The sequence below is a fragment of the Bdellovibrio sp. SBM16 genome, assembly GCF_056175625.1.
The window spans coordinates 1-114,547 of record NZ_JBJKJG010000007.1; the positions used below are offsets into that span (position 1 = coordinate 1).

General features: G+C 42.1%; 116 protein-coding genes and 2 tRNA genes (1 of these 118 cut by a window edge). 73 read left to right on the plus strand and 45 right to left on the minus strand.

What is annotated here, in order from left to right:
- Positions 1-123: 123 nt before the first annotated feature.
- Positions 124-200, minus strand: a tRNA-Met gene (locus AC04MM_RS08195).
- 105 nt (positions 201-305) lie between these two features.
- The gene (locus AC04MM_RS08200) at positions 306-740 is read right to left on the minus strand and encodes an Mpo1 family 2-hydroxy fatty acid dioxygenase (protein ID WP_475379860.1); all 435 of its coding nucleotides are present in this window, start codon (positions 738-740) and stop codon (positions 306-308) included.
- A gap of 164 nt (positions 741-904) precedes the next feature.
- Between AC04MM_RS08200 and AC04MM_RS08205 the strand changes: the two genes are divergently transcribed.
- The 4 genes from AC04MM_RS08205 (at position 905) to AC04MM_RS08220 (ending at position 3,037) form a co-directional block, all read left to right on the plus strand.
- Positions 905-1,084 carry a hypothetical protein gene (locus AC04MM_RS08205; protein ID WP_475379861.1) on the plus strand — a complete coding sequence of 60 codons (180 nt, stop codon included), beginning with the start codon at positions 905-907 and terminating at the stop codon, positions 1,082-1,084.
- 124 nt (positions 1,085-1,208) lie between these two features.
- Positions 1,209-1,610 (plus strand): phosphoribosylpyrophosphate synthetase, encoded by a 402-nt coding sequence (locus AC04MM_RS08210; RefSeq protein WP_475379862.1) that lies wholly within the window; start codon positions 1,209-1,211, stop codon positions 1,608-1,610.
- A gap of 34 nt (positions 1,611-1,644) precedes the next feature.
- Positions 1,645-2,385, plus strand: a complete 741-nt coding sequence (locus tag AC04MM_RS08215; protein ID WP_475379863.1) for a hemerythrin domain-containing protein — start codon at positions 1,645-1,647, stop codon at positions 2,383-2,385.
- A 70-nt stretch (positions 2,386-2,455) separates the two neighbouring features.
- Positions 2,456-3,037, plus strand: coding sequence for an energy transducer TonB (locus AC04MM_RS08220; protein WP_475379864.1), 582 nt, complete (start codon positions 2,456-2,458; stop codon positions 3,035-3,037).
- 17 nt (positions 3,038-3,054) lie between these two features.
- Here AC04MM_RS08220 and trhO read toward each other — a convergent pair whose 3' ends face one another.
- Positions 3,055-3,999: an oxygen-dependent tRNA uridine(34) hydroxylase TrhO gene (gene trhO, locus AC04MM_RS08225; protein WP_475379865.1), complete on the minus strand. Its 945-nt coding sequence runs from the start codon at positions 3,997-3,999 to the stop codon at positions 3,055-3,057.
- Positions 4,000-4,148: 149 nt separating this feature from the next.
- Here trhO and AC04MM_RS08230 point away from each other — a divergent pair, with 149 nt between their 5' ends.
- The 3 genes from AC04MM_RS08230 to AC04MM_RS08240 are packed head-to-tail and all read left to right on the plus strand — an operon-like array spanning position 4,149 to position 7,425.
- A complete protein-coding gene (locus tag AC04MM_RS08230) occupies positions 4,149-5,750 on the plus strand; it encodes a peptide chain release factor 3 (RefSeq protein WP_475379866.1) in 1,602 nt (533 codons plus the stop codon).
- A complete protein-coding gene (locus AC04MM_RS08235; RefSeq protein WP_475379867.1) occupies positions 5,750-6,622 on the plus strand; it encodes an ABC transporter ATP-binding protein in 873 nt (290 codons plus the stop codon). The genes AC04MM_RS08230 and AC04MM_RS08235 overlap by 1 nt, the downstream gene beginning before the upstream one ends.
- Positions 6,622-7,425: an ABC transporter permease gene (locus AC04MM_RS08240; protein ID WP_475379868.1), complete on the plus strand. Its 804-nt coding sequence runs from the start codon at positions 6,622-6,624 to the stop codon at positions 7,423-7,425. Before AC04MM_RS08235 ends, AC04MM_RS08240 begins: the two co-directional genes overlap by 1 nt.
- A gap of 7 nt (positions 7,426-7,432) precedes the next feature.
- On the opposite strand, the gene AC04MM_RS08245 is transcribed toward AC04MM_RS08240, so the two are convergent.
- Complete coding sequence (locus AC04MM_RS08245) at positions 7,433-7,807, minus strand: hypothetical protein (RefSeq protein WP_475379869.1); 375 nt, start codon at positions 7,805-7,807, stop codon at positions 7,433-7,435.
- Between the two features lie 129 nt (positions 7,808-7,936).
- Between AC04MM_RS08245 and ffh the strand changes: the two genes are divergently transcribed.
- The 9 genes from ffh (at position 7,937) to AC04MM_RS08290 (ending at position 13,610) form a co-directional block, all read left to right on the plus strand.
- Positions 7,937-9,307, plus strand: coding sequence for a signal recognition particle protein (gene ffh, locus AC04MM_RS08250; RefSeq protein WP_475379870.1), 1,371 nt, complete (start codon positions 7,937-7,939; stop codon positions 9,305-9,307).
- A gap of 133 nt (positions 9,308-9,440) precedes the next feature.
- Positions 9,441-9,746: a 30S ribosomal protein S16 gene (gene rpsP, locus AC04MM_RS08255; RefSeq protein WP_475379871.1), complete on the plus strand. Its 306-nt coding sequence runs from the start codon at positions 9,441-9,443 to the stop codon at positions 9,744-9,746.
- Positions 9,747-9,863: 117 nt separating this feature from the next.
- The gene (locus AC04MM_RS08260) at positions 9,864-10,103 is read left to right on the plus strand and encodes a KH domain-containing protein (protein ID WP_409477249.1); all 240 of its coding nucleotides are present in this window, start codon (positions 9,864-9,866) and stop codon (positions 10,101-10,103) included.
- Positions 10,104-10,212: 109 nt separating this feature from the next.
- Complete coding sequence (rimM, locus tag AC04MM_RS08265; RefSeq protein WP_475379872.1) at positions 10,213-10,728, plus strand: ribosome maturation factor RimM; 516 nt, start codon at positions 10,213-10,215, stop codon at positions 10,726-10,728.
- A gap of 10 nt (positions 10,729-10,738) precedes the next feature.
- The gene (trmD, locus tag AC04MM_RS08270) at positions 10,739-11,563 is read left to right on the plus strand and encodes a tRNA (guanosine(37)-N1)-methyltransferase TrmD (RefSeq protein ID WP_475379873.1); all 825 of its coding nucleotides are present in this window, start codon (positions 10,739-10,741) and stop codon (positions 11,561-11,563) included.
- Complete coding sequence (locus tag AC04MM_RS08275) at positions 11,560-12,132, plus strand: RNA methyltransferase (protein WP_475379874.1); 573 nt, start codon at positions 11,560-11,562, stop codon at positions 12,130-12,132. The genes trmD and AC04MM_RS08275 overlap by 4 nt, the downstream gene beginning before the upstream one ends.
- Before the next feature lie 81 nt (positions 12,133-12,213).
- The gene (gene rplS, locus AC04MM_RS08280) at positions 12,214-12,660 is read left to right on the plus strand and encodes a 50S ribosomal protein L19 (protein ID WP_475379875.1); all 447 of its coding nucleotides are present in this window, start codon (positions 12,214-12,216) and stop codon (positions 12,658-12,660) included.
- A complete protein-coding gene (locus AC04MM_RS08285; protein WP_475379876.1) occupies positions 12,644-13,279 on the plus strand; it encodes a ribonuclease HII in 636 nt (211 codons plus the stop codon). The genes rplS and AC04MM_RS08285 overlap by 17 nt, the downstream gene beginning before the upstream one ends.
- Positions 13,164-13,610, plus strand: coding sequence for a YraN family protein (locus AC04MM_RS08290; RefSeq protein ID WP_475379877.1), 447 nt, complete (start codon positions 13,164-13,166; stop codon positions 13,608-13,610). The genes AC04MM_RS08285 and AC04MM_RS08290 overlap by 116 nt, the downstream gene beginning before the upstream one ends.
- Before the next feature lie 30 nt (positions 13,611-13,640).
- Here AC04MM_RS08290 and AC04MM_RS08295 read toward each other — a convergent pair whose 3' ends face one another.
- Positions 13,641-16,031, minus strand: a complete 2,391-nt coding sequence (locus AC04MM_RS08295; RefSeq protein ID WP_475379878.1) for an LPS-assembly protein LptD — start codon at positions 16,029-16,031, stop codon at positions 13,641-13,643.
- A 100-nt stretch (positions 16,032-16,131) separates the two neighbouring features.
- Between AC04MM_RS08295 and AC04MM_RS08300 the strand changes: the two genes are divergently transcribed.
- Entirely contained in the window at positions 16,132-16,464 is a 333-nt protein-coding gene (locus tag AC04MM_RS08300) for a hypothetical protein (RefSeq protein ID WP_475379879.1), read from the plus strand.
- On the opposite strand, the gene AC04MM_RS08305 is transcribed toward AC04MM_RS08300, so the two are convergent.
- On the minus strand, positions 16,427-17,485 hold the full coding sequence (locus AC04MM_RS08305; protein ID WP_475379880.1) for a hypothetical protein: 1,059 nt from the start codon (positions 17,483-17,485) through the stop codon (positions 16,427-16,429). The genes AC04MM_RS08300 and AC04MM_RS08305 overlap by 38 nt on opposite strands.
- 141 nt (positions 17,486-17,626) lie before the next feature.
- On the opposite strand from AC04MM_RS08305, the gene AC04MM_RS08310 reads away from it, so the two are divergent.
- Positions 17,627-18,178 (plus strand): hypothetical protein, encoded by a 552-nt coding sequence (locus tag AC04MM_RS08310; RefSeq protein WP_475379881.1) that lies wholly within the window; start codon positions 17,627-17,629, stop codon positions 18,176-18,178.
- Here AC04MM_RS08310 and AC04MM_RS08315 read toward each other — a convergent pair whose 3' ends face one another.
- On the minus strand, positions 18,179-19,339 hold the full coding sequence (locus tag AC04MM_RS08315) for a vitamin K epoxide reductase/DsbA family protein (RefSeq protein WP_475379882.1): 1,161 nt from the start codon (positions 19,337-19,339) through the stop codon (positions 18,179-18,181). It lies immediately after the preceding gene.
- A 59-nt stretch (positions 19,340-19,398) separates the two neighbouring features.
- On the opposite strand from AC04MM_RS08315, the gene AC04MM_RS08320 reads away from it, so the two are divergent.
- Positions 19,399-20,985, plus strand: a complete 1,587-nt coding sequence (locus AC04MM_RS08320; protein WP_475379883.1) for a ChaN family lipoprotein — start codon at positions 19,399-19,401, stop codon at positions 20,983-20,985.
- Positions 20,986-21,021: 36 nt separating this feature from the next.
- Here AC04MM_RS08320 and AC04MM_RS08325 read toward each other — a convergent pair whose 3' ends face one another.
- Positions 21,022-21,306: an HU family DNA-binding protein gene (locus AC04MM_RS08325; protein WP_475379884.1), complete on the minus strand. Its 285-nt coding sequence runs from the start codon at positions 21,304-21,306 to the stop codon at positions 21,022-21,024.
- Positions 21,307-21,431: 125 nt separating this feature from the next.
- Here AC04MM_RS08325 and AC04MM_RS08330 point away from each other — a divergent pair, with 125 nt between their 5' ends.
- The 3 genes from AC04MM_RS08330 to pyk are packed head-to-tail and all read left to right on the plus strand — an operon-like array spanning position 21,432 to position 24,230.
- Positions 21,432-22,040: a tetratricopeptide repeat protein gene (locus AC04MM_RS08330; protein ID WP_475379885.1), complete on the plus strand. Its 609-nt coding sequence runs from the start codon at positions 21,432-21,434 to the stop codon at positions 22,038-22,040.
- A 1-nt stretch (position 22,041) separates the two neighbouring features.
- A complete protein-coding gene (locus AC04MM_RS08335; RefSeq protein ID WP_475379886.1) occupies positions 22,042-22,728 on the plus strand; it encodes a hypothetical protein in 687 nt (228 codons plus the stop codon).
- Positions 22,729-22,745: 17 nt separating this feature from the next.
- Complete coding sequence (gene pyk / locus AC04MM_RS08340; protein WP_475379887.1) at positions 22,746-24,230, plus strand: pyruvate kinase; 1,485 nt, start codon at positions 22,746-22,748, stop codon at positions 24,228-24,230.
- 2 nt (positions 24,231-24,232) lie between these two features.
- On the opposite strand, the gene AC04MM_RS08345 is transcribed toward pyk, so the two are convergent.
- From AC04MM_RS08345 to AC04MM_RS08360, 4 genes are all read right to left on the minus strand, one after another.
- The gene (locus tag AC04MM_RS08345; protein WP_475379888.1) at positions 24,233-24,892 is read right to left on the minus strand and encodes a DUF4360 domain-containing protein; all 660 of its coding nucleotides are present in this window, start codon (positions 24,890-24,892) and stop codon (positions 24,233-24,235) included.
- A gap of 269 nt (positions 24,893-25,161) precedes the next feature.
- The gene (locus AC04MM_RS08350; protein WP_475379889.1) at positions 25,162-25,818 is read right to left on the minus strand and encodes a CoA transferase subunit B; all 657 of its coding nucleotides are present in this window, start codon (positions 25,816-25,818) and stop codon (positions 25,162-25,164) included.
- A 4-nt stretch (positions 25,819-25,822) separates the two neighbouring features.
- Positions 25,823-26,521, minus strand: coding sequence for a CoA transferase subunit A (locus AC04MM_RS08355; RefSeq protein WP_475379890.1), 699 nt, complete (start codon positions 26,519-26,521; stop codon positions 25,823-25,825).
- 23 nt (positions 26,522-26,544) lie between these two features.
- A complete protein-coding gene (locus tag AC04MM_RS08360; RefSeq protein WP_475379891.1) occupies positions 26,545-27,723 on the minus strand; it encodes an acetyl-CoA C-acetyltransferase in 1,179 nt (392 codons plus the stop codon).
- Between the two features lie 195 nt (positions 27,724-27,918).
- Between AC04MM_RS08360 and AC04MM_RS08365 the strand changes: the two genes are divergently transcribed.
- A complete protein-coding gene (locus tag AC04MM_RS08365; protein ID WP_475379892.1) occupies positions 27,919-28,761 on the plus strand; it encodes a hypothetical protein in 843 nt (280 codons plus the stop codon).
- A gap of 57 nt (positions 28,762-28,818) precedes the next feature.
- Here the strand turns inward: AC04MM_RS08365 and AC04MM_RS08370 are convergent, their stop codons facing one another.
- Positions 28,819-29,169 carry a Crp/Fnr family transcriptional regulator gene (locus tag AC04MM_RS08370; protein WP_475379893.1) on the minus strand — a complete coding sequence of 117 codons (351 nt, stop codon included), beginning with the start codon at positions 29,167-29,169 and terminating at the stop codon, positions 28,819-28,821.
- A 25-nt stretch (positions 29,170-29,194) separates the two neighbouring features.
- Entirely contained in the window at positions 29,195-29,785 is a 591-nt protein-coding gene (locus AC04MM_RS08375; protein ID WP_475379894.1) for a hypothetical protein, read from the minus strand.
- A 125-nt stretch (positions 29,786-29,910) separates the two neighbouring features.
- On the opposite strand from AC04MM_RS08375, the gene miaB reads away from it, so the two are divergent.
- The 6 genes from miaB to AC04MM_RS08405 all read left to right on the plus strand — a co-directional run bounded on the left by miaB (position 29,911) and on the right by AC04MM_RS08405 (position 37,116).
- Positions 29,911-31,320, plus strand: a complete 1,410-nt coding sequence (gene miaB, locus AC04MM_RS08380) for a tRNA (N6-isopentenyl adenosine(37)-C2)-methylthiotransferase MiaB (protein ID WP_475379895.1) — start codon at positions 29,911-29,913, stop codon at positions 31,318-31,320.
- On the plus strand, positions 31,320-31,871 hold the full coding sequence (locus tag AC04MM_RS08385; RefSeq protein ID WP_475379896.1) for a bifunctional nuclease family protein: 552 nt from the start codon (positions 31,320-31,322) through the stop codon (positions 31,869-31,871). The genes miaB and AC04MM_RS08385 overlap by 1 nt, the downstream gene beginning before the upstream one ends.
- Positions 31,871-32,371 carry a gamma carbonic anhydrase family protein gene (locus tag AC04MM_RS08390; RefSeq protein WP_475379897.1) on the plus strand — a complete coding sequence of 167 codons (501 nt, stop codon included), beginning with the start codon at positions 31,871-31,873 and terminating at the stop codon, positions 32,369-32,371. The genes AC04MM_RS08385 and AC04MM_RS08390 overlap by 1 nt, the downstream gene beginning before the upstream one ends.
- Before the next feature lie 69 nt (positions 32,372-32,440).
- Positions 32,441-33,904 (plus strand): IMP dehydrogenase, encoded by a 1,464-nt coding sequence (gene guaB / locus AC04MM_RS08395; protein ID WP_475379898.1) that lies wholly within the window; start codon positions 32,441-32,443, stop codon positions 33,902-33,904.
- Between the two features lie 9 nt (positions 33,905-33,913).
- Positions 33,914-35,452 (plus strand): glutamine-hydrolyzing GMP synthase, encoded by a 1,539-nt coding sequence (guaA, locus tag AC04MM_RS08400; RefSeq protein ID WP_475379899.1) that lies wholly within the window; start codon positions 33,914-33,916, stop codon positions 35,450-35,452.
- Positions 35,453-35,514: 62 nt separating this feature from the next.
- Entirely contained in the window at positions 35,515-37,116 is a 1,602-nt protein-coding gene (locus tag AC04MM_RS08405) for a mechanosensitive ion channel family protein (RefSeq protein ID WP_475379900.1), read from the plus strand.
- 7 nt (positions 37,117-37,123) lie between these two features.
- Here the strand turns inward: AC04MM_RS08405 and cysK are convergent, their stop codons facing one another.
- Positions 37,124-38,128, minus strand: a complete 1,005-nt coding sequence (gene cysK / locus AC04MM_RS08410; RefSeq protein WP_475379901.1) for a cysteine synthase A — start codon at positions 38,126-38,128, stop codon at positions 37,124-37,126.
- Positions 38,129-38,281: 153 nt separating this feature from the next.
- On the opposite strand from cysK, the gene dnaE reads away from it, so the two are divergent.
- The 4 genes from dnaE to AC04MM_RS08430 all read left to right on the plus strand — a co-directional run bounded on the left by dnaE (position 38,282) and on the right by AC04MM_RS08430 (position 43,992).
- Positions 38,282-41,830 (plus strand): DNA polymerase III subunit alpha, encoded by a 3,549-nt coding sequence (gene dnaE / locus AC04MM_RS08415; RefSeq protein WP_475379902.1) that lies wholly within the window; start codon positions 38,282-38,284, stop codon positions 41,828-41,830.
- 22 nt (positions 41,831-41,852) lie between these two features.
- Positions 41,853-42,827, plus strand: coding sequence for a hypothetical protein (locus AC04MM_RS08420; protein ID WP_475379903.1), 975 nt, complete (start codon positions 41,853-41,855; stop codon positions 42,825-42,827).
- On the plus strand, positions 42,808-43,470 hold the full coding sequence (gene lipB, locus AC04MM_RS08425; RefSeq protein ID WP_475379904.1) for a lipoyl(octanoyl) transferase LipB: 663 nt from the start codon (positions 42,808-42,810) through the stop codon (positions 43,468-43,470). Before AC04MM_RS08420 ends, lipB begins: the two co-directional genes overlap by 20 nt.
- Before the next feature lie 102 nt (positions 43,471-43,572).
- Positions 43,573-43,992, plus strand: a complete 420-nt coding sequence (locus tag AC04MM_RS08430) for a hypothetical protein (RefSeq protein ID WP_475379905.1) — start codon at positions 43,573-43,575, stop codon at positions 43,990-43,992.
- Positions 43,993-44,021: 29 nt separating this feature from the next.
- Here AC04MM_RS08430 and AC04MM_RS08435 read toward each other — a convergent pair whose 3' ends face one another.
- Genes AC04MM_RS08435 through AC04MM_RS08455 form a run of 5 tightly spaced genes read right to left on the minus strand, consistent with a single transcriptional unit; the run spans position 44,022 to position 49,297 of the window.
- Positions 44,022-44,768 carry an ABC transporter ATP-binding protein gene (locus AC04MM_RS08435; RefSeq protein ID WP_475379906.1) on the minus strand — a complete coding sequence of 249 codons (747 nt, stop codon included), beginning with the start codon at positions 44,766-44,768 and terminating at the stop codon, positions 44,022-44,024.
- Between the two features lie 24 nt (positions 44,769-44,792).
- Positions 44,793-46,421 carry an ABC transporter permease gene (locus tag AC04MM_RS08440; protein ID WP_475379907.1) on the minus strand — a complete coding sequence of 543 codons (1,629 nt, stop codon included), beginning with the start codon at positions 46,419-46,421 and terminating at the stop codon, positions 44,793-44,795.
- A gap of 2 nt (positions 46,422-46,423) precedes the next feature.
- Complete coding sequence (locus AC04MM_RS08445) at positions 46,424-47,416, minus strand: extracellular solute-binding protein (RefSeq protein WP_475379908.1); 993 nt, start codon at positions 47,414-47,416, stop codon at positions 46,424-46,426.
- A 2-nt stretch (positions 47,417-47,418) separates the two neighbouring features.
- Entirely contained in the window at positions 47,419-48,489 is a 1,071-nt protein-coding gene (locus tag AC04MM_RS08450; protein WP_475379909.1) for a glycerophosphodiester phosphodiesterase, read from the minus strand.
- Between the two features lie 31 nt (positions 48,490-48,520).
- The gene (locus tag AC04MM_RS08455) at positions 48,521-49,297 is read right to left on the minus strand and encodes a patatin-like phospholipase family protein (RefSeq protein WP_475379910.1); all 777 of its coding nucleotides are present in this window, start codon (positions 49,295-49,297) and stop codon (positions 48,521-48,523) included.
- Positions 49,298-49,371: 74 nt separating this feature from the next.
- On the opposite strand from AC04MM_RS08455, the gene AC04MM_RS08460 reads away from it, so the two are divergent.
- The 3 genes from AC04MM_RS08460 (at position 49,372) to AC04MM_RS08470 (ending at position 51,600) form a co-directional block, all read left to right on the plus strand.
- Positions 49,372-50,310, plus strand: a complete 939-nt coding sequence (locus tag AC04MM_RS08460; RefSeq protein WP_475379911.1) for an alpha/beta hydrolase — start codon at positions 49,372-49,374, stop codon at positions 50,308-50,310.
- 304 nt (positions 50,311-50,614) lie between these two features.
- Positions 50,615-51,001: a hypothetical protein gene (locus AC04MM_RS08465; RefSeq protein ID WP_475379912.1), complete on the plus strand. Its 387-nt coding sequence runs from the start codon at positions 50,615-50,617 to the stop codon at positions 50,999-51,001.
- Positions 51,002-51,258: 257 nt separating this feature from the next.
- Entirely contained in the window at positions 51,259-51,600 is a 342-nt protein-coding gene (locus tag AC04MM_RS08470) for a hypothetical protein (RefSeq protein ID WP_475379913.1), read from the plus strand.
- A gap of 125 nt (positions 51,601-51,725) precedes the next feature.
- Here AC04MM_RS08470 and AC04MM_RS08475 read toward each other — a convergent pair whose 3' ends face one another.
- A complete protein-coding gene (locus AC04MM_RS08475) occupies positions 51,726-51,929 on the minus strand; it encodes a helix-turn-helix domain-containing protein (RefSeq protein WP_475379914.1) in 204 nt (67 codons plus the stop codon).
- 218 nt (positions 51,930-52,147) lie between these two features.
- Here AC04MM_RS08475 and AC04MM_RS08480 point away from each other — a divergent pair, with 218 nt between their 5' ends.
- The 4 genes from AC04MM_RS08480 (at position 52,148) to AC04MM_RS08495 (ending at position 57,347) form a co-directional block, all read left to right on the plus strand.
- Positions 52,148-55,981 carry an RHS repeat domain-containing protein gene (locus AC04MM_RS08480; RefSeq protein WP_475379915.1) on the plus strand — a complete coding sequence of 1,278 codons (3,834 nt, stop codon included), beginning with the start codon at positions 52,148-52,150 and terminating at the stop codon, positions 55,979-55,981.
- A 2-nt stretch (positions 55,982-55,983) separates the two neighbouring features.
- Positions 55,984-56,391, plus strand: a complete 408-nt coding sequence (locus AC04MM_RS08485; RefSeq protein WP_475379916.1) for a hypothetical protein — start codon at positions 55,984-55,986, stop codon at positions 56,389-56,391.
- A 60-nt stretch (positions 56,392-56,451) separates the two neighbouring features.
- Entirely contained in the window at positions 56,452-56,862 is a 411-nt protein-coding gene (locus tag AC04MM_RS08490) for a DUF4279 domain-containing protein (protein ID WP_475379917.1), read from the plus strand.
- 311 nt (positions 56,863-57,173) lie between these two features.
- A complete protein-coding gene (locus AC04MM_RS08495) occupies positions 57,174-57,347 on the plus strand; it encodes a hypothetical protein (RefSeq protein WP_475380098.1) in 174 nt (57 codons plus the stop codon).
- 136 nt (positions 57,348-57,483) lie between these two features.
- On the opposite strand, the gene AC04MM_RS08500 is transcribed toward AC04MM_RS08495, so the two are convergent.
- Positions 57,484-57,559, minus strand: a tRNA-Val gene (locus AC04MM_RS08500).
- A 97-nt stretch (positions 57,560-57,656) separates the two neighbouring features.
- Here AC04MM_RS08500 and AC04MM_RS08505 point away from each other — a divergent pair.
- On the plus strand, positions 57,657-58,331 hold the full coding sequence (locus AC04MM_RS08505) for an urease accessory protein UreH domain-containing protein (RefSeq protein ID WP_475379918.1): 675 nt from the start codon (positions 57,657-57,659) through the stop codon (positions 58,329-58,331).
- 3 nt (positions 58,332-58,334) lie between these two features.
- Positions 58,335-58,739, plus strand: a complete 405-nt coding sequence (arfB, locus tag AC04MM_RS08510) for an alternative ribosome rescue aminoacyl-tRNA hydrolase ArfB (RefSeq protein ID WP_475379919.1) — start codon at positions 58,335-58,337, stop codon at positions 58,737-58,739.
- On the opposite strand, the gene AC04MM_RS08515 is transcribed toward arfB, so the two are convergent.
- From AC04MM_RS08515 to AC04MM_RS08525, 3 genes are read right to left on the minus strand one after another with little or no spacing between them, the layout of a single operon-like run.
- Positions 58,736-60,052 (minus strand): aldehyde dehydrogenase family protein, encoded by a 1,317-nt coding sequence (locus AC04MM_RS08515; RefSeq protein ID WP_475379920.1) that lies wholly within the window; start codon positions 60,050-60,052, stop codon positions 58,736-58,738. The genes arfB and AC04MM_RS08515 overlap by 4 nt on opposite strands.
- On the minus strand, positions 60,049-60,822 hold the full coding sequence (gene ttcA, locus AC04MM_RS08520; protein ID WP_475379921.1) for a tRNA 2-thiocytidine(32) synthetase TtcA: 774 nt from the start codon (positions 60,820-60,822) through the stop codon (positions 60,049-60,051). The genes AC04MM_RS08515 and ttcA overlap by 4 nt, the downstream gene beginning before the upstream one ends.
- Positions 60,809-61,867, minus strand: coding sequence for a mechanosensitive ion channel family protein (locus AC04MM_RS08525; protein WP_475379922.1), 1,059 nt, complete (start codon positions 61,865-61,867; stop codon positions 60,809-60,811). The genes ttcA and AC04MM_RS08525 overlap by 14 nt, the downstream gene beginning before the upstream one ends.
- 88 nt (positions 61,868-61,955) lie before the next feature.
- Between AC04MM_RS08525 and AC04MM_RS08530 the strand changes: the two genes are divergently transcribed.
- From AC04MM_RS08530 to AC04MM_RS08545, 4 genes are all read left to right on the plus strand, one after another.
- The gene (locus tag AC04MM_RS08530) at positions 61,956-62,459 is read left to right on the plus strand and encodes a hypothetical protein (protein WP_475379923.1); all 504 of its coding nucleotides are present in this window, start codon (positions 61,956-61,958) and stop codon (positions 62,457-62,459) included.
- A gap of 155 nt (positions 62,460-62,614) precedes the next feature.
- Positions 62,615-64,711: a hypothetical protein gene (locus tag AC04MM_RS08535; RefSeq protein WP_475379924.1), complete on the plus strand. Its 2,097-nt coding sequence runs from the start codon at positions 62,615-62,617 to the stop codon at positions 64,709-64,711.
- 19 nt (positions 64,712-64,730) lie between these two features.
- Complete coding sequence (locus AC04MM_RS08540) at positions 64,731-66,830, plus strand: hypothetical protein (RefSeq protein WP_475379925.1); 2,100 nt, start codon at positions 64,731-64,733, stop codon at positions 66,828-66,830.
- A complete protein-coding gene (locus tag AC04MM_RS08545; RefSeq protein ID WP_475379926.1) occupies positions 66,830-67,420 on the plus strand; it encodes an RDD family protein in 591 nt (196 codons plus the stop codon). The genes AC04MM_RS08540 and AC04MM_RS08545 overlap by 1 nt, the downstream gene beginning before the upstream one ends.
- Here AC04MM_RS08545 and AC04MM_RS08550 read toward each other — a convergent pair.
- Together AC04MM_RS08550 and AC04MM_RS08555 are read right to left on the minus strand one after the other, a co-directional pair.
- A complete protein-coding gene (locus AC04MM_RS08550; RefSeq protein ID WP_475379927.1) occupies positions 67,397-68,509 on the minus strand; it encodes a methyltransferase in 1,113 nt (370 codons plus the stop codon). The genes AC04MM_RS08545 and AC04MM_RS08550 overlap by 24 nt on opposite strands.
- Positions 68,510-69,055, minus strand: coding sequence for a hypothetical protein (locus AC04MM_RS08555; protein WP_475379928.1), 546 nt, complete (start codon positions 69,053-69,055; stop codon positions 68,510-68,512). It abuts the gene before it with no gap.
- A gap of 49 nt (positions 69,056-69,104) precedes the next feature.
- Between AC04MM_RS08555 and AC04MM_RS08560 the strand changes: the two genes are divergently transcribed.
- Positions 69,105-72,008 (plus strand): M28 family peptidase, encoded by a 2,904-nt coding sequence (locus AC04MM_RS08560; RefSeq protein WP_475379929.1) that lies wholly within the window; start codon positions 69,105-69,107, stop codon positions 72,006-72,008.
- Positions 72,009-72,098: 90 nt separating this feature from the next.
- A complete protein-coding gene (locus AC04MM_RS08565) occupies positions 72,099-73,475 on the plus strand; it encodes a hypothetical protein (RefSeq protein ID WP_475379930.1) in 1,377 nt (458 codons plus the stop codon).
- 61 nt (positions 73,476-73,536) lie between these two features.
- Here AC04MM_RS08565 and msrA read toward each other — a convergent pair whose 3' ends face one another.
- Both msrA and AC04MM_RS08575 read right to left on the minus strand, forming a co-directional pair.
- Positions 73,537-74,094: a peptide-methionine (S)-S-oxide reductase MsrA gene (gene msrA / locus AC04MM_RS08570; protein WP_475379931.1), complete on the minus strand. Its 558-nt coding sequence runs from the start codon at positions 74,092-74,094 to the stop codon at positions 73,537-73,539.
- A complete protein-coding gene (locus AC04MM_RS08575; RefSeq protein WP_475379932.1) occupies positions 74,091-74,570 on the minus strand; it encodes a helix-turn-helix domain-containing protein in 480 nt (159 codons plus the stop codon). The genes msrA and AC04MM_RS08575 overlap by 4 nt, the downstream gene beginning before the upstream one ends.
- A gap of 130 nt (positions 74,571-74,700) precedes the next feature.
- On the opposite strand from AC04MM_RS08575, the gene AC04MM_RS08580 reads away from it, so the two are divergent.
- From AC04MM_RS08580 to AC04MM_RS08590, 3 genes are all read left to right on the plus strand, one after another.
- Entirely contained in the window at positions 74,701-75,012 is a 312-nt protein-coding gene (locus AC04MM_RS08580; protein WP_475379933.1) for an HVO_A0114 family putative DNA-binding protein, read from the plus strand.
- Positions 75,009-75,944, plus strand: coding sequence for a tyrosine-type recombinase/integrase (locus AC04MM_RS08585; RefSeq protein WP_475379934.1), 936 nt, complete (start codon positions 75,009-75,011; stop codon positions 75,942-75,944). The genes AC04MM_RS08580 and AC04MM_RS08585 overlap by 4 nt, the downstream gene beginning before the upstream one ends.
- Before the next feature lie 232 nt (positions 75,945-76,176).
- Complete coding sequence (locus AC04MM_RS08590; RefSeq protein ID WP_475379935.1) at positions 76,177-76,965, plus strand: TIGR02147 family protein; 789 nt, start codon at positions 76,177-76,179, stop codon at positions 76,963-76,965.
- A gap of 3 nt (positions 76,966-76,968) precedes the next feature.
- On the opposite strand, the gene AC04MM_RS08595 is transcribed toward AC04MM_RS08590, so the two are convergent.
- On the minus strand, positions 76,969-77,973 hold the full coding sequence (locus tag AC04MM_RS08595) for a hypothetical protein (RefSeq protein WP_475379936.1): 1,005 nt from the start codon (positions 77,971-77,973) through the stop codon (positions 76,969-76,971).
- A gap of 5 nt (positions 77,974-77,978) precedes the next feature.
- Positions 77,979-78,467, minus strand: a complete 489-nt coding sequence (locus tag AC04MM_RS08600; protein WP_475379937.1) for a hypothetical protein — start codon at positions 78,465-78,467, stop codon at positions 77,979-77,981.
- 166 nt (positions 78,468-78,633) lie between these two features.
- Here AC04MM_RS08600 and AC04MM_RS08605 point away from each other — a divergent pair, with 166 nt between their 5' ends.
- The 7 genes from AC04MM_RS08605 to AC04MM_RS08635 all read left to right on the plus strand — a co-directional run bounded on the left by AC04MM_RS08605 (position 78,634) and on the right by AC04MM_RS08635 (position 89,732).
- Positions 78,634-79,503 (plus strand): radical SAM/SPASM domain-containing protein, encoded by an 870-nt coding sequence (locus AC04MM_RS08605; protein ID WP_475379938.1) that lies wholly within the window; start codon positions 78,634-78,636, stop codon positions 79,501-79,503.
- Between the two features lie 194 nt (positions 79,504-79,697).
- On the plus strand, positions 79,698-80,990 hold the full coding sequence (locus tag AC04MM_RS08610) for a hypothetical protein (RefSeq protein WP_475379939.1): 1,293 nt from the start codon (positions 79,698-79,700) through the stop codon (positions 80,988-80,990).
- 28 nt (positions 80,991-81,018) lie between these two features.
- Positions 81,019-83,796: a hypothetical protein gene (locus AC04MM_RS08615; RefSeq protein ID WP_475379940.1), complete on the plus strand. Its 2,778-nt coding sequence runs from the start codon at positions 81,019-81,021 to the stop codon at positions 83,794-83,796.
- Between the two features lie 235 nt (positions 83,797-84,031).
- Positions 84,032-85,723 carry an aminotransferase class I/II-fold pyridoxal phosphate-dependent enzyme gene (locus AC04MM_RS08620; protein WP_475379941.1) on the plus strand — a complete coding sequence of 564 codons (1,692 nt, stop codon included), beginning with the start codon at positions 84,032-84,034 and terminating at the stop codon, positions 85,721-85,723.
- Positions 85,724-85,727: 4 nt separating this feature from the next.
- Complete coding sequence (locus tag AC04MM_RS08625; RefSeq protein ID WP_475379942.1) at positions 85,728-87,584, plus strand: ATP-binding protein; 1,857 nt, start codon at positions 85,728-85,730, stop codon at positions 87,582-87,584.
- Entirely contained in the window at positions 87,581-88,783 is a 1,203-nt protein-coding gene (locus tag AC04MM_RS08630) for a response regulator (protein WP_475379943.1), read from the plus strand. Before AC04MM_RS08625 ends, AC04MM_RS08630 begins: the two co-directional genes overlap by 4 nt.
- Positions 88,784-88,790: 7 nt before the next feature.
- Positions 88,791-89,732: a hypothetical protein gene (locus AC04MM_RS08635; RefSeq protein ID WP_475379944.1), complete on the plus strand. Its 942-nt coding sequence runs from the start codon at positions 88,791-88,793 to the stop codon at positions 89,730-89,732.
- Here the strand turns inward: AC04MM_RS08635 and AC04MM_RS08640 are convergent, their stop codons facing one another.
- From AC04MM_RS08640 to AC04MM_RS08680, 9 genes are all read right to left on the minus strand, one after another.
- Entirely contained in the window at positions 89,733-90,902 is a 1,170-nt protein-coding gene (locus tag AC04MM_RS08640) for a putative porin (protein WP_475379945.1), read from the minus strand.
- A 124-nt stretch (positions 90,903-91,026) separates the two neighbouring features.
- Positions 91,027-92,166: a Fic family protein gene (locus tag AC04MM_RS08645; RefSeq protein ID WP_475379946.1), complete on the minus strand. Its 1,140-nt coding sequence runs from the start codon at positions 92,164-92,166 to the stop codon at positions 91,027-91,029.
- Positions 92,167-92,185: 19 nt separating this feature from the next.
- Positions 92,186-93,265 (minus strand): hypothetical protein, encoded by a 1,080-nt coding sequence (locus AC04MM_RS08650; protein ID WP_475379947.1) that lies wholly within the window; start codon positions 93,263-93,265, stop codon positions 92,186-92,188.
- A gap of 150 nt (positions 93,266-93,415) precedes the next feature.
- Positions 93,416-93,832: a hypothetical protein gene (locus AC04MM_RS08655; protein WP_475379948.1), complete on the minus strand. Its 417-nt coding sequence runs from the start codon at positions 93,830-93,832 to the stop codon at positions 93,416-93,418.
- A 27-nt stretch (positions 93,833-93,859) separates the two neighbouring features.
- Positions 93,860-95,002 carry an outer membrane protein assembly factor BamB family protein gene (locus AC04MM_RS08660; RefSeq protein WP_475379949.1) on the minus strand — a complete coding sequence of 381 codons (1,143 nt, stop codon included), beginning with the start codon at positions 95,000-95,002 and terminating at the stop codon, positions 93,860-93,862.
- A 7-nt stretch (positions 95,003-95,009) separates the two neighbouring features.
- Positions 95,010-95,696: a YfgM family protein gene (locus tag AC04MM_RS08665; protein ID WP_475379950.1), complete on the minus strand. Its 687-nt coding sequence runs from the start codon at positions 95,694-95,696 to the stop codon at positions 95,010-95,012.
- Between the two features lie 29 nt (positions 95,697-95,725).
- Positions 95,726-96,880, minus strand: a complete 1,155-nt coding sequence (locus AC04MM_RS08670; RefSeq protein WP_475379951.1) for a Glu/Leu/Phe/Val family dehydrogenase — start codon at positions 96,878-96,880, stop codon at positions 95,726-95,728.
- Between the two features lie 100 nt (positions 96,881-96,980).
- Positions 96,981-97,349 (minus strand): hypothetical protein, encoded by a 369-nt coding sequence (locus tag AC04MM_RS08675; RefSeq protein ID WP_475379952.1) that lies wholly within the window; start codon positions 97,347-97,349, stop codon positions 96,981-96,983.
- Between the two features lie 82 nt (positions 97,350-97,431).
- Complete coding sequence (locus AC04MM_RS08680; RefSeq protein WP_475379953.1) at positions 97,432-97,764, minus strand: hypothetical protein; 333 nt, start codon at positions 97,762-97,764, stop codon at positions 97,432-97,434.
- A 184-nt stretch (positions 97,765-97,948) separates the two neighbouring features.
- Between AC04MM_RS08680 and AC04MM_RS08685 the strand changes: the two genes are divergently transcribed.
- The 11 genes from AC04MM_RS08685 to AC04MM_RS08735 all read left to right on the plus strand — a co-directional run bounded on the left by AC04MM_RS08685 (position 97,949) and on the right by AC04MM_RS08735 (position 106,206).
- The gene (locus tag AC04MM_RS08685; protein ID WP_475379954.1) at positions 97,949-98,569 is read left to right on the plus strand and encodes a TIGR02466 family protein; all 621 of its coding nucleotides are present in this window, start codon (positions 97,949-97,951) and stop codon (positions 98,567-98,569) included.
- Between the two features lie 23 nt (positions 98,570-98,592).
- Positions 98,593-99,144, plus strand: coding sequence for a YceD family protein (locus AC04MM_RS08690; RefSeq protein WP_475379955.1), 552 nt, complete (start codon positions 98,593-98,595; stop codon positions 99,142-99,144).
- A 108-nt stretch (positions 99,145-99,252) separates the two neighbouring features.
- A complete protein-coding gene (gene rpmF, locus AC04MM_RS08695; RefSeq protein WP_409477170.1) occupies positions 99,253-99,447 on the plus strand; it encodes a 50S ribosomal protein L32 in 195 nt (64 codons plus the stop codon).
- A gap of 17 nt (positions 99,448-99,464) precedes the next feature.
- On the plus strand, positions 99,465-100,466 hold the full coding sequence (locus AC04MM_RS08700; RefSeq protein WP_475379956.1) for a beta-ketoacyl-ACP synthase III: 1,002 nt from the start codon (positions 99,465-99,467) through the stop codon (positions 100,464-100,466).
- Between the two features lie 48 nt (positions 100,467-100,514).
- Positions 100,515-101,486, plus strand: coding sequence for an ACP S-malonyltransferase (gene fabD, locus AC04MM_RS08705; RefSeq protein WP_475379957.1), 972 nt, complete (start codon positions 100,515-100,517; stop codon positions 101,484-101,486).
- Between the two features lie 59 nt (positions 101,487-101,545).
- On the plus strand, positions 101,546-102,286 hold the full coding sequence (gene fabG, locus AC04MM_RS08710; protein ID WP_475379958.1) for a 3-oxoacyl-ACP reductase FabG: 741 nt from the start codon (positions 101,546-101,548) through the stop codon (positions 102,284-102,286).
- Positions 102,287-102,353: 67 nt separating this feature from the next.
- Positions 102,354-102,590: an acyl carrier protein gene (acpP, locus tag AC04MM_RS08715; RefSeq protein WP_409477167.1), complete on the plus strand. Its 237-nt coding sequence runs from the start codon at positions 102,354-102,356 to the stop codon at positions 102,588-102,590.
- Between the two features lie 7 nt (positions 102,591-102,597).
- On the plus strand, positions 102,598-103,866 hold the full coding sequence (gene fabF / locus AC04MM_RS08720) for a beta-ketoacyl-ACP synthase II (RefSeq protein ID WP_475379959.1): 1,269 nt from the start codon (positions 102,598-102,600) through the stop codon (positions 103,864-103,866).
- Between the two features lie 14 nt (positions 103,867-103,880).
- Positions 103,881-104,327: a ribose 5-phosphate isomerase B gene (gene rpiB / locus AC04MM_RS08725; protein WP_475379960.1), complete on the plus strand. Its 447-nt coding sequence runs from the start codon at positions 103,881-103,883 to the stop codon at positions 104,325-104,327.
- Positions 104,328-104,362: 35 nt separating this feature from the next.
- Complete coding sequence (gene glyA, locus AC04MM_RS08730; RefSeq protein WP_475379961.1) at positions 104,363-105,622, plus strand: serine hydroxymethyltransferase; 1,260 nt, start codon at positions 104,363-104,365, stop codon at positions 105,620-105,622.
- Positions 105,598-106,206 (plus strand): M23 family metallopeptidase, encoded by a 609-nt coding sequence (locus AC04MM_RS08735; RefSeq protein ID WP_475379962.1) that lies wholly within the window; start codon positions 105,598-105,600, stop codon positions 106,204-106,206. Before glyA ends, AC04MM_RS08735 begins: the two co-directional genes overlap by 25 nt.
- Here AC04MM_RS08735 and AC04MM_RS08740 read toward each other — a convergent pair.
- From AC04MM_RS08740 to AC04MM_RS08755, 4 genes are all read right to left on the minus strand, one after another.
- Entirely contained in the window at positions 106,203-106,514 is a 312-nt protein-coding gene (locus AC04MM_RS08740; protein WP_475379963.1) for a terminase small subunit, read from the minus strand. The two genes, AC04MM_RS08735 and AC04MM_RS08740, sit on opposite strands and share 4 nt — an antisense overlap.
- Positions 106,515-106,588: 74 nt before the next feature.
- The gene (locus tag AC04MM_RS08745) at positions 106,589-107,641 is read right to left on the minus strand and encodes a hypothetical protein (protein WP_475379964.1); all 1,053 of its coding nucleotides are present in this window, start codon (positions 107,639-107,641) and stop codon (positions 106,589-106,591) included.
- Between the two features lie 135 nt (positions 107,642-107,776).
- Positions 107,777-108,424, minus strand: coding sequence for a VTT domain-containing protein (locus tag AC04MM_RS08750; protein WP_475379965.1), 648 nt, complete (start codon positions 108,422-108,424; stop codon positions 107,777-107,779).
- A 35-nt stretch (positions 108,425-108,459) separates the two neighbouring features.
- The gene (locus AC04MM_RS08755) at positions 108,460-109,023 is read right to left on the minus strand and encodes a hypothetical protein (RefSeq protein ID WP_475379966.1); all 564 of its coding nucleotides are present in this window, start codon (positions 109,021-109,023) and stop codon (positions 108,460-108,462) included.
- Between the two features lie 213 nt (positions 109,024-109,236).
- Here AC04MM_RS08755 and AC04MM_RS08760 point away from each other — a divergent pair, with 213 nt between their 5' ends.
- Positions 109,237-110,397 (plus strand): patatin-like phospholipase family protein, encoded by a 1,161-nt coding sequence (locus tag AC04MM_RS08760; protein WP_475379967.1) that lies wholly within the window; start codon positions 109,237-109,239, stop codon positions 110,395-110,397.
- Complete coding sequence (locus tag AC04MM_RS08765) at positions 110,390-111,205, plus strand: PilZ domain-containing protein (RefSeq protein ID WP_475379968.1); 816 nt, start codon at positions 110,390-110,392, stop codon at positions 111,203-111,205. The genes AC04MM_RS08760 and AC04MM_RS08765 overlap by 8 nt, the downstream gene beginning before the upstream one ends.
- Here the strand turns inward: AC04MM_RS08765 and AC04MM_RS08770 are convergent.
- Positions 111,171-111,917: an MnmC family methyltransferase gene (locus tag AC04MM_RS08770; RefSeq protein ID WP_475379969.1), complete on the minus strand. Its 747-nt coding sequence runs from the start codon at positions 111,915-111,917 to the stop codon at positions 111,171-111,173. The two genes, AC04MM_RS08765 and AC04MM_RS08770, sit on opposite strands and share 35 nt — an antisense overlap.
- Before the next feature lie 12 nt (positions 111,918-111,929).
- Between AC04MM_RS08770 and mnmL the strand changes: the two genes are divergently transcribed.
- Complete coding sequence (gene mnmL / locus AC04MM_RS08775; RefSeq protein ID WP_475379970.1) at positions 111,930-112,922, plus strand: tRNA modification radical SAM protein MnmL/YtqA; 993 nt, start codon at positions 111,930-111,932, stop codon at positions 112,920-112,922.
- A 491-nt stretch (positions 112,923-113,413) separates the two neighbouring features.
- On the plus strand, positions 113,414-114,547 hold the 5' end (the start) of the coding sequence (locus AC04MM_RS08780) for a ribonucleoside-diphosphate reductase subunit alpha (RefSeq protein ID WP_475380099.1). Its footprint extends 1,314 nt past the window's final position; the window shows 1,134 of its 2,448 coding nt (coding positions 1-1,134); the start codon lies at positions 113,414-113,416; its stop codon lies off the right edge, out of view.

Here is a 114,547-nt window from a genome sequence, read left to right on the forward strand (position 1 = left end):
ACTACTTGTTTTTAGTGACTTGCGCTGTGTGATAAACTGTTAAGTGAGAAGAGCCTTAGTGACTTGCGCTGTGTGATAAACTGTTAAGTGAGAAGAGCCGCCTTAAGTTATAAAGAAAAAAATTGGTTGCGGGGGCAGGATTCGAACCTACGACCTTCGGGTTATGAGCCCGACGAGCTACCGGGCTGCTCCACCCCGCGACTGACTGATGTGGTGTTAAGATAAGTTGCTACGCTCGTAAAGTCACGCATTAGTTTTAATTAATTGTGCCTAAATTAGTACCTGTGTAACGTAAATATTGGGTTCTAATGGTAATAAACCCACAAAGGGCCGATTAACAAGAATTGTAGATCCTGAAAAAACGAAGGTTTTTTGCCCTCAACATGGTGGCCATAAAATTGTCCGATCCACGCCAGCACAAAAATCGTGATACTTAAAGTCAGTATCGGTGCCCCGAAATTTTCTAAAGTGACCAGCAACGAGGCGGCCACTGCGAAGGTCAACAACATATACGTAAATGGTTTAAAGCCTAAACGCGCGTAAAACATCAAGGCCGGAATCATCGCAAGATGCGCCCAGTTAATCATGGGCACAAGGTTCAGCGGTCCTTTTGGGATGCACCAAAGCAGGCCGATCACGCTAAATAAAATTGCCGGAACGCAGATTAAATGAATCGTGCGGTTTAGTTTATTTTGATGAGTTTCGCCGTAAGCTGATAACCAATCATTCAATGTTCTCATGTTTAAAATTATACACCATGTAAGATAAAAATCGAACCCTTTCTGGGGCTAAAGCCGCGACCTGGGCGCAGCATTTTAATCTCAGTTCTAAAATAACGGTGTTTGGTTGTGGAACAGAACTTGTATTTGGATCTAAACAGTTTGTTACAACAAGGAGTGCGAAAATGAAAGAAAATCAAAATCGAGGTCAGAGCCAAAAACAGAACCCGTCCCAAACAGGTTCACAAGGCAACAAACCCAGCCAATCTAATGTAGGTTCTGGCACTGGCTCAGGCTCGCCATCCCGTGATCCAAATTTTAACAAGGGACAATCAGGCGGCCAACAACAACGTTCTAGTAAATAGGTTTTACTTGCAAAAGTAAAAGACAGACACACACATACATCCGAATCAAATCGTTGCCCTGAAAAAGTAACGATTTGGAAGAGTCTTATCGCAAGATAAGGCTCTTTTTTTTATGGAGGGTTATATGGAACACGAACAGACAGAGCTACCCAATGATATGAGTGGTGCAGGCACAGGCGAGATGCAGGCCTTATCCGACGCCATGAAAGAGCTGGAAGCCAAAGGCTATAGGCATAACTTTATTCTGGCCTACGACCATTTTAAAACTGAAGACGGTAAGATTAAACTTTACCCGAAAGATGTTTTTTTCGACGAAGTGATGCGCTTTGAGAATACCTCTGATCCTGATGACCAATCCATACTCTACGCTATCTCATCGTTAGTCGACGATATCAAAGGCATCTATGTCGAATCGTACGGGCTTTATCACGATGATATTTCGCCGCTGATGATTAAGCGTATGCAGTATTGTCATCAGCTAAGGCAAAGCTCCCCACACCCCAGTGGCACCGGCCTTGCTCTGTAAATGCCGTTGATTGTTTTAATACGGAGGAATTTTTATGAAGAAAACCAAGCGTCTTGTCAGCGCCGCACGTGCCAAACCGCAGAGAAAAACTAAAAGTGGTTCACGTGAATCGGGGTTACAGCGAATTGCAACCCGCCATCGCTCGCATGAACATGATGCTGATGATATGTTCTTTGATGAAGACTATGAAGACTTTCGCCCATCGAGAAGTTTATCCCGCTCGGGCCGTCCGCGCCGTCACGCCCAAACTTCCAAAGATGATATTGTAAAACTGATTTTACTCGATCACATGCCGCTTAAGCGCTTAATTTCTATCTTAAAAGATTCAACTTTAACCATCCGTACTCGCCGCAGAGCCTTTGATCAGTTTGCACCATTATTTCTGGTGCATGCGCATGCCGAGCAAGAAAGTCTGTATACGTTTTTAAAAGACGAAAATAAATCTTTGCGTGTTCACGGTTTAGAAGGTGAAGTTGAGCATGCTTTAGCTGAATACATGCTTGAAGAAGTCAGAATGGCTGAGGATGCCGGTATTTGGAGTGCACGAGCCAAAGTGCTTGCTGAGCTGGTTGAACATCACCTCGAAGAAGAAGAACATGAAATCATCCCGGAATTTAAAAGAGAGGTCGATATTGAAGACCGGGTCATGATTGGCAAACAGTACCTGGATTTAAAAGATCACTTCCGCCGCGAAGAAAGCTTAACGGCAGATGAGATTGATGCTATCGAAGAAGAGCGAAGCCGCGATTACCGGCCGGCAAACCTGATGCAGTAATGGTTTTCATTACGCCAAGGATTTAAGCTTTTAGCTAGAAATTAGGTGCGATCTTCGTTATAAGTAAATTATGACGGGATCGCGCAAAGCTATTTTTATTCTTTTATCTGCTGCCTTGCATATGCTCGCGGTTTCGGTGGTTATGTTTTTAGCGCAGCCGTCAGAGACAGTTTATGAAAATATCGAAGTAACTTCTTATGTTACACCAGCACTTAAGTCTGATGCTTTTAAAGCGGTAAAAGCACAGCCGGCTAAATCGCCAGCAGCACCAGAGCTAAGCTCATCTGCTAGCGCAAATGACGAATTAAATAAACAGCAAATTACAGCAGATAACGAAGTAAACAGTGAGTCTTATTCTGAAGAATTGGCTTCTGACGGCACTATTACGACGCCAGCAGCGCTGCTGACAAAGATCACAGCTAACCGTACTGAAGCTGCGCGCAAGGCGGATTTTTCGGGTGTGTCACAGATTGAAATAGTTGTAGGTTCGGATGGCCGGGTTAAAAACGCCAAGCTTAAAAATTCTCTGCCTTTTGGCCTAGATGAAGTCGCTTTAAAACTGGTGCGTGAATCTAAATTTCGCCCGGCGATGGTCAATAACAAACCCGTCGCCAGCGCTATTTTGTTTAAAGTCAGATTTGAATCAGAGTAATTTAGCAGGTTGCTATTTTATTCTTCGGTCTCGTAGGGTTGTACCTGGCGTGGCGCCTTGCGGTCAGGGTGTAATTGATAGTGATAGGCACAGTTTTTTGAACAGGTGTCTTTTTTCCATTCTAATTTAGCGCAGTCTTCGCAGATGTGATCGTGCGTATCACAGCGTTTGCAGTCAATCGGCGTATTGCCGGGCTGGCCGCAGTGCGGGCAGAGCGTGTATTTGGTAGTTGGTTTTAATTGCTGATCAACGGCTACCCGGTGATCAAAGACAAAACATTCACCATCAAACTGATCGTTTGGGTATTCTTTCAGGTAGTTTAAAATACCGCCATCAAGCTGGTAAACGTTTGAATAACCTTTTTCGGTTAATTCTAGAATCCCTTTTTCGCAGCGGATGCCGCCGGTGCAGAATATTAAAACTTTTTGGTCTTTCGAAATATTCTGCGAATCCATATAGGCCGGAAACTCAGTGAATTTTTCAGTGTTCGGATTAAGCGCACCTTTAAAAGTTCCGATTTTGTATTCGTACCAGTTACGGGTATCGATGATGATCGGTTTTTCATTTTTCATCACCTGATTCCACTCACTCGGAGTTAAATGGCGGTTAACACCGGCAGGCGGCACTAAATCTGGCGTACCCAAAGTTACGATTTCTGGTCTGACTTTGACCACAAAACGGCGAAACGGAGACTTGTGTGATTCAGAATCTTTAAAATTTAATTCTGTTAAATTAAAATGAGTTAATAAATCTTGTTTGAAGTTTTCTAAGTTCTCTTTTGATTTTGCAGAAACAGTCGAGTTAAAGCCTTCACCCGCTAAAATAATTAAACCCTTGATCTGGTGTTTTTCTGCTAATTGATTGAACCAGGTTTTGGTTGCTTCAACGTCGGCAACAGGTAAAAATTTGTAGAAGGTAGTGATAAAATATTGGCCAGTAGATTCTGCCGCATTAATAGACATATAGACCCCTTTCAGTTGTCAGACGGTGGCTCCAAACCACCATGAGTTGATTTTGAGGAATTAAAATCAGGCTTTAGCTTTATGGCATTTGCCTTAAAGGGTCAAATGATTTGAATCAACCTAAAAAAATGTCTATAACTACACGGGTTATGTCATTACCAATTCAAGATCAAAAAGAGATTCTACGTCGTCGCACGTTCGCCATTATTTCCCATCCGGATGCGGGTAAAACCACGCTGACAGAAAAGCTATTATATCACGGTGGCGTTATCCACGAAGCCGGTGAAGTAAAAGGTAAATCCGGCACCAAAGCGGCAACTTCAGATTGGATGGAGTTAGAAAAACAAAAAGGTATTTCTATCACCAGTTCGGTAATGACGTTTGATTACAACCAATTGCGGATCAACCTTTTGGATACTCCCGGGCATAAGGATTTCTCCGAAGATACTTACCGCGTTCTTATGGCCGTTGAATCAGCCTGCATGTTAATCGACGTGGCCAAAGGGGTCGAAGACCGTACCAAAAAACTTTATGATGTCTGCCGTCTGCGCGATATTCCGATTTTTACTTTCGTCAACAAGTTAGACCGCGAAGGAAAAGATCCGCTTACGCTCATCGATGAGATCGAGCGCACGCTCAATATGCAGTGCTACCCGGTGACCTGGCCTTTGGGGATCGGTCAGCGTTTTAAAGGCATTTACAATCGTTTAAATAAAAAAGTGTATTTCTATGACCAGCACCGCGAAGGCGATGAATTTACCGAGCATGATTTTTCTGGTCCGCAAGATCCGATTTTAGATAAATACTTAGACCGGGAAACCGCAGCGCAGGTGCGTGATGAGCTAGAATTGATCGAATCAGCGCTTCCGCCCTTTGATGTAAACGAATTTTTATCTGGCAAAATTTCGCCGGTGACCTTCGGTTCAGCCAAACAAAACTTCGGCGTTGATACATTCTTAAATTTCTTTACGCAGTTTGCGCCGGGTCCAAAAGCACGCCCGTCAAAAACCGCAGGTGAAGTAGACCCGCTATCAGAGAATTTTTCAGGTTTTGTTTTTAAAATTCAAGCCAACATGGATAAACGTCACCGCGACCGTATTGCCTTTGTGCGCATCTGCTCAGGAAAATTTGAACGTGGTATGAAAGTCGGGCACTCACGCCTAACCAAAGAACTGCGCCTGTCATATTCTTCGCAGTTCGTGGCAGCCGATAAAGAAACTGTTGAAGTCGCCTACGCCGGAGACATCGTCGGTGTCGGCGATACCGGAAACTTCGCCATCGGTGACAGTATCTCATCAAACGGTAAAATTAAATTCGAAGATATTCCGAAATTTGCGCCAGAGCTATTTGCCAAACTGCAGGTTAAAGATGCGCTAAAACGCACCAAACTTCAGGAAGCCTTAGTGCACTTATCTGAAGAAGGGGCCATTCAGTTATTCGTTGATCCTTTTATCGGGGCACAAGAATACATTATCGGTGCGGTCGGTGAGTTACAGTTTGAAGTCTTGATTCACCGCTTGCAGGATGAATATAACTTAGAAGCTAAGCTTAACCGCTTACCATTTACCGTAGCCCGTTGGCCAAGATCGGCCGATGGTAAACCGGTCGGTCAGCTTAAGGGTAATTTTACCCTGTTTAAAGACATGATCGATCAGCCGGTTTTATTACTAAATCAAGAGTGGGATTTAAACTGGGCAAAAAAAGAAAACCCGGATGTAGATTTCGCAACTTCAATTTCAAGAGCCAGATAGTGATCAACGCATTAGAAGTATCGAATTTAAAAAAGACCTACGAAGATCACAAAGATCCGTCTAAAGCCGTGCAAGCATTAAAGGGGATCAGTTTTGCAATCCGTCCCGGCGAAATCTTTGGCTTACTGGGCCCGAACGGGGCTGGTAAAACCACTCTGATCTCAACGATTACCACCTTAGAAAAGCCGACATCAGGTTATGTAAATGTGTTTGGTGTAGGCGTTGAAGACAACCCGCAGCTGGTTAAACAGTATGTAGGGACCGTTCACCAAGAGGTGATTAACACCGGTTATTTTGACATCGTTGAAATCTTAAAATTTCAGTCTGGTTATTACGGTTTAAATAAAAACATCGACCGCATAAATTTTCTTATCGACCGTCTGGGATTAAAGCCGCACGCACACAAAAAAGTAAAACAATTATCGGGCGGTATGAAGCGCAGATTGATGATCGCCAAAGCCTTGGTGCATTCACCGAAACTTTTGCTCTTAGATGAGCCCACCGCCGGTGTGGATGTCGAATTGCGTGAATCACTTTGGAAATTCGTGAGTGAACTGCAAAAAGACGGTATGTCGATTTTATTGACCACGCACTATCTTGAAGAGGCCGAGCAGCTTTGCCACCGTATTGCCATCATCAATAAAGGTGAATTAAATTTCTTAGGTGACCCAAAAGAAGTGATCCAGAAGTATTCGACTAAAAAACTAAACATCAAATTTACCAACGGCGAATCAAAAGAAATTTTATCTTCGGCAGCTGATTCGTTAAATACAATCTTACTGCAACATAAGATTTCAATTTCTGATGTAGCGGATATTCAGATGACTGAAGGTAAATTAGAAGAAGCTTTCACGAAAGTAGTGAATAAATAATGCAAACACCAATTGCAAAAATCAATCCGTGGATTCCGTTTTTTACGCTGATTAACCGTGAAGTTAAGCGCTTCATGAAAGTGATTATTCAGACCATCGTAAGCCCGATTATCAGTTCAAGTTTGTATCTGTTGATTTTCGGGGTGTCGCTGGGCTCGCAGGTCAGTCTTAAATCTGGAATCCCGTATATTACTTTTTTAATCCCGGGTTTAATGATTATGGGTTTAATCAATAACTCATTTCAAAACTCGTCTTCATCGATTGTCACATCAAAGTTCTCGGGCGATTTGGAAGATATTCGTGTCGCACCCATTTCCAACAACCAGATTATCTGGGCGATGGGGATCGGCGGAATTATCCGCGGCGCCAGTGTAGCCATCATCACCGGTATCGTGGGACTGACTTTTCACTACTTTATGACCGGCGAATTGATTCCTCTGCAGCACCCGCTGTTATTTGTGCTGTTTTTAATTTTAAACGGTCTGATCTTTTCGTTTTGTGGAATTTTCGTCGCATTTATTGCCAGAACTTTTGATCAGCTCAGTGCATTTTCGACATTTATCTTAATTCCGCTGACGTATTTAGGCGGAGTGTTTATGTCGATTGAAGGCCTACATCCGTTTTGGCAGAAGGTCTGTCATTTAAATCCGGTTTTTTATTTAATTAACGGTTTTAGATATTCGATGTTAGGTCAGAGTGATGTTGAACTGATGACAACCATCGCTGTAAGTTTGTTAGCGTTAGCTATAACTTACGCGATGGCCATGTATTCGTTAGTTAAAGGGTCTTTTGCGCGCTGGTAGAAGCGAATTATTCAGAGTACCAGAAATACTTATCGGTAATTTGGCAAGTTTGCGAGTCAACAATAAGTAACTCTAAACCGGTGCCAGACATATAGTTACTTACGCCATTATATAAAAGGTTGGCTGGATTGCTTATTTTCTGCAATGCAGACGCTTTTTCTTCGGCACTCATCTCATAGCTTTCTTGAACGGCTTCGATGGCACTTTTAAGGCTGATAGGATTAACCATATCGAACTGGTTTTCAGTCTGTTCTTCGATATAGGTGAGGTAGGCTTCAGTCACGGCTTTATCACAGCGACCTGCAGTTTGCGCGTAGGCCGCGGTCGTTGAGAAGCTTACTGTTAAGGCTACAAACGCTAGTTTTACGGTTTTAAGGCTCATCGCTATCTCCTTGTTTAGAGGGGGTAATTTAACCCACTACGGCAAGCATTTAAACTGTCAGAATTCTAGACAGTACATTTTGCAACTTACGCGGTTTTATGGCAGCTTATCCCTCAAAGTGAGTGATATATGATATTTGAAGGACTTTCAGACAAAATTTTAAATTCGGTTAAAAAGTTAAAAGGTCAGAATAAAATTTCTGAATCTAATATCGAAGACACGATTAAAGAGATCCGTTTAAGTTTATTAGAAGCTGACGTTCACTTTAAAGTAGTTAAAAACTTTATCGATCGCGTAAAAGCCAAAGCCTTAGGAACTGAGGTCTTAAACAACGTAAATCCGGGGCAGATGTTCACTAAAATCGTGCATGACGAATTAGTAGCCACCCTTGGCGGCGAAAAAGTTGATATCAATGTCCGTGAAAAGCTATCTGTTATCATGATGGTCGGTCTGCAAGGGGCAGGTAAAACCACATCGACGGCAAAGCTGGGTTTATACATCCGCCAAAAACTTGGAAAAAAAGTTGGGTTTGTTCCGGTCGACGTTTACCGTCCGGCCGCTATTGATCAACTTCAGACTCTGGCTAAGCAAAATAACTTTCCTTGTTATCCATCGAAAGTCGGCGATAAGCCTGTTGATATTCTGGCGAGCGCTCTTAAATGGGCCGAAGGCGAGATGATTGATGTCTTGTTAGTTGATACCGCCGGCCGTTTACAAATCGACGAAGAGTTAATGAATGAATTAGCTGATCTTCGTAAAGTCGTAACCCCGACAGAAATCTTATTGGTTGCCGATGCGATGTTAGGTCAGCAGTCGGTAAACGTTGCTGAAACATTTCATCAAAAATTAAATCTGACCGGCCTGGTGCTGACCAAAGTAGACGGGGATGCCAGAGGTGGTGCGGCGTTATCAATCCGCGAAGTAACCGGTATTCCAATTAAGTTTTTAGGCTTAGGCGAAAAAGTTTCGGCCTTAGAAGTGTTTCATCCGGATCGTCTAGCGGGCCGCATTTTAGATATGGGTGACGTATTATCACTTGTTGAAAAAGCGCAGGATGTGATCGACGCCAAAGAAGCCGAGCGCTCAGCCAAGCGTATGATGAACAACGAATTTACGCTGGAGGATTTCTTGGCGCAGATTCACCAGTTAAAAAAACTGGGTGGTTTTGAGAGTATGTTGAAATTCTTACCCGGTATGGGTGAGCTGTCTAAGCAGATGAAAAACATGACCCCGCCGGATAACGAGATTAAAAAGATCGAAGCGATCATCAGCTCGATGACCATTCAAGAGCGCAATGACCACAGAATCCTTAATGGCTCAAGGCGTCAAAGAATTGCTTCAGGTTCGGGCACACAGGTTTCCGACGTGAATAAGCTGGTTAAACAATTCGAAGAAGCCAAAAAAATGATGAGCGGGATGATGAAGATGGGCCTTGGTGGCAAAGGAAAAGGTAGCCCATTCGGCGGTTTCGGTGGCAAAGGCCCGGGCTTTCCCTTCTAAATCGCCCTGAATGTGCGAGAAAGTGTTTGATCTTGCGCAATATAAGTTATAAAAAGTTAATCTTTGAAAAAGCGTAAGAGCTTTTATTTTTTAAAGCTGAGAGCTTTTGTTTTATTATTGAGAGGTATTTCAAATGGTAGTTATTCGTCTAGCTCGCGTTGGTGCTAAGCATGATCCTAAATACAGAATCACTGTTGCTGATTCTCGCCGTTATGTAACTGGCAAATTTATCGAAGTTTTAGGAACATACATTCCAACACCTAAAGGTAAGCAAACCAAAGTTGTGTTAAACACAACTAAAGCTCAAGAGTGGTTAGCTAAAGGTGCACAACCTTCTGAAACTGTAAGACACGTACTTAAATTAGGCGGCGTAACTTTACCAGCTCGTAAAAAATCTCCACCTAAGACAAAAAACAAGAACGCTAAAAAAGAAGCGTAATTGAAACAATAAAATAGTGCAGGTCTCCTAATGAGGCATTTACAGTCAAGAATCTGTAAAATCGCTTGAGATCTGCTGATTTTTTTGTCACACTGGATAAGGTTCGGGGGGACTTTAATGGATAATCTAAAAGAACTTGTTGAGCATATGGCTAAGTCATTAGTTGATAAGCCAGAGAATGTAGAAGTTGATGAGATTCCAGGACAACAAACGACTCTTCTAGCGCTTAAAGTAGATAAAGAAGACCTAGGAAAAGTAATCGGTAAACAAGGTAAAACAGCGGCAGCGATGAGAACAATCATTCGTGCAGCTGGCACCAAGCTAAATAAACGTTATCACTTAGACATCGTTGAATAGTAAATACCTTACATATAGAACTTCAAAAAAGGAGTCTTTACAAAAGACTCCTTTTTTATTTTGAAAAACTGTTCAATGCCTAACCACTCTGCTACAAGACACATCATTCATGGCTAATCAAGAAATGCGACTTATCGGAAAAATTAAAGACGCCCACGGATTACGTGGCGATGTTTTTGTTATTTTTTTCTCAAAAGATTATTCCTACGCGGATTTAATCGATGAATTATATATTGAGGATACACCCTATGAGGTGCTTAAAGCCGGCGAACATAAAGATGGTCTGAAGGTACAACTAAAAGGTGTAACCGATCGTAACCAGTCCGAAGCACTTATCGGCAAACAGGTTTATTTACCCGCTGATTTTTTCTTTTCACAAGATGAAGAAGAAGGTCTGTTCTTAGCCGAAATCGAAAATTTTAAAGTCGTAGATCAAAATTTAGGTGAGATCGGCACGATCACCGGTTTTTCATCAAATGTCGCGCAGGATCTACTGATTGTAACTACCGCCGCAGGCAAACAGGTTGAAATTCCGTTTGTCGATCAGTTCGTCGTTAGTATTGATCATGACAATCAGACTCTTCAGATGGATCTGCCTGAAGGCCTGCTGGATATTAACGATTAGGCCTAAAGTTATGAAGTTTACTTACTTAACGCTTTTTCCAGATCTAATTCAGAACTACCTAGGTGATGCGCTGTTAAAAAAAGCCGAAGAAAAAAAGCTATTACAATTTAACGTAGTTAATTTGCGCAAGTATTCTGATAATAAATATAATTCGGTCGATGATACGGCTTACGGCGGCGGCGATGGCATGCTGCTGCGTCCAGATATTGCCGATGCCTGTTTTAACGAATTGTATCGATCTCCTGAATATATACCTGAATCTACCTTAAGAATTTATCTTTCACCGCAAGGTGTGAAGTTAGAACAGGCAACATTGCATAAGCTGTTAAAATACGACCATTTAATACTTTTAAGCGGCAGATATGGCGGCATCGACCAGCGTGTGATCAATCACCATATCGATCTGGAATTATCTCTCGGAGATTTCGTGTTAAGCGGGGGAGAATTGGCCAGCTTAGCTCTGACAGAGAGTCTGTCGCGTTTTATTCCCGGAGTGCTTGGCCATAGCCAGTCAGTGATTGCCGACTCCTTTCATAACGGACTTTTAGAGGCGCCGCAGTTTACTAAACCTTTCAGCTGGGGAGGGGAAGTGGTGCCTGAAGTTTTATTATCAGGACATCATGAAAAAATCGCGAGCTGGAAACACCATATGGGATTTTTAATCACCTGGAAAAAACGCCGCGATCTTTTTTTGACTGCGCAAAAAGAATTGGTCGGAGCAGCTCTTAAGAATCACTTAAAATTTTTAAGCGAACTGAGCAATGAAGAGATTACGGCCTCGGGTCTGACCCGTGAAGATGTCGCCCACTATGTAAATGAGGTAAAAAGTTTATGAAACGTAAAGCGCCTTTGGCTGTAGCCTTACTTCATTATCCCATCGTCGATCGTCAGGGTGATATTTGCGCCACTAATATTACCAACTTTGATATCCATGATATTGCCAGAAGCTGCCGAGTTTACGGGGTTGAACGCTACTACCTGGTGCATCCGATGCAGGAACAGCAAATGTTCGTAGAAAGGGTCTTGGACCACTGGAGAACAGGCGAAGGGTCCAGAATGAATCCGATGCGTAAAACCGCTTTAACCGACGTACGCACCGCCAGCAATGTCGAAGCGGCGCTGGCCGACTGGGGGCACCCTAATGCCCGCATTGTATCGACCCATGCCCGTAACCTCCCGGGACAGGAAAAATTCAGCTTTGAACGCTTTAAAAACGTTCTAGAGCAAGATAATGACCCCTATTTGCTTGTTTTTGGAACAGGTTTTGGTTTAACCCAGGATTTTATGAGAAATTGTTACGCGGTTTTAGACCCAATTAAGGGTGATTCGAAGGACGATTACCGGCATCTTTGTGTTCGAGCCGCAGTAAGTATCTGTCTTGACCGACTACTTGGGTCATGGTAACACATTACTTCTTTTTGATAAGAATTGGACTTTGTCTCCAGTTTAATAATTGGACTTTGTCCAAATAAGTAAGGACTATTTATGGCAAAAGCAGCAGCAAAAAAAGCGACTTCTAAAAAAGTAAAAAAAGCAGCTCCAGCAAAAGGCGCTGACACTAACTTCGTTCGTCGCGTTACCGCAAAATCAGCTAAAAGAAATGCTAAAATCGCAACTTTCCAACCTGGCGACACTGTTAACGTATTCGTTAAAGTTATCGAAGGTGAAAAAGAGCGCGTTCAGTTATACAAAGGCGTTGTTACAAAAATCCAAGGTCACACTCACCAAACTTTTACAGTTCGTAAAATTTCTGCGGGTGTAGGCGTTGAGAGAACATTCCCATTCAATTCTCCAGCGATTGAGTCTGTTGAGTTAGTTGCTCACGGTAAAGTACGTCGCGCTAAACTTTACTACTTACGTGACTTAGATGGTAAAGCAGCTCGTATCGAGTCTGAGTTAGCGTCTACTTCATCTGATGAAGCAAAAGCTTAATACGTTCGACGTAAAGCAATTAAAAGATCTTCCGACTCCCTTTATCGGTATCGATGAAGTAGGACGAGGATGCCTCGCCGGCCCAGTGTGTGCCGGCGTTGTCATTTTAAACGACAAATTTCCCGTAAAACATTTCTTAGATTCTAAAACACTTTCAGAAGAAAAACGCGAGGCCTTAGCTTCCGAGATCCGCGAGTTCCATCACTGGTCGATCGGGTGGGCCTCTGTCGAAGAGATTGATAAAATCAATATTCGCCAGGCCACTTTCTTGGCGATGACGCGCGCTCTGCGCGGCTTAGAAAAAAAGCTCGAAGGCAAGCTGAACGTAAAAGCCGGCACACTGCTGATTGATGGCCGCGACCGTATTGCGGATCTAAAAGAGTACCAACAGCTTCCAATTATTAAAGGGGATCAGCACATGCGTTGCATCTCTGCAGCTTCAATCGTGGCAAAAGTTGCCCGGGACCAGTTAATGGCAGAGCTTGCAAAGGATTTCCCTGAATATGGATTTGAAAAACACAAAGGCTACGCAACCGAAACACACCGTCAGGCTATCGAAAGCCACAAACCAACCATTCACCACCGCAAAACCTTCGGCGGAGTTAAAGAACACCTATAAATTTCACGAGCGGGGAATTCTTGCGGAAAACACCGTACGAAATTTTTTTCTCGCGCGCGGGTGGAGTGTAGCTAGCGAGCGCACGAAGTTTGATGGCGTCGAAGTTGATCTCATCGTCGAAAAAGAAAACCGTAAAGTTATACTCGAAGTTAAATATCTCGATAACTCGTGGCGGGCTTTCGAGCGGGTCGGTACAAAACAGATTCAGCGCCTGAAGTTTGTGTTACTCGGGTTGCGTAAAAAGCTGCGTAACATAAAAGTTGATGGCTACGTGGTTTTTGTGATGAGCGATAACAAGCTGCAGTTTATCTCTCTCGATGAAACTACTTGAGTAAATAAGTCCGAACATTAGCTGCAAAAATTATTTAATCTTTAACTCATCGGGCGGAATAATCTTTGGTGGTTTTCCGTCGAAAGAGAAATCAAAGCGCACGCGCCATTCGGCCTCAAGACCGACCTGCTGTTCGCGGTAAAAATTAACACCCCAGCATTCGCCGGGCGGCTTTAACTGGGTAATCAGAGAAAACTTCTTTAATCGTGAATCACTTTCACGGTTTTCGCTGGTATCAACGATAAATCCTGATAACACGTTAATGTATTTTGTCACAAAACCTAAAGCTAATACTAAGTCATCGACCCGCGGTCCTTCGGCACGGTTAGAGTTGTAACCGATTTTAAAGTACTGTTGCTGGTCATTTAAATACGAAAGCGATGTCGTTGAGTTAGTCGCTGATAAGTACGGGTAATAACTGAACTGATTCGATAATGTGAACTCTTCAAGATATAAATTCAAAGTCCCTGATAAATCAGACAGCGGCTGATTCGTGGTGCTGTACGGATTATCTATCTGGTATAAATCATAAGACTGCGCCAGACGGAAATCTAAAATATCGCGGTATGATTTATCTGAAGTTCTTTTTCTGATCACACGATTCAAAAAAGTCAGGGTGATTAAATGACGGTTGTAAATACGGTCGTGATAATCGTATTGCACGCCGTACGGGGTGTTTAGATCGCTGTCGGCCAGGTTGTTTTTCGACGAAAATGCATATTCTCCGTTGGCGATGTTACCAAAAAACGGATGGGCTTTTTGCTCGACGAATGGAATGTAAGTGTAAGAAAGTTCTGGAATTAATTCATGTTTGTATTTTAGATCCGGGTTTTCAGCATCGTAAATGCGGTACAAACGGCTGCGCGAGTTGATATCTAACTGGGTGTACTGGCGAACATTGTAGCGATCGTTACCCTCTGAGAAAAAGTAGTGGGCTTCATTAAAGGATAATTCAGGAGAAACGTTCACAAAATCAACCGGTGTAAATGTCTGGGTTGAGAACGAAGCCTTGTAAAACAAGCGCTGGCCGGTACGTAAAAAGTCATTTCCTTCGTTAAATACGCCATCGTAAACAGGAGAGCAGCCGACCACATTCAGGTGATCGCAGGCCGGGTCGTTGGCGGTATTGGTTACGTATTTTTGACTGTTAGCTGTGCTGATGTCATCCCATTTTCTTTTACGGTAGAACGAATCAAACTGCGCGTTCATTTTAAAAAAGAACGGCGTTTGGGCAATTTGGGTTGTGGTAAAATCAAGTTTCAATTCAGGCAGCACATGCACCGCCGAAGTATTTGCCTGCAGGGGGTTACTTTCTAAAAGATGTTTGTAATAGATAGAATCAAACTGCGCCAGGGTGTGGTTACCGTGGCCGGAAATATTCAAACGGTTTTCCAGACCGCCTTCAGCATAGGTTTTAAATTCTTCATAAAAATCTTTCGGGTACTGCAGATCACTGATCTGGTTGATTTTTACCCGCGCGTGCGCCACATCATTAATTTCTTGCTGGGCATAGCCCTGCACAGCCCAGCGGCGAAAGGTTTCGCCTTCTTTGAGTTCGCCGCCGGTAATTAATTCTTTCGGAACCTGTGAATCATTAAAGTGAGCAAAATTGATCTGCCCACCGCTGAAGTCCGACACAGCATAGCGGTACTCGATCAGTTCTTTTAACCCGCCGAGCTCGTAGTTTTTTAAAGTAAATGTTAAATCCTGCGATCGCGAAATAGCCCAGAAAAAACTTTCAGAAAAGAAAAGGCCGCGGTTACGGATATAGCCAAACTCCGGAGTTAAAAAACCGGATTGGCGTTCGTTTTTTAGCGGTACCACCAGATACGGCAACCAGAAAATAGGAACATCACTTACTTTTAAAAAAGTATTTTTTAAAAACGCATAGCCACCCAGTTCGGCCCGGATCTGACTGCCTTCAAAACTCCAGGTCGACGGGCAGTTGGTGCAGGTTGTATAATCGGCATCTGCAACAAAAAACGTGTTAGGTCCGCGTTGTTCGATGAGCTTACCTTTAAAGGTGATGTTATTTGATTGTACGTAGCCATTGGTGATCAGCGCCTGGCTTGAATAATAATCGAGAGCGATTTCATCACCGCCGATATTGTATTCGACAGTCTGGATATTTACATTACCGCGAAAGTAGGCGTGTTTTTTCTTTAAATTAAGCTCGACAAAATCCGCGCTGAAATGCTGGTTCTGGTAAATGATCTGCACGTTACCCGAAATTTGCACTAAATCTTTTTCCAGGTCGCGGTATAAGTCTTCGGCAGTGATTGTAAAGCCTGAGATCCTCGAGGTAATTAGTGCGGGTGATGTGGCTTGAACCGGGGCCGACGCTGGTCCGGTTTGAGCCCAGACTGGGCATGAGCAGGTAAGCAGGGTTAATAAAAGTAGTCTAATCCAGGTGTAAATCACTAAATAAAAGTCTAAAAAGAGAAAAATAATTTGTCACTTCAAGACTGAGGTCCATTCACTATTTTTAGTTAATTTCGATAAGTCTTATAGGCGGGTGACTATGCAAGCAAAGTTCTATGAAGTAGGCCAAGTAACAGTTGTTGAAATTAAAGGCCGAATCGAGCCAGATCAAAATAAACCATTTAGAGACGTGTGCGAAAGAAAGCTTAAGGGCCGTAGGGTCGTTTTTTGCCTTGATGGTCTTTCATTCACAGCGTCAGCCAATATTACCACGTTTTTTGAGTCAATTAATGTTATTCCTGAGGCAAAAGTCGTCGGTCTTCAGCATGATTTCTACCGCCTGTTAGAGCTTAAAGGAATCAATATGAAGACCTATTCGACTTTATCTGATGCTATTAGATCTGATGATCTTTTAGATTTAAAGAAAGATTAGAATTTAACTTCTCAAGCATTTTAAGTCGTAAAGTCAAATCTTCAACTTCTGAGATTTTATGGCTTAACTGTTTTCTAGTGGCGTCAAGAAGTTCGGTTTGGCGCTCCATCTCGCCGGTCATGACCGTCATTTGATTTTTACAGTTCGATTCAGAAAGTTGACTTTCCGTTAACAGACGCTGTAATTCGTTTTCTTTAAGACGTAAAGCGTTCACTGTCTGGATGTAATCGTCTTGTACGCGTTTGTACTTAACAAGCTCGTTTTCCACAAAGTGCTTGGTTTCTACCTGTTTTTTTAGACGTAAATTCTCGTTGTTGGCATCAAGTGTGCGTTGCTGCTGTTCAACGATTTCTTTAGATAGAAAGTGAATTTGCTCTTCATAACTTTGGATTAACGCTTTTTTCTCATTCGCATAACGTTGCGAGTTTGTCTGAATCGTTTCTTCCAATGTCTGGATATTGGCTTTTAGCTGATTTTGTTGGGTTTCATGTCTGCTCAAAAGCTGCGCCTGGTAGGCTTCATGCTGGGCAATGAGTTTGGCCTGCTGCGCGTTTTCAGCCGTTAAGTCAGCAACCTGTTTTTTTAAATTTTCAACAAACGGCTTGATAATATTTTTTACTTTTTCATGAAACTTAGAAAGACGGCCTAAATCGGTTTTTTGAGTTTCGATAAGTTTTTCGGCAATCTCAATTTTTAAGCCCTGCTTGTCGATCTTGGCACTCATCTCGTGATGTTCGTGCTGTAATTCTTTGTTTTTGGCAACGAGGATAGAGTTGTGCTCTGCAAACATTTTGTTTTCAAAAAAGAAGGCGTTCTTTTCCTGAATCAATTTCTGGTTTTCAGTTTCGTAGAGCATAAGTTTTCGGTAGTTAACTTTTAACTTATTCTGAAGTTCTTCAACCTGTGCCGTTAATTCGTCTAAGACTTGAGATGATCCGATTGATCTGGGTTTCACATCCTGTGAACGAGAGGCTTGAGTATCACCTTGAACCATTTCCAAATGCTTAAGCTCAAAATCCATAACTTCCTCCTGAAGTTTACACTACAATTGTCGCATAACCAGACTAGACCTGAAATAGCGGCAGGCCTTAAAACCGTAAAACTGGACCTAGATCGGGTGATTTTACTGCAGTTTTTTTACCCAGATGCCGATAATTGGCTTATGAGTGCACTTTCATACAAAGACCGACGAGCCGTTAACGACCTGGATATCAGTGATCTGGGTGTGCCGGATACTGTCCGTTACAACGTTTTAACGTTTGTGGTAAATGAAGAATATGACCGTGCAATCAACTACTTAAAAGATTTCATGGATCGTGATACTGACTATCCAAATTTTAAAGAACGAGTTGATCGTTATATCAATCACGCCATCGATCTGATTTTTGCCATCCGTACGAAAAGAAATTTTCCGGGAATGAGCTTACTTACTAAATCAAAACAGAATGAATTACGCGAAAGATACCGTGAACACTTTCAAGAGTTGAAATCGGTCATGCGTAAAGTTGAAACCTGCCAGGAAGAATTACGTCTTTCAGATATTAAATCGACAACGATGCTTGTTAAATCGGTGTGGTTTTCGACGGTGGTTGTTGTGATTTCTGCAGTTGTTATCGAGATCTTTCAGGGACTTGGGGCAACTTTTTTCGTCGTGTTCGATGATTACCTGAACAAGTCCCTGGAATATGTTTTTAAGATGCTAAATCTTGAATAATTATTTTAGTGTGTTGATCGCTGCACGAAGTACGTCGATAAACTGACCATAATCAAGCTTTTTACCATTAACGAAGATTGCCGGTGTACCGGTGATTTTAGCCGCTTCACCTTCGCCTGCAGTTTTTCTGATAATGTCGTAAGTCTCAACCGATGTTGCGCATGTTTTAAGTTGTGCTCCGTCAATTCCAAGATCTTTACTCATTTTATCCAGGTGTGACTGTAAGTTTGAATCATGCAGCATGGCCTCTTGGTGATCAAAAATCCAGTAATGGATATCCCAACCGCGAGAGAATAGTTTTTCTCCGCACAGCGCCCAGCCGGCTAATTCGCAGCGGGTGCCATCACCTTTAGACGGAATATGCGGGTTGCATGAGCCATCAAGCGGGTACGGTTTAAAAACCATTTTGACATCTTTATTAGTTGCTAAGAAGTTTTTAATCGTACCGGCGGCTGTTTTACAGTGCGGGCATTTAAAGTCGGCAAATTCCACCAACACCGGAGCTGAAGCTTCGCTGCTGCCTTTAGTAAGGCCTGCGGTATTGTCAAAATTGACAGCCTGTGCCTGTTGCCAGTGATAAACTTTTTCAGGAACGATTTTAGCCATCTGATCTAAGCCGAAATTATCGCGGACAGAGCCAGAGATAAACCAAGCTAAAACCGGTACGGCAGCCAGGGTTCCCAGGATATTTTTTTCGCCGGTGATGGCCGCGAAGTTGAATTTGCTGTCTGAGTAGAGCGACCAGGTCAGAAATACAATAATGAAAGATAAAACGTAGCCTGCAATACAAAACGGGCAGTAAACTTTGATTTGTACAATCGAGACAAATAACAAGAATAACGAGAATAATGCCGAAACCGCAGTCAAGCCTTTAACGATCGATTTGTAGCCATCGCTTTCTTCAAACCAACCTAGTTTGGCAAAAAGAAAAATACCTAACATAATAATTGAATAGCTTAAGCCCAAGACCGCAATAGGAATCGTGAAGATTTCGGCATAGCTGCTTAAAGCCGCTACATCGCAATTTACTTTTTCGCTGATCTGGCACAGTGAACTGCCGTTCATACCAAGTTTAACCATATAGTGGTGGTAAGACAGATAGCCAAAAACACCAATTGAAGCCAAGAAACTTAACAACAAGAAATTCATTTTTTTAGTCATATTTTTATTTTTTGACGATTAAAGGTTGAAATCAAGCAATCATTTATTAACATAGTGCAATGACTTTGGTTAAGGTTAAGTATGACTACTACATGAGAATTCGCAGCAAGGTCGAAGACTTAGTGGGTAATCGTACGCGCTCTATCCAGAAGTATCAGCAGGATTACGAGCTGGAAATAAACCGATCTTCGTGGGAAGTCGGGCGCAAACAAGAGTTGTTTAAGCAGATGGATAAGTGCCAGATAGTCTATATCGGGGATTTTCATGCGCAGGCGCAGTCAACCAGAGCGGTACTGCGAATTGCCAGAAAACTAGGGGCGCAGAAGGTTTGCCTGGGGCTTGAATGTTTTTTTGCCGATCACCAGAAAATCCTCAATGCCTATCTGCAGGGGCATTTAAGCGAACGCGAATTTTTAAAAAAAATTGAATGGAAGAAGAACTGGGGCTTTCCATGGGAATTTACGCGGCCCTTAATGAAATGGGCCAGTCAGAATAAAGTGCCGATCGTGGCCCTGAATTCCGGGGGGAATAAAAAATTTGCCGATCAGGATCGTTTAACGGCAAAGCTTATCTCAGAGGCAATTAAAGAAAACCCAGAGCGTAAGATGCTGGTGCAGTACGGGGATTTTCATCTGGCGGCAAGACATTTGCCGGCTGAAGTTAAAAAATTAAACCGCAAGATTTCTGATGTCGTTCTGTTGCAAAGTCCTGAAAACTTGTATTTCAAACTTTTAAAACAAGGTAAAGACCCGTCGACCGTAGATTTTATTAAATTATCAAATAACCGTTGGGCCCTGATGTCAGTGGTGCCTTGGGTAAAATGGCAGGATTATCTGTTATATCTCGAAACCGGACACGATAAAAAAGTTAAAGTCGAAGATTACGATTTAACAGACCATGTTTCGCAAGCTGTCCAGGTATTAAATAACATCTTAAATATTTCCATTAAAGTCGACAATCTGGAAGTGTACTCGGTCAATGATGAAGTTTTGTTTAACAAAATCCAGAAACTATCATCTGCCGAGCGGGCATTTTATAAAGAGTTGTTGCTGTCAGGCCAGTCTTTTTATTGCCCCGAGCAGCAAATGGGATTTGTAGCCCGGGCTTCGTTAAACCAAATTTCTAAAGTTGCCGCACTTTATGTGCTTTATAAGCTGGGCGTTTATAAAAAATCACTCATTGATGGCAAAAAGGATTTTTTAAAAAACATCTGGGTTGAGATGCTCACCTATTTTTTAACTAAAATCATTAACCCGAAAAAGAAAACAGACACCTTCGATGATATTCGCCAGGCCTTGCGTTCAGAGCAGTTCAGCGACAAGGGTAAAGAAGCCCTGGTGCTGGCGCTAGAGCAAAAATTAAACGAAGTGCGTTTTGCGACCTTTCAGGATCTGTCGTTTTTGAACAAGAAAAACACGCCCTCAAGAAACAAAAAAAGCTATGCCACCGCTGCGCAGATCCTTGGCGGGATTATGGGCGAAAAAGTCTACACCGCGTTTCAGAAAAAAATCTTAAAATTACCGCAACAGAAGCAGTTGTTATTAAAAGATCTGCAAGGTAAACACTTTACCCAAGCCTATTACGAGGCCGTCGAAATCATCGATTCATGGCCTTCGTCATTTAAGTCAAAATTTGACAAATTCTAATAAAAGTCGACTGTTACTTTTTTAAAAGAGATGCAGTTAGCTTTTCTTTTTACCGACGAGTTGTTTGAACTCTTTGCCCGGTTTAAAGCGGGGGATAGAGCATTCCGGGATTTTGTGGGTTTCGCCGGTTTTTGGGTTGCGGCCGGTTTTGGCTTTACGCGCCTGAATTTGAAAAGAACCAAAGCCTACGATTTTGACTTCTTCGCCTTTGGATACGGTTTTTTGAATCACTTCCAGGGTAGTGTTGATCATTGTCTCAACTTGAGACTTTGATAGTTTGGTTTTATCAGATACCGCTGAAACTAATTCCGCTTTATTCATCTATTCCCCGTATGGCTTTCAAAACGAACTATGAAGCTAATAAGATCGGGCTTTTCAGTCATCTTTTTCTGCATAACATTACGGATTTTCTTAACTTTGGTCGTAGGATTGCCGAAATGTGAGACATGAGCAGAAGTTATCAATATCTATTTTTGAGCTTATTTTTACTTTTTGGCCTATCGTCATTTTATATTTGCTTTGACATTTATATCGATGGCTCAGAATTCGATAAAAAGCGTATCCAGTTCCTGTCAAAAGCCTTAGAAGAAAAAAAGCTCGAAATTCAATTAGTTAAGCTAGAAAGCTCACCAACAACGGCAAACCGCGCGATTGCCTCGGTTGATTCCGAAGTACAAAGATCACTGCAAAAGATGAAGCATAAAGATGTGGATCTTTCTGAGTTCTATTTTCTGCGTATTAACGAGCTCAAACAAAAAAAGCAGTATGAAGAAGCTTTAACGATGGTTGAGAAAATCAAAAAGACGACGGCCAATGATGAACATTTGGCCCGCGCTGACTACGAAACCATAGCCCTTAAGTGTGCGAATTTTAAGCTGACTGAAACCTGTATTGATACTTTAGATAACATGGTTGTTCAGTACCCCGGATCATACTGGACGGGTAAGGGATTACAGTGGCTATCAAAATCGTATACGGCACTTAACCGCAAAGAAGAGGCACGCAAGATAGAAGGTATTTTAAAATCGGATTTTGCGGGTTTGAAGGTTGAATAATATGAGTAAACTTGTATTTGTTATGGCAGTTTTTGCTTCTTTAACCCTCCATGCCGGTGCCACGCCGGTTGATAAGACTGCGGTGGTCAAAAACGATCAGATCGTAAGTCAGCCGTCTGAATGTTTAGCTAAAAAAACCCTGCCTTGTACCTTTAAAGCGATATCGCGCCACAAAGCCATGGTCGATAAAACAGAATTTGTTTTCTTAAAAGGGACGGTTGTTAAAGTTACTAATTTTTCTCAGTTAGATCTGGAACCCATTGTCGGCGGTTTTATTGTGACAGGGTCTGAGGCTCCGGTGAGCGTAAAGGGTGTTAGTTTAACTAAGTTTCCTTCGTATGCGGATACTACTAAGGGCCAGATCGAGGTGATTGACGGTAAAGACTTTTATGTCTTTAAGTTTACGGATGGTGAAGCGGAGAGATATTTATTGGACCGTGAACCATTCTTAAAGAAACTGTCATACTTCTATAACGACATCGAGTCATTGCGGACAGAATACAAAAACATTTCGCCTATTTACAATAAAAGCTTCAAGCAGGATGTCGCACTTCATAAGCGCATTATAACCCGTCGAATCGCTTCGATCGAAGAAGAAAAAAAGCTGGAAGCTGAACGTCAACGTCAGTTACGCGAGTTGCAACGTAGAAACAAAGAAATCTTTTTTAAGAGGACTTTCGTGCAATAAATCGCTATCCTAGTTCAATGTTAGCGCATCGTAGAGCAAAAATCGTAGCCACAATCGGACCAGCAACTCAAGACCCAGAAAATATCAGCAAAGCCATTCGTGCAGGAATGAATGTCGCAAGACTTAATTTCAGCCATGGTACGCATGAAGATCATTTAAAGGTGATTCATGCTGTCAGAGAAAAATCAAAAGAGCTCAATGCCCCTGTTACGATCTTGCAGGATCTGCAAGGTCCGAAAGTGCGTGTTGGTTTGTTTGAAAAAGGCTCGATTAATCTGGCGCCGAACCAGGTTGTCACTGTCACAATCGAAGATGTGCTGGGTAAAGAAGGTTTAATCCCGAGTGATTTTAAAGAGCTTTGCAAAGCTGCAAAGCCCGGTAATCGCATTTTAATCGACGATGGTCTGATCGAGCTCGAAGTTTTAAAAGTGGGTGAAAAAGCTCTCGAAGCCAGGGTTATTTACGGCGGCATTTTAAAAAACCGCAAGGGCATGAATTTGCCGGGCGTAATGCTGCCAGTCGATGCGATGACCGAAAAAGATTTAAAAGATTTGGATTTCGGCCTGAAAAACGGTGTCGATTATGTGGCTCTGAGTTTCGTGCGTTTCGGAAAAGATATCCGTCAGTTGCGTGATATCATTGACTCGCATAAATCACCGGCACGCATCGTTGCTAAAATTGAAATGCTGGAAGCGCTTGAAAATTTAGAAGAAATCGTCCGTCTGTCGGATGTGGTTATGGTTGCCCGGGGTGACTTAGCGGTCGAAGTCGGACAAAGTCGTCTTCCGAGCTCTCAGAAAAAAATTATTTCTTTATGTAATAAGTTAGGTAAACCGGTCATCACGGCTACGCAGATGCTCGATTCTATGGTTGAAAACCCGCGCCCGACACGGGCCGAAATCACTGATGTCGCCAATGCGGTGTTAGATGGAACTGATGCACTTATGCTTTCAGCTGAATCGGCAAGCGGAAAATATCCGTTTAAAGCCATTCGTACGATGCATGAAATTATTCTTGAAGTTGAAAAGTCGGAAGAGAATTACTACAAGCTGTCTTTAGAAAATGAATTGTTATCTACCCCGGCTGCAATTGCGGCAAGTTCGGTGCTTTCTGCATTAAAGCTCAATGCATCTGCAATTGTGTGTTTAACCACCACCGGTAAAACCGCACAGATTATTTCTACTTTCCGCCCCAAAGCGCAAATCGTGGCGATTACGACTGATGTCGAAGTTTTAAATCGTTTAGAGATTACCTGGGGTTTGCAGACATTAACGCTTCAGCCGTACAGTTCGCTAAAAGATATTATTAATCAGGTTGAGCAGCTGTTGATCGAAAACGGTTTAGGTAAAACCGGTGATAAAATTATTTTCACCCTTGGCCAGCCGATCGCTGAAAAAGGTAAAACCAATTCTTTACACGTGCACACGTTAGGTGGCGAAGAATATAAAAAGGCAGCCGATGCACAGCTGCCTCTTAGATTCTCTGCAGTAAAAGAAATTTAACCTTAACCGCAACGTCTCCATTTAAATTTTAGTCTTTGACCGAAAGCTGCGTCTGTTGAATCGATCACCAGGCGCGCTCTTGGTTTTAAGAATTTGATTAAACTTTTAACGCCAATTTGTGATTTGATTTTTACACGGATATTCTGACCGCCGGCTAAACAAGCTATCGTGCTGCCGATTTTACCGATATTGCCAAAGCTTCCTAAAACGCCGGGAGCCTGGTTTCTGACCGAAACGACGTAATCTTTATTGATAGGACCTTTAAATAATTTTTGTTCAAAACCAAACGCTTTGCCGCCTTCAATTTCTGCTTTGATAAATTGGTATGCAACAGCACCTGTGTTTGTAACTTCGACAAAACCTCGGTAATCAACTTGCTCAAAATCAAAAGCCCAGCCGTGAGGAACATTGATATCGACGATGATAGAACAATTTTTTTCGTCATTAGAATCGCCGGGATTGGCCGTGCCTTTACCTAACTCTACTGAAAAACGATCATACAACACGCTTAGATAGTTTAAGTCAGAAGTGATCACGGCATTTGCTGAACTGGCATCACAACCAGATCCGTCAATACGTACACCTGTAACCGCTGCAGATGGTGGTACCTGGGCAAATGCTTTAACTGATAAAAGTAATAATCCGATAAGAACTGTTTTCATTTTTTAATAATCTCCGTAAAGTGGTTCGTACGCAGAATGACTAAGCAAGCACAAGGCCAAGTTAAAAAAAGCCAGAGTGGCACTAGCCGCAAAATTGTTCATTTAGGGAAATTTAGTGAAATTTCTACTCGAGTTTTTGCTCGTGTTCAGGCCCAGAAGAGATAGGCTAGAGCTGAAAGGCTGATACCAATTCCCCAGTCGGCCACCGGGGAAGAGGTGAAATAACTATAAACCATCATAGCCAGGCCGATGAGCATAATTCGCACCCATTAAAACGACATCGGTTTACAATCGGGAGCGATCGTCATTTTACCTTCGGTCGCTTTTAAGACTGCTTCTGGTGTTAAATCAGGTGCGTATTCACGGAGGACAAAACCGTTTTCAGTAATGTCGATGACACCATAATCAGAAACGATCTTTTTAATACAATTCACGCCCGTTAGTGGCAGCGTACACTTGGTGCGAAGTTTTGAATTACCTTCTTTGTCCGTGTGTTGCATGGCTACGATCACGTTTTTTGCGCCCGCAACTAAATCCATTGCGCCGCCCATACCTTTAACCATTTTTCCGGGAACCATCCAGTTAGCGATCGAACCAGTCTCGTCGACTTCCATTGCACCTAATACCGTTAAGTCAATGTGACCGCCGCGAATCATCGCGAAACTGTCAGCTGAAGAAAAGAAACTGGCCCCCTTAAGTGCTGTCACTGTTTGTTTGCCGGCGTTGATTAGATCAGGATCTTCGGTGCCTTCTAAAGGGAACGGCCCCATGCCGAGTAATCCATTTTCGCTCTGAAACATAACAGTTTTAGAAGCGGGGATGTAATTCACCACTAAAGTAGGAATACCGATTCCAAGATTAACTGTGTAGCCATCTTGAACTTCCTGGGAAATACGTTGAGCAATTTGTTCTTTACTTAATGGCATGTGATTAACCTTTTCTTACCGTACGCTGTTCGATGCGTTTTTGCAGATTTGTACTTTTGAAGATTCGTTGCACATAAACACCGGGAGTATGGATTTGATCCGGGTCTAATTCGCCAACTTCAACTAATTCTTCAACTTCAGCGACCGTGATTTTACCAGCTGTTGCAATCATCGGGTTAAAGTTACGAGCTGTTTTTCTGTAGACCAGATTTCCGAACTTGTCGCCTTTCCAGGCTTTAACAAAGGCAAAATCACCAACGATACCTTTTTCTAAAACGTAGTCGCGGCCTTCAAAATTGCGCACTTCTTTGCCTTCGGCGATTTTAGTGCCGACACCGGTTGGCGTGTAAAACGCAGGAATCCCGGCTCCTCCGGCACGTAAACGCTCAGCTAATGTGCCTTGCGGGCAAAATTCCAATTCTAATTCGCCAGACATAAATTGTTTTTCAAACGTCGCGTTTTCGCCAACGTAGGAAGACATCATTTTTTTGATCTGGCGGGTTTGCAATAATAAACCTAAACCGAAATCATCAACGCCGGCGTTGTTAGATACGCAGGTGATGCCCTTAACGCCTGAATCGCGCAGGGCTTCGATACAGTTTTCCGGAATACCGCAAAGGCCAAAACCACCGACTAAGTAGGTCATGTGGTCGGCAACACCTTTTAAGGCCTCTTTTGCATTAGCATAAACTTTAGATGACATAATATCCCCAGGCTAATTTATTTTTAGTTGTATTTCTCAACAATTACAGAAACCGCTTCGCCGCCACCGATACATAAAGTAGCTAAGCCGCGTTTGGCATTACGGGTGTGTAAGCCGTGAACTAACGTTGTTAAGATACGCGCGCCAGAACCGCCGATCGGGTGACCGATAGCAATTGCACCACCGTGCACATTGATTTTTTCCATCGGAATTTCTAATGATTTCTGGGCGGCCATGGTAACGTTAGCAAACGCTTCGTTGATTTCATATAAATCAATATCATTTACGTTTAATGAAGCAAGTTGCAGCGATTTTTTAATCGCGCCAACCGGAGCTGTTGTAAAGTACTTAGGCTCCTGTGCAAAAGTTGCCTGTGATACGATCGTAGCAAGTGGTTTTAAACCGCGTTTTTTAGCTTCAGTTTCAGTCATTAAAACCACAGCGGCCGCACCGTCATTGATTTTTGAAGCGTTAGCCGCAGTGATGGTGCCGTCTTTTTCAAACGCCGGTTTTAGACCCGGCATTTTATCAAACATCGCCTTAGTTGGTTCTTCGTCTGCAGCAAAAGTTACATTGCCTTTTTTGCCTTCGATTGTGACCTCAGCGATTTCGTTTTTGAAATGGCCGGCAGCCGTAGAGGCCTGGGCTTTTTTATAGGAATCAATAGCAAATGCATCCTGGGCTTCGCGAGAGAAAGAAAATTCACGTGAGCAGATTTCAGCGGCATTACCCATGTGAAAGTTATTATATGGATCCCAAAGGCCGTCTTTGATCATTGAGTCGATCATCTGTACTGCGCCCATGCGGTAACCGTTACGAGAATTTTCTAATAAGTGCGGAGCTAGCGACATGTTTTCCTGACCACCGGCTACGGCAATCGTTGTATGTCCTAAACGTAAGGAATCGGCCGCTAACATCACGGCTTTTAACCCCGATCCGCAAACTTTGTTGATCGTCATACAAACGGCAGAGTTTGTAATGCCGGCATAGATCGCTGCCTGACGCGCAGGAGCCTGACCAACACCAGCAGTTAAAACCTGACCCATGATAACTTCATCAACTTCGGTCGGTTTTACATTAGCTTTATCTAATGCTGATTTGATGGCGATGGCGCCTAAACGGGGAGCGGCCAGTGTAGATAGTTGACCTTGAAAGCTTCCTACCGGAGTTCTTTGTGCAGATACGATGACGATTTTTTCCATTTTATACCTCTGGGGTTAACCCGACATTCCTTTGTTAAAATTTGAATTTAAGTAAATTTTGAGGGCGAAGTTAACCTTCGTTTCCTCGGCATCCGGCGATTCTAACACAGCCCTGAAAAAAAATTAAAATAAAACCCGTTGACAGGTTTTAGAATATGTCGCAACGCTATTTTGTATATTCATCAGGAGTACTCGGTGGCTAAATCGATAGTTAAAAAGATTGCGTCTAAAATTAAAGCAAAAGTAGCGGCTAAACCCGTTGCGAAGGCTAAACCTGCAGCAAAAACTGTAGTAAAAGCCAAAGTTCAGGCAAAAGTAGCCGCTAAAGCGGCAGCCAAGCCTGCAGCTAAAGCGAAAGTTGTTCTTAAAAAAGAGGCTAAAACTGTTGTTAAGAAGGCCGAAGCTCCGAAAAAAGTTGAAACCAAAGCGGTAGTGGCTGAGAGCGTTAAACCGACTAAGGCTGACGCTAAGCTTAAAACTAAATCAAAAAAAGCTGAGAAAAAAACGACTGACGATGATGATGATTTTTCGTTTGATGATAATTTCGGCGATTCAGAAATCTCTGACTATGAAGACGATTTAAAAGACGTCGAAGAAGTTGATGAAGAAGAAAACCTAGATGTCTTGGATGAAGAAGAAGAAGAGCAGAAGGATGAAGAGATTTATCTGACTGATTCTGAAGGCCGTCGCTTATGCCGCGTGCGTGATTGTGACCAGGTCGCCAATGTTGAAGGTTACTGCCGGTACCATTATTTATTACTTTGGAAGCGAATTCAGATCAGAAAAGCTATCTTACAAGATGGCAAACTAGAGAAATATGTTGAGGATTTAACATCACGTTATCCGGATAAGTTCTTAGAAATGATCAAGAAAGATCTTAAGTCTGAGAAAGAATTTTTATCAGCGATCCAAGAACTTGAGATCGACGAGTCGGCACTTAACGAAATCGACGGCAGCGACGAAGAAACACAAAGCTTTGCCGATGAAATCCGGGGTATTGGCGAAGCGCCAAGCATGGATGAAGACGGGGATTATTAGTAAAAAAAAGGAAGCTTTAAGCTTCCTTTTTTTTTATATCTAAACTTTAAATCAAAATTATTTCTTCGACAGTTGTTCGGTCGTTTTGCGTAAGTTGTCAGATAGCGTACGCATGACAATTTTTACCCACGCCGGTAATTTATCTAACTGCTCGAGAAGGTTTACGTACGGTAGCACCACCACGACAGAGTCCTGGTTGGCTTTGATGGTCGCGGATCTTGGTTTTAAATCGAATAGCGCCATTTCGCCGATCAGTTGACCATCTTTAGCTTCGCTGACTTTTACGTCTTTGCCTTCGATTTTTTTGATGATGTCAAAGCCGCCTTTTTTGACGACGTACATGTTGTCTGGGATTTCTCCCTCGTAAAAAAGCACGGTGTCTTTTGGAATCTCACGGACTTCAGCCATACAACAATGGTGACTGATAATTTAGCTAGTGTAAATCATCCTTTTTCTTTTTTTTGAACATTTGCGGTTCTTGACCTAAGCCTTCGGCAAATTCGTCGAATTCTTCTTCGGTAGCGTCTAAAATGTCGCTGGATTTTTCGTCGTCAGCATTTTTTAGAACGCCTTCGTCATCAGCCAGACCTAATAGCTTGTTGGCTTCAGCCTCAAGGTCTGGGTTTTCGGTCGAGTGCTGGATCCAAACTTTTTTGCCGTCAAAGTTGGTCTCAGTCCATGTGTACGGAAGCTCCAGATCCTGATTGTTTTCAAAGTACTCGGCAACCAGTGAGGCCAGCGCATCTACAGCGATCGAAATCGTTTCAAAAACCTTGTTTTCGTCTTTTGCCGGATTTGGCGGCAGATCTACCGAAGCTTCAAAGTTAAAATGCTTAAGTTCGCCTTTAGAGTGAAGCCCGATGCGTAGCGTTATTTCTTTCTGATAAATGCGGCCGTCGACTGATAGGCTCATGGTTTTTCCCAGCTGTTTTTCGAAATTCTGCACAAAAACTGATCTGATTTGCTCGCTAAACTCCTGAGGGAAAGCGGTCCATTTTTGGCTGATTTTATAACGTGGGTTCATGCACTAATCCTATTCTTGTAAACAAGCTCTTTACTACACGGTAGTCGATCATTGTTTGACTGTGACAGAGAGGTTTTTTATACCTCTTGTCTTACGTTTCATAACCTAAAAAGGATGAGCTCGCAATGACGGATGTCAATGTCACGACACAAGATAATTCAATCAATATCCCAAAGAACTACTTAAACAATGATGTGGGTTTAGGTCGCGGCGTTTATATTTCTACATACGGCTGTCAGATGAATGTGAATGACACAGAAAGAATGCACACTCTTTTAGAGATGGCTAATTTTTCTCCGGTGCAAACTCCGGAAGAGGCCTCTTTGATCATCATCAATGCCTGTTCAGTACGTGAAAAACCGGTTCACAAAGTTTATTCAGAAGTCGGTACTTTTAAAAAATTAAAAGAGAAAAACCCTGGCTTAAAAATCGGTGTCGGCGGTTGTGTCGGCCAGCAGGAAAAAGATAATCTCATCAAAAATCAACCGTTAATCGATTTCGTTTTCGGAACAGACAATATCGATAATCTGCCGAACTTAGTTTCACAGGTCTTTGAGACCGGCACTAAAGCGGTGAATGCAAAATTTGAACACCGTGCTCCTTATCACGTTGAAACTTTGGTTCGTAATCCGGGAGTTTCTACTTTTGTAAACATCACTAAAGGCTGCGATAATTTCTGTACGTTCTGTATCGTTCCGTACACTCGTGGCCGTGAAAAATCACGCCCGTTGTCGCATATTCTTTTAGATGTGCGCACGCTGATCCAGCGTGGTGTAAAAGAAGTTACTCTTCTTGGCCAGAATGTAAATTCATACAAATCTGAAGATGGTCATGACTTTGCTGATCTACTTAAAAAAGTTGCGCTCGAGACTGACATTGAGCGTATCCGGTACACAACATCACACCCTAAAGATTTTAATGAAAAGCTTATGCATGTGATGGCTGATCATCAGGATAAAATCTGTGAATATGTTCACCTTCCGTTTCAGTCTGGCAGCACCAAGATTTTAGATCGTATGAACCGTAATTATACGCGTGAAGAGTATATTGCTAAGATCAACCAGATGAAAAAAATCATCCCGAATTTAGTTCTCTCAACTGATATTATCGTTGGTTTTCCGGGCGAAACTGAAGAAGATTTTAATGATACAGTTCGAATGGTTGAAGAAATTGGTTATGAAACCATTTTTGCTTTTATGTATTCGCCACGCCCTTTTACAAAAGCGGCTAAATTCGAAGACCAGGTGGCTGAAGAAGTTAAAAACCGCCGTTTAAACCACTTATTCGATGTTCATGATAAATTAGCATTTGAATTGGTGGCCAAATACACCGGCCAGACTTTAAACGTGCTTGTCGAAAGTGTTAACGAGCAAGGTAAAGCCTTCGGCCGCAGCACGCAGAATAAATCAGTGTATTTCTTAGGCTCTAAAGAGTTAATCGGTAAAACTGTTCCGGTGCGTATCATGACTTCAACACCGAACGTACTTCGCGGGGAGCTTGTCGGCTCAGCCGCAGGAATGCAACAGGTTCAGTAATGGTTGTAGATTATCAGCTTAAGGCAGATTTTTTATTTAACTCTCAGCAGGACGAAAAATTTAATTTCGATGATGATGATTTAGTTGAATTAAAGCCGTACGGTTTAAGCCTGGATAACAACACGTCACGTCCGTTTTTAATTTTAAAAGACGCGCTCGGTGAGCACACATTGCCGGTTGCCGTTACGCAGATTGAAGCCGGTGTTACACTTTCGCAATCTAATCAAACTCAGATAGCGACGACGCCGCATGCTTTTTTAGAAAAGTTACTGCAAAGCCTGGATATTAAGATTGAACGCTGTGTGTTTATCGAAATTACCGGTAACCACCAGTACGTACGCATTTTCATGAACGGTCATCCCAGATACCAAAGCATAAAAGTTCGCGCTGATGAGGCGATGAGTTTATGTCTGCATTTAAAGGTTCCGTTTTTTGCGACCAGATCTTTTATTCAGAAGTCAAAAATTATGTCGACCAGCTCAATGGATGAAACGGCCCACATCGTTATGCAGCAGCGTAATGTTGCGGTTAAAAAGGAACTTCTTCACTAATGATCGTCGAAGCGCGTGGTAAAAAACCAATCTTAGGTGAGGATGTTTTTGTCGCTGATAACGCCCGTATTATCGGCGATGTGGTTTTAGGTAATCATGCCTCTGTTTGGTATAATGTTACAATCCGCGGTGATGTCATGCCGATCACGATCGGGGCCGAGACCAATATTCAAGACGGTTCGGTCTTGCATGGTACCTACGGTAAGTTTGCTTGTAAAATTGCCGAGCGGGTAACGATTGGTCATAACGTGATTCTGCATGGCTGTACTATCGGCCGTAAGTGTTTAATCGGTATGGGTTCGATTGTGATGGATGGTGCCGAAATCGGTGAACATTCGGTTGTCGGTGCTGGAAGTTTAGTCACTGAGGGTAAGAAATTTGAGCCCTATTCTTTAATTGTGGGGCGCCCTGCGGTGTTTAAACGTCGACTCACCTCAGAAGAAATCAGGTTCCTCGACCAGTCAGCGGATAATTATTTGCTCTATAAAAGCTGGTATTGATAGAATTTTGAGTACAGTAAATGCATCCGCTACCGGATGCGCAACCTTGACAGTAGGGGTACTCAAATCATGTCAACCAGACCTTTCGACCTAGCATTAACCTTCGATGATATTTTATTGGTTCCACAATTTTCTGAAGTGGTTCCCACTGAAGTTGTTCCTAAAAGTCATTTTGCTAAAGATATATTTTTAAACGCACCGGTGATCTCTGCCGCAATGGATACTGTGACCGAACATCGTATTGCCAGAATCATGGCTCAAAACGGTGGCTTAGGCATTATCCATAAAAATATGTCAATTGAAGATCAGGCTTTTCAAGTTGAGAAAGTTAAAAAATATGAATCAGGTATGATTCAAGATCCGATCACTCTTTCGCCGGATCATTATGTTTCTGAAGCCTTACAGATGATGGCCAAGTATTCGATCTCAGGGGTTCCTATCACCAGCCAAGGCAAGCTTGTCGGAATCCTGACTAATCGCGATTTACGTTTTGAAAACAATGTCAATCAGCCGATTAAAAACATCATGACAAAAGAAAATTTAGTGACTGCTCCTGAAGGAACTACCTTAGAAGACGCAAAAAAAATCTTACAAAAACACCGTATCGAAAAATTGCCGGTTGTGAATAAAGAAGGTGTGTTAAAGGGATTAATCACCATCAAAGATATCGAAAAATCAAAGGCCTTTCCGCAATCAACCAAAGATACGCAAGGCCGTCTTATTACGGGTGCGGCAGTTGGCGTAGGGCAGGGAAGCACAGACCGCGTAGATGCTTTGATCGCAAGTAAAGTCGACGTGCTTTGTGTTGATACAGCCCATGGACATTCAAAAAACGTGATTGAAATGGTTAAATATGTTCGCAGTAAATATAAAGACGTGGTTCTTGTTGCCGGCAATGTCGTAACAGAAGAAGCTACAAAAGTTTTAATTGAATGTGGTGCTGATGTTGTGAAAGTCGGTGTTGGTCCCGGCAGCATCTGTACAACACGTGTAGTGGCCGGCGTCGGTATGCCGCAAATTTCTGCGGTGATGAAATGTTCTGCGGTAGCAAAAAAATTAGGTAAAACAATCATTGCCGATGGCGGTATTAAATATTCAGGAGACGTCACTAAAGCCTTAGCCTTAGGTGCAAACTCGGTCATGATCGGAAATCTTTTAGCCGGCGCCGAAGAATCACCGGGTGAAACGGTATTGTACCAGGGCCGTACATATAAAGTTTATCGTGGTATGGGTTCATTGGGAGCCATGGCTCAGGGTTCAAAAGACCGGTATGGCCAGATGGATACAGCTGAAGAAGATAAACTGGTACCAGAAGGTATCGAAGGAAAAGTTCCTTACAAAGGAAGTGCCAGCGGTATCATTCATCAACTTGTAGGTGGTTTAAAATCAGGTATGGGTTACCTGGGTGCGAGAAACATTGAAGAATTGCAGGCAAAGGCTCAGTTTGTTCAGATCACAAGTTCTGGTCTTAAAGAATCGCATGTTCATGATGTTAGTATCACTAAAGAAGCTCCGAATTACAGAATGGAATAATGTTAAATTATGTTACAGCACTCAAAAGTATTGATTTTAGATTTTGGTTCACAAGTGACGATGTTAATCGCCCGCAGATTACGTGAACTCGGTTATTACAGCGAAATAAAAAGTTACCAAACAGACATTGCAGAAATTAAACTTTTTAAACCCGATGCAATTATCTTAAGTGGCGGCCCTTTTTCGGTTTATGAAAAAGAATCGCCGACCAAAGATGTTAAAGAAGTTTTAGAAGTCGCTCCGGTTTTGGGGATCTGTTACGGCATGCAGCTGTTGGCTCACCAGATGGGAGGCGCGGTTGAATCAGCAAAGCACCGCGAGTACGGCCATAAGCCGGTTTCGTTTAAAAAATCTTTTAATAATATCCCAAACAAAGTTAACGTGTGGATGAGTCACGGCGATGTGGTCACAAAGATCCCTTCTGGTGCCGAGCTTTTGTGTAGCACTGAAGATCACATTGCCGGATTTTACTCTGACCGATACTGGGCTTTGCAATACCATCCTGAAGTTTCGCATTCTGAATATGGTAAAGAAATTTTACAGGCTTTCTTAGAAAACTTTAAAGTTAAAGCCGACTGGAATGCAAAGTCATTAGTCAGTGAATGCACAGACATGGTTTTGAAAACTGTGGGTCCCACAGATCATGTGCTGTGTGCGCTTTCGGGCGGGGTGGATTCAAGTGTAGTGGCTACACTTTTAACCAAGGTTTTAGGTGCCGAGCGGGTGCACTGTGTTTTTATCAATAACGGCTTGCTGCGCTTAAATGAATTTGAAAACGTTTTGAGCCAGTATAAAAAAATCGGTCTTAATGTTCATGGTGTTGATAAAGAAAAAGAATTCTTATCAGCACTGGCTAATCTGACTGATCCCGAGAAAAAACGAAAAGCGATTGGTAAAACTTTTATTGATGTGTTTGATCAGGTGATTGCCGATGAATTAAAACACGCCGGTGGCAAAATTAAATTCCTGGCCCAGGGCACACTTTATCCAGATGTCATTGAATCTGTGTCGAGTGTTGGTGGCAGTGTCACGATTAAATCGCATCACAATGTGGGCGGCCTGCCTGAGAAAATGAATCTTAAGCTGGTTGAACCGGTTCGTTATTTATTTAAAGACGAGGTTCGTAAGCTGGGTTTAGAGCTTGGACTTCCGCAAGAGATGATCGGCCGCCATCCGTTTCCGGGGCCTGGATTAAGTATCCGCGTGATTGGCGAAGTCACTAAAGAAAAACTAGAGATCTTAAAGAAAGCCGATGATGTGTACATTTCGGCACTTCGCCGCGAAGGTTTTTATGATCAGATCTGGCAGGCGTTCTGCGTGATTTTGCCGGTGCAAACCGTAGGGGTCATGGGAGACGGTCGTACCTACGACTCTGTTCTGGCCTTAAGAGCCGTGACTTCCATTGACGGGATGACTGCTGACTGGTTTGATTTTCCGTCAGGCTTTTTGAAAAAAGTTTCTAACGAAATCACCAACAAAGTTAAGGGCATTAACCGTGTGGTTTACGATGTTACATCAAAGCCGCCGGCAACGATTGAATGGGAATAGTTAAATATTTTAACGCGTTATCTTAGGTTGATTTTAATCTGGTCATCGCTCAGCATCTGAGTATGACTAAAGTATTTATTCTCGTTCAAATCGTTTTTCTGTTATTTACAAGTTTGGCCAATGCACAAATCTGTATGCCAGTGAAATTTAATAGTGAAGAGTTAGCCTGTTTATCGCGTGGTTTTGGTTCGATCTCCCTTGAACAGCGTATTCAGAATATTGAACTTAAAATTGAAAATTTGGCGAAAGATTATTCAGCTGATATGGCAAATCTTGAAGTTATTGCTGAGGATGAACATAGTTTTACAGTTCAGTATAAAGACAACAAGTTAATTAATCTATCGATAAAGGATAAAAAAACCGATAGCGAAGATCTGCAGGCCACGGCGGAAGCCATTAAAGCCAAGATCAGTGAAGGGGTTATTAAGTACCGCGTTTCTCGAAGCCCCGAAAAAATCTTATTAGGGGTACTTTGGACTGTTTTAGCTAGCTTGGTTCTGTATCTGTTAATCAACATCACTTCACGTGTTTATAGATTTGCTGAAAACAAGGTGATCTCATTTTCAGAGAAACTGGGGGACAATAAGCAATCTAAGATATTTCAGGTTGTACCGGTCTTCCGTGTTAGACAGCTTTTAACAAGTTTGTTTCAAGGCCTGCGCTTTCTGGTTGTTCTGACATTGTTTTATTTTTACATACCATTAGTTTTAAGTTTTTTTCCGTGGACTGCCAAATTTGCGCCACAGATTATTGAATTTATCGTCGAACCTTTTAAGAAGATATTTTCGGTTGTAATTGGTTATGCACCGAATGTTTTTTATATAGTTGCAATCCTGATCTTTACACGCTTTTTAGTAAAATTGGTAAAAGTCTTTTTTGATGAAATTGAGTACGGTACAATCAGTTTTGATAACTTTCATAAAGACTGGGCGGCCCCGACTTTCTCACTGGTGCGCGGACTTATGTACGCAATCAGTCTTGTGATGATTTTTCCATACTTGCCCGGCTCAAGTTCGCCGGCATTTCAGGGGTTGTCGGTGTTTTTGGGGGTACTTGTCTCTTTCGGTTCGGGGTCGTCGATTGCCAATATTATTTCGGGGATTGTAATTACTTATATGCGTCCATTTAAAATCGGTGACCGCGTGCGGATTTCCGATACCCAGGGTGATGTCATTGAAAAAAACTTTTTGGTTACGCGTATCAGAACTATTAAAAATGTCGACATCACGATTCCTAATTCGATGGTTCTTGGAAGTCATATCGTCAATTTTAGTTCAACTGCAGAGCATCAAGGCCTTATCTTAAATACTACAGTCACCATCGGTTATGATGTGCCATGGAAGTTGGTGCACGAGCTGCTACTGAATGCTGCCGCGAATACCGATGATATCGATCAATCACAAAAGTCATTTGTTTTGCAGACGGCACTGAATGATTTTAATGTGGCTTACGAGTTAAATGCCTATACTCGCCATTCGCATCGTATGGCTAAGGTGTACTCGGATTTACATAAAAACATTCAGGATAGCTTTAATCAAGCCGGTGTGGAGATTATGTCGCCAAATTATTTTGCTATCAGAGATGGTAACGATGTGACTATTCCGGCTAAGCATCGCGGTTCTGATTACACCAGGCCGTCATTTAACGTAAAAATTCAGCCCTAAATTTCAGTTAGATACTTTCTTGTACCGGAACTTTTTTTAAATACTCGTCGCTAACGGTTGTAGTCACCAGTGCTTGCGCCTGTGAGCGTTCGGGATCTGCCAATAACGTTGATAGGTATCTTTCCGAATAACTCGGGACAACGACAACAATGTTTTTACCCTTGTTCTCCTCTAGGGCCGCAAGCTTTAAGCCCACCGCGATGGCAGCACCAGAGCTGATACCGACCGGGATGCCTTCAGTCTTGATCACTTTTTTCGCCATTGCCAGAGACTCCTCACTGGATACCTGTTCAATGCGGTCAATGATTTTCGTGTTTAGAACCGGCGGGATAAAACCAGCCCCGATGCCTTGAATCTTGTGCGGTTCTGGTTTTCCGCCGCTTAACACCGGGCTTTCTGTCGGCTCGACGGCGACCATTTTAATGTTGGGATTTTTTTGTTTTAAAACTTTTCCAACGCCGGTGATGGTGCCGCCGGTGCCAATGCCAGAGACGACGATGTCGACTTTTCCATCGGTGTCGCTCCAGATTTCAAGAGCCGTCGTTTTTTCGTGTATAGAGGGGTTATCGGGGTTTTCAAATTGGCGCGGCATAAAGAAGTTTTTGTCGCTATCGGCAAGTTCCATCGCTTTAGCAATGGCTCCGCGCATACCTAACGGGCCAGGTGTTAAAATTAATTGCGCACCTAAAAGTAATAACAACGTTCTTCGTTCTTGCGACATAGTTTCGGGCATCACCAGCGTGATTGGATAACCTTTGGCCGCGCAAACAAAAGCCAGTGCAATGCCGGTATTGCCGCTGGTTGGTTCGATGACTTTCATGCCTTGTTTAAGTTTTCCGGAGCTTTCGGCCCCTTCAATCATATTTAGTCCGATGCGATCTTTGACTGAACCTAAGGGGTTAAAAAATTCTAACTTTAATAATAGCTCAGCTTTTAAGCCCTGATTAAGGCGTTGAAGCTTAACAAGTGGGGTATTGCCGATGGTTTTGGTGATATCCGAATAAATTTTCATAAGTGGCGTCTCCTGATAAGCAAAATTGCTGCTTTAATAATCTAAATCACAGGCAGATTAGCTGCAATAGTGCATAAACTTTAAACTACATAATACACCGCATAAGGTGCTGGATGTTTTGAAACATAACACTCGTAAAAGTATATTCAGGGGATGTCCTACAGCCACTTACATGTCCATTCTGAGTATTCTCTTTTAGAGGCCTCGTGCCGGGTTAAAGCGATCGCAAAAAAGGCGGCTGAATACCAACAGCCATCAGTGGCTTTAACTGATTATGGTAACATGTTCGGCGCGATCGAATTTTACTTTGCCTGCAAAGATAAAGACGTAAAACCAATTCTAGGCCTTGAGGCATATATCGCCCCGGGGTCCCGTTTGGAGAAAAAACAAGATCCAAATGCAAAATATTCCGAGATCGCGTTAGGACCACAGCGTTTAGTTTTTCTGGCGCAAAATCTGGAAGGCTATCAAAATCTTTGTAAATTATCTTCGGTCGGCTACCAAGAAGGTTTCTACTGGAAGCCGCGTATTGATTACGATATTTTAAAAGACTACGCACAAAATTTAATTTGCTTAAGCGGAACCTCCCGCGGCGAAGTGATCGGGACGCTGTTAAAAGAAGGCCCTGAGGCAGCTCTAGCGAAAATTCGTAAGCTTAAAGAATTATTTGATGACCGTTTTTATTTAGAACTGTCGCGCACTCTGCCGCAGGGGAGTGAACAGCAGAAGACGATTAATAATTTTATTTTAGAGGCTTCTAAAATCTGCAGCGTGCCGATCGTGGCCTCGAATGATGTGCATTATCTCACGCAAGATGATCAGATTGCCCAGGAAGTTTTGGTTTGTATCGGTTCAAATAAAACTTTGTCTGATGAATCCCGTTATAAACTGGGAAGCTCTGAGTTTTATTTTAAAAACACAGAAAGCATGACGAAATTGTATTCTGATATTCCGGAAGCAATTTCCAACACGCAGGTGATCACCGAGCGCTGCAATGTTAAATTCAAACTTAAAGATGATTCTGGTAAGGCGATATATCATTTACCTAGTTTTCCGACCGCTGAAGGGCGTACGGTTAAAGAAGAGATCGCGTATCACGCGACCGAGGGATTAAAAGTCCGCTTTGAAGAATTAAAAAACGTGGGCTCCGAAGTGCCGGAAGAAAAAAAACCGGAGTACTTTAAACGTTTAGAGTACGAATTATCGATTATTGATCGCATGGGTTTTAACGGTTACTTCTTAATCGTCCAGGATTTCATTAACTGGGCGAAAAATCGGGATATCCCGGTCGGGCCTGGTCGTGGATCCGGTGCGGGTTCTTTAGTCGCCTACAGTTTGCGTATTACCGATTTAGATCCGATTCCAAATTTTCTGCTTTTTGAGCGTTTCTTAAATCCAGAACGTATCTCGATGCCCGATTTTGATATCGACTTCTGTCAGGACCGCCGCCAAGAAGTAATTCAGTACGTAACTGATAAGTACGGCTCAGAATCAGTTTCACAGATTATCACCTACGGTAAGTTACAAACACGTGCCGCACTGAAAGACGTGGGCCGTGTATTAGGTATGACTTTCGCTGAAGTCGATGTCGTATCAAAATTAATACCGGATAAATTAGGGATCACGCTTACCGATGCCCTGGCCGCCGAGCCGCGTATCCGTGAAGCGATGGAGATGAATCCGACCGTGCAAACTCTTGTTGAGCTGGCACTTAAGGTTGAAGGTTTAGTCCGTCACGCGGGTATCCATGCCGCGGGTGTTATTATTGCCGATGGCAGCCTGGTTAAACATGCACCGATGTATAAAGGTGCAGATGATGAGAACGTCGTTCAGTACGACATGAAGCATGCCGAGAAAATCGGTTTAATTAAGTTCGACTTCTTGGGGTTAAAAACATTAACTCATATCCACCATGCTTTAAAGCTTGTTAAACAAAATCGTGGGCTGGAAGTGTTGGAAAAAAACATTCCGATGAACGATCCTAAAATCTATGAACTTTTATCCCGTGGGGATACGGCCGGCGTTTTCCAGTTCGAGGGTGAGGGGATCACTGACGCTACCAGAAAAATCAAGCCGACAAGCTTTGCCGACATCACCGCGATCACCTCGCTGTATCGTCCGGGCCCGATGGCGAATATCCCAGAGTTTACCAAGCGTAAACACGGGGAAGCTCCGGTAGAATATCTATTGCCTGATACCAAACAGGTTTTGGAAGAAACCTATGGGATTATGGTTTACCAAGAGCAGGTTATGGGTATCGCTTCTATAATTGCCGGATACAGCTTAGGCGAAGCGGATATGCTTCGTCGTGCGATGGGTAAAAAGATTAAAGAAGAAATGGATAAACACCGCGAACGCTTCATGAAGGGGGCGTTAGAGCGAGGCCATGATAAAGATAAGTCAAATGAACTGTTTGATTTGATGTATAAGTTTGCTGATTACGGTTTTAATAAATCGCACGCGGCAGCTTACTCGGTAATTACGGCGCAAACGGCGTGGGTAAAACACCATTACCCGGCAGAATTTTTTGCCGCCTTATTATCAACCGAGGTCGGTGACACGGATAAAGTTGTTAAGTACGTCAAAGATGCGCAAAAGCGCGGTTTGGTCGTAAAAGCTCCGCACGTGAATTTCTCTGATTACCTGTTTTCGGTAAAGGGCGAAGAGATTTACTTCGGACTTGGCGGTATTAAAGGTGTCGGCCAGGCAGCGGTTGATGCAATTATCGAGGCGCGCGACCGCCAGCCGGATAAAAAGTTTGCTAATCTGGATGAATTTTTTGAAAACGTCGATTTACGCCGTGTGAATAAAAAAGTGATCGAATGTATGATCAAGGCCGGGGCTTTTGATGGCTTTGGCTTACACCGTGCCCAGCTTTTTTCCGGATATACAAAATATCTCGATTACGCTGTAGGCGCGCAAAAAGATAAAGACGTCGGTCAGGTAAGTCTTTTTGATATAGGTGGCGAAAAACAGTCGATCAAATTAGAAGACGCAAAACCGTGGTCACGTACACAGTCGCTATCTTATGAAAAAGAAGTTTTAGGCTTTTATTTAAGTGATCACCCGTTGCGCGGTTTTGAAAAATTAGCCAAAGTTTGGACGACCTGTGAAATCGTAGATCTTCCAAAACACGACCTTTCGCCGGAAGAAAAAGCCGCCCAAGCAGCAAAAGCTGAAAGTGGTAAATGGAACCGCTTTCAGAAAGATACGAAAAAGCGCGTGATCATTGCGGGGTTGATTATTGAAAACCGCGAGATGATCACTAAAAAAGGCACCCGCATGGCATTTGCCAAAGTTGAAGACTTAACAGGTACTGCCGAGCTTGTGATCTTTCCGGATACGTTTGCAAAATGCGGCCATTTTTTAAAAGATGAAAGACCATTACTCATCGGTGGCGGTTTAGAAGTCGAAGAAGGGGCTGCTAAAATTATCGTTGATAATATTGCTCCTTTTGATGAGATCATGAAAAAAACCAAACGTGTGTCGTTTAGACTGGATAAACTAGAGCCCAGCGATTTTGAAAAATTAGATACTATCCTTGATACCTTCCAGGGTGAAACCAGCGTGCGCCTGGTCTTAAGTCTTAACGAAAAAACAGTTGAGATGCAGCCAGATGCTCCTAAACGCATTCAGATCTCGGATGCATTTTTTGAAGAGGTTCATCAGGTTTTTGGTCGCACAGACTTTATTGAGATCTGATTTTGAGGTAAGATTTAAGCATATGAAAAAGTCAGCTTTATCTTATGTAAGTGCTCTGAATTTATTGGTTTTTGTATTTACCGGTTGTGCCGCCTTGGCGCCGATGACTGATGAAACAAAAGCCAATGAGCCAGTTGCGATCCGCCGTAAAATCAAAGATGTTGATTATCGTTCCGGTTCAGACGACAAAGCGTTAAAAAAACGTTTAGTGGTTTTACCTTTCTTAGATAAAGAAAGTCTTAAGCGCCCGGAGACAGCCAGAAAAAATGCCCGCGAAGCTTTTATTAACGATCTGAATTTAAGTGAAAAATTTATCGTCATGGATTCTGAGCAGTTAACGGTGAATCCTGACAACTACATTAAAAATGATGAATATGATTTAAAGCGTTTAGCCCAAGATTCACAAAAATCCGGAGTTAACTCGATTATCGAAGGACAGATCATTGATGTGCGGTTGCAGAAAAAAGCTGATCAGATTGGCTTAGTCAGAAACGTTGAAGCAACATACGAAGTTGTGGTGCGTTTAAGAATCCAGAGTATCCGTACCGGCCAGGAGATTTTTCATACGGTAAAAACCGTGACTCTTGAAGATAAAAATACCCGTGTTGCCGAACGCGCATCTGAAGATCAGATCTTCTTAAAAAATCCTGAGTTAGTTGAAATTCTTATTAAAGATGCTTTTTTGGATTTCTCGCAGCAGATTCAGCAGGCCATGGATGAAGTGACCTGGGAAGGCCGTATCGCCCATATCCGAGGCGATAAAATCTATTTAAATGTTGGGCGTATTTCGGGCGTTCAGGTCGGTGACTTATTGAAAGTTGTCGAAGACTCTTCTGAAATTTATGATCCGGAAGTGGGTTATAATTTAGGAAAAGTCGACGGACGCACCAAAGGGACATTAGAAATCATCAGCTACTTCGGTAATGACGGTGCAGTTGCGATAGTGCATTCCGGTGCTGGATTTAAAGAAAGTGACCGTGTCGAAGTTTTTCAATAGTGTAGAAGCACAGTATTTAGGATTGGTCGAATTTAGCGCTGCCTTAGAGCTGCAGCATCAGTATCACGCCAAAGCTTCAGCCGATAACAAAACATACATTCTTGGGTTAGAACACCCGTTGGTCATGACCTTAGGGGTACGTGCGCATAAGCTTGATATCAAGAGTTTAACGGCAAAACCATGGACTGCTCCGGTGGTTAAAGTTTCACGCGGGGGGTTGGCAACTATCCACAACCCGGGTCAATTGGTTATTTATCCCATTGTAGATCTAAAAAAACATGGTTTGTCGGTGAAGAATTTTGTGCAGACGTTGTTTTCAGCTACACAAAATACTTTTAAAGAACTCGGCGTAGATTCGACTTCGGATCTGTGTGACCAGCCCGGTGTTTATACGAAGGATGGAAAAATTGCATTTTGCGGTTTGCAGATTAAAAACGGGATTACGTTACACGGTTTAAGCATTAATATTCAAAACGACATTTCGGTTTTTACCGATGTTGAGTCCTGTGGAGTGGCTGCGCCTCAGATTGACTCTCTCAAAAATCACGGTGTGGCTTATTCGCCACGTGAGTTCTTTGATCTATGGTTAAAGCATTTTAATCTTGATACGGCCAAAACGCTTTCTAACGCTACCTGCGGTTAGCGCATTAAATTAATTTTAGTTCTTTTTCATTAGCTCTCAATCTGCTTCCTGTAGCATGATTACTAACAGGGTCGTGTCGATGACCCGCGGAAGGATAGAACTATGTTCAAGAGTTTAATTTACACATCACTGGTAACAACAACACTGTTTGCACAAGCTACTGCGGCCGACGATTATGTTGAAGTAAAAGGCGGGCGCTACAAGGGGGAGAAAGTTGTCTATATCGATTTAGGATCTGAGTCGAAATCCTCGCGCCGTGATTTAGAAAAACGTATTTACCGTCTGGAAAAAGCAGTTCGTCAGCTGCAAGAACGTGTTTTTGAGTTAGAGATTGAAAACGGTGAGCTTAAAGATGACAAAGTTAAAAAAACGACTTGTTATATCAAAACCAACAGTAAAGGTGTTTTTTCAGCGACGCAAAAATCAATGACTCAGGCTAAAGCTGAAGCCATGCAAAAATGCAGCGAAGTGATTAAGTTTGGTTTTGAGTGTGAGGAAGATAAAGTAAAGTGTGGCGAGTAAGCCGCGCTTTACAAAACAGCTTATCTGAACTATTCGCCTGATTTGATAAAATCGGCCACAAATGCTGAGACCGGGTTTTTCTGGATTTCAGCCGGTGTGCCGATTTGTTCGATTTTGCCGTGATTCATCACCACCACTTTATCACTCATCTGAAAAGCTTCTTTTTGGTCGTGAGTCACATACACCATGGTAAGCTTTAGATCCTGTTGGATTTTTCTGATATCTTTGCGCATTTTCTCGCGCAGTTTCGCATCTAAATTCGATAACGGCTCGTCTAATAACAAAATTCTCGGACGCATCACCAGGCCACGTGCTAAAGCCACGCGCTGTTGTTGGCCGCCAGAAAGCTCATGGGATTTGCGGTTTTCTAAACCGACCAGCTCTACGGTCTTTAAAATGTGTTCAACGTCCGATTTAATCTGTTCTTTGGCTAGCTTTTTTAATTTCAGCGGGTAGGCGACGTTATCAAAAACATTCATGTGTGGCCAGACAGCGTATGACTGAAACACCATACCGACATTGCGTTTTTCAGGTAACATAAAACTTTTGTTTTGCGGGTCTGAGACCACATCAGAATCAAAATAAATTTTTCCGTGAGAATTTTCTTCAAGGCCTGCAATCATTCGTAAAGTCGTGGTTTTGCCACAGCCTGAAGGGCCTAAGAAGCTAACGAATTCACCGTTTTCAATAGTTAAATTTATTTCTTTAACAGCCCAGTTAGAGATCGGTCCGGTGTGATATTGTTTGCCGACATTTTCAAAAACAACTTTACTCATCAGTCACTCCATATGCCTTCGGCACTATAAACCGTAACGGCCTTTAGATAAAACTTTTAAACTGAAATTTAGAATCAAAATAAATACCACTACGATCACTGACAGTACCGAAGCACCGCCTCCGCCCATATCGGAATACTCCTGCAACGAAAAAATCAGTGTGCCAATGGTTTCTAAACCCGGGCCAGTCAGAAGAATTGTCATGGTCAGTTCACTTAACACCGGCATGAAGACTAAGAACATTGAAGCAATCAAGGCAGTTTTCAGTAACGGCATATAGATGGTGCGCATGATGGTCCACCAACCGGCACCTGAGATGCGCGCGGCTTCTTCCAGTGAAGGGTGAATCTGTTGATAGCCATCACCTACGGTTTTGATACTTAAACTCAGGTATTTAACCACGTAGGCTAGTAAAATTAAAAATAACGTATTATACAGCGAAGGGCCGATGCCGAAAAAGCCCTGGCTAAACGATAGAATAAAGGCCAGCGCTAAAACCGTACCCGGGGTTGAAAACGGCAGGCTGGCGATCACCGAAGCTAAAGTTCTTCCGTGCCACTTGGTGCGGTAATTGAAATAATTGAAAATAAAAGCAAATGCGGTGCAGATAATAGCCGCACCAAAACCCAGCATTAATGACTGGCGAAGGGCCCGTGCGGTTTCTTCGGTTTGAAACAGCACGCGCGCAAAATTATTTAAGGTAAGGGCTGACAGGTTCCAAGAACCCTGTACCGAGCTTAGCGCTGAAAGCAATACGCCTGATAACGGTAAGATAAAAATAATTAAAAGCAGAATACTTAAGCCTACGGTAACCGGAATTTTCCAGTTGTTCAGAGGCACTAACGACGGGCGGGCTGTTTTTCCGCCGACGGTGTAGTTTTTGTTGCTGCCAAAAAACAATTGTGTCCCATAGAGTAAAATCAGCGTCGTAATGCCTAAAATCACTGACACCGCGATACTCATTTGTAAACCAGATGCAGTTCCCATGCGTTGGTAAGTGTAAATCTGTGTAGTCATTAAATAGATCCTGGCTGGCCCGCCAATCAAGGCAGGCACGCCAAAACTTGCAGCGGTAGCCAAGAACGATAATAAAAATCCTGAGATAATCGCCGGGCGCAGTAACGGTAAAGCAATATCAATAAAGACACGTAAGCCGCTGGCACCAGAAAGTCGAGCCGCTTCTTCTAATGAAGAGTCCATCGAATCTAAAACCGTTAAAGCAGTTAACAGTACAAAGGTAAATAAAAAGCTGGTCTCAACCCAGATCAAGCCTGCGTAAGAATAGATATTTAAATTTAGGCCGAGCCATTGGTTTAAAACACCGCTGGTAGGATTTGCTAAAATAATCCAGCCGATGGCGCCGACAAATGGCGGGATCGCGTAGGGTAGGCAAAAGCCAGAGCGAAAAAACTTCTTAAACGGCAGATTAGTGCGGGTTAAAAGCCATGCCAGTGGTAAACCTAAAATCAGACATAAGACCCCGACCGCAAATGATACGATAAGAGTGTTTTTGATGGCCTTGATGGTATTTTCATTGGCGATGACTGTTTGAAAATCCGCGAGTTTCGGAACCAGATACAGGTAAACCTGCGGGCTTAAAAAAAGCGCCGCAAGTATGATCAGACAAATTCCGTAAACTATTTTTTTAAGCACGACTAGAAGATAATTTTAGCAAATTTATCTTTGATCTCGTCACGGGTTTTCATCGTCTCAGCGATAAACTCACGTGTCCAAGGTAAAGCGGTTGCTTCTAAAGTTTTGAAATCCGGTGCGCCGGTTGGCGCTGCTTGACCTGCAACTGATGGGTACATAAACGATCTGGCCATCGCGGCCTGGCCTTCGGGGCCAAACATCCAATCCGCGATCTTTTTGGTTTTTTCTTGGTCGCCATCTTTTTTAACGATTGCCAAAACATTAGATTGAATAACGGCTCCGTCTGTTGGAATAACCCATTTAATACGGGCATCAGTGGCCGTTAAACGCAAAATATTTTCTAGCAGTACAACGCCGACCGGACGCTCTTTTGACTGTAAACGGCGAACAACTCCAGAATTACCACCTTCAGAGATTACGTTGTTTTTGCGTAATTGCGTGAAATAATCCCAACCGTATTTTTTTGCCAAGAAAGCAACCGTGGTAAAGTTTGTACCAGAGGCCAGGGGGCTTCCCGTTGATACCTTATCTTTCCATTTCGCATCGCCTAGTTCTTTAAAAGATTTTGGCGCATCTTTTTCTGAAACCGCTTCTGAATTGTAAGCAATCACCATCACCGGAAAGCTTAATGTCGTGTAAAAACCTTCTGGGTGTTTGAAGAAGTCTTCAACTTTATCTGTGTTGACCGGTTTGTATGAGATTAATTTTTGCTGCGCGGCCATGTCTTCATACCAGAAACGGTCAGAAGAAATTAGAATGTCTGCCTGGATTTTGCCTGAAAGGTTTTCAGCCTGAACTTTTGCAGCGACTTCTTCTGAGCCCGCTTGGTAAAACTGCACATCTACATCAGGAAAAGCGGCTGCAAGTTTTGGTTGGATATCAGCGATAGTGTCTTTGTAAAGTGAGGTGTAAATCCAGACTTTGGTTTTTTCTTCTTTCTTCGTGCAAGAAAACGGAAGTAAAGCCATAAATGTCAGTAACATAATTCTTTTCATAACTATCTCTTTTCTTTTGGAGTTTGATTCTTTAAATAGTCTTCGCGTGCGCTAACCGCGTGATCCGGAAAATCTGAAAATACGCCATCAACACCTAAAGCAAAAAACTCTAAGTATTCGGCTTTCGGGTCTTTGTTATAGGCTTTGAGCAGGTATTTTTCGTCACTTCTAAAGGTGTACGGATGAACCAGAAGACCTACGCTATGAGCCAGTTTTACTAATTCGGTGGGTGCAAGTTTTTCTTCGCTTTGTTCACCGTTTTTACCGGTTACGATTCTGGTCGGCAGAATGTAGCGTTTATAAGGGCCGATACCGTCTGCGGTTTTTTTGATTTCTTTTAAGCCCGCAGCCGTCATTAAATCCATGTAAGTGCGTTTATCGCCAGAAGCCTGAAAGTCGGCTGGCACGACTTGTGGATCATCGATTAAAAAAACTAATTTATTTTTAGTTAATTTCTTAAGTTTTTTTAAGTTTGTTAATTCAAACGACTGGATAAATACCGGCGATGATTTTTTATTAAGTCCTGCAGCTTTTAACTCTTTAACCAGGGGTTCTTCTAATGCCAGATTGATGCTTTGAAAATAAGTCGGGTGTTTTGTTTCTGGATACAGTCCGATTGGGCGTTTTAGTTTTTTACTCTGGCTTTGAGCAAGTTCGATGACTTCTTTTAACGTCGGCACTTCGAATTGGCCGTTGTAAGACTGATCGCGAAAAGCCAGGCGCTCTTTGGCCCGTAAAGTTTTAATTTCTTTTAGTGTGAAGTCTTCGCTAAACCAGCCGGTGACCGCTTTGTCTTCAATGGTTTTAGTGGTTTTACGGTCCGGAAATTTCGTGGCAACATCGGTGGTTTCAGAAATTTCATTTTCATGGCGGGCAATCAAAACACCGTCTTTCGTGATCACCAGATCAGGCTCGATGTAATCAGCTCCTTGCTCAATCGCCAATTGATACGAGGCCAGGGTGTGCTCGGGGCGGTAGCCGCAGGCGCCGCGGTGACCTAGAACTAATGGCATGTCTTTAGCCCATGTTAGTAACGATGAAAACACGATCAGGCATGAAATAAATAATTGCATGCCGTAATTCAATTCTGAGGCTTCTACAGAGTCAAATTATTATTGTGTTGGGGATTTTCACGTCTTGCGCCATAGAGGGAACAAGCGCTAAATTTTCAACAGGGGATTCGAGCCATCTTTTGGTTTGTAAGTAAGACTGCTTGATGATCTCGCTACCGACATCAAGGCGGTTTGGGCCCGAGCGCGGAAGCTTAATAGGCTGATGTTCAAGGTAGTGCGAAAAGTTTTTTCTATGCACACGCTTAGATTCAAAGCCGTTGGTATCACCTAAGCTGTGGGCTACGACAAATTCGTTGCGATCTACACCGGATAAGCCCATTTTATCAGCGACTCCGCCATCTAAGTAAGTGCGCTGGTCTATTTTGACCGGATGAAACAGCCCCGGTACGGCACAAGAGGCCCGCACGGCTTTAGCGACTGAGCCGGTGGTCAGGGATCTGGTTTTAAAAGCAAAAACATCAAACGCTGAAATTTGCAGCGGAGTTTTGAGCTTGTTAAAGTCAGAGGCCATAAACTGTGCAAACAAGCGCTCCATTTTTTCACCGCGCACCAAACCAAAGCCTAAGCCTACATCCCAGAAGTCTGACTTTCTGATCTGGGTAAATTCTTTAGCCATATCTTTGGCGGTGAGGCCGCTGGCACTGCAGGCTGCGGTTAATGCGCCAGCGCTGCTGCCGACGAGCCTACGGGGGTGTAAGTTTTTTTCTTCGAAGGCCTGTAAAAAGCCCGCATGGGCAAAAAAGCCGAAAAATCCAGAACTTAGCGATAAAGTAAAAGGTTTTACGTGAAGAAGTTCAGTCTTAATCATAGGCATAAAAAATATCACCACCACCATTTAAAGTCGCTAGAAATAATTATGTTTTATGCCTAACATTATAGGTAATGAAACATTTAATACTGATCATAGCTTTGTTAGCGGCCGTTAACACTCAAGCCAACAGCTGTTGGGAAAACTTTAAGTTAGAGACCAAAACTCAGATGCAACAGCGTGAAAAGGTCTACCGAAGTTTAGATCGCAGTTTTAACCAGTTATCCGATCTGGCCAAAGCCTACACCAAAGACGGCGTAAAAGATGAATTGGTTATTTTACTTCATGGCTTTTTAGCAAACCCCAATGAACTCAAAACGATCGCTGATAGGATTAATCAGGCTGGTTACCCAGTCTATTCGGGTTTAATCCCCGGTTACGGCGGCACCGCAAAAATCGCTAATCAATATAAAAAAGAGCATTGGATTTCTTGGAGCCGTAAAGAAATCAAACGGGCGCAGATGTGTTTTTCTAAAATTCATCTGATCGGTTTTTCAACCGGTGCTACGATCTTTCATGATTATGTATCAACTCACCCCGAAGACAAAACCATTAGCTCGCTGGTTTTAATTTCAGTTTTTTTTAAGAATAAAACCATGTTTGATTGGCTTTTAGAGATCACCAGAGAATCAGGTATCAAAGAAGTGGGGATTAGCTGGGTGTTTAGCAAACTTCCAGTATCGGATGTGCGGGTGATCCAGCGCCACCCAGAAACTTATCTTCAGCGTGCGCCGGTAAAATCGATGTTTGAAGTGATCGACTTAGGAAAAATCAATCAGCGCCGCAAACTTGACTATAAACTAACGGTACCAACTCTAGGCGTAGTATCAGAAGAAGACTGGGTTGCCTCACCAACCAAACAAAAGCGCGTGCTCCGTAAAAACTTCGCCGATTTAGAATTAATCACCTATCGCCGACCAGGGCATATCCCGCATCAGATTATGATTCATGAGGTGAGTGCCGTCGCCGATCAAGTGCACGAACTGGTAATGGATTTCATTGAGCGCCATTAAAAGAATGTAACTGGTCTGTGAAGGAAAAAAAATGGTGCAGCCTACAGAACTCGAATCTGTGACCTCTTTGGCGGTCTGCTCGTTTTTTCGGTACATTCACTAGTAGTTTTAATAGTAATGCGCTTGAAAAAGCGGCTGAAGGCGTCGATAATTTTAACAACGGTTTAAAGCCTGACGGAGAATTTTGATCATGGCGGGGCAACTTTAGTGTCATCTAGTCCTCATTCAAATGGCTACGTGTCACCACCACAACCCACTCCTCTTCCGAATAGTCCACCATTGTTTAAACATTAAGGAGCAAAGAATGATAGAGATTACACCAAAAATTTTTGCCCCAAATTTCGCTTCGTTTCTCTTTAGGAGGGTGCAGGGAGGTAACGGGGTTTCCAGAAAAGCACTACTAATAGCTTTCTTGATTTTTGTAATGTTGTTTTTTTTAGCGCTTTCATTAGGACAACATGAGCTAGCTTTAAGAGGTATTCAAGAGCGGATTTTTGCCGCGGTAATTATCACTCTGGCTTTCTTTTGTATTCTGACAGTGATCGTTGTCGTTTCAGGGTATTTTTTTCTTTGGCCGAATAAATGGATGTGCGAAGATAAGGCGATAAGCGTAACAAAACTTTTTTCTCAATATGACTTAGATTATCATCAAATTGATCGAATTGTGCTAGAGTCGCCACATTGTGCGTGACTGTTTTTTAAAGATCCTAACTCGAATCTCCTTATCAGTACGAACTGGTATGGTTCATCAAGAAACGATTGGCTAGTATTTATAAAATTTTTGAACGATCGAGTTTCAGTTAGTAATAAAATTGGTGTGATTTATTCAGATGGATTTAAGCTCATAGAAAAGAAAATGAATACGGCAGAAGAAGCATATGATTTTGTTGAAAAAAGATTTCCAAAACTTTTATTTGATCATCTGGATAAGAAGAGTTAGTAGAGTCTGTGGCAAATCTGTACAACAATATTTTTATTGAAAAAGTAGGCGAGAAAGATAAATTTGAAATTTTATATCAAAAATGCGCACTATGTTTGGATCTTATCGACCTAGATATTTGGCGTCACAAATCCTTCAGCAAAACGTTTGCTTTTATTTTAGAAGATGCATTGGAGTACTGCTATGAGGTTTATCCTAAAAAAGATTTCGGAGTGCTTCAGCTTAATAGGTCTCCCAGGAACCACGCTCAAGATATAAAACAAGGTCGCTTGGATATAGATTCGGCTAAGTTATTAATCTCTAGATTGCAGAATGATTTAGAGTTGCAAATTTCTTTAAGTGAAGTCTAAAGGGTATTGTTATTTTTAAGTGATGTTAGCTATGCTTAACTTACCCTAATTTCCCACTTTTCTTCTTATAAACCTTGTCTTCAATAGCGCGCTTAGAGTCCAAGACCATTAGCTATACGATCTTTTTAGCGATCAGCATCCGATATGTCTAGCGCTAATTGAAAACAATGTGACGGGGGAGCGCAGGTGCCACGCTCCCAGTTAGATACAAACTGCACGTGAACTTTAAGCTTTGCAGAAAGCTCAGCTTGGGTAAGACCAAGTGAAAGGCGTCTAACTTTTAAATACTGTCCTAAATTTTGAAATTCTACCTTCATGGCCCTACTCATTAATGATGATTGTCCAAGAACTACTATTTTATGTCTGTAGTAGTTTTTCTTAAGTGATTTTTATCTAAAATTCGCCTTGTTCGTTTCTTAACACCATACATTTTTTACCTAAATTGCAAGGTTTTGCATGGTATTTTTAAGCTATTCTCAATGGAAATTGTTTAAATTTGACCATAAATGATTCTCTATTTATATCCTAAGGCTTTTAGGAGTCTAAAATGACCTTCATATTACGCCTTATATTAGTCGTTTCCTCGCTTTTTATTTTCACTAATGCTCGGGCAGCTACTTGCGAAGAAGAAGTCGCTACGCAACAATATTATTGTGATAGAGCGTTGGAAATATTTGCAGATCCAGAGAAGGCGGAAATAGAGGTTCAATATGTTAATGGCGGATTTAATGTCCGTTGCCACCTTTTTGCAGGTGGTGAAGTGGTATCGCTTGGTTGGTCTCAGATTTATTGTGAAGGCGAAGCTGCCATAACAGAAACCATGCCTGTGGTTGAAGACCCAGTGATTGAATGTGGCTCTATTATTCTTAAAGATAACCAAGTTCTTGGTGAAACTATTCCTGTCGTAGGTGCTAAATTTAACTTAGCTTATTTTACTAATAAAGTCCCAGGCCGCGTTGGGGATTATAAAATTAAAATTCCATTAACTAAGGAATCGGTTGATTCCAAGTTAAAATCAGTAAAATACACAGTCAAAATTAATGGATCAGTCGTCGAATCAAAGACACTTCCAATTAAGCCAAATTTAAGCGTCGACTATGCTTGGGACGGAGTTAGTCAAGGTCAAGTTGCTTTGGGGTCAGGCTTAGTTGAAGTAGTTATTGAACAGCTTCCTGGCGGCAAAAAGAATTCATTTAGCGTTGCTTTAGGTAGTCTTCAAGCGAAAAGCTTGGGTTTTGGTGGTTGGATTCCTACTAACTATCATTTTTATGATTTGAATCGTCGGCAGATCCTTCGTGGTGATGGATCTAGTTTGTCTACGCCAACAAAAGTTTTAGATAATGGACAATTGCTTGCAGTCGATACTGACAGATCGCTAGTCTATATCTTTGATGCTTCAACTGGCAAGCATCTTAGAACTAAGTCTTTTTGGTTAGGAGCAGATCTATTTGTCTTTTACCACGATCAAAAAGGTGTACTTACAAGTATTCAAGAGCCTTTTGGCATAAAAACAGTTTTTAATCGTAATGGCAATGGCGATATTGCTTCAATTACCGCGCCTAATGGTCAACAAACTTTAATATCGCTCGATACAGCAGGGTATATTTCATCGGTAAAATCACCAGCTGGAACGATTCATTCGATGACTTATTACGACGCTAAAGGCTTACTTAAGACTTTTAAAAAGCCTCAAGGGCAAATCAGTACCTTTGTTTATGATTCAATTGGTAATTTGATTCAAGACATTCATTCCGGCGGATATGAGCTATCTCTAGAAAAATCAATCAACGAAGATGAAACTATTATTTCATCAAAAACTAAAATGGGTCGTGTTACTAGTAGCTTTACTAGTAACCTTGTCATTCCAAATCATGAAACCGAAAAAAATGATTACGTATCTCAGCGTGTGCAAGTTTACCCTGATGAAACTGTGACAGTAACATGGAGTTCGCCAGATGCTAACGTCTCAATTGCTAATGATATTACTTACTCGACCAAATACAAAAATGACGAACGATTTCAAGCGCTAGCAAGAGTTACAGAAAGTAAGTCAGTTTCTGGTGCAGTCGTTCTTATTTCCCAATTCAAAGAAGAATCATTTACATATGATGATGAATCGGATCCGTTCTCTATTTCAAGTTACGAGTTAACCCAGTCTGATCAGGACGGTGAAAAGTCCTTTACTACTACATATGATGGTTCTACTCGAACATTTATAAGCCAATCAAATCGTGGAGAGAAGATAACAACCATTATCGACTCTCTTGAAAGAGTAGTGTCGATTCAGGCAGGGACGGATCTTCCAACTGTCTACACTTACAATAAAGATCAATTAGTGCGCGTTACTCAAGGATCTCGTTTTGTAGAGTACACTTATGATGCAACTACTCGTCAGTTATCTGAAATCAAGGACGCGCAAGGAAATTCTACAAAGTTTAATTATGATAGCGCTGGAAAACTAATCTCAAAAGTAAACCCTGAAGTGAGTAGTGTTACTTTTGATTACGACGATAATGATAATCTCGTAGCAATAACTCCATCGGGAAAAACTAAGCATAGCTTCGTTTTCAATGCCCTTGAGTTACTTACTAGTTACTTACCGCCTGTGCTAGGCAATAGTGTCGCAACACCTACTTTATACGAGTACAATGAAGACAAGCAGCTTCTAACAGTCACGGACCCTGATGGAACAAATTTAGTTTATAATTATGATCAAGAAAAAGGTACTTTAGACAGTATAGAGACTAAAGAAGGCGTTTATACGTTTAGTTTTAATCCAAATACGGGAAAATACGATCAGATTAGAACACCAAAGAATTTCTTAACTCAAAAACTCTTCCTTGACGGTGCTTTAGTGCGTGATTTCACCAGAAAAGGATCGACCGTAGTTGGGGGATACGGCGTAGAGCTAAATTCTCGTGGTTTTAAAGCTAGAGATTATATCCAAGGAGAAAATTCTGAAGGTGGGCTCTGGATAGACTATTCTACGGCAAAAGATGGTAAAGTCGAGGTCGCGGGCTTTGAGCAAATTTCGTATTATCCAGATTCGGGACGCATCAAATCGACCATTATATCTGAAGGACCTCAATACGTTACAGAAAGTTTTAAGTACAATCCGTATGGAGAGCTTAGCTCTTATTCAGCACAAACCGGTAAAGGTACGATATATTCATTATCTCTAAATTATGATGATCTAGCACGAATTATCAGAAAATCTGAAGTAGTTAATGGTGTAACTCATCAATTCGACTATTCTTATGATCTGAGTGGACGCTTAATTGAAGTGAAATTAAACGGCAAAATAACCGGGAATTATAAATATGACAGTAACGGAAATCGTATTTCAGGTGTTATTGGCGAACAAAAAATATCGGCTACTTATGATTCGCAAGATCGGTTGGTTACGTACAATTCGGAAAGTTTTGAATATGCGTTAAACGGCAATCTGCAGCTCAAGAAAAACACAATTACAAATCAAGTTACACCGTTTACTTTTAATTCTTTTGGGCAATTAACATCTGTTAAAGTCGGTGCGACTACATATGGCTTTGAAATAGACGGCTTAGGCCGAAGAATTCAAAACACTGTAAATGGTAAATTGAAGGATTCATTCGTCTATATGGATCAATTACGCGTAGCTGGTCTGATTGGTCCTGATGGCAAAGTGTTACAACACTACATTTATGCGACTAAGCCTCATGTCCCAGATTATATCCTTATAAATGGTGATGCTTATCGAATCATTACAGACCATTTAGGAAGTGTCAGATTAGTTATTAAAGTAGCCGACGGATCTATCGTTCAAGAGATGCTGCATGATGAGTTCGGAAGAGTAACTAAGGATACAAATAAGGGTTTTCAGCCATTCGGTTTTGCCGGGGGTTTGTATGATTCTAACACCGGATTAGTTCAGTTCGGTGCGCGTTGGTATGACCCTCAAATTGGCCGTTGGATTAGTAAGGATCCCATCAAGTTTCAAGGTGGCTATAACTTCTATGTATACGTTTTAAATAATCCCATCAACTTAATCGATCGTACCGGCTTAGCCGCTCAGGCGACAATGCTTGATGAGGGCGGACAAGGTGGCGGCGGTGGTGGCGTAATCTTACTTCCAGGAAAAGAATTAATTGATTGGTTTCAAAATAAGTCAAAAATGCCAACTTTAGGAAACCCAGACTCTAAAGAAGTAGTTTCTACTCCTGAAGGTGACAAATTAAAGGAACGAACATATGATGAAAAAGGGAAAGCTAAATTAGATATCGATTGGGATCATGATCATGGGCATGGCGTACCGCATGTTCATGACTGGACATGGCCCGAAGCTGGTGGAAATCCCAAAAGAGGACCTGGTCGTCAACCGAAACCAGGAGAATGCGACTAAGAATGCAAAATAGAACTTCAGTAATAATTAATTCCGAAAATGTAATACAATTCAACGGAATACACGACTCTGAAATTTTGAATTTTACGTTAGGTGACGACGGTAAAAGTTTTCAAATTGGACTACGAACTGAGGAAGGCGTGTCATTTAAAATTCATTTATCAGGTGTTTTAAGACTCATTTGTAACGGGTTTAGACCCCAGAATGTAGTTTTTCGTATGTTGGCTTATACTAAAAATGACTTTCGTAATATTCTTAAATCAGAGCAGACTAATCTTGAGATGACAAGTGACGACATCGAGAAAATTGCTAATAAGCTTGAAACTGGTAAGTGCATATTATTTCAAATTGATGCAAGTGTAGGCTGTGAAGTCACATGTATATGTGAAAGTATAGAAATAGAAGTTTAATAAGAATCCGACACCACAAGACTACGATATTAGTGATATGAAACCATACAAAGGTGACAGATGCAAAGAGTGAGTAACATATTGCCTTCAAATTTTCGCGTCTCGCTAGCTATAGTCGAATTTAGCTACAAACATGTGGAGTTAACTCGTTTTTTAGGTTTCGAGCCATCTAGGATTTATGTGAAATGTGAGAAAACCCATACTAGGCAACGAGCGCAAATTAATGGTTGGTTTTATGAGCCTACTAGTAAAAGAATGGATTTAAACAGCCGTCTCTCTTTAATTTTAAAAAATAAGAAACTATTCAAATTAAAAACGAGTAAATTTAAAAAATGCCAAATTGTTATCCAATGCATGTTAGATCTAAATGGCGCTAGCGATCCTCAAATTAATATTTCTGAAAAAAACCTAGTTTTGCTTGCTAAGTTGGGCGCTACTTTTGATTTAGACTACTACAGACAGGCTAAGTAGAAGCACTTGAAAACGGTGGTATTGAGGTTCGCACTTAGATTTATTTTCTTCAAGTTATACATAATATGTGCAACATAATCCTCACTTGGTCAAGCGTAGGTCGAACGTCCAGCTGTTTTGCAATGTCAATATCATCACTTTCTCTATCTAACAACCAACTGTCTCAACACAAATCTCTTTGTATCTCAGTTGTAACGAATTCTCCGGTAAATAAAAATTATCTACTTTATCAAAGATCATCTGAAAACGGTAACTGATGTAATAAATAGTTCGGGTCAGGTTGTTGAGCGGCTTCAATATGAATCCATTCAATTCGTCGAAAAATTATTACGGAATACGCTGATCAAGATATTGGCCTTGCAAAAATGCAGCGGTTGATCGGGCATCGTAGGCCGGAGACAACGACGAGATACGTTCATTTACAGGACGAGTCTTTAAGAAATACGGTTACTAATTTTGAAAGTAACCGTAAGAAAACTGACTGAACTGTCATACGGTCGAAAAGCTACTTTTGTCATATTGACATAAGTGGTTTTGGAAACTGTCATAAAACTGTCATAAATGACGTTTTAGACCTTTTCCTAATTATGACAAAAAAACGTGTAAGTATTTGAAAAAAAATGGTGCAGCCTACAGAACTCGAATCTGTGACCTCTTCCATGTCAAGGAAGCGCGCTACCAACTACGCTAAGGCTGCATAAACCGATTAAATGCCTGTAAATAATAACCTTTTTTAAGGAAGGGTCAAGTCCCAGCTTGCGCTTATATTGGCCCCTAGGGTATCACCTTACCCTATGCTTACATTTGATTATTTGCCAGCCATTATAACAGGCCTGACGGTTTCTGTCCTTCATGCCTCACTTCCGACGCACTGGCTGCCGTTTGTCTTAGCTTCGCGCACACAAAAATGGAGCTATCAAAAGACCTTCTCCATTTTAATGATCGCTGGCCTTGGCCACGTTATCACGACTACCTTATTAGGCGCTTTACTGGTGTGGTTCGGGGTTAAAATCTCAGAAGAGGCCGAGCAGATCTTTATCTTTGTAGCCGCAGCGGCGGTTTTTTTGTTCGGGGCTTTTAATATTATCCAGCACTTTCGTGGCCATAAACACTCGCACTGTGATAACTCAAATCCGCATCATCACGACTATAAAAAAACCGCCAATGATGGCTGGGCAGTGTTAAGTCTTCTATCGCTATTAACTTTTAGCCCATGCGAGTCGTTTCTGCCGGTGTATGTTTCGGCATGGCCATTGGGATGGGCAGGTTTTGCGGTCTTATCAGTAGTGCTGGCTGTGGGAACATTACTGGCGATGACTGTATTTATGACGGTGGTGTTTTTCGGATCGGCTAAGGTTAAATTACATTGGTTAGAGAATAACGAAAAACTGATCTTTGGTGTGATGTTACTTTTCTTATCGTTAATGGTTTATGTCGTTGAAGTTTTAATGCCGCACAGTCATGGATAAGTCATGGTGAAGATTTCTGTTGAAACCATCTTAGATGCTGTTGAGTTTTCGGTGACCCGTTCATCGGGGGCCGGTGGCCAGCATGTGAATAAAACCAATTCGGCGGTGATCGCCAGTTTAGATCTTTTGTTGTTAAAAATTCCGGATGCCCAGAAATCTTTGTTATTTAAAAACCTGGCTCACCGATTGGTGCAAGGGCATATCTTAACGGTTCGCTGCGAAGATCAGCGTGACCAGAAATCCAACAAAGATAAAGCCATTCAAAACTTACAGATCTTGCTTGAAAAAGCGCTGTATGTGCCAAAAAAACGCGTAAAGACCAAACCGACCAAATCCTCGGTGCGTAAACGCCTTGAATCAAAATCAAAACAATCCGAAATTAAAAAACTTCGCCGCGAAAAATTCTAGATTTTTTGTAACAGCTTTTTTTTGAAATCCGTGTACGGTGGCATCACAAAACGCATCGTTTTAGAGAAAAACTTTTGTTCGATCACCGAACGTTTGTGCGAAAATTCTAAAAAGCCATGGTGGCCGTGATATGTGCCGATACCGCTTGTGCGAATGCCGCCAAACGGTAAGTGGTGATTTGCAAGATGCACAATTACATTATTGATTGCAACCCCGCCGGACTGAGTTTTATTCAAGATCTCGTTAATATTCTTCTGTGAACTTGAAAAAATATAAAGTGAAAGCGGGTATGGATTTAGAGCCATGATTTTGTAAATTTCATCTAATGTATCAAAAGCAATTACCGGGGCAACTGGGCCGAAAATTTCTTGCTTCATGATTTCTGAATTTAAATCCGGTGAATCAACCAGCTCACAGCGGGTTTCGCGGTAGTTATCGCTATTGCCAGAAAGCTTTGCCACGCGCGCCTGATTGTTAGAATTTACAAACCCCGTTGGTGTCTCAGTGTTGTTTTTTTCTAAGTCATTAAAGGCTTTGATGAACTCGTCTTTTTTTGAACGGTGAATTAAGATGTAATCCGGGGCGACGCAGGTCTGGCCGCGGTTTAAGAATTTACCCCAGTAAACTTTTTCGGCGGCATCCTGAATATCAGCGGTTTCATCGATAATGGTCGGAGATTTACCACCCAGTTCAAGAGTGTACGGGATGAGTTTTTTGGCGCAAGCTTCTGCGATAATACGGCCAACTTGGGTTGAACCGGTGAAAAAGACATGGTCAAAATCGTAAGTTAATAACTCTTCAGATTTTTCTTTGCCGCCCAGTTCACATAACACTTCATCCGGAGAAAAAACTTCACTGACCATCTGGTGGATCAAGCGGCTGGTGTTAGGTGTAAGTTCGCTGGGCTTAATGACTACGGTATTACCTGCAGCCAGTGCCGGAATCAGCGGATTAATCGCTAACTGAAACGGATAATTCCAGGGCGCAATAATCAGCACAGCACCTTTTGGCTCATAGTAAATCGTGCTGGTGTGACCGAGTAAAGTAGCCGGCGTCGGCACACGCTCAGGTTTTGCCCAGGATCTTAGGTTTTTAATAAAGTATTTGAGCTCGCTTTTGACAATGCTGATTTCAGAAGTCTGGGTTTCAAATTCTGACTTTTGAAAATCTAAATGCAGGGCTTTTTTAATTTTCTGTTCGTGGTTTTCAATCCATGACAATATTTTTTTCAGATTGTCTATGCGGTACGATATGTCTAAAGATTTATTATGTAACGCGCGCGCTTTTAAATCTGAAAACTTTTTTGCAATCATGGAAGTCCCTCAAAGTCGTATAGGTTTTTATCGAGCAAGTGGCTCGGTTTTACATTCTGTAAAGCAGTAATGAAGCTTGCGCTTAAATTCGGAATATCTTTTTCCAATTCAGAAATTAGCTTTTTCATTTTCTGGCGCTTCATGCCTTCTTGCGAGCCGCATAAGTTGCATGGAATCACCGGAAAGCCCCAGTCAGTCGCTAATTGAATTAAATCACTTTCAGCCACGTACATCATAGGCCTGATTACGATATTGCGACCATCGTCAGAGCGAAGCTTGGATGGCATGGTAGAAATCTGGCCTGTGTAGAACATGTTTAACATGGTGGTTTCGATTAAATCGGTTCTGTGGTGGCCTAGCGCCATTTTAGAGTATTTATTCTCAAACGCATAATCGTATAATATTGCCCGGCGCATTTTCGAACATAGCGAGCAATAAACCCCGCTGGTTACTTTTTCTTTAACCACCGAGTAGGTGTCTTTTTCGATCATGTGAAAGTTAATCCCCTCGGATTCAATCCAGGCCTTAAAGTTTAGGACATCAAAGCCCGGTTGTTTCTGATCCAGGATAACAGCCGAAATTGAAAATTCAATCTCAGCGCGCTTTCTGATTTCATCAAGAAGAATAGTTAGAATCGATGAGTCTTTGCCGCCGGATACGCAGATCATCACCTTGTCGCCATCGGCGATCATATTGTAGTCGCTTAAGGCCTGGGTGATCTGCTTTCTGATTTTTACAGCAAGAGGGTGTTCGCGATTAACGGGTTTCATTTTTTACCTCTGGCGAAGCGGGGTACTTAACTTCGAAGATCTGGTTAGCCAGTTTAAAACCATTTTTTAATAAAATATCCTGACCTAATGCGTAGACTTTATCGCCGATTAAAAATTGGCTTCCGTAGGAATCGATAAAGTAGGCGATTTTTATTTCTGTCCAGTTTTCATTAATTTCAGAGATAAAGGCAACCGGCGAAGGGATCGCGCGGATATCGGCAATCTGCGACACGACTCTTTCTAAAAGGTCTTTGGCGGCGTGAGCATCCTGCGAATGGGGAATACGAAACACCTGGCGGCGTAGAATCGGAATGCCGGGAGGCGAGAAGTTAGAAACCTGTGTTGAGGCCATAACTTTGTTGGGGATTGTGATGATCTCATCTGACCAGCCGACTAAGACCGTAGATCTCCAGGTTAATTCTTTGACCTGGCCTACGATCTTATTTGCGCCGTTTTGAACTTCGAGCCAGTCGCCGATTTCAAAGGTTTTATCTACTTGAAGCGAAATGCCGGCAAATAGATTTCCTAGCGTGTCTTGCAGGGCAAGACCCAGAATGACCGAAAGTGCTGCAGAGGTTGCAAGTAGCGGTGCTACCTGAACGCCGAAGACATGCGAAACCGACCAGATCGAAATCGATACAAATAGAATCAGTGAAAAGATGTTTACCAGAAGTAGTGGAACTCCGGCCGTCATTGAGCCTAAAAACAGATACATTAATACATTTAGACGGCAGACGCGCACAAACAGTAAAACACCTGCCAGGTAAGTCGTTGTTGCCACGTAAGGGGTAATCTTTTTTACCAGCAGCGAACTGTCTGTCTGTTCACGCAAGAGCAGATAGATCACCACGAGAAAGGTTAGCCCCAAAAAATGCCGATTGATGTTTTTTAGGTGGGTTTGGATACTCTGGTGGCGCGCGCTTGAGGCTCTTTTTAAAAACGATTTGTAGAACAGGAATGTGCCTATGCACATGATACCTAGAACCACATAGAGTTCGACATCAAGCAGGTTGTACAATGACATTGGAAAGGTTGTTGCTGACATAGTAGTTTTATAGCCTAAATGAAGCGCAGAAACTAGACCTTTTAACATTCTGGTATTCAAAAATTAACTTACTGTTTATGCTGTAGGCATGAACAATACACCGGAAGCATCGTCATCTTTGAAGAAACCTCTCGGCGTTTACGCCATGGCCATTATGTTTATCCTGGCTCCTCTGGGCAATATCATCATCAGCTTTTTGGGTTCAGGGCTTACCAACTGGTATGAACCCCCGATTTTTCTGGCGCTTTTACAAACCGTTTCAGCCTTTGACTGGATTTGGTTAGGGTTGTTGTTTTTGACCGGGGTGTTGTTATTTATCCAGCATAAACTTTCATGGACGGTTGCTATTCTGACGTTGGTCGTGGTTTTAGCGATTAATGCAATACGTGTTTTTCAGGCTGATCCGAATTCGATTGAGCCGCATTTTTTAAAGATTTTTTCAATTTTAGCGGTGGTAACAACTTTAGGGGTCTTGGTTATCGCGTTTTATTTCCGATTTCCGTATATCGATCGCCGTATGAAGTGGACTTCTACCGACCATAATCCAGACCGTAGAACGGAAGAGCGCGATTCCGAGCGCCGTAAAAATTAGCCTTAAACTGTCTCATTTTTGATCGTAACATAATGATTTAAGTTATTAAAAAGAGACACCGATAAGGGACTGTATTTGTACTGAAAACAAAACGGATTTTTTTGAGATATTTTTGAGGAATAAAACAGGAGACGGTCATGAACTCTAGGCTTTCTATGAGAAACGTTATTAGATTTGCAGCTGCAGCAGGCTCGGTTCTAACGATGATTTTTTCGCCCGTGGCATTGGGACTTCAATCTGAAGATAATTTGAAAAAGCAAATTGAAGCTTTTATGACTGAAACGCAGTTAAATAAGCGAGTCACCTATAAAGAGTTCTGGGAAAAAACCAAACACTTATACTCAGGGCAAGTGTACGCCGATGTTGAACGCTACCTGATGCAGGCTCCGAACGAGTTAATGCCTGAATTTTCATTAAAAGAGTCGGTAAGCTCTACCGGTGATAAAATCCCGACACTGACGATCAGCGAAAAAGGTAAATCCTATCAAATGCAAATCTTTGGCGAAAAAGCCAAGTTTGCCAAATTTAACAATGTCGTTTTAACCGAAAATGACATGATGTTGATCACCCCGGCGATGAAGCGTTTAATGGCTTCAGATATCAAGATCAAAAAAACGCACGATAAAAACATTATTAAGGCAAATCAAAGTAAATTTAGCGGTACTCCGAAAATCACGCGTGAGATGTGGAAAAAACTAAGTCCATTAGAACGTGCGCGCTTTATGATGAATATGCGATTATTACACTCTGGTGCGCAGGATGTTTTAGATGCGAAAGAAACCTTAAACATTAAAAAAATCGATAGCAAAAAAGGTAAAAAGACTTCTGCCTTAGATACCACTTTAGATAAATGGAATAATTTCTTTGCCTTGCTAAATGGCGAAGCTGAAGCAGTCACGGTTGGCACGAAGTGCGTTGTTGCAGGATATATTGGCACTTATGGTTCTGATAAAAAATGTAAATACCCAGCCGGCGCCAAAACGACGGGGTGTAGCTTTCCGTGTAACCCGACGATCTATGGTTTTGGCGACGGAGGTAAACAGTTCTGTTTAAGTAACGAGACAGAATTGCAGACAGCCACCCACTTTAACAAAGGTTGTGATGCCAAAATGCCATTAACAAATGTAGAATTACCATTGCCGCAATCGGCTAATGCGCGAAAAGATTCTTCACGTTACCAAGGTATTTTAGAGGCCAACAAAGCGGCCGCTTTACGTGATCCTTCAGTTATGGAGAACACGAAAAAGTATTTAGATAGCATGTTGCAGGGTACTCCTGATTTACGTGAGGCCTTTGCGAACGGCAATATCACCGAAGATTTATTAAAAAAACTGCAAGAGATCCAGACGCAGTTTGATTCAACAATCACAGCGGCACGCAATGACTGTGCAGCGGCGGCCGTTGAAAAAGACCAATATGATAAAAATTTCTGGGGTGCCTGTGACCAGTTACATAAGCGTTTCTTGTTCGTAGCTGAGTTTTTAACGAAAAAACCAGGTTGCCCTGATAATAAATCCGTCAATCCTGAGACCTTAAAATGTCCATGCGACGGTGGCCCGGAAGCATTGCCGGGTGCAAAATGTTCTGTCGTTGCGCCATTGCCAACTGAAGACCAGGGGGCTGTAAGCGGAACTACTGAAGTTTCAGAAGAAGGTCTGCAGTGTACAAACGGAACGGTTGAAAAAGAAGGTTCATGTGTTTGTGAAAATGGTAAGGAACCACAAGGCGAAGACAAAAAATGCGGCTCTGGTTTCAACTGGAAACCATGGTTAATCGGTGCCGGCATCATTGGTGGTGCAGCGCTATTATTCTTCTTATTAAAGAAAAAGAAGAAAGACAAACCGACAACACCTACACCGCCACAAGGTTGTACAAACGTATGTGCGCCTAATACGACGCAAAACCCAACAACCTGTGCGTGTGATCCGGTTGTACAAGAGCCAACTTGCCAAGCGCCAAAAGTATTAAATAATGGTGTGTGTGCTTGTCCGACGGCAAATGCGTGTACGCCAGGCCAGCAGGTCTATAACTTAAATACCTGTCAGTGTGATACTGTGGCTCAGCCGGGTATTTGCCCGGACGGAACAACTCAGTACTTCACACCACCAGGGCCTTCGACGTGTCCGGCTCCGACAATTTGTCAAAACGGAACTCAAGTGTACCCGCCAAACACATGTCCGCCAGTTTCTGAAGGTGGATCAGGTACTAACCCGAACGATCAAAACTCTGGCGGCGTACCAGGTGCTAACTAGGATTTTTAAAGGATAATTTATGATGAACATGATTTTAAAAAAAATTAACGGTTTGTTGGTGACTCTTTCAATGGCTACCATGGTTTTCTCTCCGGTAGCCCTGGGGCAAAAAGCTCAGGCTGAGTCGCAAAGAATTTCTAAGGCACAACTTGAACAGTTCGTGCAGGAATTAGGTTTAAATAAGTCTCAGTCGGTCGGCGAATTTTATACAAACAACAAGGATAAATTCCCGCCGCGCATTCAAAAGATGATTGAGCCTTTGATGACTCAGTTTAAAAACGAACCGATGCCGCAGTTTGAAATCGCCCAGGCGAAAAATTCAAAAGGCGAATCTATCGCCACTCTTCGTATAACCGGTAAAGATCAGTTGGCCAATATCCAGTTTTTAGGTGAACAAAATAAATTCGTAAAATTTGATAACACGAATTTAACTTTAGAAGATGTGGCTAACTTTGATGATATGTTTGCTAAACTTTATTTTGGCGATGCCTCTCACCGTAAAGGCATGGGTGAGGCTTTAACTTCTCCGAAGTCTGTGCAAAAACAAAATAAGGCAACAGCAAAAAAAGCTATTCCTCCTGCTAAGTATGCTGGTCTTCCAAAAATTAACCAGGCGATGTGGAAAAAAATGACGCCGATGGAGCGTGCGCAATTCATGATGAACATGAGATTGTTATGGTCGGGTGCGCAAGATGTACTTGATGCCAAAGAAGCGCATAAAAAAGGTAAAAAAACATCTTCATTAGACAAATGGAACAACTTCTTTGCGATGTTAGATGAAGCTCAGGCGGCTGATACTAAGTGTGTTGTGGCCGGTTATATCGGAAACTATGGCGCTAATAAGCGTTGTCAGTACCCAGCTGGTGCAAAAACTCCTGGTTGTAATTTTCCGTGTAATCCGACGATTTACGGTTTTGATTCAGGTGGTAAACAATTTTGTTTATCTAGTTCAACAGAATTACAAACAGCAACCCACTTTAACAAGGGTTGCGATGCTAAAATGCCTTTAACCAGCGTGAGAATGTCTTTACCTGCAGCTAGTGCCGGTAAAGATGCGGCTCGTTACCAGGGCATTATCGAGGCTAATAAAGCCCAGGCTTTACAGGATCCTTCGGCAATAGCAAATACCAAACGTTACCTAGAGAGCATGTTAAACGGAACGCCGGATTTAAAAGCGGCTTTCCAAAGCGGAACAATCACGCCGGAACTTTTAGCTAAGCTTCAGGAAATTCAATCACAGTTTGAGTCTACAATTACAGCGGCCCGAAACGACTGTGCGGCAGCTGCGGGTGAAACGCAATATGACCGTGAATTCTGGGGCGCCTGTGACCAGTTACATGCACGCTTTTTATTTACTGCTGCGTATTTAGAAAAAACTCCAGGTTGTGCCGGTGGCGGTAAAGTTGATGAAACGACGTTGACTTGTTCTTGTCCGAATGGTCCGGCGGTTGCGCCTGGTGCACAGTGTGCCGCAGCTCCGACACCGACTCCAGCGCCAGTATCTGGTACGCCAGTAGTCGACGAGCCAGCTGGTGGTGGTCAGTGTGATCCGGCATGTACTGGTAACGAAACCTGTGTGAAAACTGCCTCTGATGGCGATGGCGCTGAAGTATGGGAGTGTAAAGCTTCTGGCAGCGGTGGCAATAATGGCGGAAAACCTGGTTTCTTCTCGAAACTATGGGGCGGTATCAAAAAAATCGCACCATGGGTTATCGGTGGTGTTGGTTTATGGTTATTATATGATAAATTTTTAAAACCGAAAAAACCTACATTAAAACCAGCCGGCGATGCGTGTCCAAACGGATCTATTCCTCCGTGCGGATCTGTGTGTGCAGCACCAAAGGCATTGTTAGCTGATGGCACTTGTGGTTGCGCGGCCTGCCCTCCGGGTCAGACGATGACTAATGCCTCTTCGTGTTTGTGTGAGAACACAACGACGACAAACACCATTTATATCTGTTCGGATGGTATCACCGAAGTGACGAATTTAGCGAATTGTCCATCGAATCCGTCTTACACATGCTGGGATGGCTCGACAGTGGCAAATCCGATTAACTGTCCAGAACAACCTTCTTCGTCGACAGGCACAACCAACAAACCTACGGATTCATCGCGCTGATGATTATAGAGAAAAATCAATCGCAAGTTGAAATCGAAAAAATCAGAGTCCCTAAAAAGGACTCTGAGCGTAACGATTCTGGCTTAGTAAAGTCAGAATTGTTTCACCGTGATCGTGTCGTTGATTTTGATCTTGGATTTTTAGGTGGTCCGCAAAAGCGTACCGGCTTTCGTTTGTCGATCTGGATGTGGCTTGCTGCTGCGATTGATGCTTTGGTAGTGATGTCGCTTACTTGCTTTTTTATGTTATGTTACTCAGCCTTACTAAAGTTGGGCTTAAAATCCACGCTGGGGTTTACCTTAACAAAGGAAAATCTCGCCATCACGTTTAGTGTCTTCTTTTTATTCAGTGGCTGGATGTATTTTATCACAACACGCGCCTTAGTAGGAGCTTCGATAGGCGAGCGAACCTGTTCGCTGCGTTTAGGCCAGCCGCATGAGCGTATAAAGCGATCGTATCTTCCGCGTCTTATCGTGCGAACAACGCTAACGTTAGTTACGGGCATTGTCACGTTGCCACTGTTGTCGTTACTGTTTAAAACCGACATCGTAGGGCGCATTACCGGCCTAAATATCTACTCTCTCAAATAACATAACCACTTCAAAGTGATTGGTCTGCGGAAATTGATCAACGATATGCGCGTTGGTGATCTTGTAGTTATGTTGCAGGAAAAATTCGCTATCCGCCCGCAAAGATTCCGGATAACACGAGACATAGATAATTTTACCGGGTTTGGCTGCGATGACATTCTGGGTGAAATTTTTTAAGCCGGATTTAGGCGGGTTAACCAGTACGGTATCCGGGTGGTCGTGAGTATTAAGTTTCTGAATGCGCTGAAAATCGCCGGCATTGATCGTTAACTTTTTTTCTAAATGGTTTTCAGCCGCGGTAGCCTTTACGCAGTCTAAGGCAAATTCATCGTTTTCAAAAACTGTAACCTTGTGACCCAGGCTTAACAGCGCAAAGGTGTATTGGCCGATACCACAGCCGAATTCCCAGACCGTTTGGCTTTTACCCCGCATCCAATCGGCGATAATATCGGTCATTAATTTTGCTGTTGCAGCTGATGGCTGGGTAAAGCTGCTGACCGCACAATTTAGATCTAGCGGTGTTTGATTAAGGTAATTATAGGTGTGAAACCAGTGCTGCATTTTGGGTTCAGCTAATTTGATCTGTTCACTGTCAAAAGTCGATTGATCGAGGCATTTTTTCTTTTGACCGACTTCGATAAAAAAATCTTTACTTAAAGTTTTAAGGGTGTTTTTTTCCAGCAGCAGGTTTTTAATATCGTTATTAGCAAAATCCAACCACAGGCCGAACTTATCAACCTGTGACCGGCTTGCGGCACGCAGTCTGATGGTGCCGATGCGGATATTAAATTTAGTCTGCGTTAATAAATCAAAAGCCTGCTGCAGTTTGGGTGTTAACTGCAGACATTCTTTAATCGGAATAAACATTCTGTCCTTATCAACTAAGCCAATCTGATTTTCTTTAATAATAAAATCAAATCTTTCGCGCAGGCCGTATTCGCCGGCTGAATGGGTGTTTATGCTGCTCTTTGGTAAATGTTTGCCAAAGAGCTCAGCGAGTCTGTGCTGTTTTTGCGCGAGCTGATCCCGGTAGGGGGTACCCCATAACGAACAACCGGGACATGTAGTGGCTAATTCACAGACTTTCATTTACAGAAGGTGTTGCAGATTTGCCGGACAAGAGTTTTTGTCTTTAATCACACCTTGTTCAAAGTGCAGGTCTTTTTGGGTAAAGCCTAAGGTGATGTGCGGATAAAACCTGGCCGCCATAAAACCATCGACGGCATATTTTTGTTTTAAGTATTCACGAAATGACAACAGGTCAGGTGTATCGACAACTATGTAGTAAGTTTTTAATATTTGTTTTTTCTCTTTAAGGCGGCCTTCGCCTAAGCAGACTTTTTTAAAGGTCTTTGTTTTCCATTGCTGCCATTCTTGATGGATGACTTCAGCGCTTATTTTGTTTGATATAATGTTAAATTCAGGCGGGGTGATTACGGTAATGTGAGCTTCGCCGCGGTTTACAAGCGTTGTGCCTAAAAAACCATCAAGTCTGTCTAAGGTAGCTTTGTATTCAGGGTATTCTAAATCCAGTGAGACATAGTTTTTGTCAGATGCTGGTTTTTTATTAGCCATGACTGGCTTGTTTTGGCAGCCCACAGCGAAAAGTAACGCATAAATTAATACCCAATTCATAAAAATCCTTATAACGTTTTTTTGAACATACTCAAGGATTACAGTTTATATGAAGAATTTAAAAAATCTAATCAGAATTTCTATTTTGCCGTTAGCCGCCGTTATCTATCTAGGCGCAGACCAGTTGGTCTCTGAGCCCAAGCTGATCACCAATGCTAAGCAGATCACTTTTGTCGGGCCGAAATCCGGCGAGGGCTATTTCAGCGCTGATGGTAAAAAAATGGTTTTTCAGTCTGAGCGTGAGCTGAATAATCCGTTCTATCAGATGTTTATTTTAGATCTTGAATCAGGAAATGTTCAGCGACTATCACCTGGCCAGGGTAAGACCACCTGTGGTTGGATTCATCCGAATATGCAAAAGGTGATGTGGTCTTCAACCCACTTAGATAAACAAATTTCGGCTAAAGTAAAAGAAGAGTACGCCCTGCGCGCAAATCCGGTAAAGGGTCGCTATTCATGGAGTTTTGATGAGCACTTCGATATTTTTGAATCTGATTTAGAGGGTAAAAATCTAAAACGCTTAACGAAAGAGCTGGGGTATGACGCCGAAGGGTCGTATTCTCCTGATGGTCAGTACATAGCTTTTGCCTCAAACCGCTCTGCTTATGACCGTAAACTGACCGCTGAAGAACAGAAAAAATTTAACCAGGATCCTTCGTACTTTATGGATATTTATATCATGAAGGCAGATGGTACTGAGGTAAAACGTTTAACGACCAGCCCAAGTTATGATGGTGGTCCGTTTTTCTCAGCTGACGGTAAAAAAATCACCTGGCGCAGATTCTCTGAAAGTGGGGCCTCGGCAGAAATTTTTACGATGGATATCGACGGTAAAAATCAGAAGCAGATCACGCGTTTAAATTCGATGTCGTGGGCACCGTTTTATCATCCGAGCGGTGACTATATTATTTTTAATACCACAGTCGGCGGTTATTCAAACTTTGAGCTATTTATCGTTGATAGCGAAGGGTTAAAAGAACCACAGCGCATTACCTTTGCTGAGGGTTTTGATGGTCTGGCGACATTTTCTCCGGATGGCAAAAAAATCACCTGGTCACATAAAAACGAAAAAGGTGAAAGTCAGATCTATATCGGCGACTGGGATGATGCTAAAGCCAGAAAACTGTTAGGGTTACCAGAGGCTAAGCCTGAAGTTAAAGCGCCACTAGCGGGGTTAGTGCCTCAGATTAACGAGCAAGATGCAAAGGCGATTGTTTCGTATCTGGCCAGCGAACACTTCCAGGGCCGCTTTACAGGCTCAGAAGAAGAAAAAATCTATACGCAGAAAATTGCGGATTTATTCAAAGCCTGGGGCCTTGAGCCATCTAACGGTAAGGATTTTATCCAGACCTTTGAGTTTATCTCGGGCGTGGTTGCGGGGGATAAAAATAGCGCCGAATTTAAAGGGCGTGCCAGTTTAGCTTTGAAACTCAATGAAGATTATCAGCTGATTTCGTATTCGAAAAACGGTTCGTTTACGGCCGCTCCGGTTGTGTTTGCCGGTTACGGGATTAAAGCGCCGCCGCACAGTGAGTTTGCTGGATTTGATTCATACAAAGATTTAGATGTTAAAGGTAAGTGGGTGATTCTGTTAGACGAAGCCCCTAAGCCTTCGAAGAAAGAATTTTCTAAACACACTTACCTGTTATCGTTTTCACGCTTGCAACATAAGATTACGGTAGCTAAAAATGCCGGTGCCTTCGGGGTCATATTAGTTGAAGAAACCAAAGATAAAAATAAAGTCAGTGAATTAAAATTTGCCGGCAGCCTATCAGACTCACAATTGCCGATTGTTAAAATTTCGGTCGGTGTTTTTGAAAAATTATTAAAAAACGCATCAGATAACAAAGACTTGGCGACGTATGATCAAGTTAAATCAACTTACAATACTTACGATGCGGTTAAAGGTTTTAATTTTACCTCACAGTATTTTACCGCAACTGTTGATCTGGTGGCGAAAAAATCTATTGGCCGCAACGTGGTTGCGAAATTAGAGCCAAGTGCGGCCAAAAAAGCTAAGGCAGTTTTAATCGGAGCGCACGGCGATCATTTAGGTCTAGGGGTTCCGGGCTCATCGCTTGCGACCAATAAACATAAAGATAAAATTCACTACGGTGCAGACGATAATGCCTCAGGTGTTGCCGGAGTGTTAGAGCTTGCGCATTATTATTCCCAAACTGCACAAAAAAATGAATTAAAGCGACCGCTTTATTTTGCGATCTGGTCTGGTGAAGAGATCGGCGTGCTGGGATCGCACCACTTTGTTAATCAGTTTAAAAAACTTGGTGATGTGTTTATTGCAGGCCTTAACATGGACATGATCGGTCGTCTGCGTGACAATTTAAATATTCAAGGTGTAGGATCTGCTGAGGGATTTAGAAACCTGGCAGAAGCTGCAACAATCAAAACCGGGGTCGCGTTAAATTTAACATCTGATCCGTATTTACCAACAGATTCAATGTCGATTTATCTGGCCGGTGTGCCGTCAATTTCGTTTTTTACGGGCGCCCACAACGAATACCACACGCCGCTTGATAAGCCGGAAACATTAAACTACGCCGGTTTAGAAGACACCATTCAGGTGGTGCAGTACTTTGCGGATGCCATTGGCAAAAACCAGAAAGATATTCTTAAATACGCAAAAGTTGAGAGCAATCAGGGTAAACGCCTTGAAGGTCGCAGTTTTAGAATTTTCTTAGGCACTATTCCTGATTACACCCAGGAAGGTGTTAAGGGTGTGCGTATCAGTGGTGTGGCCAAAAACTCCCCGGCTGAAAAAGCCGGTCTGGTTAACGGTGATGTGATCACTGAATTTGACCAAACGAAAATTGAAAACATCTATGACTATGTTTACACCCTGCAATCGGTAAATCCCGATGTAAAAACCAAGATCACGGTTTTACGTAACGGCAAAACAGAAGCTCTGGAAATCACGCCGACCTTAAAAGACTAAGGTCCAGATTAGAATGGGTCTAGGGGACGCCTCCGATCATTATTGTTACGATATTAGGGTGTACCTAAATCATTAATGGTTGGAGGATCTATGAATGGATCTTTAAAAGTTGTACAAGGGATTGTCTTACTAAGTTTTGTTGGCCTGATGTTTTCATCATGCGGCGGTTCACAGACTACATTAAGTAGCACCGATGCTACATCCGGAACCACAACAGTTGATCCTACCCCAGCGGCTTCTGAACCGACGGTTGAAGAAGAAGAACAGCAGGCTACAATTCCTTCAGGGTATAGCGCATCTAATCTGTTTGTTACCGTACCAGACACAATTGATTATTTAAATTTCACAAGTGTGACCGGCGACTGGGCAAGCCGCTGTACATTCACTACGGCTTCGGTGGTTAATGATTTAACCTGTAATTTTGAAGTTAATGAATTAGCAATTTTTAAAGACGGTATTAAGTTTCAATATAATGTGCCGGCTAATCAGTGTAAGTATATTGCAACCTATCCCTACTGGTACTGGAATTATGAAGTCGGCATCGGACCGCGAGATGTTCAAGTTACAGTAAATAGAAATGCCAGCGGCACGGTGACTAGTTCACAGTGTGTCGTGGATGGTTCTGCTCCATATACTTGTACCAGTACAACACCACCTACCGCAGGTAGCGATGTGGAATTTGATATCTCTGATGAAATTAAAGTTCAATGTAGTTATGACACTTCCACTGTTGACGGTGGACAAAATTGCTGTTTTGGTAAATACCGCTTACGTACTACGGAAAACACTCCAGATGGATCTACCAGCACTGATGAGCGCGGTAAAGAATGGGGCGGTTCGGTTGAGTCGTGTATTGGCGGGCCGGGAAGAACTTCATGGGAACAAAAAACCTCTAAAGGCTATCCGAGATATGTCATTGAAAACATGACGCCAAATAAAGCGCGGACAAAACTTGTAATCGTAGAGCCAACAATAGATCATGCTCCAGGTTCCGGGTCTAATATCCCTATTGCAAATTATTTCTCGATGGGGCAACACAATCACACAGGTTACGGTGCTACTTCAGGTGTGGTAACGTCAGTTTATCCTTACTATGTCGATCCGATCAGCGATCGGTCTGGTGATTTAATTGATAGCATTGGCAGTACGGTACTTAGCCCAGGAAGTCCGTATTATATTTTTGACTGCTTGGATGAAGCCTTTGAGGTTAACTACCGCATCCGCGTAATGGTGCAGGAGTGGGATACAGTAGCAGCATTAACAAGTTATATCTCATCAGGTGTTTCGACGCCAGTAGGTGCAGATGAGCCTGGTTCAGCGCCGGCAGACTGTCCGGGGCAATCGGGCGAAGCTTGTAATCAATTAACAGACGCCGATAATTTTGTCGATAGTTCACCAAATGGCAATTACGGTAATGGTGTGCCGGCAAACCGCGTGAGAAACTTCCCTCGCCACGTTTACGAATAACTTTGAATTTAAGATATAGCTTAAATAAAAAAGGGCATGTTTAACATGCCCTTTTTTATTTTTAGAACTCAATTTTTCTCTCAAAGTGACAGGTGTACCCGGCAGGGTTTTTGACAAGATAATCCTGGTGATAGTCTTCAGCTTTTGTCCATTTTGAACTCGGGGTGACTTCGGTAACAATGGGCTTTTTCCAGGCTTTGGATTTATTCACCCGGGCAATCGTGTCCTGAGCGGTTACGCGCTGCTTGTCTGAAGTGTAGAAGATGACGCTTCGGTACTGGCGGCCTCTGTCGTTTCCTTGTTGGTTCATGGTAGTCGGGTCATGAATCTTAAAAAAGTATAAAAGTAATTTTTCATAAGTTAACTTTTTTGGGTCAAATTCAACTTTAACCGTTTCGGCATATTCGGTTCTGCCGGTCTTAACCAGCTCGTAGTTGGCGTTTTTTTCTTCGCCACCCATATAGCCTACTTCGGTGTGGGTGACACCCGGATACTTGCGCAATAGATCCTGAACGCCCCAGAAACAGCCGCCGCCCAGGTAGGCTGTTTCTGCCAAAGCTCCCAAGCTGATAAAACTAACGGTCAAAAAACCTAAAACTAATTTCTGTGATAATTTCATAACTCATTTCCTTGCTCTGAAGCCTTCGTGCTTGCAGAAATTTGTGAGGCTTTAATATAGCGTTGCACCTCTGATTCGGGAATGCGGCGGTGACCGCCTTCGGTGGTGTAACAAATAATCTTCCCCCGGGTAATCTCTCTTCTTAAAGTGTTTTCGCTTACTGTTATATGCTTTTGGACGGCACGGCAAAACTCAGGAAGGCTGTAGTCTTTCTCAGGTGTTTTGAGCTGGGTCTTAATTTGCGACGCGTCGGGGATCCATTTTTTGGTTTCTAGGTGCGAAACCGAATCTTCCAAAACTTCGGCAAAAATTTTCCAGATGGTTTCTTTGTTCTGTTCAAGTTTTCCGCTCTTAAAAAAATCCCTCGCGAGAGCGACCTTTGCATCGATTCCTAAATCCGGGACCGAAACCGTTAAAAATCCGTGCACGTGCTTGAAAATGATCGGGTAGGTAAAATCAGTGATGTTATTTTTCATAGGTCTAATCTTCCAAAACTTCCAGCTTTAAATCAAGGTCGAAAAACGAACGGCCAAAAAATATTAGTTAACATAAGTTTAGTTTTGTTAACCTATTGCTAAATAGGTTATATATGCTACAATATATTATATGAAGAAAATGATGATTAAGGTCAAAAAAATGCAGGATTTCATCGATTTATTCGCGGGGCTTTCAAAGCAGCGCCTGGAGCTGCTTTGGCAGATTAAATCGCATAAGCCACAGTCGGTTTATGAGCTCGCAAACACCTTAAAAAAATCCCAACCTTACATCCAAAAAGAGGTTAATTTTCTCGCTGCTAAGGGCTTAGTTAATCTTAAGAAACATAAGATCGAGGGGCGCAACCGCGTTAAACCTGAGGTCAACTACCAGGTTTTAACTCTAGAGATGGATTTTATCGCGGCTGTTGGAGGTAAAGAATGATTCGTGATCTGGTCGTACTTCAGGAAAATAATTTTTTTTCAGATAAGACCCAGCTATCGACAAATCTTCAGTCCGAAGAATCAATTCAGATCTGGGCGTGGTTAAATCAGGGCCATTTTTCAGAACGTACGAAAAAAACCTATTTCCGTATTGTAAAAGATTTTTTAGCCTTTAACTGGCATCTGGGGTTAAAACAGATTACTCCGGCCTTGGTCACTCTATATCTTCGAAAAAAAGACAAAGTTGCAGCCTCTACGCGCAATTTACACCGCAACTGTCTGTCGTCGATGTTTCAGTATCTGGAAAACGTCGGGTACATCCAAAAAAGTCCAGTTAAAGTTGTAAAACAAGAAAAAGTCACGGAGACATTTCATTATAAGGTTTTATCAATTGAACAGATCAAGCGTATGACTGAAAAAGTGGGGTCATCCCGTGACCGATTGATTCTGCAGATTCTCTATTTCACTGGTCTGCGGGTCAGTGAGCTTTCAACGATCAAGGTTAAAGATTTTTCGGTCTCAACCCAAAAGCGCAATACGCAAGGAGCCTATTTAACTGTGATCGGTAAAGGGAGTAAAATCCGAACTGTTTTAACCGGGTCTTATCTCTGGAAAGAAATTAGAAAATATATAAAAAAAGCCAGCCTTCAACCGAATGATTATATCTTTAATTTTGAAGGTGCGCCGTTATCGCGGATTACGATTTTTAAGATCATCAAAAAAGCAACTCAGGTAGCGGGAATTAAAGTTCCAGGCGGAAAAACTCCATCCCCACACTGGTTCAGACACACCTCTGCGATTCATGCACTAGAAAACGGGGCGGATATTCACGTTGTGCAAACAACGCTGGGTCACGCTTCGCTTGCGACCACCGGCCAGTATTTAAAATCCCGCCCAGTAAAGAGTAATGCAAGCTATTTGAAAAAAGTTTAAAACGGAAAATAGCGGCCACTTAAACTTAAGGGTTCCATGCTTTAAAAGCTAAGGACATATCGGATAATGCATTTTGTTTTTTTAGTAACATGGGGATTTTCATTTATTTTCTCCAGTTAACAATTTTCACTAAACTTTGGAACACCTTGCTTGGAACAATGGTTATGTGTTTTTTAACATGGACACAAAAATTTACTTGTTTAGCTAATTTCTAGTTTAATATGATTGCCTCATGATCGAAGCCAATTTTGCCACATTTTTACAATCAGAGCTTTTACGCAGACAAAGAACAAACTCCAGTTACTCATTACGTGCCTTTGCGCGTGACTTGAATATTGAACCGTCATTGCTGTCAAAAATTCTCCGTAAGAAAATTCCGGTGACCTTAAAAATGTTAGAGCGATTGGCGCCGTCTGCCGGCCTGGCCGAGCCGCACTTAAGTTCATACCGTGAATATGTAAAAAGCTCTGAGGGTTTGAAGTCTTTTGTACCTTTACAGGATAAGCAGATCCGTCATGAAGAATTTAAATTAATCCAAGACTGGTACCATATTACGATCGTCGAACTTACGTTGTTATCTGATTTTGAACCTACGGCTGCATGGATTGCCAAAAAGCTGGGGATTTCAGAAGGCGAGGCAGCGCTGGCGGTTGAGCGTTTGATCACGCTTGGTCTTTTAGAGCGCACCAGCGATGGTCAGTTTAAAAAATCCGGCCAGGGTAGTCCGGGATTAAGAATCGTCTCTGATGATTACCCATCATATTTTAAAGCATTACGTCAGTCGATTAATCAGTTCGGTACCAAGGCTATGACCGCGATGTATGAGGTGCCAAGCAGTCTGCGTGTAAATACGACTTTAACGGTGGCGATTGACTCGTCTTTAGTTGCTGAGGCAAAAAAAAGAATCATAAATTTTACCAGATCACTGGTTGATGAACTGGAAAAGAAAAGCCAGGCTAAAAACCATGTCTATGAACTGATGGTATCTTTTTTTCCGTTAACCAAAGACAGCGAAAGTTAAAAGCTATTTAAATTGTAAAGTCTTAAGCAGCGCCAATGATTGCGTAATGTAAGGATTAAGCTGCGGTTCTGACATACTTTTTTGCACGAGCGCCTCAGTGAGTGTGCGATAATTTCTGTCCTCACAGTTTAGCGAAATATCTAAAGCCATTTCGTTGATCGAAGCCGCTAAAATCTCCTGGGCTGGCTCGAGGTTCTTTGTAGTGGCTGTTGACTGCATCCAGCGCAAGACATTTCGCATATCACTGTTAAAGTGCCCATCATGTTCATCAAAGGAATAGTTAACCATACTATCAGTTGATTCTGTAAATGCCTGATGAGCGGCATTGAGGATTTTTGCTTTGGCGTTAGTATCAGTTAGATAATGAGTAAGATAGCCGTGATCAAACTGACTGGCATGGGCTTTTGTCAGGTTAGGTTCTAAAGCCAACGGAATCAGCGCGCCGATAGGATCAGTTTTAAAAGTAAAATACGGGCCGTTATCAAACACGGCGTGTGCAGGAGTTGCCACTGACACCATTTTTGTACGGGGTGAATTCAAATAATTAAAACTCGAAAGTGTATAGAAGTTTCCTTGCGAATGGGCCACTGTCACGATCTTGTATTTTCGGTCAACGTAGCTTTGATAGGTCATAATCTGGCGGTTAAGATCAGTATTGTGAGAGGCCTGATCTGAAATTGCGTGCTTTAGGTTTTCGTTCGCAAACGGATAAACTTTGGCCATGTTTTTCCAGAAGCCTTCACCGGTCGAAGAAATATACTGGGTGTAGACTTCATATAACTGATATAAAGCGGCTTCGTTAGTATTGTAAGCTAAGTACGAAAGATGAATCGGGGTCTGTGGATATTGTTTGATAAACATCACGCGAAAATTATCCAGACTGGCCTGAGCTTCGAAATGATCGTTAAACATCCCGTTGGCAAATGTAAGCACGTTTTCCGGGTTACCGCAGCTTGCAAAACTTAGCTGCGAAAATAGAATGACTTTAAGAATTAAGTTTAATTTCATAATTATCACTTTCTGTTGTTATATTTGCAGTAGAATAAACTCGCCCCCGGCACCGGAAGCATGCTGCCGCTGAGTTCGGCGTTATATTTAATATACAATTTTTGCCGTGCCGGATTTGAGATGACCAGATCGCGCACTTCCTGAGATAGCGTGGTTATCTCGATATCTTTGTTATGAACTCGTTCGGTAGCCATCATACAGGCAATAGCCTCAGAAAGTTCTTTACTGCGAATGGAGATGTCGAGTGACGGGTTTAGTGCGTGCTGAACAGCCAGGGCCAGCTCGGTTGCCGCTTTTTTTATATTCGGATGTGCTGCTTTCCATTTATTTTCAATTTTAACTTCAACATCATCCCAGATTTCATTGCCGTTGGTATCTACGGTTTGGACAGATGGCGGCGGCTCAATATTTCTGGGGGTAGGTGTAATTGCTGTGCAGCTTCTGATGATAAACATCGACATTGCTATTGCCAGTAAATCGCTAAACCATTGCATTGTTAATCCTCTCTTGCACAAGTGTGCTCATTAGAGGTTAATTCAAGCCCGTGGCCAGCCCAGATGCGGTTTAATTCGCTTTAAGCCGGTTTTCGGATGTGGTTTCCAGTTTTAAAGACTTTTACATGGAAAATTCTGGAAAAAGAAGCTAGTTACTAAGACTTATATGTTCGAGCGCATTTATCTAGAAATCAGCAATATCTGTAATTTACAGTGCACGTTCTGCCCTGAGGTGGTACGCGATAAGAAGGTCATTTCTGTTGAGGAATTTAGAGCTAATGCGATTCAGGCAAAGCCCTTGGCCAAACAGGTCTGCTTGCACCTGATGGGCGAGCCGCTCGGACATCCGCAATTTGGCGAAATCGTTAAAGTTTGTGATGAACTGGAGTTAAAAATTTTTCTGACCACCAACGGTACGCTGATTAAGCGTCATGCCGAGACTATTTTAAACTGGAAACACCTGGAACAGATTAATTTTTCGGTGCACTCGTATTTTGCCAATACTTCTCGCCAAAGCTTAGAACAGTACTTAACACCGATCTTGGATTTTTGCGAACTCGCGATTGATCGAAAAAATGCGTACTATATTAATCTGCGCTTATGGAATTTGGCATCGGTCAATGCTCAACGAGAACAAAATCTGCAGGTTTATGATTTAGTTGAAAAGCGATTTGCTGTAAGCCTAAATGAAAACGTCGACGTGCGTGTGCAGAAATCAAAAAAAGTAAAAGAAAAATTGTATCTGCATTTTGATACGGAGTTTGAATGGCCGACCTTAAAGCGCGATGTTTTATCGACTAAAGGTACTTGCTACGGCTTACGTAAGCAATTAGCTATACACGCCAATGGCGATGTGGTCCCTTGTTGTTTGGATAAAGAGGCGGTTTTAAAGCTGGGCTCTGTTAAAGACGGCCAGTCCTTACGGAGTATCATGACCAGTGAGCGCGCTCAAAAGATTAAAACAGGATTTGAGCGTGGTGAGCTTGTCGAAGAGCTCTGTCAAAAATGTCAGTATGTTGAACGTTTTAATCAGTAACTTCTAGTGCCCTCTAATATTTAAACTTCCGAAAAATCGGACGACTTTATTCCTAAGATCTGGAATTCGGATCTAAAAATCCCTTCTATTCAAATATACGTTATTTAGAACTACTCAAATCTGGGTCTGGCTTTGCAATTTACGTCAAACCAGCGGGGGCTCAAAAACATGTCTAACGCCCCTAAGGAGAGAAAATGAAAAAACTACTTACTATAATGCTGTTAACCATCGGAGTTGCTGGCTGCCAACAGGCCGCAGACCAGGTCGCTGAGACAACACCGGCGGCAATGACTCAGAAAAATATGAATCGTCCTGTGCGTGAGTTGATGTCTAACGGTATCGTGATTGAAATCAAAAAAACTGTTGAGCTTCGCAACGACCGAACGAATTACACCGATTTTAAGAATAATTTAAATGTTTACGAAACAACTATGACTATTCCAGAGCAGGTTTTTACCGGCGATCTGCAGATTTCGCGATCTCTTAATGCTTTGGCTTTAAACCCTCGCTTTGAGACTATCGCTAAACATGACGCTGAATTTGTTAATGGACATTACGTTATTAAACATCGTCTCAAGTTGTGGGAGTCGGATCTTATTCCAAAAACATTGACCTATAAATTTTATTCTCATGAAACTTTAAGCGGAGAAAGTTCTGCTACTTTTTATCCTGATCTAATTATTCCAAGTCAAAATGAAGCGGGGGTGACAACCTTGCAATCTTTAAAAATTAAAACTGGGTCTTATGATTTTGGCGTCGTGTTTTTTGAAAACAGAAGTCTTTTAAGAACAGAAGGCGCTTACCTTAGAATCAGAGCTCAGAGACTGTTTGCAGACCAAGCTGCAGTAGAAAGTTTTTCTGCTGAAAAAGCCAGAGAAATTCCGGTATCGGGCACTGTAGGTCTTAACGGTGGCCGGGTTATCATAGAAGCTCAACAAGCCATGGGGGATTTGTCTATTACCATGCGTGGAACCGATGGCGGCCAAGGCTATGCGGGATTACTGCAAACAGCCTCTGGAAAAAAAGGTGCTACCGGTACCGCAGGCGTGCGGGCTAAAGGACCTTGTGAACATGTTGGACCAAAATCTGTTCTCAGCGGAGATACCTGGGCAGCACCTGCTGCTATTATTTGTGAATGGACTTGTCATAAGCCAGGCAATGGCGGCGTGGGTGAATCGGGTGCTGCGGGAAATCGTGGTGGTAATGGTATGCCCGGAGGCGCTTCAGGTTTAGCGCAAGTGATTATCGAAAAAGAACTGGGCCGGTTTACTGTGAATGTTGAAAGTCTTCCCGGTTATGGTGGTCCAGGCGGTATAGGCAGTGAAGGTGGCCTTGGCGGAGCGGGTGGCGATCCAGGTGCTATTGCTAACGGTTGTCATGAAGGTGCACAGGCCGGCGCACAGGGGGCACGAGGTCCTAAAGGCGCAGATGGTGACAAGGGGCCTGATGGCCTGATCGAAGAAAGTTCAGTAATTATTAAAAAGTAAAATACACATAAAATATAAAAGGTAAAATATGAAAAATAGAATTATTACATCTCTTACTGTTTCAGCGCTGCTTTCATCAGCTTGTACTCCGCAAAACAAAACCGTTATTGTGAAAGAAGCAGTTACGTATCAGCAACAAAACAGTGAAGCAGAAAATTTCTCAAGTTGGGAGAAATTCCAACAACTTCTTCAGGAACATCAGACTAATCTTCCCCTGGCCGAGGTGTTGGTCAATGTGTTCCGCGAACAGAGTCCGGATGTTGTGGTTAAATTGCGACAACAGATCCAGGATGGCAGCTTAAATTTTTCAAACACAGATGCCAACCAGTGGAACGAACTCAAAAAAACGATTGTCGTTGGTGAGTCAACGGCAATCACCGACAATGACTTGCTGTCTAAAACCCTTAATTTAAATCTAACTGAAGTTGAGCGCAGCAATGCATTTCGCCACCAGCTCGATATTAAAATTTCGGGCTTGGTTCAGTCTTTAGCTTTACAAAATTTATTAAAAGTTTACGATGAACAAATTAAGCTGGACAGTAACGATATTGCAGCTGATTTAGTAAAACAACTTCAGGCAGAAAGACCTGAAATTGTTTCGCGTATTGATAGCACCAAAGAAACACTAAATCGGTCGGCTCAGATTGAGCAGATCGTCGTTTATTTAAAACAAGCAGATTATTTGTTTTTAAAATATGAGATCAGTGATTCGGATGCCGAAAAAATGATCGTCTATACAGCGGTCGCCGGAGCTTTGGCGAATGTGTTGGCGCAACAACCGAGTATTAAGCACCTGATCAAAGCCAGTATGCAGGTTAAAGATCTTGTAGATAAAGCTAATCGCGTAGTAGGCCTTACAACATCGTTAAAAAAATACGGTGAAGAGCTTTCGGCCAATGGCAAAGTTATGGCTAATTCGGTCGACAATATCTACGATAAAATTAAAAAACTGAGTGATGATTTAGACAGGGGATCATTTGTTATTTCGGATAAAGGGCAGAAAAGTGCCCGTCGACTTTTAAATGACCTGCTTAATGGTAAAGCTCAAAATGAAGTTTCACAAGACGTAGCTGAAGAATTAAAAACGACAGGCTTTTTTGAGAGAAAAAGAGAGTTAGATCATGATGTGAACCGCTTTATTACAAGTGCAGATACGGCTGCTAAATCTCTTGATAATATTTTATTGGCGACCTCAGAAGTTACTAAAGCCTTAGGTGTCAAACTGGATCCTAAAGTTAACCAGGCAATAAATACGGCAGCGAAAATTTCAAAAGGCATTCAGGTCGTAAACGCCGTAGCTAAAGCTTACTCTGCTGGTGGTTTTGTCGGTGCACTGGCGGCCTTTTCTGGTGGTCCGGCAACTATGGCACTGGCTGCATTTGGAGGCGGTCTTGGTGGGGGTGGTCCAGATCCAGCTATTATGGCGGAGTTAGCGGCAATCAAACAGTCTTTGGCCGAAATCAAAGCAATGCAAAGAGAGATATTAGAAAATCAAAAAAAGATGATGGTCATGATCAAGGACCTGGCTTTAATGATGGAGGAATACCATCGTGAAGAGATGCGCGCTTTGTCTGACATACGTGATGAAGTATTAAATGCCAAAGAAGGCTTAACTGAATTAGACGAAGCCGCTTTTCGCTCTTGCGAAGCTATGACGGCTTATGCGTTGAATAAAGTTCCTAATGCGGTTCGAAATTTAAATAGTTCAAACGTCGATATCATAAAAGCAACTATTCGCGAGGTGACCGCGTCACCTAAAGGTTTAAAACAATTCATTATTAACGGTTCACCGGCCAATTTTACGACCTGTCAGCAGCAAATGAGTACGGTGTTTATGACAAAAGACATGCTTAAGTTTAACCGTGCAGCCTGGGTAGAAAAAACGGCTGATGGTAAAGTCGATAGAAATGGTGGCACGATTGTTCGTGAGTTTTATGATCCGGCGTTTTCCTATTTAGAAAAAAACACAGAAACCCATTGGCAACACCTGGGATTACACTTACCGGTATTAACAGTTTCTACGTTATTACAGAAAAAAATCTTTTACTTAAATCAAAAAGATAACGAAGGCAGTTTAGAGGATTTAAAATATTTAACAGCTACTAATAAGCTCGAAAAATTTGTTTCAGCTCTTCTTATACTGCATCCATACTTGGCCATAGATCAGTCGTTGTGGGTAGCCTCTGTAGATGATGTATTAAAAGCTGCGATTTCTGATAATTCAGCCTATATCAACACACATCAGATGTTGGCTAATGCCTTTGAGCGGGTTCAGATAGCCATTGCCCAAGAGTCACTTTTAGCAGGCGAACCATTATTGCCAAAATTAAGTCTTCAATGGGGCAAAATAATGGGCGAAAAAACCAATTGTGAAACCGTGAACGATGAAGAGTTTTGTTTTGTCAGAAAAAATCAACTTATGATGGGCAATCTGCTAACTTACATGTTGGTTAAAGGCCTGGGTTTCGGCCAAGACTCTGAAGAAGCGATGTCGATTCGTCGTTCTCACTACATGGTACTACTATCGTCACCGGAAAGACTGGCCCAGTTCTTAATGTTGCCGGTTAACCGTATTCAGGTAGAAGATGGGGTTACCTATTTAAGATTGTCAGAGAAAGAAAATGGATTACGGATTGCCTTTCCAGATGTTGAAACTGTTGAAAAGGGACAAATACAATACACTGAAGCTATGGCCCGTATGATTCGGTTACAACATAAGGTTGCTGATGAACTGGTAAAAATCTCTCCAATGTTAGCTAGAAAGCTATCTTTGAATGATCTGGCCGTTGGACTTTTTGTTAAGTAGTTTTTTTTGAGTCAGTGGCTGTGTGAATGCCACTGGCGATGTAACATAATAGCAAACTCAATTATTCTCCTGTTATTGCTTCAGGAGAATAGGAGTCAGCCTTCGTGCTACTATTAATGAGAACTGCGTTGATCGACTGAGTTAGTAATATTTTCCTCTCTGAGTCATTAATAGACCATCGTCTAGTTAATAAGATTTCTTAACATGTCGAAAACTAAACCAGAGGTAACCGCCAATGAGTAGTCTAGACAAACAAATTCGTTCACGTCGTTTTAAGGTTAAAGATCAGTCAACATTAAAGATAATTGTTGATTATATAAACGGAGATCAGATTGAACTCTCTGTCATCGAATGTTCGCAAACTGGTTTAAAGTGTCATACAAATTACACTTTTAGCGAAGAAGATAAATCAAATTTTGGTCAAATCGTTTCGGCATCAAAATTGGTGTGGGATTCAAAGGAATTTGGGTTAGGCCGCATGGTCGTCAGAAGAATCCAATCAGATGCTTCTGGCGCGTTGGTTGCTTTCTCAACAATTGATATTAAAGTTCCAGTTAACTCCCAAATTTCAAAATTATTAGATATTAGGTTAGAAGAACAAGACGATGGTAAAAATGAAGAATTAAGTTCGGACAAATTTTCATTAGCTCACTTTGTAGAAAGTGAATATTCGAATATTGATTTATTTGATCGCATGCGAAAATTTGACGTATTTCGTGCTGAATGGGAACGTAATAAAAAGTATGGTTACAAAACAGTCCGTGAGTCTTCAAAAGGAGAAAGAGTTAATCTTTCTCGTGCCCGAAAAGGTAATCGTAAAGACTATATCGTCATGGGATCGAATGACTACCTAGGGTTGGGTGCACACCCAGAGGTGGTTAAAGCAGCTCAAAACGCGATGAACGAGTATGGTTTTGGTTCGACAGGATCTCCAGTTACCACTGGTACTACAGATCTTCACCTTGAACTTTGTGAACAAATCGCAAAAATTCATAAAAAAGAAGCGGCTATACTATTCAATTCTGGCTATGCTGCAAACATTGGAATTATCTCAGCAGTAACTGCGCCAAATGATTTAATAGTTGCTGATATGCTTTGCCATGCTTCGATTCAAGATGCAATGCAAATGTCTAAAGCCACGTCTCGCTTCTTTAAGCATAATGATGTCGCCCATTTGGAAGCAATTCTTCAGAAAGAGCGACAAAACTATAATGGGTGTTTAGTTATTACCGAAGGTGTGTTTTCTATGGATGGCGATACTGCCAAACTAGATGAAATTTTCTATATTGCAAGAAAATACAATTGCCGAATTATGGTTGATCAGGCTCACTGTTTCGGTGTTGTGGGCCCTAATGGTTTTGGAATTTGTGAAAAATTCAATCTTTTAAAAGAAACCGATATTATCATGGGGACGTTTTCAAAAATTTGCGGAGGAATCGGCGGATTCGCTACCGGCTCCACTGAATTAATCGAATGGTTGCGGGCGTTCAGTCGCGCCCAAGTATTCTCTGTAAGTTTACCACCTTCAACTGTGGCAGCAGTTAGTAAATCTTTAGAACTTTTTGTTAACGACAAGGATTTAGTAAAACGTTTGCATTCGAATATCCAGCATTTTGTAAAAAACCTTGAATCAATAGGTTACAAATTTAAAGAACCGCAAGAGAGTGCGGTGGTGCCTGTTGTCGTTGGTGATGAGAAGAAATTGGGCGAAATGTATCAAAGTCTTCTTGATGATGGGGTTCTTTGTATTCCGATTGTTTATCCGGCTGTGAGTAGAAAAAATTGTCGATTTAGATTCACTGTGATGGCATCACATTCAAAGTCAGATCTAGATTATGCAACTGCATGTTTGGAAAAAGCCATGCTTAAGGCCGGATTCTCTTTTCCTTCTGTAGAAAAAGAAGAGCTGAAGAAAAAAGCTGCATAATACAATGACCGACTTTTTGGTTTCACTTCTTCTTACATTTTCGAGCATTTTAGGTATTCAGGAGATTCCCTCGAATACTAACGGCTGGAGTGTAAATAAGGCGTGGAATCAAGTTGGTGATACCTGGGAATTTTCCGCGTCAAGTACTCAGGCATCACAAACATGCGCCCCAGGCATGTCATTGGTATTTCCGCAGGTGGTTCACGGGATTCACACAATCCATATAAACGGTGAGTTGTTTTTGCAAACTGGCGACAAATCGTTTTCTAAAACTTCCGCATTTTATTCAAGAGCTGTTGTCGATTGTAAATATATAAAAAAAGATGCAAAAGTTGACTGGCACGTATCAACGTACGCAAAGTACTTTGCTAGAATAGATAATTTCCCAGCTATTGAGTCTACGACAGCCAAATACTTTTTCTTTGATGTCATTCTTAATGTTCTATCCGCGGGATGTTTATTAATTCTGGCGGTTTTTTCGTTATTCATTTTTTCCCGACGCGTTGAAAGTAAATACGTGATAAGCCTTTTTGTAGGGTCGGTTTCGTTTGCTATCTACTCTATTCTTACAACGGCTAATATCTTTGATCTCAATGTTAAGATGATATTTGCTCATAAAGTTGCTGATGTCTTTGTTTGGATCGGTTCTTTTTGTTACATCTATTTCTTTCGCAACTATGGCTATTTAGGAAAGTTTGAATTTCGATCATTCATCGCTGCATTTGTTATAGGCGAGGCTTTAATCATTTTTGGCGGAAACCCGGATGTCGTTCAGCTAGGTACTACAATTCCTATTCCATTTGCTTTTATTTGTCTTTCTTCCTTCTTAGTTCACTCTGTTAGTGAAGGTTTCAAAAAAGGCTTTGACCGAAATATTATCTTAGGTATTTTTTCTATTTCAATTTTTGTATTGGCTGGTATGAATGATCTTTTGCATATTACCGGATTGATTAATTCGTACATGATTATGCCTTTAGGGTCAGTGGCCGGGGTATTCTTTTTGGCTGCAACGGTGAACCAGAATATCGAGTCTACTTATGTCGAGCGAGATGGACTTTTAACTAATCTCGAAAACAAGGTAATTGAAAAAACAAAGCATCTAGAAGAGGCATTGAGTTCCCTCAAATCAACGCAAGCAGAGCTCGTTCAATCGGCAAAGTTGGCCTCTTTAGGTACCGTTAGCGCTGGAATTGCACATGAGATCAATAATTCAATCAACTATGTTAGCGGTGCGATTATCCCACTCGAGAAGAAAGTCTATGCGCTACTTCCAGAAAATGCCGACCGAAGAATGATTGAAAGGTTATTTGCAGCAATTAAAGAAGGAACTAATCTCACAGTGGATATCGTTAAAAGTTTGAGGACTTTCACTGGGCTTAACCAGGCTGAATTTAAAGAAATTAAGATAGGCGAGTCTGTGCAGTCAATCCAAACCATTTTAAAAAGTAAGCTGCGCGGAGTTGATTTTAGAACTGAATTTTCACAAGATTGTTTAACGCAAGGGAGCCTTGTTGGTTTGAACCAAGTTTTTATGAATCTTATTACCAACAGTCTTGATGCCTTGGATAAGGATGAAAAGTTTATACATATCAAAGGAACGCGTGTTGGCAATCAGATTAGTATCTCTGTTAAAGACAATGGCAAAGGGATTAAGCCCGAAGTGATTACAAGAATCTTCGACCCATTCTTTACTACGAAGGATGTAGGTAAAGGTACGGGATTAGGTTTGCACATTGTTTCTAAAGAAATTGAGCGACACGGTGGGCAGATTAAAGTGTTCTCAGAAATTAATTTAGGTACAGAATTTTTAATTACACTACCAGCTTTAGAATTTTCTAATCAAGTAAGGGAGGCCGCATGAAGCCCTTAATCATTTATGTAGACGATGAACCAATGAACCTAACTGTCTTTGAGGCCGCAATGCCCGAAGAATGGGAAGTTCAGGTTTTCGAAAGCCCATTGCAGGCATTAGATGCTCTTACAAAGCTAAACCCATGCATTGTTGTTTCTGACCAAAAAATGCCAGGTATGGTCGGCGTTAACTTTTTGGAAATTGTTAAAAGAACTCACCCCTCATCAAAGCGTGTGATTGCAACTGGCTATTCCGAAGAGGACTTGGTAGTTGATTCAATCAGAAAAGCTGGCGTTCACGACTATATCAAGAAGCCCTGGGATGTTGAGGATCTGGTTCATAGATTAAAGTCTGTGATGGATACTTACAATTTAGAAAAGGAATTATTTGAAAAAAATGATCTTCTAGAAAGACAGAACAAGGAATTGCAAAAGATTACAGAAGATTTACGAGTTGCAAAATCTGTCGAAGAACAAGCGAGGAAAGAGCTTGAAGCTTGGGCTCCTCCTTTTGTACTTTCTGCTATTCAGAGTAACTCTTTGCAATTTCCGATGAAACGTGATTTGGCTTTGATTTGTTTTGATATTATTAATTCTTCAGAAACACATGACATTACCATCGACGGAGCATCGGTTAGATCTGTAATCTTAAAAGGGTTTTCTGAATCGGTTTTGCGTCAAGGTGGGTGGCGCGAGTCGCATGCCGGCGATTCAGCTTATGCTCATTTCGGCATGCTCGAATCAACCTCTAATCCGGTTGAATCGGCGTTAGCGACGGCTACGGAGTTTCGTAGTTTTTTGCGAGCTTTAAATCTTAAGCATGGTTTAAAAATCGAATGCGGGATCGGCTTGCATCTTGCAAAAGATGTCTCTATCAACCTTCATGAAATTGAAATTCAAACCTTACGCGGGACTATTAAACAAAAATCGTTTGATTCGACATCGCCGGATGTTGATCTAGTCCATCGCTTAGAAGGTTTTACGCATCAGCTACCTGGCTCAAATGTAGCGATATCAGAAACTTTTGCAAAGGCGATAATCGACAAATTACCTCAGGCAAAAGATTTGGGTAGCTTTCAATTAAAAGGACAAAAATCGCTAACAAAGATTTATTTGAAGGCGAGTGATCAAGTTACTGAAGATCAAATCAAGGAAATTAAGCGAAAGTCCGTGGTATACAGTGACATGGCTGAAAAACAGTCTGCATAAAATCCACATGACTCAACATCACGAAGACGAACTAGAAAAATTTCAAACGTTGATGAGTCGCTTTCGCCCGCAATCGGGTTTTAAGGCTATAGATCAATATGGCTTTACTATGTCTGAAAAGCCCGACATTTTTTTTACGGCCCTTACGCACGGGAATGAAGTTATAGGATTGCAAGTCTTAAATCTTTTCTTAGAAAAATCTTTAAAATCTAATCATAAAGCACCTTATACGTTTGCAGTTTTATTGAACAACGTGCCTGCGTATAAAAAAGACCAGCGCTTTTTGGATAAAGATTTAAATCGGAGTTTTTGCTCTGCAAATGATAACCCAAAGGCACCACGTGGCGAAGAGTATTACCGAGCTATTCAAATTGAAAGCATCATGAAAAAGCTAGGCCCTCGTTTTATTCTGGATTTACATCAAACAACAGAACCAACGTTTTCGCCGTTTTTTATGTTGCCAGAAGATAAATCATTGATTTTATCAGCGGCAGCAATGAATCAAAATTGGCCCATTGTCACATTCGATGCCTCCGGCTTTTCTAAGGACGGAAAAACTCTTATGGAATTTGCCAGAGAAGAAAAAATTCCCGCTTTAGTGATCGAGATCAGTCAGAACGGATTTGATTTAAAACTTGCTAAAACGATCTGTGATGTGCTTTTTTATTTAAATGCTGAAGCTATCATTAATCCGGCAAAAAAAATCAGCGTCGACTATTTTAAGATCTCGCATCATATTACAAAACATACTTTGGGGTCAGAATTAATCCCTGGGTTTCAGAATTTGCAATCGGTCAAAGAGGGCCAGGTTTTAGGAATTACCCCCAACGGGGAGGAATACCTGAGTCCGGCTGGCGGCCTTTTGATTTTTCCTAAATACGGCCGTCAGGCGGAAGTGTCGCACGAGCTGGGATTAATTGCGACACGACGAAATTTATCAAACGAATAACTAAAAATTAATGGTTAAATCAAGCTGTGATACCCTGAAGGTAGTCGGGGTTGTTGAGACATTTTTTTCGAAATCGTTAAGCGAGAAATTAACCACTGCATTTTTATTTAATTTATACCCCAGCAAATACACCTGCCCGCGTGAGTCGGTCACACCACCAGCCTGATCAGCATTGGTGAAAATCGCAAGAACGGCATCATTTTCAATGGTTTGGCGCATATATGTTAAACCGAATTTGTCATAAGAAGCCAAAAGTCCGTAAATCTGTGCTTTATTGCCAGTGTCAGCCCCATTATTTTTGAGGTGATCAAAAAACAATGACACTTCGTATGGAGATTTTCTCCATTTAAGTTCAAGGCTTGCTTGCAGGATCTTGTAATCATTTAAATAATTTCCAGAACCATCCTGCGTATTACCTCTAAAATCTGGTGTAGATTGTACGGTTAAACTGTTCGGTGTCATCCCCTTGATATCCGTATAGGTGTAACTTCCTAGACCAAACTGAGCAGAGGAGTGGGGGAGAAAGCTGTAATTCACTACTGCTTGTGCCGAATTTAAAAATGAATCGGTTAAATCTTTACCGCCCGCTGAATTATATTTTTCACGGATCCAAAAGCTAGCGGCATTAAGGTTAAAATCTAAAACTTTTTCAATCAGGGTGTATTTATAGTTTAGGCCGAGACCTTCAGGGGTGATGTCGCGATCAAGAATTACCTGGTGTTTTGCCGGTGTATAGAAAAATTGCGGCATTTTACCCAGAAATAAAGTTAAATTCTGTTCTGGTAAATAAGTAACATAAGCTTGATCAAGACCAATTGTATACCGAGGTGATCCTTGCGTGTTTGTGCCACCATCAGCAATCGTTGTATTTCCTGAATTATTATTGGTTCCAGTCATTAATCGGTATGTAAATTTTAGATCTGGCTGAATCTCGAAATTTTGACCAACACGTACCATTAAACGATGAATTCGGCGCGTATCTTTGGTGTCATCTTTGGTTTCTTGGTGGCGGTATCTAAAATCACCAGAGAATTTGTTTGTCGGTTTAAATTCAACTGGAGCGACCGGTGCAGATGCAGTTTCTGTAGCTGAAACTGAAAGTTCTTGAGCTTTTGTATGAAGAGTTACGAATATAGCTGTCAGAATTAAGATTAAACGCATGTTAGACATGAATTAAGAGTAGCCAGAAATTCGCTAATTTAGCAGTAAAAGTTGTGGGGATTTATTGTTAAATCAAAGCCATAATAAACCTCTGATAAGTTATATTATGTTGCATGCGGCATGTATCACAATACTACAGTCCAGGGTTTATTCGTTGTGCCTGAGCTTCTTCGCTATCAGCTAAATGCCTATTAAGCTCCTCAATGGTGCGACAAGCCCGTGGAACCCTCCATTTATCACGTTTTTGCACACAATCTTCTAATGTAGTCAGCATAGATTCTAATTTTTGATAGGTGTTTTCGATGTATTTTTCTACGTCAGCCATTGCATCTTCCTGCAGATCGCCGGCTGGTACAAAGGGTAATCCGAAATTGGCCATAATCATGTCTTGTACGCCACGCGAAGTACGGCCATTACCATCAGAAAAAGGATGAACACTTACAAACCATTTTTGTACAACCGCAGCCAATTCTACCGGAGATAAAATAGCTTCTCCGCGGCCGTAGGCTTCTAAATTTGTTTTAATAAATATTCGGATCCATTCAACTTGTGATTCGACCTGGTTTGAAGGGCTATAGGCTATGAAAACCGCGTTGTAACCGCGGCAGTTTCCCTGCGAAATGAACATACCTGATTTTAAATCAGCACGGTGCCAATCCGGTCCACCGGTATTTTTTACGACTTCTCGAAACTCGATACCGGCAAGCGATTCCCAGCGTTTTTGGTAACGCTCCATTGAATCTTCCGAACGTTTAATTCCTATACGGTAATTGATCTCGCTTTCGCTGCCGGCACAAAAGCCAACACCTTTGTCGTTTTTAAAACGAAATTCACCCGGCTTTTTTTTCTGATCAGTGCTTTTATCTTTAATGCTTGTAGTGCCGTTGGTTAAAAGGACGGTATTAATGTGTGAAAACATCGTTTGATCCAGATGTTCACCGGTAAATAAGGCGTGTTTTAGTTTTTTACCTTTAAATAACGAGTCAATTCCGCTCTCCCAAACTTGCCAGGTGGCCGGCGCCGGATCGTAAATATCGACGGGGGCTTTTTTGAAAATTTTTGCTTTTTCCCAGGAAGAACGGTCGATAAAACGTAAGATCTTGTACTCACCGATTTCATCCACGTCGACACCAAGTTTTGCGTATTCAGTGCGGATATTTTGCAAACGGTCCTGTAAGACGCAATCGCGAGAAAATTTTTGAATCGAAATATCGCAGGCCAAAGCCTGTTTGACAGCAAGTAGAACGATAAGCGAGACAAAAATATTTTTCATAACTAGCCCTTTTGAAAACTTATTTCATGCACTCAAAGGTTTTCGAGCGAAGATCCAAAAGTTCTGCCTGATCAGGGTAAGTTGAGTTAATAATACCGGTCATTGTTGAAACTAGCCCCGGTAACTGTGCGCTGAGCTCTTTTGCCGAGGCTTTATCGCCAGCTTTTTTTGCCTTATAAGCGCTATCAGCGATCGATTGGTAGTTTTTCTCTAACGGACGCAGTGGTTGCAGCACGCTATAAAGCTTTTTATTACGCTGAAAAGCCTCAGATTCTTGTGGATCTAACTCAGCTGAGTGCGGAGCCCAGAAGATCATAGTTACTGATTTAATAGCAGCCTGAGTTAAAGGGCCACCGACATATACAAGGGCTGAACGATGTGGGCTTGTAGAACCACAGAAGGCAGAAGTTGCGGCCTGCCAACCATATTCAGTCATAGCAATGCCGTTTTGTGCATAAATAGCCTGAACTAATTTTCTAAAATTTGCATTTTGCTTTTCTGCCATAAATTGCAGTGTATCGCGTGCAAATCCAACGTGAGATACGCCAGCTGCCCCGTTTGATTTAATTTCTCTGCGCGGAAGCAATAATTTAGCAGCATCCTCTGCTCTCATGCCTGTTTCAGCTATAATCGCTTTGATTGTTTCTTCGCGTAACGGGATATCTTTCATTAAATCTAGGTATTTGGTTCCGGCATTGAAGGTAACTTCCATCATCGTAGAGCCGAAGTTTGCACCCGTATCCGGAGCAGCAGCCGGCGAAGAGGCAAATGGATCAATCGCCAAATACAGACCATTACCCGCGTTTGCTAAATGAGTTGAATTATTATTCATATCCCAGAAGCCGGCCGCTGCGCCTTTTACCCGTGAGTTAACCATTTCGTAGCGGTTTTTTGCTTTCTTTAAAGTGGTATCCTGCAATTGGTTGCCGTTTAAATTAATACCGAAATAATGATAAAGACGGGTTTCGCGCGGTAAGGATTTGATCGCTGGCTGTAAGTCTTCAGTTAAAAGTTGCTGGGCCTGACTTGCAAACGCGTTTGATGACAGTGTTAAAGCAAAACTCAAGGTCACGGCCTTTAGGATTCCTGTAGACTTCATAATAGCTCCTGTTTGGGTAGATTCCCGAACAGGAGTAATAGCGAGACCAGGGCCAAGCCAGATCGTACCTATTCGATCTGGGGCGCCCTATCTGTCGATGTGTTTTACATTGAAACGTTCTTGGCCGGCCAGGGGGCTAAAAGATCAGGTTTAGTTATTTTTCCACTTTTTAAAGCCAAGCTTTTCGGCTTTAGCAAAATCAGCTTCATTGATTTCATAGACGTTGCAGTTACCAGTCGGTGTCCCGCAAACTTGTATACGGATTAGCCCATCGTGCTTGTTTTCAGCAGAATAAACTTTGATGTCTCCCAGCTGTTTTTGCATTTCTTCAGGCTTTGTTCCTGAACCCTGTTCGCATTGTACAGAGCCATCGGCTTTATAAACTTTAATTTTTTTAATTTGATTAGTCATATTCGTAGTCGGTGAAATGGTTGTCTCTCCCGCAACAGGAGCACTTACTTTAGCTGTGTTATCGTTGTTTTGCCCCAGAGTTTCGTTAGGTTTGCAGGTTCTTGTCGAACACGAAGCCATTAAACCCATAATTACGATAGCTAAAACTAATTTCATAACACCCTTTTTTTTATTTAAAACGAATTATTCTAAGAAAGAAAAATTAGAATTTTTATTGTAATACTCGACCAGCAAACCGTAAACATTGGCTTCGCCAGAGATAAAATATATACGTTTATTTTTGTCAGTGGTTAAACGACCTAAAACTCCGCGCCCCGGATCAAAAGTAGATTTTAACTGACCGTTCATTAAATCGTAAAAAAGCACAGCGCCTTGCGATTCGCCGACGACAACTAAACCCTTATGAGCGATAGGCTCGGTTGTGATGCCTTTTAAATTCGTAACTTTCCAGATTAGATCCCCGCCTTTTTTAGTAACAACCATCAAATGACCTTTTGAAGACGAATAAACCAGGCGGTCGGCATAAACCAGCGGCGGAGTTGCGCCACCGAAATCTGATTTCCAGAGGATTGTTCCAGAAGACTTTGATACCGCATAAAGCTTGTCATCATAACTGTTGATAAAAATGGTGTCGCCGTCGATCACAGCTGACGCATCGATATCTTTGAATTTGGTATTGCGGTTTAATAAAATTTCCCAGTTAGGTGTTCCGGTCTTGGCATTTAAAGAGACCAAAGATCCGTCGCTAAAACCCTGATAAATCTGCCCGGCTGAATATGATGGCTTGGCTCCCCCACGGATTGTCATTTGAGTTGAAGTGTCCTGGCGGTTATAAACCCAGATCTGGCGCCCGTTTGTCGCATCTAAACAGTATAAAATATTTGAGCCACTGACAAAAAACACATGTCCGTCTTGAATTAACGGTTCGGCGACAACTTCTGAGCGTGTATCAAATTCCCAGACAATCTTTGCCGTATCTAAATCAATCGAATAAAACACACCGTTTAGCCCACCGACGAACAGACGTGAATTAATCACGGCACCTGCGGATTCGACACCTTTAGGAATCGCGATAGACCATTTTTTTGATTTATCTAAAATATCGTAGGCCACCAAACCTTCAAGTCCATTTGCAACGACAATCAGGTCTTTATAAAGTACAGGCGCAAACCGATTAATCTTACGGTAACCGATATTCGGTTCTTTCAAAGTATCTTGTACCCAGAAGGCACTTACCTTTAGGTCTTTTTTTTCAACGTTTTTTCGTTCGATATGTTGGCATCCGGTTAGAGCCAAAGCCAAAAAGATAAGTGCATTTTTAAACATAGAAATATTATGTTCCAAAAGATTTATTGAATTGGATTAAACGTAAAATTCTTTCAGCCTCACGGTTTGTCTGGCCAGATTCATCAGTTTTATCGTTTTTAACCTGATTTAAAATCTCTTCGGCTTTGCTTAAATCATTCATCTTTTTGTAGCAAAGTGCCTGATTGATCTTGGCTTCTGCATGTACGTAAGCAGTAGCTTTAGATCCTAAAACTTTGTTCCAGATAATCAAAGCATCGGCGCAGCGGTCCTGGTCAGCAAAACTTTGTGCGATTTTCATGCGAACTAGAACGTTCGATAACAGATCGGACTTAGTTTCTACTTTTTGCAGCAAAGCTAACGCGTCTGTGGCTTTGTTTTCTGAATTTAGAATTTCTGCCAACTCAAGACCAGCGATCTGAGCCGCTACGGTACCGGTATTTTCATTAACAAAAGCTTCCAGTTCAGATTTTAGTTGGTTTACATCAACCGGAATTGATGCAGTTTCATCTTTTTTATCGGCTGATTTATCTGCAGCTTTGAATTTATCTTCTTTATATTTTTTAACTTTTGCATCAATAGCAAAGAACTTTTCCTGAGTGGCTTTTTCTTTACGAACCGTGTTTTGCGAAACTAAAGTTCCGATTAAACCAGCAACAACCACTAAAGCGGCAATTGCTAAAATCCCTTTTACGTTTTTTTCTAAAAATTCCATATAAAATCTCTTTCTATCAATGATGCTAATTATCTGTTGTGAACTTCTTTTAATGTCGAGAACGCACGGCTAGATTTACCTGGGTGACGCTGTTTTAACTTACCAATTGTATTGATACGCTCTTCAGCCATACGGTCAGCTGCTGTGTGGGTACCGATATTGTCACGTTTTGCGATCTCAAAAACTTTTTTAACGTTGTCGTAAACTTTGCGGGTTTTTTCAAAGGCACGGTCCGGAGAATAACCTTCAAGCTCTACAAATACGTTCATTAAACCACCGGCATTAACCACGTAGTCTGGAGCGTATAAGATACCTAATTCACGTAAGTGATCACCGTGACGGGCTTCAGCTAATTGGTTATTGGCGCCGCCGGCGATAACTTTACATTTAAATTTAGAAATAGTCTGATCATTGACAATAGCACCAAGAGCACATGGCGCCTGAATGTCGCAATCTACCGCTAAGATCTCGTCTACAGAAACGGCTTTTACGCCGTATTGGTTTACGATTTTAGCCGTACGGTTAGCATCGATATCTGCAACGATAATTTGAGCACCTTCTTCAGTTAAATACTTAACCAAGTTAGATCCGACATTACCTAAACCCTGCACGGCAACGCGCATTCCTTTTAAAGAATCTGTGCCGAATTTTTCGTGCGCAGAGGCTTTGATGCCCATTAATACGCCGTGAGCTGTGTATGGAGATGGATCACCCGAACCGCCGAAATCTTTAGGGATACCTGTAACCCATGGAGTTTCCATGTAGATGTATTCCATGTCTTTTTCCGCAGTTCCAACATCTTCAGCTGTAATGTATTTACCATTTAATGAATTTACGAAGTGACCGAACGCGCGGAATAGACCTTCAGATTTTTGTGTTTTCGGGTCGCCAATAATAACAGCCTTACCGCCACCTAAGTTCAGGCCAGCTGCAGAAGCTTTATAAGTCATACCTTTTGATAAACGCAAAACGTCAGTTAAGGCTTCGTCTTCGTTTTTGTAGTTCCACATGCGGGTTCCACCAAGAGCCGGGCCTAACGCCGTATTATGGATAGCGATGATAGCTTTAAGACCAACATCTTTATCGTGACAAAATAAAATCTCTTCGTGTTCACCGTGTTTTGCGATCATTTCAAAAGTACCCAAACGAAACTCCTTTTGGTCTAGCCATATGTTATTCAACATAATAGTATTCTGGCTCTATAAATTTATGTTCGAGTAGTTTTGCCATTTTGGGCTGAATTGACAAGCCGATATTCGCAAAAAACCTTATCGCTTAGCGCAATTAAAGACTAAGTTCTTTAATTTTAAGCACTACTTCCGGTTGGTCTTTGTGGAGAAAAATGATTTTGAAAAACGACTGATATTCTTTAACTGGAATTAACATTCGGCCGACTTTAGAGGTGATTTTGGCTTCGTTTTGGCCACTATTTGAGCTGCAGGTAAAATCCAAATAAGCCGCGAGGTACTGCTTAATGCCGATGGTAATGAGCTCAAATTGCCCAGAACTTTCACATTTAAAATCAGTGGCATTCTTCACATCACCGGTCAGTAACACCTTCTGCTCACCGTCAAATGAGATGGTATTTAAAAGTTCTTTATTTTTACCGAGGGATTCAAAAGAAACAGCCAGGTTAACTGGCTGTCTTTGCATCTGGTTTTTCGCCTTACCGGCCGCAAAACTAGATAATGAATAGATTAATAGAGAAAAGAAAATTAGGTTCTGCACCTAAATATTATTCTAAATCTTTGAACTCTTGCGCAAGTCTTTTATCGTTGGCTTGACGAGAAGCCGCACTGTGCTTTTTCTCTTTAGCAAACGTTAACATGTCTTTTTTAGTTCTAACGTGCACTGTCTGCGCGTTATCAGCGATCACTTGCGAACCAGTATCTGGCGTTTGTGCAGCGATACGGCTGGTTTCAACTGTTTCTTTGATTTGTTTGTGTAATTCGTTTTGGGCCTGGGCGTTTTGTTTAATGATTGCATCGAAATCCATGGCATCAGCAGCATAAGCCTGTGTGCCTAAAACCATCATAGAGATTAAAGCTAAAGATTTTAATGTTTTCATATAAACTCCTTATTTACATGTCTTACTTGCAACCCAAAGACCCATTCTCAGGTCTCAACTTGAGACAAAATACGGGCTCAGATCGGTTAAAACCAATTAGGAATTTTTATGAGATGTAAAATAATTTTACATAGGCCAAAAAGGGCTTACATATTAGGGGGTTATACCGTAAATATGAGCCTCTATGATACAGGCCTTCGTGACTCAAATTTACAATAAACCTCTAAGCACGCCCAAAACCCTCCTCTCTTTAAGTAACAAACTTCTAGAAGACGTCGAGAATCTGCTGGCATCGGATGAGGCCGGTCATAGCTGGTCAGATAAAAATTATGTTGCAGGCTATACCAGCTATGGCTCGGTCGACAAACTTCATCTGATCATGGCAAATTTTAAGAAACTAGAGCAAGCCCTTGAAATCCATCTTAAAAATTACCTGAGTAGTTTAGAATACGATATAAAAGCTTCCGATCTGTATTTAAGCCATTGTTGGGTTAATGTTATGCCTGAAGGGGCGCAGCACACGGCTCACATCCACCCGTTGTCGGTAATCAGCGGCACCTTTTACCTTCAGCTTCCTAAGGGCTCAAGTGTGATCAAGTTTGAAGATCCGCGATTAGGCTTTTTTATGAATTCACCTACGCCCAAAGCTAATGCCAAAACCGCCAATAAGCGTTTTCTAAGCCTTAAACCCAAAGAGGGCGATGTCGTGCTGTTTGAGAGCTGGCTGCGCCATGAAGTGCCGCAAAACACCACTAAAGAACCACGGATCAGCGTAAGTTTTAATTACGGCTGGAAAAAAGACTAAATTAACTGTATAAGGACCGAGTTATGAAAATCAAATTACACGAAATTCCAGAAGAAGGCCGCGAGTACATCTATAACCGCAATACCGGCGAATTAAACGCTGTTCTGGCGGATTTAATCAAAGATGCGCCATATGAGGCAAAATTATTTATCCGTCCTTTAAATACCAAAAATTACGACGTTTCTGGTTACATTAAAAGCGAAACCCCGGAGTTATGTTCTCATTGCGGCGAAGCTTTTAAGTTTAAAGCTGAAGCTAAGATCCACGAGATTTTAATTCCAGGCGCTGAAGAGATTAAAAACAGCCAATTCGCTAAATCTAACCATGTTTCAGAGCTTAATGAAGACGGTCCGGGCGTATCAGAATATCATGGCGACCAATTTGATATGGGCGAGTTCCTGCACGAAGCCATTGCTTTTTCTATTCCATTTAACCCGCGCCACGATGCCGGCGACCCTGCCTGCAAAACCAGCTTTAAAAGCGATGAGGGCGACCTGTTTATCTATGATGAAAAAATGGGCGAAGAGAAAAAGAATAATGCTTTTAATGTACTCAAAGGCTTAAAGCTTAATTAATTCAGTTAAAGCCTTGCCTTTTATGGCGCTTTCATACATAAATTAGAACCTTATTTTAATAATCCTCGTATATGCGTAAAACGAAATACGAGTTACTAGGAGTTAGAAATGCCTACACCGAAGAAGAAAACGTCGAAGTCACGCCGTGATATGAGAAGATCGCACGATGCTTTAGAAGCACCTGCAATGGCAATTGATAAAAAATCTGGAGAGCTTGTACGCCCTCACCGCGCTTTTAAAGCTGCTGACGGCGCTTTTTACTACAAAGGTAAACAAATCAGCGCTCCAAAAGCTAAAAAGTAGTATTTTAAATACCTACTATGTCAGCAACTAGCCAGTTCAAAACCAGAATCAGTGGGGTGGGATCATACCTACCCGAGAAACTTTTAACGAATTACGACCTTGAAAAGTTGGTTGAAACTTCACACGACTGGATCGTTCAAAGAACTGGTATCGTTCACCGTCATGTGGCTGCACCCGATGAAGCCACATCTGACTTGGTCGTAAAGGCTTCTGAAAAAGCCCTTAAAGACGCAAATCTTACTGCACAGGATATTGATTTAATTATTGTAGCCACTATTTCTGGCGACTTTCGTATGCCGGCAACTGCTTGCGCGGTACAAACGAAATTAGGCGCAAAGAATGTCATGGCATTTGATCTCAGCGCAGCCTGCACCGGCTTTGTCTATGCAATGCATGTAGCTGATCAGTTTATCAAAACCGGTGTCTATAAAAATGTTTTAATTGCCGGCGCCGAGAGCTTATCCCGTTTAGTTAATTATAAAGACCGTGAAACTTGTATTTTATTTGGAGATGGCGCAGGCGCCATGGTTTTATCGCGTGCAAGCAACACCGACGAAAACACAATTATCACAAGTCACTGTCACGCTGAAGGCGCGCATGCTGAACTACTCTGGTTTGAAGCTGGCGGCACGAAAACCCCAGTTAGCCAGGAAGTTTTAGATGCTGGCACTCACTTCATGAAAATGAAGGGTAAAGAAATCTTCAAACACGCAACCCGCACTATGGCAGCTGCCTGTTATGAAGCTTTAGATGCTGCTGGAAAAACTCCGGCAGATCTTGACTGGATTGTTCCGCATCAGGCCAACCAACGCATTACTGAGGCCGTAGCGAACCAATTCGAATTTCCGATGGATAAAATCGTTTCTACGGTTCACGAAACTGGAAACACGTCTGCGGCATCAGTGCCGATTGCCTTTGATATAGCTTATCGTGATGGCCGTATTAAACGCGGACAGTTAATCCTTCTCACAGCCTTCGGATCTGGTTTAACTTCTGGGTCTGTACTATTACGCTTTTAAGCTAAATTTAGATTTTTTGATTACTTAAAGAGTTAAACAGGAGAGTTTATGTCTTTTTCTTTTATTTTTCCAGGTCAAGGAAGCCAAGCCCCAGGAATGGGAAAATTTTTATTCGACGAATTTCAGGTCGCCCGGGCAACCTTTGAAGAAGCGTCTGATGCATTATCAATAGATTTAAAAAAGTTATGTTTTTCGGGCTCAGAACAAGAACTAGCGTTAACTGAAAATACCCAGCCAGCTCTGCTCACGACCTCAGTTGCCACGGCCCGAGTTTTAAATACGACTTTTGGTATCAAACCTACTGCAACAGCAGGACATTCAATAGGCGAATACTCATCGTTTGTAGAAGGCGGCGTTTTTAAATTTGCCGATGCGGTTCGCGCTGTACGTTCTCGCGGCCAATACATGCAATCTGCGGTTCCGGTTGGTGAAGGCGGCATGACTGCAACCCTGGGTTTAGACGAAGCGCAGGCTATGTTCTTGTGTAAATGGACAGAAGAACAATCTGGCTTTAAACCTGTTAATCCGGCAAATTTTAACTGCGACGGGCAAATCGTTATCAGCGGAAGCTTAAAGGCTTTAAATTGGCTAAAAGACAATTTCAAAGCTGAAGTCTTCGCTCAAAACGGACTACCCGAGCCACGTCGTGCGAAATTGATTCCTTTAGCAGTTTCAGCTCCGTTTCACTGTGATTTAATGAAGCCTGCCGAAGAAAAAATGCGTGCGTTCTTAAATGGAATTGAATTCAAGAATTCAACATTGCCAATCTTTCAAAACTTTCATGCCAAACCTGAAACTGATGCGGCAATTCTTAAAGAAAACCTAATCAAACAGGTGTCTGGCTCAGTTAAGTGGACACAAAGTATGCTGGCTATGAAGCAGGCCGGAGCTAAGCGATTTATCGAATGCGGCCACGGTTCGGTTTTAAAAGGCCTGTTAAAAAAAATTGATGCTGAATTTGAAGTCTTCTCAACTCAAAACTTAGACGATTTAAAGCTTATTGAAGCAGCGCAAAAGTAACTTAAAAAGTCCTTGAGCAATAGCTCTAGTTCGGTCAGGTTATACATCAGGAGTTACATGTGGATTTAAAAGGTAAAAATATTTTTATCACTGGCGCAAGCCGTGGCATCGGAGCTGGTATAGCAAAAAAGTGTGCCGAGTTAGGCGCACGAGTTGCGTTCACCTATTCAAGCGCACAAGCTCAAGCCGAAGCGGTTTTAGCCTCACTACCTGGGTCTGGTCATTTAACTTTTAAAATGAATGTGACAAACAAAGAAGAGGTCGATTCTGTCTGCGGCAGAGTCCTCGAGGCCTTTGGTGAAGTTCACGGCGTTGTTAACAATGCCGGTATCACAAAAGATCAGTTACTACTGCGCATGAAAGACGACGATTTTGATGCTGTTTTAAAAGCGAACCTTTATGGGCCGTATTACGTCAGCAAAGCTTTTGCAAAAAATTTACTAAGAGCTAAAAACGCATCAGTTGTAAATATCTCTTCAGTGATTGGTTCAAGCGGTAATGCCGGCCAATCTAACTACGCAGCATCAAAAGCCGGAATCGAAGGTTTTACCCGTTCATTAGCGTTAGAGTTAGCCTCGAGAAATGTGCGCTTTAACGCTGTTGCGCCGGGTTATATCAAATCGGATATGACTGAAGCTTTGGGTGCAGATCAACTTAAGTATTTTTCAGAGAAAATACCATTAGGTAGAGCTGGCGAAGCCCATGAAGTCGCGCAAACGGTTGCTTTTTTATTAAGCGATGCTTCTTCATATATCACAGGACAAACCATTCACGTAAATGGTGGACTTTATTTAAACTAGAATTTAGATTTAATTTTTAAATTTAATATAATTTAAAACTGAATATTGAACTACAAGGAGAACCAAAATGTCAGTACAAGCTAAAGTAAAAGATATCATCGTTGACCAATTAGGCGTTGATCCAGAGAAAGTAAAATTAGAATCAAAATTCATTGAAGACTTAGGCGCTGACAGCTTAGATATCGTTGAATTGGTTATGGCGATGGAAGAAGAATTCGATATCGAAATTCCAGACGAAGACGCTGAAAAATTAAAAACAGTTAACGACGTTCAAAGCTACCTAGTTTCTAAAGGTAAAGCTTAATCTTAATATGTCTATCTCTTTCACTCGCAAAGGCGGACAACAAAGAGTTGTAGTAACCGGGATGGGAGCTGTCTCCCCTCTTGGTAATTCACTTGAAGAAACCTGGAACAATGCCGTTAATGGTGTTTCAGGTATTGCTAATATCACTAAATTTGATGCTAGCACCTATGATGTTCGCTTTGCCGGTGAAGTAAAAAACTTTAATCCCGATCTATACATTGAGAAAAAAGAGCAAAAGAAGATGGATACTTTTATCCATTATGCGATTGCCTGCGCCAAAATGGCTTTTGCTCAATCGGGATTAGTCGTTTCTGATGCGATGGCGCCTCGTGTGGGTGCCATTATCGGTTCGGGTATGGGTGGCTTACCACTTATCGAAGAACAGCACGGCAAACTCATTGAACGCGGTTTTTCTCGCGTTTCTCCATTTTTCATTCCTGCAGCTATCACTAATTTAGCAGCAGGCTGGATTTCAATGAATCATAACCTGAAAGGCCCAAGCTACAGCTTAGCTTCTGCTTGTGCTTCTGGGGTGCATTCATTAGGCGAAGCATACAATTACATTCGATTTGGATTAGCTGATGCCATGGTTGCCGGGGGCTCAGAATCGACAATTTGTCCGTTAGCTATTGCAGGCTTCGGCAATATGCGTGCGCTATCAACTCGTAACGACGATCCAACAAAAGCTTCTCGTCCATGGGATAAAGACCGCGACGGTTTTGTTCTTGGCGAAGGTTGTGCGATTTTCGTTGTTGAATCTCTAGAATCAGCCATGAAACGCAATGCAAATATTCTTTGTGAAATCACCGGTTATGGGGCTTCATCAGATGCTTACCACATCACTTCACCGGATCCTAATGGTGCAGGTTTTGTTTTAGCCATGAATAACGCTTTAACAGACGCTGGTCTTGCAAAAGATAAAGTAAATTACATCAACGCTCACGGAACATCGACGCCGATGGGTGATCCAATCGAATCAAACGCAGTAAAAACGGTTTTAGGCGAACATGCGAAAAAAGTCTGGGTTTCTTCAACGAAGTCAATGACTGGCCACTTATTAGGGGCTGCAGGGGCGCTTGAATCAGCTTTATCGGTTCAATCAATCGTTACGCAAACAGTAGCTCCGACGATCAATTTAGACAACGTCAGCCCTGATTGTGACCTAGATTACGTACCGAACACGGCGCGCAAAGGTGCGATCAATCATGTGATGAATAATTCTTTTGGATTCGGCGGGACAAACAGCTGTTTAGTTTTCTCAAAATTCGAAAAATAACATACCATCAAGGCATGAAAATATTAATTGCTGGCGACCATGCTGCGGTCGACTTAAAAGCGGCTATTGTAACTCAACTAAAAGCACAAGGTTTCACGGTCGAAGACTTTGGCCCCTTTACGACTGATTCTGTAGATTTTCCCGATTTTGCCAACAAAGTGTGTGAAAAAATTAAACCTGAAGAAAAGGACACGCTGGGAATTCTGGTTTGTGGCTCTGGTCAAGGGATGGCAATGCGGGCGAACAAGTTTAAACATATTCGCGCTGCTCTAGTTTATTCTGATGAAATTGCAAAACTCGCTAAGGAACACAACGATGCTAATGTAATTTGCATGGGTGCTCGCTTTGCAACTGCTGAACAAGCCAACAAATGGATCAAAATCTTTATGGAAGCTAAATTCAGTGAAGGTCGTCACACCGCGCGTGTTGCAAAGATCGGTGAAAATCCGTCATACTGCTAACACAGCCAATTGCTTTAAAAACACCGAGGTCACCAATGTCTAGCACAAATGTTTTTCCTAATTTTACTGATTCAGAAGTTTTTAACTTAATCGAGCAAGAATCAACTCGCCAAAAATATGGTTTAGAGATGATTGCTTCTGAAAACTATACCTCGCCTCAAGTAATGAAAGCGCAAGGGTCAATTTTAACTAACAAATACGCTGAAGGTTACCCTGGTAAACGCTACTACGGCGGCTGCCAATTCGTTGATGGTGTTGAATCTATCGCTATCGAGCGCGCGAAAAAACTTTTTAACGTTAAATTTGCCAATGTTCAGCCACATGCCGGATCACAAGCTAACATGGCCGTGTATTTAGCGGCATGCAAAGCTGGCGATACAATCTTAGGTATGGATCTATCACATGGTGGTCACTTAACTCATGGCTCACCAGTTAATTTTTCTGGTCTATTATTCAAACCGGCTGGTTATAAATTAGATCCAACAACCGGTTTACTAAATTACGACACAATTCGCGCCACAGCAAAAGAAGTAAAACCTAAGCTGATTATCGCTGGCTATTCGGCATATTCTCGTCATTTGGATTTTGCCAAATTTCGCGAAATTGCCAACGAAGTTGGGGCTGAGTTATTAGTTGATATGGCTCACTTTGCTGGATTAGTGGCTTCTGGTCACCATCAATCACCGGTAGAATATGCTGACTATATTACTTCAACGACCCATAAAACATTACGCGGTCCGCGCGGTGGCATCATCTTAACAAACTCTGAAGAGAGAGCGAAAACGATGAATTCAAGAATCTTTCCTGGCATCCAAGGGGGGCCACTTGAACATATCATCGCAGCCAAAGCTGTGGCCTTCGGTGAAGCATTACAACCTGAGTTTAAATCCTACATCGATCAGGTTTTAAAAAATGCAAAAGTATTAGCTGAAGAAATGAAATCTCATGGCTTCAATCTGGTTACGGGCGGAACTGACAACCACTTAATCTTAGTAGATTTAAAACAATCCCAAGTAGCTGATACAGTGACTGGCAAAGTAGCTGAAGGCATTTTAGATAATGCCGGTATCACAGTAAATAAAAACACCGTGCCCAATGAAACCCGTTCTCCGTTTGTAACCAGCGGCATCCGTATCGGAACCCCGGCGTTAACAACACGCGGGATGAAAGAAAGTGAAATGAAAGTCATCGCTAACTGGATTTCACAAGTTTTAAAAAATCCAGAGAACACAGATTTACATCAAAGAATACACAACGAAGTGAAAGAGCTATGCAAAAGTTTTCCAATTTATTAATCGTACCGGTTTTGATTGCGACATTTATTTTTGATACCGGCTGCGTAAGCCGTCCAAGACCTTCGGAAAACGGCGGCACCGAAGAAGTAAAAGTAGAAATCGACAAGGGCACGAATTCATTTAAAAAAAGCAAACCATCGCGTTCGAAAGAAAAGCCGTTTTTTGACTGGCCAGTCTACGAAGCCCGTATGACGCGCGGTTTTTTACCTAAAGTAACCCGCCGACGCAAACGTCCGCACAAAGGTATTGATTTAGCTGCCCAGCGTGGAACAGCTGTCATGGCCTCGCATGACGGGATGGTGATCTACACCGGTAAAGAATTTAAAGGCTACGGAAAGATGATCATGATCGAAAAAGATGGCTGGGCTACGCTTTATGGCCATTTGGATAAAATCATCGTCTACGAAGGCCAGCGTGTACGCCAGGGCGACGTGATCGGTGCTTTAGGTAATACCGGAAGATCTTCTGGCCCACACCTGCATTTTGAAATCCGCAAAGCAGATGGCCCGATCGATCCCCTGCCTTATTTACCGGCCGGCGAAGCTCTTACAAACGAAGTCGATGACGGCGCGGAAGAATACTAGTCAATCTCTTCAAGATTTAGAATATCCTTACAGATTTGCATTTGGCGATCGATCTCGATAAGCGCATTACGCAAGCGTAGTCGCTCGCGATCGTCCAGGTCAGACTCCATGGCCTGTTTAACAAAGTTATGCTTTTTAAGCCACTGGCCGTAACGTGAAGCATAGGTTTCCGGTATCCCGATACGCAAGGCTGCCCCCGTGGCGCTTCCGTCTTCCATGTATTCAGAGATAAATTTTAGAGTCTCTAAGGTAAGTAGATGTTTGTGAGCTTTAAGCTTGGATGAAAATCCCATTTGTCTGATGCGCATAGCTTATCACAAAATAAAAAAGCCGGTTCTGCAACCGGCTTTTTAGCATTAACTTAAATAATTTAAGTCTTTAATTATAAAGATAAAACAGTCGCTAAAACGTAGCTGATGTTTTCTTTTTTGTATAATTCTTGTTCTTTAGCAGCAACGCCAGCTGATTTAAGCGTAGTTGCAACTGAGATCTCTGGGTTAAGAGCTAACTTACCGCCAAAGAAAGTTGAGTAGATACCAACACCTGAAAGGTATGCATCGCTTGATGAAGTCATAGTAGCTGTAGTCATTCTGTTATCAAAACCAGCGTAACCGTAGAACTGAGTTGCATCAGTTTGGTTGTAGTATACATAACCGTAGTGAACTAAACGAGTAGATGGTTCGAAAGAACCTGCTTTACCAGTGTTTTCGTTGATGAATTCAGCTTTAGCACCTAAAGTTTGACGTGGATTTAAGTAGTAAGACACAGTCCATTTTGGAGATAACGTCCAAGCGATTTCAGCGTCAGCACGTAGAATACCATAAAAGTCATCCATATCGTGACCGAAATTGTTAATTTCAGCAGTGTGACCTGGCATGTAGTACCAGAATACAGGAGAGATATCGTCAGAACCTAAGATACCTTTTGTTTTTGTAGAAACAGTAGCAACTGTGAAAGATTGTTTGATATCAGATGATTCAAAATTTTTCTCAGATTGTTGGTCATGATCGTAAGTGTAGTACTGACGTAAACCTAATTTTTCAGTTGCAGTGATTTTGTAAGAAGCACCGATGTAGTTAGTTGTAGAAATCGTTGCACGACCGATGTCTTTACCACCAGCGTAATCAACAGCTGATTCATTTAATAATGTTACACCCCATTTTTTAGCCGGAGCCTGCGCTGCTGGAGCTGCTGCAGTTGAAGTCGCTGCTGCTGGAGCAACGGCTGCTTGTGGAGCTTGTTCAGTAGCTGTAGCCGCTGAATCTTTTTTCTCGTCTTTTTTAGCTGCTGCTTTTTTCTTAGCTTTTTTAACTGCTTTAGCCGCTGGAGCTGTTTCAGTTGTTGTCGCTGTTGTCGTCGCTGTTGTTGTTGTTTCTGAAGCTGCCGTAGCTACAGATGCGCATAATAATAATGCCGCGATGATATTTAATTTCACTTAATTCCCCCTTAAGTATTGTTTGCTAAACTTTATAAACCTAGCCTTTTAGGTAGGTTTTATCGCAAACATAGTGCCATTAATTGGAGTCAATTCAACCCTATTTTTGTGTAATATCCTTAAATTGTGCCTGTTTTATAAACTTTTCACGAAAGTCTTACGGATGACACCAATCAAAAATGGTGTCACAGAAAGACCAATGACCCCCATGACAAGGATGGTAAAGTTCTTCTGAACAAAGGGGATTTGCCCAAAAAGGTAGCCTGCCGAGGTAAAAATCGATACCCAAGCCAAAGACCCCATACACGACATTTTAACAAAAGTTTTATAAGGCATTCTCGTAAGCCCTGCCACAAACGGCGCAAAGGTTCTGATAATCGGAAAAAAACGCGCCAATGACACAGCCCAGGCCCCGCGTCTTACATAGAACTCTTCTGTAGCCTTTAGGTGTTTCGGTGAAAACAAAAAGCTCAGCCGATGTTTGCTTTCAAAGGCTCTGCGGCCGTATTTTAAACCAATAAAGTAATTTAGATTATCCCCTAATAACGAGGCACAGATTAAGAGCGGAATTAAATACTCAATGCGCAAATCTACCGGATTGATGGAACACATGGCACCGGCAGCAAACAGCAGCGAGTCACCGGGTAAAAAAGGCATAACAACCAGACCGGTTTCAGCAAAGATAATTAAAAAAAGCACCAGATAAACTCCAGTGCCATAAAGCTGTAACCATATATTTAAGGTTTGATCGAGATGCAAAATAGAATGAATTAACTCAGACATTCCACAAGCTTATAGAGTTATTCTAAGAACGACAATTAATTTCCAGCCTGAAGATGAGGGTACTGCGCGATGACCTCATCAACACTTTTAAACATTGTAGCTACGCGGTAATTTCTTTGTTCCGAGTAGAAAAAGTCATCACTCGCAAACGAGATTGCAGCCATCTGGTGGTAGGCGTAGCCGTTTTTTACAACGGTAATTAATAAAACGTATTTTTCACAACCCTCACCGATACAGCGAGAACGGATATCTAACTGCGTGCCTTGCGTTGTATCCTCGAAAACACCATATGAGTCTTGATTTGGCGAATGAGTTGTATCAATCGGGATATAATTTGAAGCGCGGCTTAAAATCTCTGAAACCACCGTGTGGGTGCCGTTACCATTATCTTGCGGCGTACTTACCGAGTTTAACATATAGCTGATATCTTGGGTATCGGCCTGTTGCACTGATTGGTTTGTGATCTGCGGATTTAATACCTGTTGCTGCGTTTTAGCACCGCGGATTTTAGATTGTTTCTTTGCGCACGATAAACCTGAAAAAGCTAAAGTAGCTGTAACTAATAATAAGAATATTCGGTTGGCGTTTAAGCTTTTCATGTAAACCTCGCTTTTTCTTTTAAAACATAAGGTTCAACAAAGATGCCAAATTTGCTCTTAAAATGAGACAGTTTTTCGTCTCACTATGAAACCAAAACAGCAAAAATCTGTCTCAGGCTGAGACCGGTGACAACTGTGGCTATACGGGGCTGAAGTCTAGCCAACATTTCACGGTTACTGACAAAAGACCATAGGGTTTGCGACACTATCAATATGACTAAGAAAATGAATACAGCGTTGGTTCTATCCGGCGGTGGCGCCCGCGGAGCCTACCAGGTCGGTGTTCTGCAAGGAATCTCCGAGATACTGAAGAAAGAAAAAATCGAACCGCCTTTTCGCATCTTATCCGGCACCAGCGCTGGTGCAATTAATACGGCAAAACTTGCATCAACCAGCGGTGATTTTCACTCCGCAGTGGCCGAATTAGTTCAATTATGGTCAAAAATTAAAACTGACCAGGTTTTTAAAGCCGATATCATGTCGTTAAACACGCTGGGTCTGGGCGCTCTTTTGGGCGGCAAACAGAAGAAATTTAATTCGATCCTAGATACAGCCCCGTTAAGAAATCTGATCGATAAAAACTGTGACTTTAAAAATGTACAAAGTAATCTTGAAAAGGGGTTGTTTGATACTGTGATCATCACAGCCAACAATTATTCACGCAACAGTGCCGTAAGCTTTATCCAGACGGCTTCACGGGTCAACGAACAATTAATGAAATGGAAAGAACTACGCCGCAAAGCTGTTCACGCCCAGTTACAGCCGGAACATATTCTGGCCTCTTCGGCAATTCCGATGTTATTTCCGCCGATTCAGATTGCCGGAGAACCTTATGGTGATGGTTGTGTCCGCAACAATACTCCCTGCAGCCCCTCAATCCGCATGGGGGCAAATAAACTCCTGGTGATCGGCGTAAGATCTGCCAATAGCACCGGAGGGGCTCCGCTTAAAGAAGATTCAAAAGAAATTCACGAAGCCTCAATGGTGCGAATCCTTAATACCCTGCTCAATGCAGTCATGCTGGATTCGGTTGAACAAGATGTGCACCGTATTCAGAGACTTAACGATCTTTATGATGAAGCTACCGCGAGCAATATGCATTTTAAAGCAACGACTCTTAAAAAAATTCCGGCGCTCTGTATTTCACCTAGCCAGGATATCGGCGAAATTGCCAGAAACAAAGCCCACCACATCCCGCGCATTTTACGGATGTCGATCAATGCCTTCGGTGATCTAAACGAAGCCAGCGAGATATTAAGTTATTTATTGTTCGACAGTGATTTCTGCAAAAGTTTAATCTCCATGGGACATGCTGACTGCCTGAAACAACACAAAGATATAATCAAATTTTTTAATGAGGAAGCCTATGACTAAATGGTTCGTTAATTCCAACAACTTTATCCGCGGCCCTTTTTCTGCTGAAGAAGTGAAAGCACAAATGCCTCAGTACAGCGAACATATGCACACCACATTTTTATGGTCACGTGGCCATGCTGAGTGGATCCGGGCTGATAAATGGAACCCCGACGCCAAAGCCCCCGCGACCAACCAACAGACGATAACAGAGACCCAGCCTTCTGAAGAAGTTACCTTTACGCCACAGCAAAAAAATATTTTCGAAAAACCTTCTGGCCGCGCTACCAAGGCCGAAGTTATCGAAGACATTAAAGCCCATACTGTTGAAAAATTTCGTGTCCAGTACGACTTTGTCGATAAAGGAGAAATGAGCAAAGAAGAATTAATGGCCTTTACCGCAAAACAGGAAGATGTCTCTAAAATTTCTATCTTTGATAAAAAAGACCGTGAGTGGAAGGAGATCTATTCGATGCCGGATATCGTACAACGTTTAGGTCTTACCCGCAGAGAAAACCAACGGGTACCTATCTTAGCGCAGTTTTCGGGATCTAAAATCGGCACGGCTGAAAAAATCAATGCTCGCGTAATCACCATCAGTAAGGGCGGCATAGGGATTACCGATAATTTTGATTTAAAGCTTGGCGAAACTATCCAGGGACAACTGACAAGCCCGCATTTCTATTCACCGGTAAACCTGACAGCCGAAGTTACCTATTCCGGGCTTGATGGCTATGTCGGCCTTAAATTCGTGAATATGAACGATGAAATGATGGCACTTGTGATGGATTACATCAAACGCTTTGGAAAAGACACTGAAGAGACTTAAATCCCCCACGCAAAGCCAGCGTGGCGTCACGTTTACCGGAAAATCCCGGGCGCTTAATAAAAAGAAAATCATTTCTTTGCAGTGCCCGTTTTAAATTTCCGGTGCAGGCATAAGTTGTAAATACACAGTCTTTCGCACACAAATACGACAGAAAATAATCCAGAAATTCATCAGTCCACAATGGCCCGTCGGTAAACTGGCTAAAAGCATCATAAGCGACAAAATTAAAGGGTTCGCTCACGGCAGTTTTTAAAGACAACTCGCCAAGAATATTCCAGGATTTTGACTTTGAATATTCAACGATGTCCTTTTTATCAATTGAAAGCTTTTTGCAGATTAAGTCATAGGTAACATCATCACGGCCGCCAAACCATGCAATGAACGCTTCGCTTAGCTCTGATTCTTTTTCGAAACTGGTTAAAGTGGCAGAAATGGCAGGTTTAACACACAGATTTTGTAAAATAGACAGCTCTATGTAGCCCAAACCAAGGCCCACAACCCCTATTGAGAGCTGGGATTGTTTAATTTCAGCCAGCGCTTTGAGGCTGTTTTTAAAAGGTTCTGTGTAAATATAAAGAGTTTCAGCAGCAGCCCCGCCCGAATGGTGCATAGATTCCGGCATTTTTCCGGGATGTGATTCATTTAAATTTTTAAGCCGCAGTGTAGGACTTCCGTCGGCGGTTAATTCAATGACAAAAGATTTGAAATCCACTATAAAACCCCTATGGAAAAAGGCTGGCGGGGCTTACCCTATCACAGTATTGCAGAACACTACAAAAGAATCTTCGGCGAGAAGGTTTATAAGATTCCGGTAACTGTGGTTGACGACTGTCCTAACCGCATGGGCTTAAAAGGAATGAAGACCTGCAGCTTCTGTGACGTCTGGGGTTCTGCCGCCCGAGAAGAGTCTTTTCAGCTGAGCCTTCGCGAGCAAATCGAAAAATACCAGGTTCAAATCGGCGAAGAGTATAATTCAAAAAAATTTTTAGTTTATTTTCAGGCGTACACAAACACATTTACGAAAGTAAGTGCTTTACGCGAAAACTTTGAAACCGCACTGTCTTACCCGTTTGTTAAGGGATTTGTCGTTGGCACCCGTCCGGATTGTTTGTCACCGGCAGTTTTAAATCTTTGGCAAGAGTACTACCAAAAATCCTTTGTCGCCGTTGAACTGGGCGTGCAGAGTTTTTTTGACCATCATTTAGAATTCATGCAACGGGGGCACTCAGGCAGTGATTCGCTTAAGGCCATCGATAAGATTGCTAATTCTACAGCGGTTGATTTAGGAATTCATTTGATCATCGGCTCCCCTAACGAGACTGAAGAGGAGATCAAACAGCAGGCCCTGATCTGCAACGATCTACCGATCACCAACGTAAAACTGCATAATCTGCATGTTTTGACCAACACTGAGCTGGCCAAATGGTATGCCGAAGGCAAGTTTACGCCGATCGAACGCGAACAGTACACCGAACGCGTAAAACTATTTATGTCTTACCTTCACCCGCGCATTGCTGTCCACCGCCTGGCAGCTTTTGCTTCCCGCTGGGATGAATTAATCGCGCCGAAGTGGACTTCTGATAAAATGGGGACTCATCAGTACATTATCGATAGCTTTAGAGAGTCGAAAACCTATCAAGGATGCTCTCTTATCAATCAAAACGAAAATGACAACATTTTATTTGAAAATATGCGATTAAGAGTTGAGCGAATTTAAGCCATGTAAGAATCTTAAATTTTATCGTTACACAACCCGTAAAAAAAAGACGAAAATTTATGATTGACATGATTTCTCGAGAGAGAAAACTCCTCTAATTTAGTTTTATACATATTCACTTTTCGCACAGCGTATGCACAAAAGTCTAGCAAGACCAAAGAAAAATAATTAATTTTTTGAAGAATTTTAATTGCAATCGATTCAAATTTACCTGAACCTAATTTCAAGAAGAAACACAGCTTATAGGATATGAGCTGGCAATCGTACCACTAGATATAGTGATTAACAGTATGTTGACACTAATCGATTTAGAGGGCTCGCGATGTTGACCAAGACGGTCAATGAAAATTTTTGAGAACATTTAGAACTAGACTAATTTAATCGTTGTTTTTTACGAGGGGTAAAAAACAAAGGGTGCTTTTTACTGTCTTTCAGATGGGGATCTGGAAGGTTTATGAACGAGGGGTATTGTCATGACGACAACTAATACAATGACTGCAGGGACAACAAACACTGGCTCATCATCTAGCTATGCTAGCAACTCACACATGATGCGCGTAAAAAAACGTGACGGCACTTTAGAGCCGGTTGACGTGACCAAGATCGTTGAGCGCGTAAATCGCAACGCTCAAGGTTTACAGCAAATCGATCCACTACGTGTAGCTACGAAAGCTATCTCTGGCTTATACGATGGCGCGACAACTAAAGAACTAGACAATTTATGTATTCAAACGGCTTCTCTATTAATTGGTGAAGACCCAGAGTACTCTCGCCTGGCAGCCCGTTTATTATCTACATATATTGATGAAGAAGTTAAATCGCAAAAAATCGGCTCTTTCGCTGATTCAGTGGCATTTGGCTTTAACAACGGTCTTTTATCTGAAGACACTTACAAATTCGTAATGACTCACAAAGCTGAGTTATGCGCGGCCATCGAACACTACAAAACTGACCGTTTTGAGTACTTTGGATTACGTACAGTTTATGACCGTTACTTATTAAAAAACCCAACTTCACGCCAAGTTTTCGAAACTCCTCAGTACTTCTTTATGCGTGTGGCTTGCGGTCTTTCTGTTGGCCCGGCTGAAGCTATTGAATTTTACAAATTGATTTCTTCGCATGACTATATGCCGTCAACGCCGACATTATTTAACTCTGGAACTTTACGCCCTCAGATGAGTTCTTGTTACTTACTAGATTCTCCGGATGACGACTTAAAAGCTATTTACCAAAAATACGCAGACATCGCCATGTTATCTAAATTCGCTGGCGGTATCGGTGTATCTTACTCACGTGTACGTAGCCGTGGTTCTTTAATCAAAGGAACTAATGGCCACTCTAATGGTATCATTCCATGGTTAAAAACTATGGATTCATCAGTTGCCGCTGTTAACCAAGGCGGTAAACGCAAAGGCGCAGCTTGTGTGTACTTAGAGACATGGCATGCTGACGTGGAAGAATTCTTAGAGTTACGTGACAACACGGGTGATGACCAAAAACGTACTCACAACTTGAACATGGCTAACTGGGTTCCAGATTTATTCATGAAACGTGTTGAAGCAGATGCTATGTGGTCTTTATTTGATCCGCGCATAGTGCCTCACTTTGTAGATTTATACGGTCCA

Bases quoted from the DNA above. Each gene is read 5' to 3' on its own strand.
- AC04MM_RS08200 (WP_475379860.1), bottom strand. From the start codon at position 740: ATGAGAACATTGAATGATTGGTTATCAGCTTACGGCGAAACTCATCAA.
- AC04MM_RS08205 (WP_475379861.1), top strand. From the start codon at position 905: ATGAAAGAAAATCAAAATCGAGGTCAGAGCCAAAAACAGAACCCGTCC.
- AC04MM_RS08210 (WP_475379862.1), top strand. From the start codon at position 1,209: ATGGAACACGAACAGACAGAGCTACCCAATGATATGAGTGGTGCAGGC.
- AC04MM_RS08215 (WP_475379863.1), top strand. From the start codon at position 1,645: ATGAAGAAAACCAAGCGTCTTGTCAGCGCCGCACGTGCCAAACCGCAG.
- AC04MM_RS08220 (WP_475379864.1), top strand. From the start codon at position 2,456: ATGACGGGATCGCGCAAAGCTATTTTTATTCTTTTATCTGCTGCCTTG.
- trhO (WP_475379865.1), bottom strand. From the start codon at position 3,999: ATGTCTATTAATGCGGCAGAATCTACTGGCCAATATTTTATCACTACC.
- AC04MM_RS08230 (WP_475379866.1), top strand. From the start codon at position 4,149: ATGTCATTACCAATTCAAGATCAAAAAGAGATTCTACGTCGTCGCACG.
- AC04MM_RS08240 (WP_475379868.1), top strand. From the start codon at position 6,622: ATGCAAACACCAATTGCAAAAATCAATCCGTGGATTCCGTTTTTTACG.
- AC04MM_RS08245 (WP_475379869.1), bottom strand. From the start codon at position 7,807: ATGAGCCTTAAAACCGTAAAACTAGCGTTTGTAGCCTTAACAGTAAGC.
- ffh (WP_475379870.1), top strand. From the start codon at position 7,937: ATGATATTTGAAGGACTTTCAGACAAAATTTTAAATTCGGTTAAAAAG.
- rpsP (WP_475379871.1), top strand. From the start codon at position 9,441: ATGGTAGTTATTCGTCTAGCTCGCGTTGGTGCTAAGCATGATCCTAAA.
- AC04MM_RS08260 (WP_409477249.1), top strand. From the start codon at position 9,864: ATGGATAATCTAAAAGAACTTGTTGAGCATATGGCTAAGTCATTAGTT.
- rimM (WP_475379872.1), top strand. From the start codon at position 10,213: ATGGCTAATCAAGAAATGCGACTTATCGGAAAAATTAAAGACGCCCAC.
- trmD (WP_475379873.1), top strand. From the start codon at position 10,739: ATGAAGTTTACTTACTTAACGCTTTTTCCAGATCTAATTCAGAACTAC.
- AC04MM_RS08275 (WP_475379874.1), top strand. From the start codon at position 11,560: ATGAAACGTAAAGCGCCTTTGGCTGTAGCCTTACTTCATTATCCCATC.
- rplS (WP_475379875.1), top strand. From the start codon at position 12,214: ATGGCAAAAGCAGCAGCAAAAAAAGCGACTTCTAAAAAAGTAAAAAAA.
- AC04MM_RS08285 (WP_475379876.1), top strand. From the start codon at position 12,644: ATGAAGCAAAAGCTTAATACGTTCGACGTAAAGCAATTAAAAGATCTT.
- AC04MM_RS08290 (WP_475379877.1), top strand. From the start codon at position 13,164: ATGGATTTGAAAAACACAAAGGCTACGCAACCGAAACACACCGTCAGG.
- AC04MM_RS08300 (WP_475379879.1), top strand. From the start codon at position 16,132: ATGCAAGCAAAGTTCTATGAAGTAGGCCAAGTAACAGTTGTTGAAATT.
- AC04MM_RS08305 (WP_475379880.1), bottom strand. From the start codon at position 17,485: ATGGATTTTGAGCTTAAGCATTTGGAAATGGTTCAAGGTGATACTCAA.
- AC04MM_RS08310 (WP_475379881.1), top strand. From the start codon at position 17,627: ATGAGTGCACTTTCATACAAAGACCGACGAGCCGTTAACGACCTGGAT.
- AC04MM_RS08315 (WP_475379882.1), bottom strand. From the start codon at position 19,339: ATGACTAAAAAAATGAATTTCTTGTTGTTAAGTTTCTTGGCTTCAATT.
- AC04MM_RS08320 (WP_475379883.1), top strand. From the start codon at position 19,399: ATGACTTTGGTTAAGGTTAAGTATGACTACTACATGAGAATTCGCAGC.
- AC04MM_RS08325 (WP_475379884.1), bottom strand. From the start codon at position 21,306: ATGAATAAAGCGGAATTAGTTTCAGCGGTATCTGATAAAACCAAACTA.
- AC04MM_RS08330 (WP_475379885.1), top strand. From the start codon at position 21,432: ATGAGCAGAAGTTATCAATATCTATTTTTGAGCTTATTTTTACTTTTT.
- AC04MM_RS08335 (WP_475379886.1), top strand. From the start codon at position 22,042: ATGAGTAAACTTGTATTTGTTATGGCAGTTTTTGCTTCTTTAACCCTC.
- pyk (WP_475379887.1), top strand. From the start codon at position 22,746: ATGTTAGCGCATCGTAGAGCAAAAATCGTAGCCACAATCGGACCAGCA.
- AC04MM_RS08345 (WP_475379888.1), bottom strand. From the start codon at position 24,892: ATGAAAACAGTTCTTATCGGATTATTACTTTTATCAGTTAAAGCATTT.
- AC04MM_RS08350 (WP_475379889.1), bottom strand. From the start codon at position 25,818: ATGCCATTAAGTAAAGAACAAATTGCTCAACGTATTTCCCAGGAAGTT.
- AC04MM_RS08355 (WP_475379890.1), bottom strand. From the start codon at position 26,521: ATGTCATCTAAAGTTTATGCTAATGCAAAAGAGGCCTTAAAAGGTGTT.
- AC04MM_RS08360 (WP_475379891.1), bottom strand. From the start codon at position 27,723: ATGGAAAAAATCGTCATCGTATCTGCACAAAGAACTCCGGTAGGAAGC.
- AC04MM_RS08370 (WP_475379893.1), bottom strand. From the start codon at position 29,169: ATGGCTGAAGTCCGTGAGATTCCAAAAGACACCGTGCTTTTTTACGAG.
- AC04MM_RS08375 (WP_475379894.1), bottom strand. From the start codon at position 29,785: ATGAACCCACGTTATAAAATCAGCCAAAAATGGACCGCTTTCCCTCAG.
- miaB (WP_475379895.1), top strand. From the start codon at position 29,911: ATGACGGATGTCAATGTCACGACACAAGATAATTCAATCAATATCCCA.
- AC04MM_RS08385 (WP_475379896.1), top strand. From the start codon at position 31,320: ATGGTTGTAGATTATCAGCTTAAGGCAGATTTTTTATTTAACTCTCAG.
- AC04MM_RS08390 (WP_475379897.1), top strand. From the start codon at position 31,871: ATGATCGTCGAAGCGCGTGGTAAAAAACCAATCTTAGGTGAGGATGTT.
- guaB (WP_475379898.1), top strand. From the start codon at position 32,441: ATGTCAACCAGACCTTTCGACCTAGCATTAACCTTCGATGATATTTTA.
- guaA (WP_475379899.1), top strand. From the start codon at position 33,914: ATGTTACAGCACTCAAAAGTATTGATTTTAGATTTTGGTTCACAAGTG.
- AC04MM_RS08405 (WP_475379900.1), top strand. From the start codon at position 35,515: ATGACTAAAGTATTTATTCTCGTTCAAATCGTTTTTCTGTTATTTACA.
- cysK (WP_475379901.1), bottom strand. From the start codon at position 38,128: ATGAAAATTTATTCGGATATCACCAAAACCATCGGCAATACCCCACTT.
- dnaE (WP_475379902.1), top strand. From the start codon at position 38,282: ATGTCCTACAGCCACTTACATGTCCATTCTGAGTATTCTCTTTTAGAG.
- AC04MM_RS08420 (WP_475379903.1), top strand. From the start codon at position 41,853: ATGAAAAAGTCAGCTTTATCTTATGTAAGTGCTCTGAATTTATTGGTT.
- AC04MM_RS08430 (WP_475379905.1), top strand. From the start codon at position 43,573: ATGTTCAAGAGTTTAATTTACACATCACTGGTAACAACAACACTGTTT.
- AC04MM_RS08435 (WP_475379906.1), bottom strand. From the start codon at position 44,768: ATGAGTAAAGTTGTTTTTGAAAATGTCGGCAAACAATATCACACCGGA.
- AC04MM_RS08445 (WP_475379908.1), bottom strand. From the start codon at position 47,416: ATGAAAAGAATTATGTTACTGACATTTATGGCTTTACTTCCGTTTTCT.
- AC04MM_RS08450 (WP_475379909.1), bottom strand. From the start codon at position 48,489: ATGCAATTATTTATTTCATGCCTGATCGTGTTTTCATCGTTACTAACA.
- AC04MM_RS08455 (WP_475379910.1), bottom strand. From the start codon at position 49,297: ATGATTAAGACTGAACTTCTTCACGTAAAACCTTTTACTTTATCGCTA.
- AC04MM_RS08460 (WP_475379911.1), top strand. From the start codon at position 49,372: ATGAAACATTTAATACTGATCATAGCTTTGTTAGCGGCCGTTAACACT.
- AC04MM_RS08465 (WP_475379912.1), top strand. From the start codon at position 50,615: ATGATAGAGATTACACCAAAAATTTTTGCCCCAAATTTCGCTTCGTTT.
- AC04MM_RS08475 (WP_475379914.1), bottom strand. From the start codon at position 51,929: ATGAGTAGGGCCATGAAGGTAGAATTTCAAAATTTAGGACAGTATTTA.
- AC04MM_RS08480 (WP_475379915.1), top strand. From the start codon at position 52,148: ATGACCTTCATATTACGCCTTATATTAGTCGTTTCCTCGCTTTTTATT.
- AC04MM_RS08485 (WP_475379916.1), top strand. From the start codon at position 55,984: ATGCAAAATAGAACTTCAGTAATAATTAATTCCGAAAATGTAATACAA.
- AC04MM_RS08490 (WP_475379917.1), top strand. From the start codon at position 56,452: ATGCAAAGAGTGAGTAACATATTGCCTTCAAATTTTCGCGTCTCGCTA.
- AC04MM_RS08505 (WP_475379918.1), top strand. From the start codon at position 57,657: ATGCTTACATTTGATTATTTGCCAGCCATTATAACAGGCCTGACGGTT.
- arfB (WP_475379919.1), top strand. From the start codon at position 58,335: ATGGTGAAGATTTCTGTTGAAACCATCTTAGATGCTGTTGAGTTTTCG.
- AC04MM_RS08515 (WP_475379920.1), bottom strand. From the start codon at position 60,052: ATGATTGCAAAAAAGTTTTCAGATTTAAAAGCGCGCGCGTTACATAAT.
- ttcA (WP_475379921.1), bottom strand. From the start codon at position 60,822: ATGAAACCCGTTAATCGCGAACACCCTCTTGCTGTAAAAATCAGAAAG.
- AC04MM_RS08525 (WP_475379922.1), bottom strand. From the start codon at position 61,867: ATGTCAGCAACAACCTTTCCAATGTCATTGTACAACCTGCTTGATGTC.
- AC04MM_RS08530 (WP_475379923.1), top strand. From the start codon at position 61,956: ATGAACAATACACCGGAAGCATCGTCATCTTTGAAGAAACCTCTCGGC.
- AC04MM_RS08535 (WP_475379924.1), top strand. From the start codon at position 62,615: ATGAGAAACGTTATTAGATTTGCAGCTGCAGCAGGCTCGGTTCTAACG.
- AC04MM_RS08540 (WP_475379925.1), top strand. From the start codon at position 64,731: ATGATGAACATGATTTTAAAAAAAATTAACGGTTTGTTGGTGACTCTT.
- AC04MM_RS08545 (WP_475379926.1), top strand. From the start codon at position 66,830: ATGATTATAGAGAAAAATCAATCGCAAGTTGAAATCGAAAAAATCAGA.
- AC04MM_RS08550 (WP_475379927.1), bottom strand. From the start codon at position 68,509: ATGAAAGTCTGTGAATTAGCCACTACATGTCCCGGTTGTTCGTTATGG.
- AC04MM_RS08555 (WP_475379928.1), bottom strand. From the start codon at position 69,055: ATGAATTGGGTATTAATTTATGCGTTACTTTTCGCTGTGGGCTGCCAA.
- AC04MM_RS08560 (WP_475379929.1), top strand. From the start codon at position 69,105: ATGAAGAATTTAAAAAATCTAATCAGAATTTCTATTTTGCCGTTAGCC.
- AC04MM_RS08565 (WP_475379930.1), top strand. From the start codon at position 72,099: ATGAATGGATCTTTAAAAGTTGTACAAGGGATTGTCTTACTAAGTTTT.
- msrA (WP_475379931.1), bottom strand. From the start codon at position 74,094: ATGAAATTATCACAGAAATTAGTTTTAGGTTTTTTGACCGTTAGTTTT.
- AC04MM_RS08575 (WP_475379932.1), bottom strand. From the start codon at position 74,570: ATGAAAAATAACATCACTGATTTTACCTACCCGATCATTTTCAAGCAC.
- AC04MM_RS08580 (WP_475379933.1), top strand. From the start codon at position 74,701: ATGAAGAAAATGATGATTAAGGTCAAAAAAATGCAGGATTTCATCGAT.
- AC04MM_RS08585 (WP_475379934.1), top strand. From the start codon at position 75,009: ATGATTCGTGATCTGGTCGTACTTCAGGAAAATAATTTTTTTTCAGAT.
- AC04MM_RS08590 (WP_475379935.1), top strand. From the start codon at position 76,177: ATGATCGAAGCCAATTTTGCCACATTTTTACAATCAGAGCTTTTACGC.
- AC04MM_RS08595 (WP_475379936.1), bottom strand. From the start codon at position 77,973: ATGAAATTAAACTTAATTCTTAAAGTCATTCTATTTTCGCAGCTAAGT.
- AC04MM_RS08600 (WP_475379937.1), bottom strand. From the start codon at position 78,467: ATGCAATGGTTTAGCGATTTACTGGCAATAGCAATGTCGATGTTTATC.
- AC04MM_RS08605 (WP_475379938.1), top strand. From the start codon at position 78,634: ATGTTCGAGCGCATTTATCTAGAAATCAGCAATATCTGTAATTTACAG.
- AC04MM_RS08610 (WP_475379939.1), top strand. From the start codon at position 79,698: ATGAAAAAACTACTTACTATAATGCTGTTAACCATCGGAGTTGCTGGC.
- AC04MM_RS08615 (WP_475379940.1), top strand. From the start codon at position 81,019: ATGAAAAATAGAATTATTACATCTCTTACTGTTTCAGCGCTGCTTTCA.
- AC04MM_RS08620 (WP_475379941.1), top strand. From the start codon at position 84,032: ATGAGTAGTCTAGACAAACAAATTCGTTCACGTCGTTTTAAGGTTAAA.
- AC04MM_RS08625 (WP_475379942.1), top strand. From the start codon at position 85,728: ATGACCGACTTTTTGGTTTCACTTCTTCTTACATTTTCGAGCATTTTA.
- AC04MM_RS08630 (WP_475379943.1), top strand. From the start codon at position 87,581: ATGAAGCCCTTAATCATTTATGTAGACGATGAACCAATGAACCTAACT.
- AC04MM_RS08635 (WP_475379944.1), top strand. From the start codon at position 88,791: ATGACTCAACATCACGAAGACGAACTAGAAAAATTTCAAACGTTGATG.
- AC04MM_RS08640 (WP_475379945.1), bottom strand. From the start codon at position 90,902: ATGTCTAACATGCGTTTAATCTTAATTCTGACAGCTATATTCGTAACT.
- AC04MM_RS08645 (WP_475379946.1), bottom strand. From the start codon at position 92,166: ATGAAAAATATTTTTGTCTCGCTTATCGTTCTACTTGCTGTCAAACAG.
- AC04MM_RS08650 (WP_475379947.1), bottom strand. From the start codon at position 93,265: ATGAAGTCTACAGGAATCCTAAAGGCCGTGACCTTGAGTTTTGCTTTA.
- AC04MM_RS08655 (WP_475379948.1), bottom strand. From the start codon at position 93,832: ATGAAATTAGTTTTAGCTATCGTAATTATGGGTTTAATGGCTTCGTGT.
- AC04MM_RS08660 (WP_475379949.1), bottom strand. From the start codon at position 95,002: ATGTTTAAAAATGCACTTATCTTTTTGGCTTTGGCTCTAACCGGATGC.
- AC04MM_RS08665 (WP_475379950.1), bottom strand. From the start codon at position 95,696: ATGGAATTTTTAGAAAAAAACGTAAAAGGGATTTTAGCAATTGCCGCT.
- AC04MM_RS08670 (WP_475379951.1), bottom strand. From the start codon at position 96,880: ATGTTGAATAACATATGGCTAGACCAAAAGGAGTTTCGTTTGGGTACT.
- AC04MM_RS08675 (WP_475379952.1), bottom strand. From the start codon at position 97,349: ATGCAAAGACAGCCAGTTAACCTGGCTGTTTCTTTTGAATCCCTCGGT.
- AC04MM_RS08680 (WP_475379953.1), bottom strand. From the start codon at position 97,764: ATGAAAACATTAAAATCTTTAGCTTTAATCTCTATGATGGTTTTAGGC.
- AC04MM_RS08685 (WP_475379954.1), top strand. From the start codon at position 97,949: ATGATACAGGCCTTCGTGACTCAAATTTACAATAAACCTCTAAGCACG.
- AC04MM_RS08690 (WP_475379955.1), top strand. From the start codon at position 98,593: ATGAAAATCAAATTACACGAAATTCCAGAAGAAGGCCGCGAGTACATC.
- rpmF (WP_409477170.1), top strand. From the start codon at position 99,253: ATGCCTACACCGAAGAAGAAAACGTCGAAGTCACGCCGTGATATGAGA.
- AC04MM_RS08700 (WP_475379956.1), top strand. From the start codon at position 99,465: ATGTCAGCAACTAGCCAGTTCAAAACCAGAATCAGTGGGGTGGGATCA.
- fabD (WP_475379957.1), top strand. From the start codon at position 100,515: ATGTCTTTTTCTTTTATTTTTCCAGGTCAAGGAAGCCAAGCCCCAGGA.
- acpP (WP_409477167.1), top strand. From the start codon at position 102,354: ATGTCAGTACAAGCTAAAGTAAAAGATATCATCGTTGACCAATTAGGC.
- fabF (WP_475379959.1), top strand. From the start codon at position 102,598: ATGTCTATCTCTTTCACTCGCAAAGGCGGACAACAAAGAGTTGTAGTA.
- rpiB (WP_475379960.1), top strand. From the start codon at position 103,881: ATGAAAATATTAATTGCTGGCGACCATGCTGCGGTCGACTTAAAAGCG.
- glyA (WP_475379961.1), top strand. From the start codon at position 104,363: ATGTCTAGCACAAATGTTTTTCCTAATTTTACTGATTCAGAAGTTTTT.
- AC04MM_RS08735 (WP_475379962.1), top strand. From the start codon at position 105,598: ATGCAAAAGTTTTCCAATTTATTAATCGTACCGGTTTTGATTGCGACA.
- AC04MM_RS08740 (WP_475379963.1), bottom strand. From the start codon at position 106,514: ATGCGCATCAGACAAATGGGATTTTCATCCAAGCTTAAAGCTCACAAA.
- AC04MM_RS08750 (WP_475379965.1), bottom strand. From the start codon at position 108,424: ATGTCTGAGTTAATTCATTCTATTTTGCATCTCGATCAAACCTTAAAT.
- AC04MM_RS08755 (WP_475379966.1), bottom strand. From the start codon at position 109,023: ATGAAAAGCTTAAACGCCAACCGAATATTCTTATTATTAGTTACAGCT.
- AC04MM_RS08760 (WP_475379967.1), top strand. From the start codon at position 109,237: ATGACTAAGAAAATGAATACAGCGTTGGTTCTATCCGGCGGTGGCGCC.
- AC04MM_RS08765 (WP_475379968.1), top strand. From the start codon at position 110,390: ATGACTAAATGGTTCGTTAATTCCAACAACTTTATCCGCGGCCCTTTT.
- mnmL (WP_475379970.1), top strand. From the start codon at position 111,930: ATGGAAAAAGGCTGGCGGGGCTTACCCTATCACAGTATTGCAGAACAC.